Below are 114,355 nucleotides of genomic sequence, written 5' to 3' on the forward strand. Positions count from 1 at the left end.
AGCACCAGCGCGTAGATGAGCGGCGCGGACGGGGGCACCTCACGGCCGTTCACCAGCACCAGCGGCGTGCCCTGGATGTTGAAGCGCATGGCGTATTCAACGTCCTGGCGCAGCTTCCCGATGGTCTCCGGCGCCGTCATGCACCCCTCGAGCTGCGGGCGCGCCACGGAGCCGGAGCTGGCGATCTCCATCACCTTGTCCGTGTCCAGGAAGGCCTGCGCGGCGAAGAGCTTCTCGCGCAGCTCCCAGAAGTCCTTCGCGCCCTCCAGGCACACCGTGGCCCGGGCCGCGGCGCAGCGCACGCTGAGCGCGTCCGGTCCGCGGTTGGGGATGGCCGGGTTGCACTGGCCATCCAGCGGGAACTGGCGCGCCTCCACGGACAGCGAGCCCTTGGGGGCGTGCTGCTTGATGAGGGCCAGCTCCTCCACCAGCGCCTTGCAGTGGGGGCACTTGCTGTCCGTCCACTCCAGCACCTTCACCGGCGCGTCCGCGGGGCCGTAGAGGGCGCGCGGCGGGTAGGCCGCGAGCTTCGGCGTGGCCGACCGGTACACGGCGAGCGCGTCCGACAGGAACTGGCGCTGCTGCGGATCCAGGCTGGTGATGAACTCCGGCAGCGTGGTCGGCGGCGCGGGCGGAGGCGGGGTGCTGCTGGAGCTGTCCGGCGTCCGCGTCTGGGTGGAGGCCACCGGCGGCAGGAAGGCGCCGGCCTTGGGCGCGTGCGGCGTGGCCCGGCCGGGCATCAGCATGGCCACGAAGGCGACGGCGGAGATGCCCACGGTCCACTGGAGCGTGCCGCCCCACTCGCCCGCCTGGGGCATCAGGGGGCCGGGCAGGCCGCGCCACGCCACGCCCGCGAACGCGAGCACCAGCACGTAGGTGCCCAGGCACGTGGGGCACACCACGCCCACGCTCGCGCTGACGCTGGCGAACACGGCGACGGAGACGACGCCCGCGGCCGCCAGCAGGCGCAGGCCGCTGGCCGCCGGACGCACCGAGCGGCCCGCCTTCGCCCACGCGAGGTACAGCGCGGCGAGGCCCACGGCGGACAATCCCCACACGAGCCCCAGGCCCGCGATGGGGATGCCCAGCGTGTCGTGCACGGCGCTGGCGAAGTCCGAGTTCCAGACGGTCTCGCAGTTGACGTGCTCATTGATGCCGCAGCTCGTGGCGCCACCGGCGCGCAGCGTGAGCAGCTCCATCCATTGGTAGACGGCGAGCGCACTGGTGAGGAGGCCCAGCACCAGCAGCGCGAGTGCGCCACGGGTGGGGACGGGGGCGGCCGGGGTCGGGGCCTTCTTGCTCATGCGTGCTCCGGAGGGGGGGTCATCAGGACGAGGAGGCGGGCGTTGTCCGGGCCGTCATTGACGACGCCGTGTTCGGTGCCCGCGGGGGCGAAAAGGGTGGAACCGGGGCCATGCGCCGCTTCCTCGTCACCGATGCGGAAGCGACAGCGCCCCTCCAGCACGAGGTACACCTTGTCGGACGTGGCGTGCCGGTGGGGTTTCTGCGCCTGGCCCGGGGCCAGGCAGTACACGTCGAGGAAGAAGCGACCCGACTGGAAGACGGTGTGCTTCTGGAGCTTCTCCGTCGAGAAGCCCTGGAAGGCCGAAAGCTGCTTCACATCCATCGTGGCATCCGCTCCTGCGCCTCTATATAGCGACGGGCATGGAACCGCTGACGCTGCATTTTGTTCACGAGCGGGTGGGTGCCCGCTTCATTCCGGTGGGTGGCCGCGAGGTCGTGGCCGGGTATGGAGACGTGGGCGCGGAGTATGGCGCGGCGCGCGACGCCGTGGCACTGCACGATGCGTCCTACCGCGAAATCCTCCGGATAACGGGGGAGGATCGCGCCTCCTTCCTCCACGGCATGGTGACCCAGGAGGTGAAGAACCTCCCGGTCGGCTCGGCCGCCTATGCCGCCTTCCTCACGGTGAAGGGCGCCATGGTGGGAGACGCACGCATCCTCAAGCGGGAGGACGACCTCCTGCTGGACCTGGAGCCCGGCCTGGGCGCCAAGGTGCGGGAGTTCCTGGACAAATACCTCATCTCCGAGGACGCGGAGCTGCACGACGGCACCCCGGACCTGGCGTGGCTGAAGCTGCTCGGCCCCCGGACGGCCCAGGTGCTGGCCGCCGTCCCGGGCGGCCCCCTGGAGCCCCCGGCGCCCCTGGCCAGCCGCAAGGCGTCCCTCGCGGGCCAGGAGGTGTGGCTGTTGGGGACGGCGCTGCCGGGCGGGCTGTCCGGCGTGGACGTGCTGGTGCCGCGCGCGGGGCTGGAGGCGGTGTGGGCGGCGCTGGTGGAGGCCGGCGGGGCGCACGGGCTGAAGCCGCTGGGGTTCGACGCGCTGGAACTCGTCCGGGTGGAGGCGGGGGTGCCGCGTTACGGGCAGGACATGGTGGACACCACCATCCCGCTGGAGGCGAACCTCACGAACGCCATCTCCTACAACAAGGGCTGCTACATCGGGCAGGAGGTCATCGCCCGGGCCACCTTCCGCGGGCACATGAACCGCAAGCTGGCGGGGCTGCTCTTGGGGGAGAAGGACGTGGCGCCCGGCACGGAGCTGCGCCGGGGTGAGAAGAAGGTGGGCTGGGTCACGAGCGTGGTGACGTCCCCGGTGAAGGGTCAGCGGGTGGCGCTGGGCTACGTGCACCGCGACTCGCTGGAGCCGGGCACGGAGCTGACGCTGGGCGAAGGCGCGGGCACGGTGACGGTGGCCGCCCTGCCCTTCACCGCCGCCTGACGCGCCCCGGCGTTCAATTCCTCTCAAAGAGAACGGCGTCCCGGCCACCCTCGCGAGGACCTAGCGCCGGTGCTGGAGGGACAGACCGAGCAGCCCCGTGGGTGCGGGGGACGCGGCGCCAGAGGTCGCGTCGCGGGGTGAAGGCCGCCAACTGCCCCCCAGCGTGGCCCGGACCGCGTGGTGGTCGACATACCAACTGAGGCCTCCCTCCAGCCGAAGGCCGCGAGCGGAGTCCTCCAGTCCCTCGCCAGCGGTCCTGGCCACCATCACCCACGGCTCCATCACGGTGGCCCCCGGGCCGGGCAGGTTGACGCCCGCGCGGACATGCGCGAGCAGCGCGCGTCCCTTTGCGGAGGCCACCTGGTGAAGCTCGGCCGAGAGCACCACCGGGCGCAGGCGCAGCAACGCGTCCACTCCCAACGAATGGGCATCACCCACCGCGTCCGTGCTGCCCTGCAGCGCGAGGGTGAGGCCCTGCCGGAGGCCCAGGTCATTCATGGGCAGGCCGAGGGCGTACGTCTCCGCCTCGGGCATCCCCAGGGTGAGGGCGGCGCGGGCCAGCAGCAGCGGCGGGCGCCCTTCTCCCTCCGGCCCGGGCCGGGCCATCACCACGCCCGCGTCGTAGCGCACGCTCCAGCCCTGCCTCAGCACCAGCCCTCCCACGTCCAACCCCGGAGCCCGCCCCGCCCCCGCTCCGGTGAGGTACTGGCGCAGGGGGCCCTGGGTGAAGGCCTTGTCGAGCGAGTCCACCACGAAGCCACTGGTGAGGCTCTCGCGGCCCAGTTGGGGACGAAACCACCCCACGCTCAGCCAGACCTGATGGGGCAGCACGGTGAAGGTGGCGCTGGCCTCATGAAGGGCGGGCGACGGCCCCCGGACCGGACCGGGCAGCAGGGTCACTCCGTCGAAGGACACCTCCACCGAGCCCCGCACCCACTCCAACCCGCGCAGGCGCACCCCCACGCGCCCCCGCCGCAGGCGCACGGTCGCTGAGTCCCCGGCCCGGAGCTGCTGGTCGAGGCGCACCTGGAGCCCCTCCTCGAGCTCCAGCCGCGGCCCCGCCTCCTTCTCGGCCTGGGCCGGCAGCGGCAGGCCGGCCATGGCCAGCAGCCCGAGGGACAGCAGGGCCCGCCTGATGGGAATCGCGCTCGCCACGGGACGGAGCGCTACGCCCCGTCCGGGCGGGCGCCGGGGGCCTGGGACGGCGCCGCGACGAGGGGGCCGAGGACGGGCGGCAGGGTGCGGTTCAATCGAACACCTCCACTTCCAGGTCGACACGGGGGACGGGCGGCTAGAGCTCCACCGAGCGGAAGCCCTCGGCCTGCCGCTGGAGGGCCTCCACGAGGCCGTTCTCCACCACCTCCACGGAGGGTGACAGCGCGGCCGGGGCAATCCCCTTCTCCGCCAGGGTGAGCCCGCACGCGACCACCCGGATGCCGGCCTGCTTCGCCTCCACGAGCCGCGCCTCCATGGCGTCCCCCGCGAGGAGCGAGGTGATCGCGGGCCCGCACACCAGCACCTCCACCTCTCGCGCGGGAAAGCCGAGCCCCTTGAGCGACTGTTGGCCGGCGGCCAGCGCGGCCTTGAGCTGGGGTGGCTGCTGCACCAGGAAGAACACCCGCTCCGTGGAGCCCGCGCCGCGTCCGGCCGGGACACCGGGGGCCAGAGGCTGTCGCGCGAGCGCCGGCAGCGCCAGGGCCAGGGCCAGGACGCCCACCGCGCCCGCCACCGGGAGCCGGAGTCGGGGGCGCGAGGCCAGCCATGCGTCGACGCTGACGGGGCCCGCGCCCTCCACGGCCCAGTGCAGCAGTCCGCCCAGGAGGGCCACGTTCTTGAAGAGCGGCCCCATGCCCCCGGCGGCGCCCACCTGCACGGTGAGGGTGATGGGGACCAGCACGGCGAAGAGCGCGACGGCGGCCCAGCGCGTGAGCGTCCCGGTGAGCAGGGCCACCCCGCCGAGCAGCAGCACCGCGCCGCTCAGCACGACCAGCATCCGGGGAGAGGCCAGCCCGCTGACGAGGGCGGCCCCCGGGGCCTCCGCCAGGCGCCCCACGATGGTGTCAGGAGCGAGCAGGTGCTTCGCGCCAGCGGTGAGGAAGATGAGGCTGAAGAGGCCGCGGAACGCGACCTGCGTGGCGGCACGAAGCCTGGGAGCGTGAAGGTTCATTTGAGGGTCCTTGGAAGGGTTGGGGGAGCGGGAGCTCACTGGGGGAGCTGCTGGGTGCGCAGCACCGGGGGGAGGTCCTCGCCCACCGCGCGGCCCTCCAGCGCGTCGTGCAGCCGCGGATTGCCGGCGAGGAAGCGGCGCAACGCCTCATGCGCGTCCACGTCCAGGACGCGCGGCTCCTGGACGCCGGGGATGCGGCAGACCATGTCCGGGGCATCCCCTTCCCGCTCGCAGGCCGTCACGGTGTAGAGGCGCGCGTCGTCCACCGGCTCGCCGCCGACCTCCAGGGCCAGGAGCCGCTGCCCCTTGGGCGCGCCCGCGCGGAAGCGCAGCGTCATCCCCGAGGGGCGCGGCAGCCACCCGCCGAAGCGCTTCTCCGGGTCCTTCGCGAAGACGTTCTCCAGCTCCTGCTCCCAGAAGGCTCGCAGTTGGCGGCCACTCACCTTGCCCGTCTTCAGCTTGTTGACGATGGGGAAGACGTTCCACAGGTCCGCCTCGCGCACCGGCCCGGGCAGCAGCGGCGTGCCGAAGCGGAAGCCATTGGAGAGGCCGATTTGCGTCCCGCCAGCGGCGCGGATGGCGTCGGCCAGCACGTTGTCCAGCGGGTTCTCCACCACCGCGTAGCGCGCGAGCGTCACGCCGGTGTGGCCCACCGCGGGGGCCAGCGCCGCCTCGTGCGGCGCGAGCGCGGCATCCACGAGTCGCGCCACCTCCGGGTCCTCGGGGAAGCGCGAGGCGGTCAGCTCGATGAGCTCCCAACGGCGGTCCACCACCTTCCCCGCCTCCACCCACAAGTCCAGCCGGCCGAGGAAGGAGCCGAAGGCGCCGGGCTCCACCACCCAACTGCCGGCCTGCTCGATGGGCACCTCGGTGCGCTCGTGCGTGTCGCCGGACAGGTGGACGTCCACGCCGGGCACGCGGGCGGCGAGCCCCACCGCCTTGGCGAGCCCCACGTGCGTCATCAGCAGCACCACCTGGGCACCCTCGCGCTCGCGCACCTCCCGCACCAGCGCGGGCAGCGCCTCGGGGCCGTCGTAGCGCAGGCCCTGGCTGTAACCCGGGGGCTGGCGGCGCGGGACGTCCGGATCCGTGAAGCCGACGACGGCCACCTTCACGCCGCCCACCTCCTTCACCAGGTACGGCGGGAAGAGCCGCTCGCCGCTCCTCGCGTCGCGCAGGTTCGCGGCGATGAGCGGGTGCTTCAGCTCGCGGGCGCGCTGCCGCAGCACCTCGGGGCCGTACACCACCTCCCAGTTGCCGGGCACCGCACCGTCCAAGCCCAGCGCGTTCAGCGGCTCGATGAGGGCGCGGCCCTCGGTGAGCGCCGCCGCCCCCGACCCCTGGAGCGTGTCCCCCGCGTCGAGCACCAGCACGTCACCGCCGCGCTCGGCGCGGATCCGCTGGATGGCGGCGGCCACGCGGGCGAAGCCGCCGGCCTCCTCGATGCGCTCCTTCCCATCGCGCCAGAACAGCTCCGGGTGGGCGCGCAGTTGCGCGTGCAGGTCCGCCACGAAGAGGACGGTGAGCTGCTCGCGCCGGGGCGTATGGGCGCGGGCGGCCAGGGAGCCCGGCCGCGTCAGGGCACAGCCGGAGCCCAGGCCGCCCAGCGCGAACAGCGCGCCGAGCAGGGAGAACAGACGCATCATCGTGAAGCACCTTGGGTGAGGGGATCAGCGGATGGGACACGAGGCGCGCCGCGAGAAGTTCCCGCGGCGGGCCGGCGCCCCGGCCACCTCCACCCGTCACTCCCAGGCCGACATGGGGCCCAGGTTGAAGACGTCCTGGAAGCCGCGCTCCTTCAGGAAGAGCTCGGCGCGGCGGCTGCGCGCTCCACTGCGGCAGTAGACGACGAGGGGCTTCCGCGGCGAGCCGAGCTCGGCGAACCGCTGGGACAGCTCCTCCACGGGGATGTTCACCGCCCCGGGAAGGTGCCCAGCGGCGAACTCCTCCGGCGTGCGGACATCCACCAGCGTCGCACCGGCCTCCACCCGCTGGTGGGCCTCGGCTCCGGCGGAGCGAGAGTGCGCACAGGAGACGAGGAACGGAGCGGCGGCCAGGACGGCGACGACGACGACGAGGACGGACTTCACGGAGCGGCTCCCATCAGGCCCGGAGGCCCGCGAGTGCCCCTGGGAAGTGGGGCACGCGCGGGGTGAGAGCCACCCCGGCGCGGAAAGGATTCTCCCCGCCTGGCGTCAGGAGCCCGAGCCGCCGCCGCTCGCGGGCAGGGCGTGGGGCGCGCCCGGAAGGAGGAGCCCGGCACAGCGGATCCCCGCGATGGACTCCAGGCCCTCCCGCAGTGACGTCAGGGACTGCTCGCCCATACGGCGCGCCACCTCCTGGCCCGCGCCATCCAGGAAGATGAACGTCGGCACGCCGCGGATGCCGTAACGAGCGGCGGCCTGCCGTCCCTCGGCGGTCCCGACATCGAGGCGAAGAACGCCGACGCCCTGTCCCGCGCAATGGTGCCCGGCCAGGGCCACCACGGGCTCCATCCGCTGGCAGACAGGACAGCTCCGGCTCACGAACTCCACCATCGTCGGGCGCCCGAGCCGGTCCAGCGCGGACGGGCCGTGGGGGGACGGGACGAAGCCCTCCTCGGGGAGCGCGCACGCCGCCTCTCCACCGGGAGGACGCAGGGCGACAGGAACGTCAGCAGGCCCGCGAGGAAGATGCCAGGGAGACCCAGAACCATGCCCCCGAGGACACGGCCGGGAGCCTCGGAAGTTCCCGGCCTCGCGTCCTCAAGGCGCCAGGCGGGACAGGGCGTCGATGAGGACCGGCGGCTCCAGCTCGGAGACGGCGAGCGCGGCCTGCCCGCCCGCGCGCGGCGCCACGCAGATGCGCTCACCGATGGGGCCCTGCGTGCAGCGCGTGCTCGCTCCGGCGAAGCTCTCCGCCTCCCGCGCCGCGGGCGAGCCCGGTGGCGGCAGGAAGAGCGTCATCGCCGTGCCTCCTTCGTGCCGGTACAGCAGCGAGGCGGAGAGCTGTCCATGCAGCCGGCAGCGGCGGGCGCCCAGCAGCGTCGCGCCGGGCACCACCGGCACCTCCACCGCGTAGCCCACCTCCCGCGCCACCCAGGCCTTCACCGCGCCCGGGTCCGAGGACTCGAACTCGCAGGGCGTGGCGCGCGAGAAGGCCTTGAGGTGGTGCCGCTCCAGGTCCATCGCCAGCGCGTCGTTCATGCCGCTGGGCCATGACGTCCAGAGGATGCCCACCGACGCGAGCGCCGCGGCCAGGCCCGCCGCCAGCCTCCGCCTCGGGAGGGACGGCCGGGAGCCAGGGGCCAGGCGGGAGACGCGCGCCGCCAGCTCGGGCGGCACTCGCGTTGGGACGGCCCCCTCCGCCTTCAACGCCTCGCGCAGCGAGCCATAGCGGGCCGCCTCCCAGGTGCACCCCGCGCACCGGGACAGGTGGTGCTCCACGGCCTGCCGCTCATGGGCCTGGGCCTCCCCGTCGAACCACGCGGACAGGCGCTCCTGCCACTCCGGGCTACAGGCTTCCATGGGCCTTCTCCTTCTCGAGGAGGTCGAGCATCGCCAGCCGCGCCCTCGCCAGGCGCGAGCGCACGGTGCCCACCGGGCAGCCCTGCACCCGGGCGATCTCCTCGTAGCTCAGCTCTTCGACCTCTCGCAGCCACAGCGCGTCGCGCCACTCCGGCGCCAGCGAGTCCAGCGCCGCCTGCATCCCCGCGCTGAGGGTGCGCGCGTGCAGCTCCGCTTCCATGTCCGTGGAGGGCTCGGCGGGAAGCGCCTTGCCCAGCCCGCCCTCCAGCACCTCCAGGTGGGGGCGCAGGCCCCGGCGGGAGTTCAGGAACACGGTGCGCTGCACGGCGAGCAGCCAGCCCTTGAGGCGCTCCGGATCCCTCAGCTCCCCGCGCCGCTCCAGGGCGCGCGCCACCGTCTCCTGCACCAGGTCGTCCGCCTCCGCGGCGCTGCCCGTGAGCCGGCGGCCCACCCGCCGGAGGGCGGGCAGGTGCACCAGGGCACGTTCGATGAAGGACCGGCTGCTCACGTTGCTCCAGGACACGGTGACGGCCGCGAAAAGTTCCCGGCGGCGATGAAGCGGGCGACGCGCCCCTCCGAGCAAGGAAGGGAGGAGGCGATGACGGCTCGTGAGAACCAGATTCGGAGGGAAGGGATTCAGCAGGGGGGAAGGTCCTGAATCCTTCCGCCCGCCCCCTGGCTCTCATGGACAGGAGGCTACGATATGATTTTCCGCCAGCTCTTCGACGCAGAGACCTCGACGTATACCTACCTTCTTGGCGACGAAGCGACGCGCCAGGCTGTCCTCATTGATCCCGTGCTGGAGCAGGTCGACCGGGACCTGCGGCTCGTGGGCGAGCTGGGCCTCACCCTCACCCACGTCTTCGATACGCACGTGCACGCGGACCACGTCACGGCGTCCGGCGTGCTGCGCGAGCGCACCCAGGCCACGGTGGTGGGGAGCGTGGGAGGTGCCGCTTGCGCCAATGTCCAGGTGCGCCACGGAGACGAAGTGCGCGTCGGGGGGCTCGTCTTCCAGGTGCTCGCCACGCCGGGCCACACGGATGACAGCGTCAGCTACCTGCTGGGCGACCGCGTCTTCACCGGCGACGCGCTGTTCGTGCGCGGCAACGGCCGCACCGACTTCCAGAACGGCAGCGCGAGCCAGCTCTACGACAGCCTCACCCGCGTCCTCTTCCGCCTGCCGGACGAGACGCTCGTCTACCCCGGGCACGACTACCACGGTCACATGGCGACGAGCATCGGCGAGGAGAAGCGGCACAACCCGCGCGTCGCGGGCAGGAGCCGCGAGGAGTTCATCGCCATCATGGACAACCTCCACCTGCCCAAGCCCAAGAAGATCGACATCGCCGTCCCGGCCAACCGCGCCTGCGGACTCGTGGTGCCTTCACCGTGAAGAGCTTCACAACCCGAGGAGGAGAACCATGGCAACGGAGCGCATCAAGCTAGGTGAGCGATGGACCGTGGAGCTGTCGCAGCCCACGCGGGAGCGGGTCGAAGCGCTCGCGGCGGAGGGGTTCCGCAGCCTCGTCAACCTGCGCACCTCGGAGGAGGTGGGCCAGGCCCTCTCACCGGATGAAGAGGGGGCGGTGGCCCGCCAGCACGGACTCCAGTACCTGCACATGCCGGTGTCCCCCTCGAACCTCGGAACCGAGGCCGCCAGGAAATTCGACGAGGCGGTGGCACGCCTCCCCGCGCCCACGCTGGTGCACTGCGCCTCGGGGCGCCGCGCGGGGCTCCTCACCCTGACGCAAGTCGCCCGGGCCGAGGGGCTCTCCGGTGACGACGCCGTCGCCAGGGCCGAGCGGCTCGGCATCGAGCTCAACGATCAGGCGAAGTCGATCCTCAGGCAGTACGCCGACGGCGAGGGGCGGCGCTGAGCCCTGGACCGCGGGGCCACGAAAGGAACGTCCTCATGATCTTCCGTCAGCTCTTCGAGCCTGAGTCCTCTACGTACACCTATCTCTTCGGCTGTCCGCGGACGGGGCAGGCCGTGCTGCTCGACCCCGTGCTGGAGACGGTGGACCGGGACCTCGAGCAGCTCCAGCGGCTGCAACTGAAGCTCGCGTATGTCCTGGAGACGCACATCCACGCGGACCACATCACCTCCGCGTGCCGGCTGCGCAACCTCACCGGGTGCAAGATCGCGCTCCCGGCGCTGGAGCAGGTGTCGTGCAGGGACGTCGGTGTCGAGGAGGGGCGGCCATTCAGCGTGGGGAGCCTCCACTTCCAGCCGCTCTTCACCCCGGGCCACACCGACACGCACCACAGCTACCTCGTCGAGCTCCCGGGCGTCATGCGCGTCTTCACCGGGGACGCCCTCCTGATTGACGGCTGCGGCCGGACGGACTTCCAGAGCGGCGACTCCGCGGCGCTGTACCGCTCCATCCACGAGAAGCTCTTCCCGCTGCCGGACGACACCCTCGTGTACCCGGCGCACGACTATCAGCACCGTCACGTGTCGACCGTCGCGCAGGAGCGCGAGCGCAACCCCCGGCTCGGCGGCAAGACCCTCGCGGAGTTCAGCGCCATCATGGCGAACCTCAAGCTCGCCTATCCCAAGAAGATCGACATCGCCGTGCCCGCCAACCGCCTGTGTGGGGATTGTCCTCCGGAGGCAGTGGAGCAACTCCATGCGCTCGGAGGGAAGTCAGCGCAGGGTGTGCCGGCTCCGGACGGAAGCGCCTGAGGGCCGGGACCCCCTGCGCCTCGGGCCGTGGTGCCTGGAACGGGCCTAGCGGGATCTGCGCCAGCGCAGCTCGCGCAGCACCGCTCGCGGTCCTTGCTTGAACAGCGTGATCAACATCCCCAGGACGACCAGCAGAAGCACCAGGAAGAGCGGACCCAGCACGACGCCTCCGAGCAGTCCCACCACCGCCCAGCCGATTCCGGATCCAAAACCCCAGACAGCGCCCGTCACGCCACCGATGGCGGCTCCCACGAGCATGATGGGTTCAATGAGGGTCATGGGGAGTTGGCGTCGCAGTAGACGTACTTCGTCCCGGTGGAGCAGCCCATGACGGCACACTGCGGGTCCCTCCGGGCCTCTTCGTCCTTCTGGATGAGGGCCTGGAGGTCGTCGCCCTTCGCGCAGGACAGACACTTCACCTCTGGCTCCACCCCGCCGCAGCAGCCACAGCCGCAGGCGACGTAGGTGGCGGTGCAGTCCAGGGGCGCCTTCGCGCAGTGGCTCATCCCGCTGCAGGTGTGTGAGCCGTAGACGACCCGCTCACCCGGGCGGAAACCGGCCGCGATGATGCACGGCCGGCTCCCTCGCGAAGCTACACGCGCCCTTCAGCCTTCTGCGCGCGCTCGATGCTCTCGAACAGGGCGCGGAAGTTGCCGCCGCCGAAGCCCTGGTCGCCCTTTCGCTGGATGATTTCGTAGAAGAACGGGCCCGCGTCCGCCTGCTTGTAGAGGCTCGCCGCGTCCTTCATGAAGATCTGGAGCATGTAGCTGCGCTCCTTGTCCCCGTCGATGAGCACCTCCAGGTCGCGCAGGACGTTGATGTCCTCGTCGATCTTCTTGATGCCCATGCGCTGGATGCGCTCCGGCAGCGCGTCGTAGTACGAGCCCGGCGTCGGCATGAACTGGATGCCCGCGTTCTGCCGCATGTCCTTCACCGAGGACAGGATGTCCTTCACCGTGATGGCCAGGTGCTGCACGCCGTCACCGCGGTGGTCCTCGTTGAAGATGTTGATCTGGCTGGCCTTGAAGAACGGGAACTTGGGCTCGTTGTTCGCGAACTTCACGCCGCTCTTGGGGTCCCACATCACCTCGGACTTCAGGCCGCTGCCGTGGTCGCGCTTCTGCTGCGACGCCACGTCCTCGGTGTGGAACTCGATGTGCCAGAACTTCTCGAAGCCCATCACGTGCTCCATCCACAGGAGCATGGGCCTCATCGTCTGGAAGTTCGACGTGACGTGGTCCAGCTTGTCGAAGCCGTACTTGTTCTTGCCGCCCTTGGGCTGCGCGTGCACCAGGAAGCCCGGGTAGATGGACTTGTAGTTGTCCCGCTGCAGGAAGCGGAACGTGGTGTCGCCAAACGGCGTCGTGATGGAGAAGAACGACAGCTTGCCGCCCGCGTCGTCCGTGAAGCGCTGGATGTCCGTGATGAACGTGGCGCCCCGCTGCTCCAGCAGCTTGAACGTCTTCTCCACGTCCTCCACCACGAAGTTCAGCGTGCCCACGCCGTCCGGGTGCTTGCGCAGATAGCGCCACGCGCGGCCGCCCTCGCCCACGGGCTGGCTCACCACCAGGGCGATTTCACCCGCCTGGAACAGCGCGGACTTCTGCTTGCCGTGCGCCTCCAGCTCCGGCCCGGACACCGCCACCTCCGCGAAGTCCAACCCCTTCGTGTAGAACTGGCGGCTGCGCTCCAGGTCATGCACGTACCAGTGGATGCTCTCCAGGGCCTTGATGCCCAGCGATTCCTGCTTGGCCATGTCGCTGACTCCTCGTGGTGATGAAGAAGGTATTGAGTGACTACGCCGGCTGCGCGTCGGGCTGCCGGTCCGGCTGCGCCGCCTGGAAGGCGGGGAGTTCGTTGCACGCCGCTTCAATCCGCAAGAGCGTGGGGTAGGGCTTCAGGTCTACACCGAACCGGCGGGCCCCGTAGAGCTGTGGAACGAGCAGGACGTCCGCGAACGACACTGCGTCTCCCACACAATAACGCCCCGCCGTCGCCTGCACCGCCGCCTCCAGCGCCGTCAGCCCGTGCACGTTCCAGTGCGCCGCCCAGGCCTTCTCGTCCGCCTTCAGCTCGTTCTTGATGCGCAGCGTTACCGACGTGTTCTGCAGGGGCTGCATGCCGGCGTTCACCATCTCCGCCAGCATGCGGGCCTTCGCGCGGAGGTACGCATCCGTGGGCAGGAGGGCGGGCGAGGGCACGCGCTCCTCCAGGTACTCCAGGATGGCCATGGACTCGGAGAGCTTGCGCGTCTGCCCGTCCGCCTCCGTCCACTCCAGGGTGGGCACGCGGGCCATGGGGTTCAGCGCGCGGTAGTCCGGGGTGAACTGCTGGCCGCCGTCCTTGAGCAGGTGCACCGCCAGGTACTCGAAGGGCAGCCCCTTCCAGTTCAGCGCGATGCGCGCGCGCCAGGACGCGGAGGAGCGCCAGTAGCCGTGCAGCTTGAGGTTCCTCATGGCGCCTTCACCACCGTCTGGGAGATGCGGCCGAAGAGGCTGTGCCCTTCCCCATCCAGCATCTCGATTTCGATGGTGTCCCCGGGCTTCATGAAGGCCGTGCTGGGCTTCCCAGAGTCGATGGTCTCGATCATCCGGCGCTCGGCGAGGCAGGAGATGCCGCGGGAGCGGTCCTCGTTGGACACCGTGCCGCTGCCCAGGATGGTGCCCGCGGTGAAGGCGCGCGTGCGCGTCAGGTGCTGGATGAGGTCGCGGAAGGAGAAGTGCATCTCCGGGCCCGCGTCCGCGTCGCCCACGAGCTGGCCGTTGAGCGTGCTGCGCATGCGCAGGTGCACGCGGCCGTCCCTCCACGCCGGGCCCAGCTCGTCCGGCGTCAGCGCGAAGGGGCCGAACGCGGTGGCGGGCTTGCTCTGGAAGAAGCCGAAGCCCTTGGCCAGCTCCTCCGGGATGAGGTTCCGCAGGGACACGTCGTTGGCGATCATCACCAGCTTGATGTGCTTCTCCGCGTCCTCGGCCTTCGTGCCCATGGGCGTGTCGCCCAGCACGACGCAGACCTCGCTCTCGAAGTCCAGGCCCCAGGCCTCATCGCGCAGCGGGATGTCCTGCGTGGGCGCCAGGAAGTCGCCGGAGCCGCCCTGGTACACCAGCGGATCCGTGCGCAGCGTGGCCGGCGGCTCCGCGTTGCGCGCCTTGCGCACCAGCACCACGTGGTTGATGTACGCGCTGCCGTCCACCCACTCGTAGGCGCGCGGCAGGGGCGCGTGCAGCGCCTTCACGTCCAGCGGGCGGCTCTGCACCGCGCCGGCTTCCAGTTGCTGCGCCAGCGCGCGCAGTTGCGGCTCCTTCGCGTCCCAGTCATCCAGGGCCGCTTGGAGCGTGAGGGCCACGTTGGTGGCCAGCGCGTAGGCGGAGTTGTCCCGCTTGACGACGATGAGCCGACCGTCGCGGGTTCCGTCCTTGAGCGTCGCGAGCTTCAATTCCGCGCTCCCTCGGCGGCCTGTGGGGGAGGAAGGGGGAGGCCGCCTGACCCGACGGGCTTTTCCGCCGGGCCACCAGACGAGTCAAGCACGCCCGTTGAACGCGGCGCGGCATCCTTCCTTCCTCCAGCAACGTTGCTGGCCGCTCGCATTCGCGCGGCTGTCGGCTGAAGGACAAGCGCGGGCCGCCGTGCGCCGGGGCGTCGTGGAAATCCACGTGTTCGCCTGTCGGGCCGCCTGCTCCACGAACGGACAGGGGGCACCGGGGGATGGAGGCGGGAAGCGGGCGCGTTCCGACTGTTCAAATCCCGAGCAGCGCGCGCACCGCGCGGGCCGCTCCCCCCTGGCAGGGACCCGGGCGGAAACCCAGCTTGAGGAAGAGGGACATCCGGCCGACCACGCCGCCGGGCGACGCGGTTGGGGGCTCGCGAGGGCATTGAATGGCGCAAGGCTTCCAACAGGCCGGCGACACCCCCAGGGAGCCACACCCGGGCCAGCGGCTGGGCAACCGCTACGAGCTGCGCCAGCGGGTGAAGGCCGGCCGGGGCATCTCCACGTGGCAGGGGTTGGACCTGCTCACGCACGAGCGCGTGCTCGTGAAGGTCACCGCCCTGGCCGCCTTCGTCCCCACGGCCCGCCACCGGCTGGAGCACGAGGCGGAGGTGCTGTCGCGGCTGCAGGGCCCCGCGCTGGTGCCCGTGCGCCACCTGGGCACGTCCGCCGAGCTGCTCTACCTGGTCACCCCGTGGGTGGACGGCGAGACGCTGGAGGAGCGGCTGCGGCGCGGCGCCCTGTCGCTGCCGGAGGCCATCGTCCTGGGCCAGCGCCTGCTGGAGGCGCTCGCGGAGGCGCACCGCGAGGGCGTCCTCCACCGCGACGTGAAGCCCTCCAACATCCTGGTGCGCGACTTCCCGCTGTCCGCCGCGTGGCTCACCGACTTCGGCCTGTCGCGCAGCGAGCGGTTGGACCCGTCCCTGCGCGATTTGCCCGTGGGCACCGCGCGCTACATGTCCCCGGAGCAGGCGGGGCTCATCAACCGGCCGGTGGAGGCGCCGTCGGACCTGTACTCGGTGGGCCTGGTCCTCTTCGAGGCGCTGTCCGGCCGCCCCGCCCTGGAGGGCGCGACGGTGGGCGAGGTGCTGCGCCTGCACCTCACCGCGCACCCGCGCCTGCGGCCCGTGGGCGTGGAGGTGCCGCTGGCGATGGAGGAGCTCATCGCGCGGCTGAGCCAGACCGACCCGCGCGACCGCTACCAGTCCGCGGACGCCGCGCTCGCGGACCTGAACGCGCTGGAGGCCGCGCTGTCCCGGGGGGAGGCGGAGCCCGCGCTCGTCACCGGCGCGCACGACCACCGCCAGAGCCTCACCGAGCCGTCCTTCGTGGGCCGCCGCGAGGAGCTTTTGACGCTGGAGCGCGAGCTCGAGCGCACGCGCGAGGACGGCTCGCGCGCCGTGGTGGTGGAGGGCGAGTCCGGCGGCGGCAAGAGCCGGCTCCTGGAGGAGTTCTCCGCCCGGGCCGCGGGCCAGCGCGCGTGGGTGCTGCACGGCCAGACACAGGACCAGGCCGCGCAGCGCCCCTTCCAGCTCTTCGCGGGCGTGGCCGAGGGCATCGCCGCCGCCGCGCGCGAGGAGCCCGCGCTGGGCGCGCTCCTGCGGGAGCGGCTCGCGGGCCAGGAGGCCGGCCTGTGCACGGTGCTGCCCCCGCTCGCGGAGGTGCTCCTGCCGGACTCGCGGACGGCGCGGCCCCAGGGGCTGGGCCCGGAGTCCCTGAGCGAGAGCCGCAGCGTGTGGAGCCTCACCGCGCTCTTGAGCGCGCTGGGCACGCCGGACGCGCCCGCGGTGGTGGTGCTGGAGGATTGCCAGTGGGCGGACACGCTCACGCTGCGCGCGCTGGAGGCGTGGTCGCAGGGCCGCCGCGCCGGGGACGGGCGGCTTTTGCTCATCGTGTCCTTCCGCAGCGAGGACATCCACGCGGACCACGTGCTCAGGCGCCTGGCGCCGGGCGCGCACCTGAAGCTGTCCGCCTTCGGCGCGGCGGAGGTGGCGCTGCTGGCGGAGTCCATGGCCGGCGTGCTGCCGCCGGAGGCCGTGGAGCTGGTGACGCGGCTGGCGGAGGGCAACCCGTTCATGGCCTCCGCGGTGCTGCACGGGCTGGTGGAGGACGGCGTCCTCATGCCCGGCCCGGAGGGCTGGTGGGTGCAGCCGGAGGCGATGGCGCACGCGCGCTCGTCGCGCCAGGCGGCCACCTTCCTGGTGCGGCGCCTGCGCCTCTTGCCACCGGAGTCCCTGCACGTGCTCAGCGTGGGCGCCGTGCTGGGCAAGGCCTTCGACGCGAAGGCGGTCGCGGCCCTCTCCGGCACGCCGCTGGAGGCCGTCACCACCGCGCTGGAGCCCCCGCGCCGCCGGCACATGCTGTGGACGCAGGGCACGCGCTCCACCTTCGTGCACGACAAGCTGCGCGAGGTGCTGCTGGACCTGCTCTCCCCGGAGGAGCGCCGGGAGCTGCACCGGCTGGCCGCGCGGGCCGCCCAGCAGTCCGCGCCCACCGACCCGTTCGAGCTGGCCTACCACTTCGACGCGGCGGGCGAGAGCGCGCAGGCCCTGCCCTACGCGCTGGTGGCCGCGGAGCAGGCGCGCCAGCGCTTCTCGCTGGACACCGCGGAGGTGAACTACCGCATCGCCGAGCGCGGCGCCTCCGGCGCGGACGCGCGCACCCGCTACCGCATCGCGTCCGGGCTGGGCACCGCGCTGATGATGCGCGGCCGCTACGACGAGGCGCAGCGGCAACTGGAGACCGCGCAGGCCCTGGCGCACGACCGGCTGGAGCAGGGCCGCACCCTGGGCCACCTGGGCGAACTCGCCTTCAAGCGCGGCCAGACGGTGCAGGCCAACGCCTACCTGGAGCAGGGCCTGAAGCTCCTGGGCCGCTGGGTGCCGCCCGGCACGCTCACCACCGGCGCCAGCGCGGCGTGGGAGATCCTCACGCAGGCCGCGCACACCGTGGCGCCGCGCCTGTGGCTGGGCCGCAAGTCCCTGGCACGGGGCGAGGAGGACCTGCTCGCGGTCAACCTCTACAGCCGGCTCGCGTACGGCTACTGGTACCAGCGGGGCCGCGCCGCGGTGCTCTGGGCGCACCTGCGCGACATGAACCTGGCGGAGCGCTACCCGCCCACGCCGGAGCTGGCGCAGGCCTACTCCGCGCACTCGCCCGCGCTCACCACCCTGCCCTGGTTCCAGCGCGCGTACGCCTACGCGGAGAAGTCGCTGGCCCTGCGCCAGCAACTGGGCGACGTGTGGGGCCAGGGCCAGTCGCTGCACTTCTACGGCCTGGCCCTCTACGCCTCGTCGCGCTTCAGGGAGTGCATCGAGAAGTGCCGCGAGGCGGTGCGCCTGCTGGAGCGCACCGGCGACCCGTGGGAGGTGAACAACGCCACCTTTCAAATCGCCATGTCGCTCTACCGCCTGGGCCGCCTGAAGGAGGCCGCGGCGGTGAGCCAGAAGCTGCACGCGGCGGCGCTCGCGCTGGGGGACCGGTACTCGCTGCGCCTGGGCCTGGAGGCGTGGGCCAAGTCCACCGGGGGCCGCATCCCCGCGGCGCTGCTGGAGACGGAGCTGGCGGCGCCCACCGCCACCGACCCGCAGTCCTTCGCGGGCGTGCTCCAGGCGGAGGGCCTGCGCCTGTTGCGTGAGAACGAGCCCGCGCGCGCCGCGGAGGTGCTGGAGCGCGCCGAGCGCGTGGTGGAGGACGCGCACCTGCGTCAGGAGTACGTGGCCCCCATCACCCCGTGGCTCGCCACCGCGCGAAGGCGCCTGGCGCAGCAGGCCAGCCCCCTGAACCCGAAGCAGCGCGACCGCCTGCTCGCGGAGGCGGACGGCGTGGCGAAGCGCGCCCACGAGGTCGCGCGCACCTACCGCAACAACCTGCCCCACGCGCTGCGCGAGCGCGGCCTGATGTGCGCGCTGCGTGGCCGGCCCGCGCGGGCCCGCAAGCACCTGGACGAGGCCCTGCGCGTGGCCGAGCAACTGGAGATGCGCCAAGAGCGCGCGCTCACGCTCCAGGCCCGGGGCGAGGTGGGCCGGGTGCAGGGCTGGCCCGGCGCCGCGCGCGACCTGGAGACGGCGGCGCGCGAGCTGGAGGCCATGGAGGACGGCCTGCACCGGGAGGCAGAGCACGCCACGGGCGTGGAGACGCTGTCGCTGGTGGACCGCTTCCCGCGCGTGCTGGAGGTGGGGCGCAGGCTCGCCTCCGCCCTGTCGCGCGAGGCCGTCTTCGAAACCGCGCGCCAGTCCATGCAGGAGCTGCTGCGCGCGGAGCGCTGCGCCGTGGTGGACCCGCGCGCGGTGGTGTCCGAGGAGGACGCGAAGAACCAGGGCCTCAGCCGCACCGCGCTCGCGCGCGCGCTGGAGACGGGCCGCATCACCGTGCTGGGCCAGGGGCTGCCCGGCGGCATCAGCGAGAGCATGGAGCTGCTCGGGGTGCGCTCGCTGTTGTGCGCGCCGCTCCAGGTCCGGGGCAAGACGGTGGCCTGCGTGGTGGCCAGCCACCGCAAGGTGGGCGCGCTGTTCGGCGAGGACGAGGAGCGACTGGCGTCCTTCGTGGCCATCCTCGCGGGCGCGGCGCTGGAGAACGCGGAGAACTTCGAGCGCGTGGCCGCCCTCTCCGAGGAGCAGGGCCGCCTCTACCGCGAGGAGCAGGAGGCCGTGCGCCGGCGCGACGACTTCCTGTCCATCGCCGCGCACGAACTGAAGACGCCGCTCACGTCGCTGCAACTGCACATCCAGGGGCTCCAGTCCCAGGCCAGGGGCGCGCCCATGGCCCCGGAGAAGCTGACCGCGAAGCTGGAGTCCGCCTATTCGCAGACGCAGCGGCTGGGGAAGCTGGTCAACGACCTGCTGGACATCTCCCGCATCGCGCAGGGCCAGTTGCACATCAAGCGCGAGGACGTGGACCTGGTGGCGCTGGTGCGCGGCCAACTGGAGCGCAGCCGCGAGGCCCTGGTCCGCGCCGAGTGCGAGGTGCGCTTCCACGCCAGCGAGCCGCGCCTCATCGGCCACTGGGACGCGCTCCGGCTGGAGCAGGTGGTGGGCAACCTGTTGACCAACGCCATGAAGTACGGCGCGGGCAAGCCCGTGGAGGTGACGCTGGACGGGGACGCGACGCGCGTGCGGCTGGAGGTGCGCGACCACGGCATCGGCATCGCGGAGGAGGACCGGGCGCGCATCTTCGAGCGCTTCGAGCGCGCGGTGTCCGTGCGCCACTACGGCGGCTTCGGGCTGGGCCTGTGGATTGTCCGCGAAATCGTCCAGGCGCTGGGCGGCAACATCGACGTCGCCAGCGCCCCGGAGCAGGGCTCCACCTTCACCGTCACCCTGCCCCGCTCCGGCTCACCGGTGCACTGACTACCGGCGCGTCACCTCCAGGTAGATGACGTTGTCCTGCGAGTCGCGGAACAGCCGCACGCCGTCCACCTGCTCCAGCGGCGTCTCCGACAGGAGGCCGCGCATGCCGTCCTCGTCCCGGTAGGTGAGCCACCAGTCCATGAAGGCCTCCATGTAGCCCGTCTCCGGCGGGTGCACCGCGAAGTTGGCCACCAGCAGGCGTCCACCGGGGCGCAGCATCTGGAAGAGCAGCGCGGTGAGGCGGGCGGCCACGGAGTCCGACAGGTAGTCGTACAGCCCGGCGGAGTACGCGAAGTCCAGGTCGTGGAACGCCGCCTTGCCCGCGAGCAGGGAGCGGACCGAGCCGCACACCGGCCGCACGATGCCACTGGGGTGCAGGCGCGAAATCTCCGCCAGGCTCACCGGGTCCTGGTCGAACGCGATGAGCTCCTGGAGCCGCCGCTCCGCCACCGCGCGTGACGACTCCGCCTCCCGCAGGTGCCCGCACGCCACCGACAGCACGCGCCCGTCGGGCCGCCGCCCGGCCGTCTCGTCCATCATCCGCGCGAGCAGCTCCCGGCGCTCGCGCACGCTGCGCGCGGAGGGCTGCCCGTGCATGTAGCGGTAGATTTCACGGCCCGCGTGCAGCTCGTCCGCCGCGTGGTCCATGTAGAGGTAGTCGATGAGCGCCGCGTCCCCCGCGTAGCCGCGCGGCCGCTCGAAGGCGTGCCGGGTGAAGGGGCACTGGTGCAGGAAGGGGCGCATGGGGTGCTTGCGCGCCAGCTCCTGGCAGAAGCGCTTCCACACCTCCGGGCTCCACTGCCGCCGCCGCTGGATGAGCCCCCCGTGCAGGGCCGTCATCCCGGCGTGCAGCGTCTCGTCCGGCCCCTGCACCATCCGCGAGTGCAGGCGGTCCAGCCACTCCCGGGCCTCGGTGAGCGCTTCCTCCGCGGGGGTCGCTTCCTCCCTGGGGGCGTTCACCAGGACGAGGTGGTTGGTTTCAGGCGCGACCGGCAGAGCCGCGCCGTGGACCGACAGGATGGGCTGGCGCATAGGCATCATCCTGACAACCTGGGAGCGGGGGTCATCCACTTCCCGCGCCCGCGCCTTCCGCCAGGCCCCGCTCCGGCCAGCCGGCCGGGCCCCGCCTGCACCGGCCGGCCCACACCGGCCGCACGTGGCGTCGTGACGCCCCGGGTCCGCCGGACCCTCCAGGCACGGTTCTGCCCGCAAGGCCCGACAATCCCCGCCCCGGTGGAGGGATTGCGGGGGGCGCGGTATCCGGCGACAGACACTGCGGCTAGGATGGCGCGCCCCGCCTGGAAGAGAGCCGCAAGCCGCGCATGAAGATTGAAATCGCCCACCTGCCCCACGACATCATCGAGATCATCTATCCCTCGGAAGTGACGCCGAAGGACGTGACCGAGTACGTCGAGCAACTGAAGAAGGACATCACCGCCCGCGGGGGCGCGGAGTGGTCCGCGCTGGTGGACCAGTCCAGGCTGCGGGTGATGCCGGCCACGGTGGTGGGGGAGATGGCCCGGCTGAACGCCTACGCCCAGCAGCGCGGCATGAAGCGCTCCGCGCGCGTGGTGAGCGACCCCGGCAGCGGCCTGCAGGCGTGGCGCATGACCAAGAACGCCGGCCTCACCATCCCCGCGAAGACCTTCGAGTCCCGCTCCGAGGCCCTGTCCTGGCTCGAAGCCCCCGACGCGGACTGAACGCGGAACCCCTGGCATCCCCTCCCCCCGGTCCTTCCATGCGACCGCACGGGTCCGTCTACGTCTTCCAGTAACACCCCCATTCTTCGCTGTGTCTGTCGCCGTACCCGTCAGGAGTCACCCCGCATGTCCATGTCCGCCCCCGTCCGCCGCGCGAAGCTGCTCGGCACCCTGTTCTGTACCCTCACCGCCCTGGCCTGTGGTCCGGCCCCCGAGTCCGGCGCGCCGGAGCAGCAGCCCGCGCTGAACGAGTCCAGCGCGCCGGTCGTCTACGGCAACGACGACCGCATGGACGTCTACGCGCACCCCAGCGCGGCCCTGCGGGACCTGGCGCGTCAGTCCACCGTGATGCTGACGATCCCGGAGTTCCTCGACATGTCGAACCCCAACGACGTCAAGGTGGATCCGCTGACGCTGGGCGAGTGGGAGGGCCTCTGCACGGACCAGCGCTTCTTCAACGATCCAATCCCGGCCCTCTGCTCCGGCACGCTCATCGACGATGACCTGGTGCTCACCGCCGGCCACTGCGTGGGGCCCGCGACGCCGAACGACGACTTCATCGAGTGCAAGGACGCGCGCTTCGTCTTCAACTTCTACAAGACGGCGGAAGGCCAGCTCCAGACCATCACCAGCCAGGACGTCTTCTCCTGCAAGAGCATCGTCGCGCGGCACCTGAGCACGGGGAGCGAAGCCACCAACGTGGACTACGCCATCATCCGTCTGGACCGCTCGGCGGCGCCGCGCTTCAAGCCCGCCCCGGTGCGTCCGGGCAGCGCCCCCCTGACGGTGGGCCAGAACGTGGCCGTCATCGGCAGCGGCAGCGGCGTCCCGTTCAAGATCGACTCGGGCGGCTCCGTGCGTGAGAACTTCGCCGAGTACATGGACTACTTCGTCGCCAGCACGGACACCTTCGGGGGCAACTCCGGCTCCGGCGTGTACGAGACGGGCACCTATACGGTGGCGGGCATCCTGGTGCGCGGCGACCAGGACTACGTGGAGCGCGCGGGCGCCAACTGCAACGAGGTCAACGTCTGCGCGGAGAATGGCTGCAACGGCGAGGAGGTCACCTACGTGCACCAGGCCATCCAGGGGCTGTGCGCGGCCACCACCAACCTGCGGCTGTGCGGCACCACGCCGCCGAACTTCACCTTCTCCGCGACCAACACCGCCAGCGCCACGCGCAACACCGTCAACGGCACGGTGACGCTCAAGGCTGGCGACAAGCTCACCGTGGGCACCTGCGGCGTCAAGGACGCGGCCCTCACCAGCGGCGACTCCTGGCTGCGCCTGCGCGGCCCGTCCGGCACGGAGGTCGCCTCCAACGACGACGGCTGCGGCAGCGGCTACGGTTCGAAGATCACCTACACCGCCACGGTCGCGGGCACCTATGAGGTCCGCGCCGGCTGCTACCAGGCGGGCGCCTGCGCCGGCACGGTGGCCTGGGAGATTGCCCAGGCCAGCGCGTCCACCCAGGGCTCGTTCACCTTCGACGTGAGCAACACCGCCAACGCCACCACGGGCACGGCGAACAGCGACGTGACCCTCGCCGCCGGCCAGACGCTGACCTTCGGGAGCTGCGGCGTGGCGGGCGCGTCCGGCACGGGTGACACGGTGGTGCGCCTGTTCAACGCCGCCGGCCAGCAGGTGACGTACAACGACGACGCCTCCGGGTGCGGCTCGCTGTCGCGCGCGACCTACACCGCGCCGGCGAGCGCGGGCGGCACGTACCAGATCCGCGTGGGCTGCTTCGGCAACGAGGCGTGCAGCGGCACGGTGGCCTGGACGCGCCAGTAACCTCCCGCGTCCTCGTGTTTCCTCCGGGCCCGTCCCTCTCCCTGTTGGGGAGCGGCGGGCCCGGTGTCTTTTGTCCCCCAGCTCCCCCGCCTCGGAGGGCACCCCTCCCCACCCGAGGCTTGACACCTTGGAGGGCGAGGTCTAACGCAAGGCGCCATGAGCACACCCCGCTTCCCGCCGTCGCCCCGCCGCCCCGTGAACAACGAGGGTCCGCTGCGAGTCCTGCTGCTGGAGAACATCCACGCCTCGGCCCAGGAGATGCTGAAGGCGGAGGGCTTCGAGGTGGAGCGGCTGTCCGCGGCGCTCAAGCCGGAGGACCTGGCGGAGCGGCTCAAGGGCGTGCACCTCTTGGGCATCCGCAGCAAGACGACGGTGCCGGAGGAGTCGCTGAAGTACGCGGACGACCTGCTGGCGATTGGCGCCTTCTGCATCGGCACCAACCAGATTGACCTGCTCGCCTCCAGCGTGCACGGCGTGCCGGTGTTCAACGCGCCGTTCAGCAACACGCGCAGCGTGGCGGAGATGGTGCTGGCGGAGGTGGTGGTGCTGACGCGCCAGCTCTTCGACCGCAGCCGCGAGGTGCACACGGGGCAGTGGCGCAAGGTGGCCACGGGCAGCCACGAGGTGCGCGGCAAGACGCTGGGCATCGTGGGCTACGGGCACATCGGCTCGCAGTTGGGCGTGCTGGCGGAGGCGCTGGGCATGCGCGTCCTCTACTACGACGTGATGACGAAGCTGCCCCTGGGCAACTCGCGGTCGGTGCCCACGCTGAACGCGCTGTTGGCGGAGTCCGACTTCGTGACGCTGCACGTGCCGGCGCTGGCCTCCACGCACCTGATGATGGGCCCGGAGCAGTTGGCCGCCATGAAGCCGGGCGCGTGCCTCATCAACGCCAGCCGCGGCACGGTGGTGGACATCCCGGCGCTGGCGCAGGCCCTGCGCTCCAAGCACCTGGGCGGCGCGGCGGTGGACGTGTACCCGGAGGAGCCGGAGGGCAACTCGGACGGCTTCGTGACGGAGCTGCAGGGGCTGCCCAACGTGGTGCTCACGCCGCACATCGGCGGCTCCACGGAGGAGGCGCAGGCGTCCATTGGCAAGGAGGTGGCCACGTCGCTGCTCAAGTTCGTGAAGGGCGGCGCGACGACGGGCGCGGTGAACTTCCCCAACGTGGAGGCGCCCATCAACCCGGGCACCCACCGCATCATCAACGTGCACCGCAACACGCCGGGCGTGCTGCGTGACATCAACCGCATCGTGTCCGACCTGAACGCCAACATCCACGCGCAGGTGCTGAGCACGGACGCGAACGTGGGCTACCTGGTGATGGACCTGGACCAGGACGTGTCCCGCCAGGTGTGCGAGGCCATCGCCGGGCTGGAGACGGACATCAAGACGCGCATCGTGTCCTAGGCATCCAGGATCTTCCCCGGGTTGAGGATGCCCGCCGGGTCCAGCGCGCGCTTGAGGGTGCGCAGCAATTCCAGCTCACCGGGCGCGCGCGTGTAGTCCAGGTAGTCCTTCTTGAGCAGGCCGATGCCGTGCTCGGCGGAGATGCTGCCGCCGTGCTTGCGCACCAGGTCGAACATGGCGTGGTCGGACTGCTTCGCGTGGGCGAAGAAGTCCGCCTTCTCCACCGCGTCCGGCTTCATCACGTTGACGTGCAGGTTGCCGTCCCCGATGTGGCCGAAGAGGCAGATCTCCCAGCCCGGGTAGCGGCTGGCGAAGACAGCGTCCAGCTCCGCGCAGAACGCCTCCAGGTTCGCCACCGGCAGGGAGATGTCGTTCTTGTGCAGCACGCCCGTGGCGGAGAGGCTCTCGCTGATGGACTCGCGCAGCGACCACAGCTCCTGCGCCTGCGCGGCGCCTTGCGCCTGGGTGCCGTCCGTGACGAGCCCGCGCTCGAACAGCGAGCCGAGCCACGCCTCCACCGCCGCCGGGTCGCCGCCCTCGGACTCCAGCAGGACGTAGCAGCCGCTGGGGGCCTCGAAGGGCGAGCGCAGCTTGCGGTGGCGCTGCACGCGGGCCAGGCACTTGTCGGTGAAGAACTCGTAGGCGGACAGCACCAGCGGGGCCTGGCGCGCGTCGCGGAACAGCCGCAGCACGGCGGCCACGTCCGGCACCGCGAAGAGGAAGACGTCCTGCTTGCCGGGCAGGCGCGTCAGCTTGAGCGTGGCCTCCGTGATGACGCCCAGCGTGCCCTCGCTGCCGATGAAGAGCTGGCGCAGGTCCACGCCGGTGTTGTTCTTCTCCAGCGCGCCGTTGAGCTCCAGCACCTGCCCCTGCGCCGTCACCACCTGGAGCCCCAGCACCCACTGCCGCGTGAGGCCGTAGCGGATGACCTTCACGCCGCCCGCGTTGGTGGCGATGTTGCCGCCCACCGTGCTGCTGCCCTTGGACGCGAAGTCCACCGGCCAGGTGAGCCCGTGCGGCGCACAGTGCTGGTGCACGGCTTCCGTCACCGCGCCGGCCTGCACGCGCACCGTGTTGCCCAACAGGTCCACGGGCTCCATGCGCGTCATCCGCTGGAGCGACAGCACCACCTCGCCGTGCATGGCCACCGCCCCGCCCGCCAGGCCCGTGCGCCCGCCCGAGGGCACGACGGCCACGCGGTGCTGGTGGCACAGCGCCACGAAGCGGGCCACCTCGTCCGTGGTGCGCGGGAAGACCACCGCACCCGGAGCAGGGGCGTACACGCGCGTCCAGTCGCGGCCGTACTCCTGGAGCTCCGCGGGCTCCCGGGTGAGGAAGCCGGCGGGGAAGGACTCGGCGATGGCGCGGAGGAAGTCGGCGGGCAGCGCGGCGGTGGACATGGCTCCAGGCGTATTGCAGCCCCCGGGGCGTGACAAGCCCGGCGGCGGCCTGGCGCACAGCTCCGGACGCATGCCGGGCTGGCAAAGAGCCAAGGAATCCGGGGCTCCCCGTATAGGACTCCGACGCCGCGCCCCCGTCGCGGCCCTGCCCTTCCAAGGAACACCCCATGTCGTCGCTCCGCGCACTCGCCCTGCTGGCCACCCTGTCCCTCGTCCCGAGCACCGCCGGGGCCGCCGAACCGGAGGAGCCCGTTCAGGGCGTGGCCTACGTCTTCGCGACGGTGGATGCCTACGCCGTGGGCATCAGCACGTTCGATGTCACCGGCACCCTGGTGGGTGAGAGCGCCCCGCGCACCTTCCGCTTCTGGGCCATTGGCGACGCGTCCGTGGAGGCGGCGCGGTGTGACCGGCTGGCGCTGCTCGCCATGACCCGGCCCGGGCGCTTCCTGTTCACGTGGGCGTGGCCGAACAACTACAGCAGCTACGTGACCTGCACGCTGACCCGTCAGTAGCCCGGGCCTCTTCCATGGACACGCGGGTGCGAATGATGCGGGCGTGGGTGTGGCTCGCCCTGGGACTCCAGTTGGGCTGCGGTGGCGGCGTGGGCGCCCGGGACCTGGACGGCGACGGTCATCCGGCGGAGCTGGACTGCGATGACGCGAACCCCACCCGGTGGCGGTCCGTCACGGGCTACGTGGACACGGACGGCGACGGCCATGGCGAGCCGGGCCAGCGCATCACCTGCGTGGGCGACACGATGAGCGGCTGGGCCCGGGAAGCCGACGACTGCGCTCCCGGGGACCCCACCCGCTGGCGCTCCGTGCAGGGCCTGTACCCGGACGCGGACGGAGACGGGGCCACGGGCCCGGGGCCGGTGACGGTCTGCGTGGGGGCCACGGTCGTGGGCTACCAGGAGCAGCCGGGGCCACCGGACTGCGATGACGGGGACCCGTCGGTGGTGTCCCTGACGGAGGCGTGGCCGGACACGGACGGGGACGGCGTGGGCGCGGGGAGGCCCATCCTGTGGTGCCCGAGCCGGGGGCTCCCGCCGCCCAGGGGCTCCGCGCTCACCTCCAACGACTGCGCCCCCGAGGACGCGGGCCGCTGGCGGATGCTCGCCTTCACGCACGTGGACATGGACAGGGACGGCTTCACCGTGGAGGCGCAGGGCGAGCAGTGTTCGGGAGAGCAGTTGCCCTCCGGCTACACCACCGTGTCCGGCCCGGTGGACTGCGACGACTCCAACGCGAACCGGACGGCCCTCGTCGAACGCTGGCTGGACCCGGACGGGGATACGTACGGGACCGGGGAGCCGGTGCTCCGCTGCCTGGGCCCGGGGGAGTCCCCGCCAGGAGAGACCTTCCGGGGCGGCGACTGCAACGGCTGGGACAGCACTCGCTGGCAGCTCCTGCCCTACGCATCCTGGGACCCGGATGGCGACCGCCGCCTGACGCCCGGGACGGGCGAGGTGTGCAGCGGCTTCTGGTTGCCCACGGGCTACTCCTCGGAGGTCCGCGACGACGACTGCGAAGAGGGGAACCCCGCGCGGTTCGACCTCTGGACCGTCCACGTGGACGCGGATGGGGACGGCGTGGGCGCGGGCGAGGCGGCCTCCGTCTGTGGCGGAGCGAGCGTGCCCGAGGGCTACTCCGAGGACGCCTCCGACTGCGCGCCCCAGGACGCCGCATTGTGGCGTCTGCGGGCCTATACCCACCTGGACGCGGATGGTGACGGGTACACCGTGTGGAAGACAGGGATGGTGTGCTCGGGCAAGAGCCTGCCCGCCGGGTATACCGACCAGATGGGGTGGGGCCCGGACTGCGACGACACGAACGCCGCCGCGTTCCACACCGTGAAGGCCTACGCGGACACGGACGGGGACGGCGTGGGCGCGGGACCGGTGACGGAGCTCTGCACCGACGGTCAGGTTCCCGCCACCTGGTCCGAGAAGGGCACGGACTGCGACGCGCAGGACGCGACGCGGTGGCGGAACCTGTCGGCCGCCCACGTGGACCGCGACGGGGACGGCTTCACCGCGCCCATCCCCGCCCAGCTCATCTGCACGGGGATGTCACTGCCCCCGCCCTACCGCCTCCAGGCCGTGGGCAATGACTGCGACGACGCGGACGTGGCCCGCCACCGGTGGGCCTACCGCTACCGCGACCAGGACGGCGACGGCGTCGGAGCCACGCCCCGGGAGATGATGTGCCTCGGGCCGTCGGCGGTCGCCGGCTGGTCGCGGTACGGGGACGACGCGGACGACCAGGACGCCGCCGTCCAGACGGATGAGGCCATGGAGGACGAACTGAGCCTCATCCTGGACCTGTAGGGCCGCTATTCCTTGAGGAAGGCCAGGAGTGCTTCGTTGATGACGTCCTTGTTGACGGAGCACATGCCGTGGCTGAAGCCGGGGAAGACCTGGAGCTTCGCGCCCTTCACGAGCGTGGCGGTGAGGCGCGCCGCGCCGTCGATGGGGACGATCTGATCGTCCTCGCCGTGCATCACCAGCGTGGGCACGTCGATGCGGGCCAGGTCCGCGCGGAAGTCCGTCTCGGAGAAGGCCTTCACGCAGTCGTACTCGGCCTTGAGGCTCCCCATCACGGCCTGGAGGCGGAAGCTCTCGCGCAGGCCTTCCGACACCTTCGCGCCGGGCCGGTTGAAGCCGTAGAACGCTAGGCTCAGCTCCTTGAAGAAGCTGGAGCGGTCCCCGCGCACCCCCGCGCGGATGTCGTCGAAGACCTTCATGGGCAGGCCGTTGGGGTGCCAGTCCGTCTTGAGCATGATGGGCGGCACCGCGCTGATGAGCACCGCCTTCGCCACGCGCGCGGTGCCGTGACGCCCGATGTAGCGCGTCACCTCGCCGCCGCCCGTGGAGTGGCCCACGTGGACGGCCTTGCGCAGCCCCAGCGCGGAGGTCAGCTCCGCCAGGTCATCCGCATACGTGTCCATGTCGTGGCCCGCCCAGGGCTGGGAGGACCGCCCGTGCCCCCGGCGGTCATGCGCGAGGGTGCGGAAGCCGCGCTCGGACAGGAACAGCATCTGGTCCTCGAAGGCGTCGGCCGTGAGCGGCCAGCCGTGCGAGAAGACGACGGGCTGCCCGCCCCTGGGGCCCCAGTCCTTGAAGTAGAGCCGCGTGCCATCGCGCGTGGTGAGGAAGTCACCGGAAATCCGCCCCGTCTGCGTGTCGTTGGTCATGTGTCCGCCCTTCGCCGTGGGAAACCACCGTCCACGACGGTGCGCATCGCCCCGAAGGCCGGGCATTGCCCCCGGGATCAGTGCCGAACCTGAAGCTCCCGGAGTCCGCCAGCGGATGGCCTCTCAGGGGCTCGTACCCATACAACCTGTCACGAGGGAAGGAGAGGAGGAGACCTGGGACCACGTGTCACCTGCTACGGTCGTTGACGTCTCCCCGGAGGTCGTCCGCCAGTGCCTCTCATCAACCGTCACCTCGCCGTGGTGTCACTGCTGCTGCTGGGCGCGAGCGCCCCGGCCCAGGAGCCCCCGCGAGTTCGCGAACTGACGCGGCGGCGGGTGACGCTCGCCCGGTCCACGGCCGGCACGCCAGTGGAGCTGCACATCGCGCCCGACTACCTCACTACGTTGGAGTTCGACTCCCCGGTGGAGCGCACCGGGGTGAGGCTGGGAGATGGCGAAGGCCGCTTCGCGCTGTTCGAGGTGGGCACGCGGCTGGTGACGCTCAAGCCCGCGGGCGACCTGCGCCCCGGCGAGCGCGTGCTGCTGACCGTGCCCTTCGCGGATGACCGGGTCCCCGCCGGGGCCGTGTTCACGCTCGTCATGCACGACTCCGAGGTGGACGTGCAGGTCCAGGTGACGCGCCTGCCGCGCACGGCCGAGGCCGTGCAGGCCGAACTGGACGAGGTGCGCGCCGCGTGCGCGAGCAAGGAGGCGGAGCTGGAAGCGCTCCGGGCGCGCGGCACCGTGGAGGGGCCGGTCGGCATGCTCCTCTCCGGCCTGCTGGACTTCACGGGGGTCGCGATAATGGAGGCCAAGTCGACGCTCCAGAGCGGCGACGGGCTGTACGCATCCACCTCCGTCTTCTCCTACCAGGGGCATGGCTGGGCGGCCCTGTCGGTAGAGGTGAAGAACACCGGCTCCGTCCCCTGGGCACCGGCGAAGGCGAGGCTCTCACTGGCGAACGGCGGACGGGCCCGCGTCCTGCCGGCGCGGATGAAGGGAGCCCGGATTGAACCGGGCGCGACAGCCCTGGTGGTGGTGGAGGTCGAGGGAATGGACAGACCCCAAGGCGCCACCCTTCAATTGGAATTGCGAGACACCGTGGGCGCCCGCCGTCTTTTCTTCCCCTCCCTGGTGTTCTAGAAGCGCGCACATGGCCATCGCGACGATTCCCGCGCACCTGGAGTCCGGCCAGCGGGTGGATGGCTTTCGCGTGGTGCGTCCGCTGGGCTCGGGCAGCTATGGCGCGGTCCTCCTCGTGGAGAAGGGAGGACAGCGCTTCGCGATGAAGTTCTCCACGCACCGCGCAGGCAGCGGGGATGAGCAACGGGCGGACGCGCGGCTGATGCGCGAGGCCGTGTGCCTTCTCCACCTGCAAGGCCATCCCAACATCGTGCGTTGCTGGGCCCACAGCCGCTGGCCCGACGTCCAACACGGCTGGAGCTACATCCTCCTGGACTACGTGGAGGGCTACACGCTGGGAGAGTGGCTGGAGAAGACCCACCCCACGGCGCACGAAGTGATGCGGGTCTTCGTCAAGCTCGCCTCGGCCCTGGCCCACGCGCACGCCCGCGGCGTCTTCCACCGGGACGTGAAGCTGAGCAACATCGTCGTGCGCGCCTCCGACGGAGAGCCCTTCCTCCTGGACTTCGGCGTCAGCAGCTACCTGCTCGCGCCGGAGTTGACGGACACGCCCCTGCCGCCTGGCACCCGGCGCTACCGCTCGCCTGAAGCCGCCCGCTTCCTGAAACGCCATGGCGACGAGCGCGGGGCCCGCTATGACTTCAAGGCCACCGACGACATCTACGCCCTGGGGCTCTGCCTCTATGACCTGCTGACGATTCCCAGGCCGGTGAGCGACCCGCCCGCGCTCTACGTGGGAGGCCGGTGGACGCCGCCCGCGCCGCAGACGCTCAACCCGCGCGTGCCCGAAGCCCTGGGCCGGGCGGCCCTCCACTTCATCGCCCCTGACCCCGAGCAGCGTGCGGCCTCCGCCGAAGTGATGCGACGCGAGTTGGCGGAGCTGCTGACGGAGACCGGGGACTCCTGGAGGACGGAGCCGGTGCACGTGGCCATGACACCGCTCCAGCCCGTTCCCGCGCCAGCCCCCGTGGAGGGCCAGGCCTCCGGGCGCCACTGGAAACGGTGGGGGATGGGAGCCGCCGCGGCGCTCCTGCTCATGGTCTTCTGGGTGGGTGCCATGAAAGGCCGCTCCCCCGGCGGCCCCGCGCCTGGGACGCCTCAGCGGCTGCCCCCTCCCTCCACGATGGATACGCGCCTCGGCGCCCGAGCGCCTCCGCCGCCAGCCGCACCGTCCTCTGGAGTAGCGTCCCCCACCTCTGCCCCCGTCCCGAACGAAAGTCCTCCCGTGAAGCGCGCCCCCCACCCCATGACGCCTCCCCCCGACGCCAACGCCAGGAAGCCGAAGCCCCAGGCCTCCCGACCCATCTGGCCTCCGTCGGGCTGGACGGGCTTCCTCAAGACGTGCGCGGGCGCATCGGCCGCGGCAGCCCTCCAGTTGGGCTGCCCGGGTGCCCAATTGCGGCCCGACGCGGGCGAGTGCCCCGCCAAGGCCGTGGACGCCATGTTCAACCGCGAGCGCGAGGACGGGTTGCGCTTCAGGCCCAACGAACACTTCACCCTCTGGGTGGACAGGCGGCGGGCCGGTGAATACCGGTCGAGCGTCTACTCCGATGGGCCCGTGACGGGCGAGGTCTACCGCAGCACCGCCAAGACCGTCCCCGAAGGCACGCTCCTGTCAGGCTACCTGTGGACCCGCGGCGACGTCTTCGTCGCGCGGTACACGGAAGTGCACCTGCCCGATGGCCGGACCCTGCCCGTCTGCATCGAGATTGGCGATACCCGCCATCAAGGCTTCTTCGAGCCTGAGCCCGGCTCCAAGCCAGGCGCGGTGGTCATGCAGAACACGCTCAGCGCCCACCCCGTCCCGCGCTGGCACTGACGTCGTCAGCCAACGTCAAACGTCGTTACAACCAAGCCCTCTCAATCCACACCCGCGGTGAACGCGTTTCTGGAGCGATTGGACCCGCCGCGTCGTTCCCAGTGACGGAAGCGGGCATTACCTTGCACATCCCTCCGCGGGAATCCCTCTCGCGCGGGGTGCAAGGAATTGCCCCTCCATGTCCCGACCTTCAGACCTCCCGTCCACCCAGGGCGTGGTCCTCTTCACGCAAGGGGACACCACCTACGAGTTCTACCGGGACCTGGGCATGGGCCGCGTGGGCGAGCGCGTGCTGCTCGCCCAGGTGCGCACGCCCCGCGGGCTGGGCCCCAGCGTGGTGCTCAAGTGCCTTCCCCGGCCTGACACGGCGCAAGAGGCCGAGCGGTTCCAGCGCGCCCGCGCCCGGCTGGAAGAGGAGGTGCGGCTGGCGGCGTACCTCCAGCATCCGCGCATCGCCCGCGTCCATGGGCTGGTGGAGCTGACGCATGGGCTGTGCGTGGTGACGGAGCACCTGGAAGGGCTGACGCTCAACACGCTGCTGTCCGTGGCCCAGGCGCGTGGGCGTTACTTCTCCGAGTCCTTCCTCCTCCACGTGGGGGCGGAGGTCGCGGCGGCACTGGAGCACGCGCACACCCGCACGGATGAGGCGGGCGCGCCGCTGGGCATCGTCCACCGCGACGTCAACCCGGGCCGCGTCCGCCTGGGGCCACGCGGAGAGGTGCGGCTGACGGACTTCGGCATCGCGCTCTCCCGCCTGACGGGGCGCGTGGCGACGTCCTTCCCGCGAGCCCAGGGGGAGGTCCTCTACGCGGCGCCGGAGTCCTTGCTGGGTGAAGCCGTGGACGCGCGGACCGACCTCTTCTCCCTGGGGCTGATGCTGCTGGAGTTCGCCACCGGCCGGCACCTCTACGACCCGGGGCACCTGCTCGCGGAGGAGCTGGAGGCACGGCTGTCGAAGGAGGAGCAGGAGAAGGTGCTCGCCGCTTCGGTGGCGTCGCTGGGACTGGACCTGCCACCGTTCGCGGAGGATGCGCTCCGGTGCGCCATGGCCTTCCGCTCCGAAGACGTGGAGCGCGCGGCGGAGGGGCTGTCCGTGCCGCTCCGGGACATCCTCCACACGCTGCTGCGCCACGCCCCGAGCGAGCGCTTCGCCACCGCCGCCGAGTTGGAGCGCGTCATGCGCGCGCGGCAGGCGCGGTTGCCGCCCTATTCGGGTGAGGACGCGGTGAAGGAGGTCCAGCAAGCCCTCGCGGAGGCGGACACCCTTCTCTGGGACATCGAAGTGCCGGATGACGAGGGAGGCATCTCCGTCCCATTCCCGGCCGCACCCTCTCAAGACGAGATTCCCACCGGGCCCGCGACACACCGGGGCCCACGAAGCCCCGTCGCGAAGCGCCCTCCAGACGAAGTGACAACGGCTCCCGGCGGTAGGGAGCCCCACCCGGGGAGACGGCAGTCCACGCTCTGAAGCCCCGACGCTCAGTCCCGGAAGAACTCGGAGGGATGCGCATCGACATAGCGCAGGAAGCAGGCCTCAAGCTTCTCCTCACCCTGGAGCTGCTCGCTCAGTGGACCGAGATGCGCGTCGATCCACGCTCGTGACTTCATGTCGAGGATGCGCCGACGCGCCTCGAGCGTCCCGGAAGGGTGGGCTCCAAAGAGCGCGTCGAGCCCCTCTCGCACCCGTGCGGCATGTCCGGCGGCGCCAAGCTCCTCGAAGCTCCGCAGCACGAACTCCACCGAGGAAGGAGCGAAGTTGTAGAGAGCCTGATCCAGTCCACCGTTCCCGATGTCCCGGATGAAGAAGGTCGTGAGGGCGAGCACCTGTTGGCCATGCGTTCCTGCGACGGCGTCGTGCCCCCAGGCCGGCTCCATGAGCCGCCACAGCCGCTCCCCTACCGCAAGCCCTTCGACACTCGCACGCGACAGCCGCGTATCCGTCCCAGACACCAATGAAGCCTCCCGTTCACGGCCCAGGCCGTACGGGCTCCTCACATATCAGGCGTCCGCGAGAGCTTCGACAGACGGCCCGGACAACAGGTGCCCGAGCGGCAGGGTGTCTTGTTCCACTGACCGCCGGAGCCGCCGCGACGAGGGGCTGGCGAGGTCCGCGGCGTGGATGCCCACGGCCAACTCATCGCCGTTCAGGGCCCGGCCAATGCCCACACGCTGACCCGAGCCCGGCAGCACGCAGGTGTACGTCAGCACGCCATGGTTCGCGGCCACGCCCGAGCGCAGCGCTGCGGACGGCACCAGTGGCAGCGCCGCGCTGCCGGCCTTGAACTGCCCGCTGCCCAGGCCATTTAGAGAGAACAGTCCACCCACGCCCAATCGTTCTTGAAATGACCCAATCGTATCAGTACCGGTTCCACGTGATTCCGCCCTCCTTCTACGAGGGAGATGACCATCAGAAATCATCCGCTCAAAGGGGCAGGTCGTCATCAGCAGGGAACAGGTTCCGCCATTGTGAAACAGTCAGGGGCAGGCATGTAGCCACCCTGTGTGCGACAACCTGCGCCTTGGGCGCGAATCATCTTCGACCCAGTGACGCAACCTTCACCCTCCTCGTTCCGATAACCAAGGGCAGGGTCCCTCGGTTGCCCTCCGGGCACACGGGCATTGCACGATTGTCAGTGCCGCATGCTAAGACTCGTTTTCCATGGCTGGCGACATACCTGGAAGTCGGCTTCCAGAACTGGTGCAGCTCATCTGTTCCTGGGCTGCGGTTCGCGGAGAGGAACTCACCAAGCTTCGGCTCGTGAAATTCCTCTACCTAGCCGACCTCTACCACGCGCGAAAAACAGGAGGACGCACCCTTACAGGGTGGCCGTGGAAGTTTGTCAGCTTCGGGCCTTATTGTGCCGAGTCGTTGCAGGCGGTCGATCAAGCACATGCACGAGGACTGATTTTCCGCCGGGGGTACGAGTCGAAGTACACGAACGACGAGCAGTTCCTTTACGGAGGGAAAGTCGTTCAAAGCGAGCTGCCAGTCGAGGGCTTGCTCGACTCCTTCTCTACGTACACGACGGTGATGTTGAAGCAGGCCGTGAAGAAATGGGGAGACGATACTGCAGGACTTCTCACCCATGTGTACTTCGAAACGGAACCCATGGAGGACATCGAACCCTCCAATTTTCTGGACTTCCGGAAGGCAGTCCCTCCTCCAAAGGTTGAACGGGTGCCCGCCGTGAACCTTTCTGCCCCCAAGAAGAAGAAAGCCCTTGAGTTGATTGCCTCGCTGACAAAGCGCTCAAGGAGTGATGCGCAAGCCACCCCACTCGACACGGGACCACACGACGAAGCATTTCTGCAGGCAGTCAGTATCGAGGATGTTAGCGACGGTCTGCCGGAGTTTTCTGGAGTCGTCGTTTTCGGCGATCTACGGCAACCCAATGGGGACGCTTGAGCACCATGGGTCTGTCCAATCTTATTGTCCCATTCTATAGGGCTCTCGATCCGGCCCAGGCAGGGAAAACCCCTATTCTGGGGCAACTTGCGTGGGTTCCTGCTCCCGCGCCTCTTCCGATACCGCAAATTCTAGAAGTCGCACGTAATGACCCTCGAGGGCATACGTCAGCCTCCTCGACCATCCGTAATGTTACGACGAATGATTTCAAACGTCGCGGGGGCCTACCCGTATACAAGTTGAATCTGGCCGATCACGAAGAACTGATGGTTCAAAAGGCAAAGCGCCGCCTTGCCATCGTAGTGGCTCTGTTTGGAACGACGTTCCCAGATGTCGATCCGGTCGTGAAGCTCGGAGGGAAAAAGCATCTGCAAGAGCGAAATATCCTCGTTGCCCCGCTCTCTGGCGTTCAAACAGCCGATCACCCAAATGGGTTTCCTGAAGTAATGAAGCATCGCATTGACGCTCTGATGTACAGCCAGTTCTTCTATTGCCCTTCAAACAATAGCCCTGAGGTACTGGCTTCTGTTGCCCGGCTTGATCGCCTGTTCCCAGTAGTGCCAGTAGCACCCGCTGCGTACACACCACTGCCCCTCGTGCTGGCAGACGACGCACTCAGCATTCTTATGGCATTGCTACGCGTGCGGTTTGGCTCCAAGCAGGAACCTGAAATCAACGAACTGCGAGAACTCTTGGCTGAAACAGTCCCTACTCAGTTCGCCCCGCCTGTCCCTGCACAAGCCGTTGCCAGTCCGCTACCAGGAAAGTAGCGCAGCGTTCACGCCTCTTTGCACTGCCTTCAGCGCTGCAGCACTCTTGAAATATTCTTGGCCGCCCGTCAACCAACGAAGCAGGTTAAAGGCACAAGCGAAATGAACGAGGCAGAGGAGCTTCTCGGCCTTGTTCTCGTGGCAGGTGATGAGTCGGAGAAAGCTCATGAGCCAAGAAAAAAGCCACTCCACATGCCATCTGCGACGGTAACTCCCTGGGGGCCGCCCATGCCGTGCTTTGTTTTTTGCATGAAGGCGCTGCACGGTGACGCGTAGGTCGAACTGAGCGAGAACGCCCGGAGCTACTGCGGCCAGTCGCGCAGGAGCCGTTCAGCGGCGTCCTGCTGGTCCCAGTTCACGCGGCCGGTCAGCGTCAGCCCCCGGTGCTCGACGCGGATTCGCCGCCACACCGGGGAGCCCGGCACGTAGCGCGCATCCGCGCGGGCCCACGCCACGCCGCCGGTGGCCTCCACCATGCGCGTCACGCAGGCGTCGAACTCCGCCTCCGGAAGCCAGCGCAGCGCGTCCAGCACCAGGTCGGAGTCGAAGCCGCGCAGCGTGGACGGATGACCGGTGACGGCGCGGAGGGACTGGGCGCCCCGTCCCTCCGGGATGAAGGAGAGGCCCTGGGGTCCCAGCACACAGAAGCCCTTGCGCTTGCCGAGCCTCGCGGGGAACACCGCCACGGTGTCCAGGCGCACGCCCGCCCGGGCCGCGCCGCGCAGGGGAGGCTGACGGTGCAGTTCGATGAGCAGGGCCAGCTCGGGCGCCTCCCAGAGGGAGCGCGCGCGCCACCGGCGGTCACCGACCACGCACACATCCCAGGCCCGCTCCACCCGGACGCCGCCCTCCGCGATGGTTCCCAGCCGCACCTCCTGGGTCTCCCCGAGGAGCGGCTTCCACAGCAGCCGCTCGCTGGTCAGCCGCGTATGCCCCGAGCGCAGCAGGTCCCAGGCCGCGGGGGCCATGGCGATCGCCATGAACAGGAACCCGGCCAGCTTCTTCAGCTCGGGAGGCGCCAGGAGGACGACCGCGAACGCCGCGCACAGGCTGACGGCGAGGCGCCAGCCGTAGTGCGCGGGCAGCTCCGAGCGCAGCCGTCTTGCTTTGTCCCACCGCTGGAACCGCTGCGCGAAGGCCTCGTGGACGAGCACCTCGCCGGGCTTCAGCTCCCAGCGCACCACCTGGCGCACCAGCGCATCCAGCCGCGTCAGCGCCTGTTCCAGCGGGATGTCCTCCGGAGCCACCGTCAGGACATCCAACCTGCGCCGGGCCAGCCGCGTCAGCCGCTCCCGCCGCGCCGACAGCTCCCGGGCCGCCTTCAATACAGGCATGTCGTCCGGCCAGGCCTCCTGCACCGCGCGGCGCTGGACGCGCTCCAGCGCCTCCTCCACCGCCTGCGCTTCAGCCACGAGCGCGGGCACCAGCTCCGGACGCCGCGCCAGCGCCCGCCGCCACCGCCGGCCGGACAGCGCCTGCTCCAGCTCCAGGTGCGGACGCCGCGCCGCCGCGAGGACCTCCGCGCGGCCCTCCAACTGACGCTCGACGTCGGCCGCCGTGAGGCCTGGCGGGACAGCGCTGGGACGTGACCGCTCGGACATCGCGCGCGACAGCATAGCCCCGCGCGCACCTACCTGGCGGATGCGCGCCAGCCCCACGTCGCTACTCCACCGTCGGCTCCAGCTCCAATCGCTCACACTGACGCAGCATCTCCTCCGCGTCGGCGGGTTCGTCGGGCGAGGAGGAACCCGCCTCCGACCAGGGCACGGATGGCTGGTCCGGCGTGCCCAGCGACTCCTTCAGGAGCGCGATGAGGTCCCTGGCGGGGTCCCTGGGAAACGACGTCACCGCCTGCAACGGCCGAGGCGCGACGGGCGGGGCGTCCGGCGGCTCCTCGCACGGGAGCGCCGCGGCCTGGAGCAGCAGCGCGGGCGACGGTGGCTGGGCCACCACCGCCACGGGCTCCGCGGGCAGCAGGTCATCCGGGTCGAAACCGAAGGGCACCCGGGGCACCATCCGGAGCGTCACGGGCTCGCGCTCCACGTCCGGCGCTTCTCCCTCCTTCGGGATGCACCGCAGCGTGTTCAAGCGGGGCGTGGGCGCTTCCGGGAGCATCGGCGTGGACACCATGTCCGCGTGCTCCGGCGTCAGGAATTCCTCTCCCCCGCGAGGCCACAGGGGCACCGGCAGCAGCACCACCGCGGGCTCGCGCAGGGGCAACGAGCGGACCCGCGCGCCTCCCAGCTCCACCGCCGCCTTCGCCACCGCGGCGGCATGCTCCGCGAGCACCCGCTCCGCCCAGGCCTTCACCCACCGCGCCAGGGACACCACCCAGGCGAGGTGCCGCCGCGCGCGGGGCCGCGCCACCACCGCCTCGGCTGGCGGACCCGCGAGCATCGTCACTCCTCCTTCACCGGCATCCGGATGATCACCGGCGAGGTCCCCGTGGCCAGCCCCTCCGACTCCACCGACAACAGCTCCCCTTCCGCGCGCACCTCCAGCCGGCCCAGCGACCCGCCCTGCGGCAGGTGCGCGAAGTGGAAGTGCCCCTGCGCGTCCGTGCGCGTGCTCAACTGCAACGAGGGCAGCGCCACCCACGCGTCCGGGATGGGGACGTCACCCGGCCCCACCACCCGCCCCAGCAGGGGGGCCGGCGCACAGCCCCCTTCCACCAATGACAGACATCGCACCTCCGCCAGGGGTTGCTCCTTGCGCACCTGCACCCGCAGGCGGAACGCCGGACGCGGCACCGAACGCAGACCCGCCCACAGCGCCGCGGGCACCGGGCTCAGGTCCACCTCCAATTCCTTGTCGCCCATGGCCGCGAAGACCAGGTCTCCCAACAGCCGGTGCGCGCGCTCGGGCGTCTCCGCGCCCACCGTCACCAGATAGCAGACGGTGAACTGCAGCGCGCCCCGCTTCCCCGCCCGGGTCAGCGGCGCCGGCCCCAGCTCCAGGAGGTAAAGACAGACACCCCGGTCCAGGGCCTCACGGTCGGGCACGCCCAAGTGCACCGGCGCATCCGTGGCAATGCGTCCCACCCACGCTTTCATGCGCAGATCGACTTCGTCGATCATCCTTGGCCCCCCGGTTCCCGGCCCTGAATGCCACGTCACCGTTTCCTTTCATCATACGCTCGCATCCGGTGGTTTGGATGCACATCGCCCACGGGAGTGAAGGGGACGTCCTTGATTTGACAGGCATTGCGCGCATTTCCCGAGTCCTGGATGACCACCCAGCGTGTCGGGAACCGGGCAGTCCCTCCACCGCGGGTCGCGGCATCCCGGAAAGCCCGTACGGGTTTCGCGTGAGGCCCTTCATTTCCCGCTCGCCTTCCGCGAAGAATGACCGCTGGGCCGGCATTCACCGTGGAACTTTCGTCATGACGATGGACTCTTCTTCCTTGAGACGACGACACCCCTCCCTCCGCTCCTCCGGCATCGCCCTGGGGTGCATGGCCGTGTTGGGCAGCGCCACTCCGGCGCTCGCCCAGGACGACGCGCCCCACAAGGTGGGCCTGCTGCTGGACGCGGGCGCTCCGCACGGCATCGGCGTGTCCGCGGTGGTGCGCCCCACGAACTGGCTGCGGCTGCAGGCGGGCCCCACCACGAACACGCTCAGCATCGGCGTGCGCGGCGGCCTGAGCATCCTGCCCATGGACACCTTCATCGCGCCGTCCCTCAACGCGGAGGTCGGGCACTACTTCGGCTCGGAGTACAGCGAGGTGCTGGACTGGCTGGGCCGTGAGCCGAGCGCCACGTCGGAGGCCATCCGCGACGTCACCTACAACTACGTGACGGGCAGCGTGGGCCTGGAGGTGGGCACGCGGAGCCGCTTCAACTTCTTCCTCAACGTGGGCCTGAGCTACGTGGCGATGACCGTGCCGGACCCCACGCCGCTCATCCAGGACGCCTCCGGCGACGACAGCGTCACGTCCGGACCGCTGCACCTGCGCGCCACCATCCCTTCGGTGAAGCTGGGCTTCATCGTCTACTTCTTCTGAGCCAGGAGCCCATCCACCATGCGAACGAAAACCTTCCGCACCCTCCTGCTCGCTGGCGCCGTGGCCCTGTTGGGCACGGGCTGTGATTCGCTCTTCACCGTCGAGGTGGAGGCCGAGCGCATCTGCAAGAACGAGAACGACCTGTCCTTCCCCGCCTCCCCGCCCCTCGCCGGCTCCGTGGAGCAGTCCTTCACCATCCCGCTGGGTGACTTCGCCAGCGCGCTGCCCGCGGACGCCGACGTGGAGACGGAGCTGCGGCTGAAGCTCTTCGACGCCACCGCCAGCACGGACATCAGCGGCATCGAGCGCGCCAGCCTCTCCGTGCGCAAGCCGGGCTCCGCGGAGTACGTGCTGCTGGGCGAGTTCCGGCGCACCGGCGCCGGGAGCGCCACGAACAAGCTCCAGCTCACCAGCAGCGGCGCGGTGGACGTGCTGGACCTGGCCAAGCAGGAGGAGCTGGAGTTCCTCTTCCAGGCCACGGGGACGCCCCCCACGCAGTCGTGGACCGCGGACGTCGAGGTCTGCGTGGGCGCCAAGGCGCGCGCCAACTACTTCGGCCTGCTGTTCTGAAGCCTCCACTCCCGCCCCGGCCAGAGGACGCGGCCGGGGCGGCGGGTGGCCGGAAGCTGGACGGGGACGCGCGGCGCCCTTAAGTGGGGAGGGTGGGACGCAAGCGGGCCGTGGGCGGCATCGAGATTCCGGGATGGGCGTGGCTGGTGCCGTGCGCGCTGGTGCCCGTGGTGCTGCTCAACCTGGGCGTGGCGTGGCTGGGCGGAACGCAGGTGTCGCCCCTGTCCTTCTCCTTCCTCCAGACGAAGGCGCGCGCGCTGGGGGCCTACGTGGCGCACCGGCCCGAGTGCGTGCTGGACGGCCACCCGCCGCTGGAGCCGCTCATCGAGGACACGGAGCGCCGCCACGGGATTCCGCCGGGGCTCCTGAAGGCGCTCATCCAGGTGGAGTCGGAGACGCGGGTGCACCGCATCTCGCCCGCGGGGGCCATGGGGCCCGGGCAGCTCATGCCGGACACGGCGGCGCTGATGCGGGTGGAGGACCCCTTCGACCCGGCGCCGTCCGTCGACGCGAGCGGGCGCTACCTGGCCGAGCAACTGCGCAGGTTCCGCGACGTGCGGCTGGCGGTGGCCGCGTACAACGCGGGCCCGGGGTCGGTGAACGGGCGCGTGCCGCACAACGGAGAGACGGAGTTCTACGTGGCCAAGGTGCTCGCGGCCTATGAGCACACCCGCCCGAAGGCGCCGGTCGTGGCGAAGCGCCCGGCCGGCTCCGCGGCTCCGGCCAAGGCCCCCGTCGCGCGGAAGGCCCGTCCGCCGGATGCGCCCTCGAAGCCGTCCACCGCGCCGAAGGCGAAGGCCCCCGTGAAGCCCGCGACCCGCCCGGCCGCGGGCAGCAAGCCTCCCGCGAAGCTCGCCTCCGCGACGCGCTAGGGACGAGCGCCGGGGTGGGCCCCGCCGCGTCAGCTCCCGCCGTCGCGGGTCCGGGCCGCTTCCAGCTTGCGCCCGTGCAGGCCGCTGGCCGCGCCCGTGTCCAGCCACAGCTCCACGTCGCGGTGGAGCTGGAGGAACGACGCGGGGCACCGGGGCGTGAGCGGGCCGTGCACCATCGCCGTCACCGCCGCGGCCTTGTTCACGCCGAACGCGAGCACCACCACCTTGCGCGCCTGGAGCACCGCCGCCATGCCCAGCGTCAGCGCCGCCATGGGCACCTTCGACGGGTCATCCCCGAACGCCATCACGTGGGACAGCCGCGTCTCCCGCGACAGGCGCGCGCGGTGGCTCGTGGCCGTCAGCACCTCGCCGGGTTCGTTGAACGCGATGTGCCCGTTGGGCCCCACGCCCAGCAGCAGCAGGTCCAGCCCCCCGGCCGCCGCGAGCGCCGCGTCATAGCGCGCGCACTCCGCCTCCGCGTCCGGCGCGCACCCGTCGAAGAAGTGGATCCGCTCCGTTGACAGATTCACATGCCGGAACAGGTGCCGGTCCATGTACGCGCGGAAGCTGCCCGGGTCCTCGGGCGGCAGGCCCAGGAACTCGTCCACGTTGAACGTCGTGGCCCGCGACAGGTCCAGCGCCCCCCGGGCCGCCAGCGCCGCCAGGCTCCGGTACACGTTGAGCGGCGAGCGCCCCGTGACGAGCCCCAGCACCAGCTCCGGCGTGTGGCGCACCGCCTCGGCGATGCGGGCCGCGCAGGGGGTGGCCGCCTCCTGCTCCGACTGGAACACCCGTAGGTCCATGGGCCGGCCAGCATATGCCGGCCTCCCCGCCCGGATCGCCGGCCCCCCAGCCGCCCGGTGCGTGGCGCCGCGCGGCAAGGCCACCCGCTTCCGGGAATGACACGTGAACACGGCCGGCGATTGACAAGCCCGGTCCCCCGCACGCCCGGGGACCGGGGAAGGTTTCCCACGGGCATTGCGCGCAATCCGTCCTCACGCGCGGAGGCCGGGTCGGGCTAGAACCGGACCCATGAAAGTCGCCGTGCTCACCGGCGGGGGTGATTGCCCCGGCCTCAATGCGGTCATCCGCGCCATCGTCCGCCGTGCCAGCGAGCACGGCTTCGAGATGATGGGCCTGCGGGATGGATGGAAGGGCCTGCTGGATGACAACCACTTCCGCCTCACGCGGGAGACCACCTCCGGCATCCTCCACCGGGGTGGCACCATCCTGGGCACCTCGCGCGTCAACCCGTTCAAGGTGGAGAACGGCCTGGAGCGCGTGAAGCGCGCCATTGAACGCAACGGCATCCACGCGGTCATCGCCATTGGCGGCGAGGGCACCCTGTCCGCCGCCACGCGCATGTCCCAGGAGGGCCTGCGCATCGTCGGCGTGCCGAAGACCATCGACAACGACCTCAACGGCACGGACTTCACCTTCGGCTTCGACACCGCGGTCGCCATCGCGACGGAGGCCGTGGACCGGCTGCACTCCACCGCGGAGTCGCACAAGCGCGTCATCGTCTGCGAGGTGATGGGCCGGCACGTCGGGTGGATCGCCACCTACGCGGGCATCGCGGGCGGCGCGGACGTCATCCTGGTCCCGGAGATCCCCGCGGACCTGGAGGCCGTGGCGCAGCACCTCCAGCGCCGGCACGCGGGCGGGCGCACCTTCTCCATCGTGGTGGTGGCGGAGGGCACGCGCATCAAGATGTCCGCGGAGCAGACCGAGCAGCTCGTCACGACGGGCGCCCTGGACGAAGCGGGCCGTCCGCGCCTGGGCGGCGTGGGCAACATCGTCGCGGCGGAGATTGAACGGCGCACCGGCTTCGAGACGCGCGTCTCCGTGCTGGGCCACATCCAGCGCGGCGGCGCCCCCACGGCGCACGACCGCGTGCTCGCCACCCGGTTCGGCGTGCATGCGTGCGACATGGTGGCCCGGGGCGAGTTCGGCAAGATGGCCGCCCTGCGCGGCAACGAAATCGTCAGCGAGCACCTGGCGGAGGCCACCCGCGAGCTCAAGCGCGTGCCCCGGGAGTTCTTCGAGGTCGCGCAGGTTTTCTTCGGCTGACATTGACGTGATGCGCCATGCCTGCCCCCACCAGGAGTGGAGGGCATGGCGCCGTGCATCCGGTAGCATCTGGCCCTTCCCCCTCTCCCGAAGGGATGGTGTCGATGCTCCCCGGTCGCATGATGGACTTCCCGCTCACCCTGACGCACTTCCTGGAGCGGGCGCGCTCCTATTACGCCGCGCAGGAAATCGTCAGCCGCAAGCCGGACAAGTCCCTGCACCGCTACACGTACGCGGACTTCCACCAGCGCGTCTGCCAGTTGGCGAACGCGCTCACGCGGCTGGGGGTGAAGCCCGGGGACCGCGTGGCGTCGCTGAGCTGGAACCACCACCAGCACCTGGAGGTGTACTTCGGCGTGCCGGCGATGGGCGCGGTGATGCACACGCTCAACCTGCGGCTGCACCCCAACGACCTGGGCTACATCGCGCGCCACGCGGAGGACACGGTCATCGTGGTGGACCGCTCGCTCTTGCCGCTGGTGGAGAAGTTCGAGAAGGCCGCCGGGAGCCTCAAGCACGTCATCGTCATCCCGGATGACGGGCCGGTGCCGGAGGGGCGGCTGGACTACGAGAAGCTGCTCGCGGCGGAGTCGCGCACGTTCGAGTTCCCGCGCCTGGATGAGAACAGCGCGGCGATGCTCTGCTACACGTCCGGCACGACGGGCAACCCGAAGGGCGTGCTCTTCAGCCACCGCTCCATCGTGCTGCACACGCTGGTGTGCTGCATGCCGGAGGTGCTGGGGCTGAGGGAGTCCGACACGGTGCTGGCGGTGGTGCCCATGTTCCACGCGGCGGCGTGGGGCCTGCCGTTCGACGCGTTGCTCACGGGCGCGAAGCAGGTGCTGCCGGGGCCGCACCTGGACCCCCAGTCGCTGCTGGAGCTGATGCAGAACGAGAAGGTCACGGTGGCGGGCGGCGTGCCCACCATCTGGCTGGGCATCCTGGCGCAGTTGGACCGCGAGCCGGGCAAGTGGGACCTGGGCCGGATGCGGCACATGGTGATTGGCGGCTCCGCGGCGCCGCCGGCCCTGATTGACGGGTTCCGCAAGCGCCACGGGCAGAACGTGCTGCACGCGTGGGGCATGACGGAGATGAACCCGGTGGGCACGCTCGCGCGGCTCAAGGGGGACCTGCACACGGCGTCGCCGGAGACGCAGTTGGAGGCGTACGCGTCGCAGGGCTACTCCGTGCCGTTCGTGGAGACGCGCCACGTGAGCGACACGGGGGAGGTGCTTCCCTGGGACGGCAAGGCCATGGGCGAGCTGGAGGTGCGCGGGCCCATGGTGGCGGCGTCGTACTACGGGGACGAGGGCCAGGATCGGTTCACGAAGGACGGGTGGTTCAAGACGGGCGACGTGGTGACCATCGACCCGGCGGGCTACCTGCACATCACCGACCGCAGCAAGGACGTCATCAAGTCCGGCGGCGAGTGGATCAGCTCCGTGGCGCTGGAGAACGCGCTGATGGCACACCCGTCCGTGCTGGAGGCGGCGGTGTTCGCGGGGCGGCACCCCAAGTGGGACGAGCGCCCGCTGGCGGCGGTGGTGTTCAAGCCGGGGCAGCAGGCGACGAAGGCGGAGCTGACGGCGCACCTGGAGAAGCAGTTCGCGAAGTGGTGGCTGCCGGATGACATCCTCTTCGTGACGCAGATTCCGCGCACGTCGACGGGGAAGTTCCTGAAGATGAAGCTGCGGGAGGACTACGGCGACCACCTGATGAAGGCGCCGGTCGCGTCCTGAAGTGGCTGGAAGGACCGCCGGGCATCTGACACTGGGAGTCCGTGGCTCGCGCACGAGCGGGGCTGGGGGTAACGTGACGGCGTGATGCCTTCCGTCCAACAGCTCCGCCCGTTCGCCTACGCGCCCGTCCAGGCGTTCCTGCAAGCCTCCGGACCGGTGGTGCTGATCCAGCAGCCGCCGGAGCCGGTGTTCCAGCAGGTGGCGCTGCGGCTGGCGGAGGCGCGCACGGTGGGGATGGCGCACCGCTCCCGGCTGGTGGACCGGCTGCTGGTGATGCTCCAGGCGTTCGATTCGCTGGAGGTCCACTTCCTGGGGCCGGAGCGGGACGGGCAGGAGCTGCGGGTGGGGCGGACGGAGGGGTGCGCATTGATGGTGCATGACCCGTCCGTGTCGAAGCAGCACGCGGTGCTGCGCTGGCACTCGGCGCAGGGGACGTGTTCGGTGCAGGACCTGAAGTCCATGAACGGCACCTGGCTGAACGCGGCGGAGCTGGGCGAGGGCGAGGAGCGGATGCTCGCGGACGGGGACGCGCTGGCCTTCGGGGACGCGCAGTTCCTGTACCTGAGAGCGGAGACGCTGCACTCGCACCTGCGGCTCGCGAGCCCGGGCGGAGGGATGTGACTACTCGGCGGGCAGTTCGCGGTAGTGCACGTCGCTGGGACCCAGCCGCTGCACGGTTTCGACGAAGCGCTCGCTGACGACGCGCGGGCTGGCCCCTTGGATGCCGAAGACGTCGAGCCCTTCTGGGATGGAGGAGCGCAGCAGCCAGCGTTTCGGCGGCAGGCGGAACGACTCGGGCCTGCCGCAGACGTCACATGCGGGCGTCTTGAATTCGCCGATGCAGTCAGGGTGCAGCTTCGCCAGGGGCCGCGCCTCCACTTCATAGAGCGCGGGCATGGTGCTCCGGCGGGACCGGAGTTCCATTCGGACCGCGATGATGCCCTGCAGCCCTTCGGCCTTGAGCAGTTCGACCGCGTCCTCCCGGAGGACCAGCTCCCACGGTGGATAGCAAGTGACCGGGCCGAACCGGCCTTGAGCGGTTCCGACCATGGGCCCGAACGAAACACCTGCACGGACGGGGAGTTCAGGAGGAACGAAGGGACGCACCAGAGCAACCAGCCTGTTGTACTCCTCCAAGGATGTGGGGCCCTTGGGGTTGGCCAGGACCGGATCATCCACTGCCGACAGGTCCACGGTCGGGTACGCACCCTTCCCTGACCAGACGCCTTCCCGAGGACAGTCAACCCCAGCCAGGCGCCACCGATGGCTCGCCCGGTACTGCCCGCTCCACTGTCCTGGCTCATCGAATTCAAAGCACTCCACCGTGAAGTAGCGCATGGCTCAGTCCTCGAAGGGCACGGGTGAGAGCTCTATCTGCTGCCAGTACGTCATGGGCAGACCGAAGAGCTCATACTTCTGGATCATCCAGGAGGCATGCTCAAAGTACGCGGAGACGGGAACACCCTCTTCGACCCGATCAATGAAGATGCGCCAGTCCCGATTCCATGGCCCGCCACGCTCGCCTCGATGGATGCGTGCGTGTACTTCCGCGTCGATCATCAACACGTACTTGTGAATCTCGATGCCCTTGATTTCGAATTCACCCTTGAACGCCTGAGGGAAGATGTGGTGCCGCTCCTTCGGCCGCTTCGCCCACTCCTGTTGGGCCTTCTCGCGGCGAAGCTCGCTGGGCAGCTTCTCCCGCCGGTGCCAGCGGAAGACCATGACGGGCACCGCGTCTCGCGGCAGCCCCTGCGCGCTTCCCCACGTTCGCCGAGGCCCGCTGCCGGGTGCCACGAAGACGGGCGCCACCGGCATGGCGCCTCGCGTCCGCACGATGCGCTTCGAGGCCAGGTCCTCGCACCGGAACAGCGCGCAGACGTCGTCCTCACAGACGTGCGTGAGGCACTGATCCTCGTCGCGGGCCTCGCACTCCGTTCTCACGGGTGCGGAGGCACAGCCCAGCGACAACACCAGCCACAGCCACACGACACGGAGGCCGGCTCCAGAGTCTCGTCTCATTTTCCCGTTATTCCACGTTAAGTTCCGTGAAGCCCAGGAGGCGAGCAACCCGGTCTCAGGGCACAGCGCGCTGTCAGGGGAGCCGTTATCCTCGGGGCTCCTCACACCCGAGAGCGCGCACACCATGGGAAGGCTGTTGGTCCTGCTGTTCGTCTACCTGGGCGCGTACCTCGTGCTGCGCAGGCTGTTGCCCGCTGTCACCCGGGGCTGGCGCCATGGCGTGCTGCTGGGGCTCTCTGGCTTCGCGTTCGCGGCCTGGACCGTGCCCGCCGTCACCGGCTACGGCCTGCACCACACGCCTCCGTTGCTCGTGCCGGTGAAGCTATTCGCCGTGGTGTGGAGCATCGCCGCGCTGCTGGTGATGCTGATGGGCCCGCCGTTCCTCATCCTCAAGCTGCGTGCTCAACGCCGTCAGCAGGCCGCGCCTCCGGGCGTGGACCTGGGGCGCCGGGACCTCCTGGTGAAGGCCGGTCAGGCCATGCCCGTCCTTGCCATCAGCGCCAGCGGCGTGGGCGTCGTGGGCGGCAGCGTGGGCTTCACCGTTCGCGAGGTCGAGGTGAAGCTGCGCGGCCTCCCCGCCGCGCTCGATGGCTTCCGCATCGGGCAGATCACCGACGTGCACGTGGGCCCCTTCATCTCCCCCGAGTACCTGCGCGGCGCCGTGGAGGTGATGAACACCGCGGGCGTGGACCTCCAGGTGATGACCGGTGACCTCATCGATGACGTGAATCAAATCGACGAGACCATGGCCGCGCTCGCCTCCACGACGGCCCGCCACGGCATGCTCGCGGTGCTCGGCAACCATGAGCACTGGCGCGGGCTCGATGAAGTCCTGGGCGGCTACGCACAACTGGAACAGCGCGGCGCGCCGGTCCGGCTGCTCGTGGATGAAGCCCATGTGCTGGAGCATGGCGGTCAGCGCGTGCGCGTGGTGGGCGTGGACTTCCCCATGTCCGGCGCCAGCCGCACCGGGCGCGACCGGCGCTGGCAGCGCTCCGCGGAGACGTCCTTCAAGGACGGGAACCCGGACGACGTGGTGCTCTGCCTCTCCCACCACCCGGACTTCTTCCCCTACGCCGCCGAGCGCGGCGCCCGCCTCACGCTCTCAGGCCACACGCACGGCGGACAGGTGGCCTTCCTGGGAGTGCCGCTGTTCGGCTTCGCCTTCAAGCACATGCTGGGCCGCTACCGCTTCAAGGACAGCCACCTCTACGTCTCCGGCGGCACGGGGCACTGGCTCCCCTTCCGCATCGGCGTCCCGCCCGAGGTCACCCTGCTCACGCTGCGCAGCGCCTGAAGCGCGGGTTATCGCCGCGCGTCCGCGTCCAGCCATCGCAGCGGCGCGTCCCGCCCCATGGCGATGAACGGCGCCCAGTAGTGCGGATGGGGCTGCGCGACTCGCAGCTCCCGCATCGCCTCTCGCAGCGCCGTGGCCAGGCCCTCGCCTCCGAGCAGGTGGCGATAGTAGGTCTCCATCAACGTGCGCGTCGTCGCGTCGTCCACCTTCCAGAGGCTCATCACCACCGTCTCCGCGCCCGCCACCAGGAAGGCCCGGCGCAGACCGTAGACGCCCTGCCCTCGCCGGACCGCGCCGCGCCCCGTGTCACACGCGGACAGGACCACCAACTGCGTGCCCCACAGGTCCAGCCCCGCCAGCTCCAGCGCCGTCACCAGCGCGCTGTCGGACGCGCTCGCCTCCTCCATCTCCCCCGCGAGCAGCAGGCCCGAGCGCAGCAGCGGATCCGGCGGGCGCGCGGCCTGCGGGTCCTCGCCCAGCGCTCCGAAGGTCGCGACGGCTCGCGCGTTCTCCGGCGCGGCGGCGTCCTCCAGGAAGAAGCCGTGGGTCGCCAGGTGGAGGATACCCGGCGTGCTCAGGTGCAGCAGCCGCTCCTTCGTCGCCTTCGGGCCCAGGAACAACTGCGCCTGCGGGAACAGGCGCTGGATGGCCTCCGCCTCCTCGCGCGAGCCCGGCAGCGGCACCGGCGCCCAGTCGCGCGCCACCAGGTCCTCACGGCGCAGCGACGGCGAACGCTCCGCCACCACGGGCGCGCCTCCCGCGGAGGCTTGCATCCCCGTGTTGAAGGCAGGATCCGCCAGCACCACCACCGAGGACGCGGGCCTTGGCTGCTGCGGCCGGGGCAGCAGGTCCTTGCCGGACGTCACGTAGGTGAAGTCGTAGCTGTCCACCAGGTACTGCCGCCCATCATGCAGCGCCGCGAAGGGCACCAGCGCCAACTGACCGTCCGGTGAGAGGAAGAGGCGGCGGGCCTTGCCCAGCAGCGGGAGCAGCGGCTGGAACGCGAGCCGGTACAGCGCGTGGGCGGAGTCCTCGAAGGCCGCGTCACGGCGGGCCAGCGCGTCCCGCAGGCTGGAGGCCGCGGCCTCGATGGGCGCCGCGGGCCCCAAATCCAACGCGCGGATGTCCCCGTCCGGCCGGAGCACCAATGCCAGACAGCGGAGCTGGGCCGTGCCCGTCCCCAGCACGAGGGGACGGTCCTCGTAGGTGATGAACTCCACGAGCGCGCCATCCTCCGGCAGGGCGCCAGCGACGCGGTCGACGATGTCACCGGGCGCGGGCAGCGCGGCCAACGCGCGCAGCGGCGCGGAGCGGCTGGCGAGCGTCGTCTCCAACGCATCCCCCTGCTCGGTCAGCGCCGTGAGCTGCCGCTGGTAGGCGGACGGCGTGAGCGCGCCGGGCCCGTGCAGCGAGAGGCTGGCCAACTGGGTGCGCAGCTTGCGCAGCCGCTCGAAGGTGCCGCGCTCCTCCGCGCCCAGGCTCCGGTAGACCGCTCGGGAGATGTCCGCAGTCTCCTCCACGGAGCGGCCCTTGAGCAGCAGCGCGGCGCTCAGGGCCAGACGCCGCACGGCCGCGGAGTCCGGGTGCGCGCGCACGAGCGCGTAGAGCTGCTCCTCGTCCGCGCGCAGGTGCTGGAGGAAGCTGGCCAGCCGCGCCTCGGAGAACTCGAGCGCCTCGCGGCGCAGGCGCTGCTCGGAGACTCCAAACGCGCGCGTGAACAAGGGCACCGCGTCATCCAGGCGCCGCTGCGCCAGGCGCAGGAGCGCCAGGTTGTTGAGCGACGCCGCGAGGTCCGGGTGGTTCCGGCCCAGCACGGCCTCGCGAATCGCCAGCGCCCGCATGTAGAGCGGCTCCGCCTGGGTGTACTTCCCCTGGTCCCGGTAGAGGTTGGCCAGGTTGTTGAGCGAACCGGCGACGTCCGGGTGGTTCCGGCCGAGCACCTCCTCCCAGAGGGCCAGCGCCCTCGCGTAGAGCGGCTCCGCCTGGGTGTACCGCCCCTGCTTCCGGTACAGGGTGGCCAGGTTGTTGAGCGAAGCCGCCACGTGCGGGTGGTGCCCGCCGAACGCCTTCTCCCAGAGGGCCAGCGCCCTCGCGTAGAGCGGCTCCGCGCGGTCGTACCGTCCCTGCGCCTGATAGAGGGTGGCCAGGTTGTTGAGCGCGGCCGCCAGGTCCGAGGGGCTGCCGTCCGTCGCCGCCTCCCGGATGGCCAGCGCCCTGGCGTAGAGCGGCTCCGCGCGGTCGTACAGCCCCTGGTCCTGATAGAGATTGGCCAGGTTGTTGAGCGAGTCCGCGACCAGCGGATGCGTCCTGCCCAGCGCCTCTTCCCGGATGGAGAGCGCGCGCAGGCCCAGCGGCTCCGCCCGGCCGTACTGCCCCTGGTCCTGGTAGAGCGTGGCCAGCGTGTCGAGCGAGTCCGCGACCAGCGGATCCTCCTTGCCCAGCGCCGACTCGCGCAGCGCGAGCGCCCGCACGTAGAGCGGCTCCGCCCGGCCATACAGCCCCTGCTCCCGGTAGAGCAGCGCCAGGTTGTTGAGCGAGTCCGCCACGGTGAGGTGGTGCTTGCCGAGCACCGTCTCCCGCAAATCCAGCGCGCGCGAATAGAGCGGCTCCGCCCGGCTGTAGAGCCCCTGCTGCTGGTAGAGGTTGGCCAGGTTGTTGAGCGACTCGGCGTAGGCGGACTGGTTCTCGCTGAGCGTCACCTCCTGGCTGGCGAACGCCCCCATGCGGCGGCGCTTGTCCAGGCTGAACAGGTTGTTCGTCCGCCGGGACAACGCGTGCCCGTGGTCGTAGAAGCCCCCGGCCTGACGGTCCGTCTCCATGGTGGGCGAGGCGGCGAAGCTGAGCAGCGAAGCCACCGTGACGGACCTCGCCGCGTCGTCGTTCACCACCGCTTCCCGGAGGGCCAGCGCGCGCTCGTGGAGGACGCCCGCCCGCGCGAAGTCCCCCTGGAGCCGGTACACCTCGCCCAGCAGGTTCAGGCAGTAGGCCACGTCCGGATGCGAGCCCCCGAGCACGGCCTCCCGCAGCGCCAGGGCGTGCTCGCCGGGCGCCACGGCCTCCGCGTAGCGGCCCTCCTCGTAGAGCGTCGCGGAGCGCTCATAGGCCTGGAGCGCCTCCGCCAGCCGGGGGTCCGAGGGCTCCCGCCCCGCCGGCATGAGCGAGGCACACCCCAGTGCCATCATCACCATGCACCCGAGAACCCACCGCATGCCGACTCCTCCTGGAGACCGGGGGTGACCCATCCGTCTCCCCCCTGTCCGACTTAGAGGCAGGGACCCCGGGAATCATGCAGGAACGTGTGCGCGGAGCACTTCCTACTGGCCATACCCCCGGAATTGCTGGAACACGCGCTCCATTTCGGCGTCGTCCAGCACCACGGGTTCGCCCACCTGGAGCGCGCGCCAGTACATGGCCGCGAGCGTCTCCACCTCCACCGCCAGCTTCCAGGCCGCCGCCAGGTCCGCGCCCATGGCGACCATACCGTGGTTGGCCAGCAGGCACGCCTTGCGGCCCTCCAGGGCCACCATCATGTGCCGCGCCAGCTCCGGCGTGCCGAAGGTGGCGTACTCCGCGCACCGGATGTCCGTGCCGCCCGCGGCGGACACCATGTAGTGGAAGGCGGGGATGCCCCGGCGCAGGCACGCCAGGGTGGTGCTGAACATGCTGTGCGCGTGCAGCACCGCGTTCACCTCCGGCCGCGCCTGGAGGATGTCCCGGTGAAGCTGCCACTCGGTGGACGGCTTGCGGTGGCCCTCGTGCGAACCGTCGAAGCGCATGAGGACCAGGTCCTCCGGCGTCATCGTCTCGTAGTTCATCCCGGACGGCGTGAGGAGGAAGCCGCCCTCCACGCGCTGGCTCAGGTTGCCGGAGGTGCCCTGGTTCAGCCCGGACGTGTTCATCCGCCGCGAGGTGGCGACCATCGCCTCGCGCAAGTCCTGGTGGTCCCCCGCCCCGCTCACTTCGCCGCGCTCCGCTGCGCGCGCCGCTCCGGGAAGAGCGACAGCATCCCCTCCTCCGTCGCCGGACACACGCCGCGCTCCGTGATGAGCGCCGTCACCAGCCGCGCGGGCGTCACGTCGAACGCGTAGTTCGCGGCGGGGCTCCCCGGAGGCGTAATCCGCACCGTGGCGATGTCCCCCGACGGCAGCCGGCCCGTCACGTCGCTGAGCTCCGCGCCGTCGCGCTGCTCGATGGGGATCTCCTTCACGCCGTCCTGGATGGTCCAGTCGATGGTGGGCGACGGCAGCGCGACGTAGAAGGGCACGCCGTTGTCCTTCGCGGCCAGGGCCTTCAGGTACGTGCCGATCTTGTTCGCCACGTCCCCGCGCGCCGTCGTGCGGTCCGTGCCGACGATGCACAGGTCCACCTCGCCGTGCTGCATCAGGTGGCCGCCGACGTTGTCCGCGATGACCGTGTGCGGGACGCCGTGCTGGCCCAGCTCCCACGCCGTCAGCACCGCGCCCTGGTTGCGCGGGCGGGTTTCGTCCACCCAGACGTGCAGGGGCAGGCCCGCGTCGTGCGCCAGGTACATGGGCGCCAGCGCCGTGCCCCAGTCCACCGTGGCCAGCCAGCCGGCGTTGCAGTGCGTGAGCACGTTGAGCCGCCCCTTGCGGCCCTTCTTGTCCCATGCCTCCTGGAACAGCTTCAGCGCGTGCTCGCCGATGGCGCGGTTGATGGCCACGTCCTCGTCGCACAGCGCCGCCGCGTGCCGGTACGCCGCGGCCACGCGCTCGGACGGCTTCAGCGGCGCGAGCACCTGGCGCATCCCGTCCAGCGCCCAGTGCAGGTTCACCGCCGTGGGCCGCGTGGCCCGGAGCATGGCGAGGGCCTTCTCCAGCGCGCCGTCGGACGCGTCCTGCCGCATGGCCAGACACACGCCATACGCCGCCGTGGCGCCGATGAGCGGCGCGCCGCGCACCAGCATGCTGCGGATGGCGTGGCCCGCTTCATCCGCCGTGGACAGCTTCACCTTCACGAACGCGTGCGGCAGGCGCGTCTGGTCGATGACGCCGACGCTCCAGCCGTCGGACTCGACCCAGATGGAGCGCATCGGAACGCCTTGGACTTTCATCGCCGTGTCTTCCTTGTTCCGTGCGTTCAGCGCTTGAGGACGCGGCCCGCCACCGCGGAGAGCTTCTCCACCATGGCCGGGTCGCGCGCGTCGGGCGACGTCATGATGGCGTGCTCCAGCGCCGTCTGGCAGCCGGCCTTGCACAGGGCCGTGTGCTGGCTCACGAGCGGCGCGATGTTCTTCACCAGCCCGCGCGCCTTGCCCGCGTTGCCCAGCAGCACCGAGACCACCTGGTCCACCGTCACCGCGTCGTGGTCCGGATGCCAGCAGTCGTAATCCGTGACCATCGACACGCTCGCGTAGCAGATCTCCGCCTCCCGGGCGAGCTTGGCCTCCGGCATGTTGGTCATGCCAATCACATCGCAGCCCCACTGCCGGTACAGCTTGCTCTCCGCCAGCGTGGAGAACTGCGGGCCCTCCATCACCAGGTACGTGCCGCCGCGCACGACCTGGATGTCCAGGCCCTCGCACGCGGACATCACCGCGTCGCCCAGGCGCGAGCACGTGGGCTTCGCCATGGACACGTGCGCCACCAGCCCCTGGGAGAAGAAGCTCTTCACGCGCGCGAAGGTGCGGTCCACGAACTGGTCCACCACCACGAAGGTGCCCGGCGGCAAATCCTCCCGCAGGCTGCCCACCGCGGAGACGGAGAGGATGTCCGTCACGCCGCTGCGCTTGAGCGCGTCGATGTTCGCGCGGAAGTTCAGCTCCGACGGCGGAATCTTGTGCCCGCGACCGTGGCGCGGCAGGAACACCACCGGCTGGTCGCCGATGCGCCCGAAGCAGAACTCGTCCGACGTCTCACCGAACGGCGACGACACCCGGCGCCACGAGACATCCGTCAGGCCGTCAATCTGATACAGGCCGCTGCCGCCGATGATGCCCAGCACGGGCTTGTTGGGACTCGACATGGGGAGGGACTCTGCTCCTGGAAGAGGAATCAATTCAAGACACGTGCGCGAACGGGTCGAGCGACGCGAAGTCGTGGAACACCGGGTGCCCGTGGCCCGGCGGCAGGGCCACCTCGCCCCGGTCCAGGGCCGCGGTGCGCAGGCCCGCCTGCTTCGCCGCGTCCAGCTCCGCCGTGTTGTCGGAGAGGAACAGGATGTCGCCGGGAGGCAGCTCCAGCGCCTGGGCAATCTTCGTGTACGACGCGGGCTCCACCTTGGGGCCGGTGGTGGTGTCGAAGTAGCCGGAGAACACCGGCGTCAGGTCCCCCTCCACGCTGTAGCCGAAGATCAGCTTCTGCGCGGCGATGCTGCCGGAGGAATAGACATACAGGCGCATCCCCTTCGCGTGCCATTCGCGCAGGGCCCGGGCCGCGTCCGCGTGGACGTGGCCCTTGATTTCGCCGCGCGCGTAGCCTTCCTCCCAGATGAGCCCCTGGAGCGTCTTGAGCGGCGTGGCCTTGCGGTCCACGTTCAACCAGCGCTGGAGCAGCGCGACGGTGCCCACCTCGTCCAGGCCGGGCTCGCCCGCGAGCGTGCGGGCGTCCGACAGGCACTGGCGCACGGTGGCCTGCTGGCCGTGCGTGGCGACGTACTCCGCCAGGTGCTTCCGGGCGAAGGGGAAGAGCACGTCCTTCACGAAGGCGATGGAGCTGGTGGTGCCTTCGATGTCCGTGACGACCGCCTTGGGGGCACTCACGGCGCGTACTTCGGGAAGCGCTCGGCGATGGTCTCGCCGGTGAAGTGGCCCACCCAGCCGTCCGGGCGGATGAAGAAGCGGATGGCGGCGAAGCGGGGCTTCTCGCCCATGTCGAACCAGTGCTTCATGCCCTCCGGCACGCTGATGAGGTCGCCTCGCGTGCACTCCACCTGGAACACCTTGTCGCCCGCGTGCAGGTAGAAGCAGCCGCTGCCCTCCACCATGATGCGGGACTCGTCCTCCGTGTGCTGGTGCTCGGAGAGGAACTTCTGGCGGGCGGCCTCCACGTTGGGGGCGTCCGGCTTGATGCGCGCCACGTCCACGGTGTTGTAGCCGTGGGCCTTCATCTCCGCGTCCACGATGTGCTTGTAGGCCGCGAGGACCTCCTCCTGGCCCGCGCCGTCCGGCAGGTCCACGGACGCGTCCACGCGCTCGAAGCGCACGCCCGCGGGCTTCAGCTCGCGGCGGATGTCCTCGGGCTCGGTGAAGACGCCCAGCGGCGCCTCCGGCTGGTGGTCGTGGTAGACAATCAGCTTGCTCATCGCCGCACCTTCATCTTCTCGAGTTCGTACGTCAGCAGGTGTTCCAGCGCCACCACGTGGCGGCGGGCCTCGGCCATGCTCCGGCCCCAGGTGTACAGCCCGTGGCCGGCGATGAGATACGCGACCAGGTCCGTGCGCTTCTGGAGCATCGCGGTCACCTTGTCCGCGAGCCGGGGGATGTCCTGGTCGTTGGGGAAGATGGGGATGGACACCGCGGCCTCGTGCGTGCGCGTGTCGCCCAGGGCCTTGAGCAGTTCGAAGTCCTGGAGCACCAGCTCGCCTTCCGCAAGCCGCAGGTTCGACAGGAGCGCGGCCACCACGGAGTGCGTGTGCAGCACGGCCTGCGCCTCCGGCCGGTCGCGGTAGAGCTGCAGGTGCAGGGGCGTCTCCGCGGACGAGCCCCTGGGCGGCGGCGCGTGGATGTCCGCGACCAGGATGTCCGCCTCCACCAGCTCGCCCTTGTCCACGCCGGAGCGGGTGACGGCGGCGGTGCGGGCATCCAGCCTGCGGGAGAAGTTGCCGCTGGTGGCGGGCACGAAGTTGCGCACGCTCAGGAAGCGGCCCACTTCGACGATTTCACGGGCCGCTTCGGACAGGGTCGCGGCGGGGGCCGGGTCGATGCTCATCCATCCCTCGGGGGAGCTTGAGGACGCGATGAAACATCGCGTTGATGACACGGAGCATAGTCCGGCGATCGCTGGTAGGCGCAAGGGAACGCAACGCAGGACGTCATGCGTCCTGCCGCCCTGCTCAGGTCCCGTCGAGCGCGAACGTGGCCAGCCGCGCGAACTCCTGCAGCCCGTCCCGCTCCAGCACGTCGTTGTGGCCGGCGCCCGGCACGGTCACCACGCGGGCGTGCGGGAAGCGCTGGCCCAGCGTACGGCCCATGTCGACGGGGACCACCTCGTCCTGCTCGCCGTGGATGATGAGGACGGGGATGGGGATGTGGGGGGCCTTGTCGAGCGACAGGTAGCGGTCACGCATCAGCAGCGACGCGGGCAGGAACGGGAGGGTCCGCTGGCCCATGGCGACCATGGACGTGTAGGGGGACACCAGCACCATGCGTGCACCGTATCCGCGCCGGGCCATCTCCACGGCGACGCCGGTGCCCAGGCTGCGCCCGCTGAGCACGATGTCCTCCGGCTTCACGCCCTGCTCGCGGAGGAACTGGAGCGCGGCCTCCGCGGACGCGTACAGGCCCGCCTCCGAAGGGCTGCCCGGCGACGCGCCGTAGCCCGGGTACTCCACCGCGAGGAAGCCCAGCCCCGCGTCCCCGAGTGCCTGGCCCAATCCCTGCTGCCACAGGAGCTGTTCGCCGTTGCCGTGGAAGTGCACCACGGTGGGGGCGCCCGGAGGCGCGGGCAGGTAGAAGCGGTCCACATTGAGGCCGGTGGCCAGCGGCACCACGCCGAAGCCCGGCTGATCACGCAGCGCCGAGGGCTCCGCTTGGGGCGCGGGGTAGATGAGGGACCGCTGCGCGGCGAAGGCAAGCGCGCACAGCGCGAGGTACAGCATGCCGGTGATGAGGACGAAGGCCATGAGGAGGCGGCGGAGGCGTTGCACGCGGGCACTCCATCACACCGCGCGCTTCCGGGGCGACACCTGGGCATTGAAGAGCTGCGGCCGCCACGTCACCGTTCGCGCCTGGGGCGTTGAGGAAGGCGTGCTTCGCGCCCGCGAAAGTGGAGCGCGCTGAAGAGGCGGCTGCTGCTTCACGACGACCGCACACCTCGGAGAGAGCTCTGTCCGCCAGATGAGAAGGTGAGAACCCCGCGAGGGCACACCTGTGGCGGAGCAGCTCGCGAAACCTGTCCGACTGTCCGACAAGTTTGAGGAGCACGGCCAGAGGGGCTCCTCCCTCCGTGCCGCGAAACCTGTCCGACTGTCGGACAGGTTTTGGGCGTCCGAGTCGGGCGGGGAGACTGGTCAACATGGAGGGCCGGCGCTTGGAGCGTGGCGGACTTCGGCCGCTTGCGCGTCACCCGGTGGCGCTCAGGTGAACATCCCTAGGACTCGGTCCTCGCTGTAGCCGGGGAACACCTTCGTCAGGGCCACTCCAGGACGGCAGGCCCGGAGGGCTTCGGACAGGGGGGCTCGGACGTCGGTCCAGGAGGGCACGTCCCGTCCGTCCTGGAGGCGGTCCACCGTGAGGGATTCGAAGCGGCCGTGCACGCCGCCCTTCACGCCGCCTCCCAGCGCGAACATCACGCCGCCCACGCCGTGGTCCGTGCCTTGATTGCCGTTCTCCTTCACCGTGCGGCCGAACTCCGTCATCACCAGCACCGTCACCGTGTCGAGCTTCGGGCCCAGGTCCGCCGCGAACGCGGTCAGCGCGTTGCCCAGCTCCTCGCACCGCTTCGCGAACGTGCCCTGGGTGACGCCCTGCGCGACGTGCGTGTCCCAGCCGCCCATCTCCGTCGCGGCGACCTCCAACCCCACGTCGCCCTTGATGAGTCGCGCGATGTCCTGGAGTCGGCGGGCCAGCGGCGTCGTCGGATACGTCACGCCGGGCGAGGCAGGCAGCTTCGCGAGGCGGGCTCCATCCAGCTTCGACATGGCCTCGAAGGCGTCCGCGCCCGCGCCCTTCAGGGCCTGATCCACCGCCCCGGCGTAGAGCGCGGAGAAGCCCTGCCGCGCGTCGCCATGCTGGCGTCCGGTGCGCAGCCGGAAGTCCTCCAGCCGCCCCAGCGCGAGAGCCCCCGCGTTGCCGTAGAGCGCGCGGGGCAACGTGGGTTGCAGCGCCACGGCTCGCAGGGGTGCGTCGTCCTTCGCGTCCAACAGCGCCCGGTTGAGCCAGCCGTCCGCGGTGGACTTGCGGCCCGGCGTGCCGGACTCCAGGAAGTCCTGCGCGTCGAAGTGCGAGCGCGGCGCGACGGGCAACCCCACTCCGGGGAGCACCGCGAGCCTCCCTTCCGACCACAGGGGCATCAGTGCACCGAGCGCGGGATGGAGACCGAAGGGGCCCGTGAGCCTCGGCGCGGCGTGCTCGCCCTCGAACTTGAGCGCGAGCGTGGGCCTTGCGCGCTGATAGGCGTCGTCTTCAACGGGCGGCACCAGCGACAAGCCGTCCGCGCCGCCGCGAAGGAACACCGTGATGAGCGCGCGACGGGCGGGCGCATCGCCTGGACTCGAGGCCCAGGCGCGGGACAGGAAGGACGGCGCCAGCACGAGGCCCGCGCCCGTCATGCCCAGGGATTGAAGGAACCACCTTCGGGAGAGCCGTGCGGTCATTGTTTCTGGAACTCCGGCGAGCCGAGCAGCAGCCCCGCGATGAGCGGCACATCCACGGGTGGCGCTTCGTCCACGGCGCTCGCGGCTTCACGCTTCTCCGCCAGCGCCGCGAGGATGGTGGCCTTTGTCTCTTCCGACGGCTTCGCTCCCAACAGCGCCTGTCCCAGGCCTTCCACCCACTCCACCGCCGTGGGCGCCTGCTTGGGCGCGAACGCGTCCAATGACACACGCGCTCCGGGCAGCCGGCCTCCCACCAGGTCCAGGCCGAAGTTGAGCCTCGCCACCAGCGCTCCGCTGTTCACCCAGGGCTCCGCCACCTCCGGGAAACCCGTGGGCGCGGGGGCCCGGTAGAGCGGCTCTCCCATCAAGGCCAGGTGGCGCAGCAGCCGAGGCGTCACCTCCACCTGTGCGTTCGTCGCTCGCAGCGCGGACACCACGTATTCGAACGGCGTCTTCACCTTCGCGGCCCGTGCCCGCGGCGACTGGAACTCCGGCGACTGGAACAACGCCCGATACACCGCGCGCAGGTCCCCCTGCGTGTCGAGGAACACCTTCGCCACGCGGTCCACCAACTCGGGAGAGGGTTCATCCGCGACGAAGCGTCGCGCGAGCTTCAGCGCCACGTGACGCGCGGTCGCGGGATGGCTCGCCAGCAGGTCCAGCACCCGCTCCCCGTCCTTCTCCCCGCCTCCCGCCGGAATCGCCTTCCCCAGCACCACCTTCGCGTCGCCGTCATGCGCCACCTTGCGGAAGACGAACGCGGGCTCCTTTCGCGGCTTGCGGATGCTCCAGCCCGTGAAGCAGCGCGCGACCTCGCGCACGTCGTCCTGCGTGTAGCCGCCGTCCACGCCCAGCGTGTGCAGCTCCAGCAGCTCGCGCGCGTAGTTCTCGTTGAGCCCCAGCTTCGGCTTCGCGTCTTCTTCGTCCTCCGCGTCCTCCAGCATCGCGGCCTGCCGGCGGAAGCGGCGCGGGTGGCGCAGCTCCTCCTGGCTCAGCCCCTCACGCGTGCTGCGCCAGTTGTCCAGGTAGAAGAGCATCGCCGGGTGGTGCGCCGTCGCGCCCAGCAGCTCCCGGAAGGTGCCGAAGACATGCGGCCGGATGGCGTCGCGCTCGTAGGACGTGGCCAGCCACTTCACCACGCCTTTGTCCTCGGAGACGTTGAAGTGGTTGAACCAGAAGTCCACCAGCACCTCCTCCAACTGGCGCGGACTCTCCACCGCGCGCAGCACCCGCGCGGAGGAGCGCTCGAAGACGACGCGCGCAGGGCCCCGCTCGCGCTTCTCCTCGGGGGGCATCTCCGGCGGTGGCCTGGGGTAGTCCTCCACGAGCTGCTCCATGGACATTCCCAACGTGGGGAACGCCTGGAGCTTCGCGCTCAACCCGGGCGGCAGCGCGGCACCGGACGCGGGCTGGAGCTGGGCGTCCACCCACCCGTCCACGCCCAGCCGCTTCATCTCCGCCAGGTCGCGCGCCGAGGGGCCGTACGCCAGCCGCTGCAGCACGTGCACCGCGCGCGCCTCGTCGAAGGGCGCGGGCGCTTCAGGTGCCGTGACCTGCGACCGCGACGCACACGACAGGCACACGGCCACCAGGGGCCAGACAGGGAGGGCGCGCATGGTGATGCATTCAACCCCGGACGCGCCCGGAAGTTACGTGCCTGCCTTGAAGCTCAGTGCAGCATCGCGCCGAAGAGCGACATGCCCAGGTTCACCGCCGACGCGATGACCAGTCCCGCGCCCACCAGGCCCGCCGCCGTGAGGGCCATGGGGTTGCGGTCCGCGATGCGCAGGCCCTTGTGCAGGGTCTTCTTCAGCATCGTGCGCTGGCAGTGCACGTGGATGCGGCCCTCCAGCGCGGCCTGCAACTGCGCCACCATGTCGTCCACGGACTCGAAGCGGTCCTTGGGGTCCTTGCTCATCCCCTTCTTCACGAACCACATCAGCTCCGCGGGCACCGGGCCCTGCGCGCTGTGCTTGTGCATGGCCCCCATGCTCAGCTCGCGCGTCTGCACCGCCGTCATGATGTCCGGCACGGACTGGATGCCTTCCAGGTAGTGCGACAGCGACAGGAGCTCGTGGAAGAGCACGGACAGGCTGTAGACGTCGCTGCGCGCGTCCATCGTTTCATGCTCGCCGCGCGCCTGCTCCGGGGACATGTAGAGCGGCGTGCCCACCACGGAGCCCAGCTCCGTCTGGAGCGGCCGCGCCGAGTGCAGGTCGTTGTTCGGCGTGCCCTCCGGGAGGGCCCTGGCCGCGGACGCACCCACGCGGCGCGCGAGGCCCCAGTCCAGCACCGTCACCTCGCCGAAGGGGCCCACCATGATGTTCGCGGGCTTCAGGTCGCGGTGGATGAAGCCCTTGCCGTGCGCGTACGCCACCGCGTGCAGCACGCCCAGGAAGATCTGCACCCGCACCTGGAACGGATAGCGCACCAGCGCGTCCAGCTCCGAGTTGCGCAGCCGGGCGATGATGGACTCCAGCGTCTCGCCCTTCAGGTGCTTCATCAGGAAGTAGTACCGGCCCTGCTCATCCACGCCCACGTCGTGCACGGGCGCGATGTTCGGGTGGTCCAGCATGCCCACCGTGCGGATCTCCTCCACGAAGCGCAGCACCCGGTCCAGGTCCGCGCCCGGGGGCAGCCGCTTGAGCGCGACCTCCCGCTCGATGTCGTGGTCGCGGATGAGCACCACCTCGCCCATGCCGCCCTGCCCCAGCGGGCGCACTTCCTCGAAGCGCTCGCGCTGCAGCGGAATCACGCTGGGCTGCTGCCCCTTCCACTCCACGCGCGGCAGCACCGTGTTGCGCCGCTGGGTCGTGGACGCACCCGGGGTGAGCGTGGGAGCCAGCGCCGCGGCTCCCGAGTTCGGAGAAATGAGCGTGTTTTCCAGGCCGGCCGCGAGCGTTTGACTCATGGGACGCCAGGAATAGCAGGCACTCCCCGCGCGCGCCCACCTACGCGCAGTCCATGACGCAACCGCGCGAAACCACTGGGCCGGCAGGCGGCCAGGCTTCACCCCGCCGCGGCGAAGGGCACGTCCAGCACCGGCAATTTCGTAGCGCCGGGCAGGTCGTAATGCCACCACTCCATCCGGTTGCGCTGGAAGCCGGCGCCCTCCATGGCCTTGCGCAGCACCTCGCGGTGCTCGCGGGAGGCCGGGGTGCCGCCGGTGTAGCCGTGGTGCGCCGCGGGGGTGAAGTCGTCGAAGGGGGTGGGCATCTCCACCTCCGCCCCGTCCTTCGTCACCAGGGTCAGGTCCACCGCCCCGCCCCGGTTGTGATTGGAGCCCTTGCGCGGGTCCGCCACGTAGCCGGGCTTGGGCAATATCTTCCACATCTCATACTGCACCGCGCGCGGCCGGTAGCAGTCGTACACCTTCAGCCGGTAGCCCTGGGCCCGCAGCACCTCCGCGGCCCGCGACAGGCGCTTCACCGAGTCCGGCAACAACAGACACCGCGCGCCGTCCGGGTACACCTGCCGCTTGAGGAAGTTGTCCTTCGTCGCGTAGCGCAGGTCCAGCACCAGGTCCGGGATGACGGTGGCCGCGTCCACCAGTTCCGCCTTCGGCGCGGCGGACTTCGGTGCGCCTCCGAGCAGCGCCAGGGTCAGCATGAAGCCTGCCGCCGGGAGCATCAGCGCACCCCGTCCGTGTACACGGTGGGGTCCGGCACGCCCGCCTCCTGGAAGCCCTTCGCGCGCAGGAGGCAACTGTCGCAGCGGCCACACGCGCGGCCCTGCGCGTCCGGGTCGTAGCAGGAGTGCGTCATCCCGTAGTCCACGCCCAGCTTCACGCCGGCCTGGATGATCTGCGCCTTGGTGAGGCCGGAGAGCGGCGCGTGCACCTTGAAGGTCGCGCCCTCCACGCCCGCCTTGGTGGCCAGTTGGGCCATGGACTCGAAGGAGCGGATGAACTCCGGGCGGCAGTCCGGGTAGCCGCTGTAGTCCACCGCGTTGACGCCGATGTAGATGTCCGTGGCGCCCACCACCTCCGCCAGGCCCAGCGCCATGGAGAGGAACAGCGCGTTGCGCGCGGGCACGTAGGTGACGGGGACGTCGTGGGACATGGCGTCCTCCGTGCGGTCCTTGGGCACGGGGATGTCGTCCGTGAGGGCGGAGCCGCCCACCTGCCGCAGGTCCACCGTCACCACGCGCACGTCGCGCACGCCCATGGTGGCCGCGACCTTCTTCGCCCGCTCCAGCTCCACCGCGTGGCGCTGCCCGTAGGCGATGGACAGGCACACCGGCTCGAAGCCGTCCGCCTTCGCCATCGCCAGGCACGTCGTTGAGTCCAGGCCTCCGGACAGGAGCACCACCGCACGCTTCGCCATTCCATCCTCCACTTCGGGGCGGCGCACGTTACACGACGGGGACGGGCCCCGGGTGTTTCAGTCGATGCGGTCGCCGCTCACCGTGTACACGGTGGTGCAGGTGCTGGGGTTGCACGTGCAGCTCTTGCTCCCGCTCTTGCTCGGCAGGAAGACGTCCGTGAGCGTGCCGCACGCGAGCGACACGTCGTAGCCGTTCTCCGTGGGCGCGGGGAGGTCGCCCTCCGGCACGCCGCCGTCCAGGCGCTTGCAGTCGCGGGCCACGTTGCGCGCCTGGCTGTCGCTCAGGAGCATGACGTCCATGGCCTCCTCGATTTCGGAGTCCTCGCAGCCGGTGCCGCACGAGTCGCGGCGCGCGATGGCGCGGTGGGTGGAGGACACGCTCTGGCCGGTGTAGCCCGCGTCGCGCGAGAAGCCCTGCACGGTGAAGAAGCCCGTGCCCGCGTCGGTGTCTCGGGAGAAGGTGCCCTCGAAGTAGAAGCTGCCCGCGTCGTCCAGTTGCGCGAAGTCGCGCGAGCCCGCGTCACACGTGGTGCGCGCCGCGTCCAGCTTCGCCTGGAAGCGGAACGTCCCCATCACCTGGTCGCCCGGGTAGACGGGGTCGTTGAAACAGCCCACCGCCACGGCCAGGGCCGCCGCGGGGAAGAGCGCCACTGCCAGTCGCTTCAGGTGCATGACGCGCTCCAGGTTAGGCGTCCAGCGACGCCAGGGCCAGTTGGCGGAAGGCCTCGCTGCGGGACAGCACCGCTCCCACATCCACGCCGGCCGGGTCACCGCCGCGCACGTCCGAGTCCAGCCGCGCCAGCACGCGCCCCGCCGCCAGCGACGCGGGCATCGCGCGCCAGGCCGCCACCGCCGCGTCCTCCCACGCCAGCACCGCGCCGGGGCGGGTGAGCTCCACGCCCTCCGAGCCCAGCGCCAGCGCCAGCGCGCACAGCCAGCCCAGCTCCACCGCGCCGAAGCAGCCGAGCGCGCCCGCGCCCAGCACCAGCGCGTCCGGCGACGTGAGGTACGCCTCCACGCCGCCGCGCGGGTCGACGGACACGCGCACGCCCTGCGCGCCCAGCGACTCGAGCACCGGCTTCAGCGCGACGTGCAGCCGCGCGAGGCTGGCCTCCGTCACCGGCACCAGGCCGTCCGGCTCCGGGTGCTGGAAGTCCTGCGCGGGCCGCTCCAGCCGGGATACGGGCGCGCGCGGCGCGGGGGCGTCGCTGCCCACGAGCGCGGCGCCGATGCCGTCCGTGCGCTCCGCCTCCGGACGGCCCAGGGCGCGCAGCGCCTCCGCGTACAACGTCCAGCCGTCCACGTCCGGCCACTTCTCCCGCAGGAGCGCGGGCCAGAAGCGCACCGCGAGCACCGCGCCGTCCGGGGTCGGAGAGAAGCGCTCGGTCACCCACCGCGTCAGCGCGGGCGTGAGCTGGTTCGCGTCCGCGAGCCGCTCCGCCAGCCGCACCGCCGGGCCCACGAGCTGCGCGTCCAGGTAGCCGCGGAGGATGACCTCCAGCTCCGCGGGGTCCCGCGTGAGGCGCTCGCGCAGCCGCAGCGCCTCGCCCACCAGGCCGCGCGCCTCGGCGAACTTCACGCGGCGGGCCAGCCGCTCGTCCGAGTCCGGGAGCTGCTCCAACTGCGTGGCGGCTTCGGCCCAGCGCTGCTGTGCTTCGTAGGCGTCCGCCAGGCGCTCGCGGTACGGCGCCCACGCGTCGGCGCCCGCGAGCTTCGCGAGGGTGTCCGCCAGCGCGAGGAACACCGTGGACTCGCGCGCCTCGTCCACCAGCGCGAGCAGCGCCCGCACGGCGGCGAGGCTGTCCGCGTCGTCGGTGAGGGCGGCCTCGAAGGCCTCGCGCGCCTCCGCGGGCTGGGCCAGGGGGCCTTGCAGCAGCTCGCCGCGCTCCAGGTGCAGCAGCGCGCGCGCCTTCGCGTCCTTCGTGTCCTGGGCGATGAGCGCCAGCGTGCGCTCCGCGGACTCCAGGTGGCCCAGCTCGCGCTCCAGGGCGTAGCGCTCGCGCAGCAGCTCCTCGCGGCGCGCGGGCCAGCCGTCCGCGGCGAAGGCCAGGGACTCCAGCCGCGCGGGCTCCGGCAGCGCGCGCACGCGGGCGAGCACCGCCTCGGCCAGGGCCTCCGGCTCCAGGCCCAGCTCCGGCAACAGGAGCAGCAGGCGCGCGCCGAGGCCGGGCTCTCCGCCCAGCTCTTCCAGGGCGCGCAGGCGCGCGAGCGCCGGGGCCGGACGGGCGCGCAGCACCTCGTCGCGCAGCGCCACGGCGAAGGCGGCGTCCCGGTCGTAGGACAGGGCCGCCAGCTCCAGCAGGCCCTCCCACTCCGCGTCCTCGCGCAGTCCGTCCGCCAGCGCGGTGGCGTGGGCGGGGTCCGCGTCCGGCGTCGCGACCAGGGCCCAGAGGGCCACGCGCGTGCGGGCCGCGTCTCCCGCCTGCGCGGCCATGGCCAGCGCGTCGGTGTACTCGCCCGCGGCCATGGCGGGCGCGAAGCCCACGTCCAGGGCGCGCGCGAAGGCGCCCAGGCGGGCGAAGCGCTCGGCCAGCTCCGACGCGGACAGCATGTCCGGCGCGTCGGTGGCGATGCGCTCGACGACCTCCAGCGCCTCGCCCATCTCGCCCGCCTTCTCCCAGAGGCCGGCGGCCTCCAGCAGCAGCGGGGGGCGCTCCTCCGGCGCGGCGAGCCGGGCCGCCTGGAGCAGCGCGCGGGCGGCGCGGGGCGCGTCCCCGGAGGCGCGGTGCAGGTGCGCGACGAGCAGCGCGGCGCGCAGGTCCGGCTCCGTGGCGACGGCGGCCTTCGCGGCCTTGAGCGCGTCCTCCAGCAGGCCCGCCTTCTCGAAGGCGCGCGCGGCGGCCACCAGCAGCGACACGCGCTGCTCGCCCGACGCGAGCTCCGCCCGGGCCACGCGGACCTCAGCGCGGCGCGCGTGCGCGTCACCGAGCAGCGGCTCCAGGGCCTCCAGCGCGTCGGCGTAGCCGGCACCGGAGGCGCCCCGGGCCACCACCGCCTCCAGCGCGTCGCGAGCGGCCTCCTCGCGGGCCGCGTCCCTGGCCAGCCCCGCGAACTCCAGCCGGAGCACCGCGGACTCGTCCGCGTCGTCCGTGAGCGGGATGAGCCGCTCCAGCGCGGCGAGCAGCTCCGTGGACTCCTTGCGCGCGCGCAGGCCGTCCACCAGGGCGCGCAGGGCGGCCGGGTTCTCCGGGTCCGCCTCCGCCGCGCGGCGCGTGAGGGCCCAGGCCGTGTCCGCGTCCGACAGCGACTCGTTCGCCACGGACGCGGCGGCGAGCAGCAGCTCCGCGGCGCGCGAGCCTCCCGCGGCCTCCGCGCCCGCTTCGTAGATGCCCAGCAGGTCGCCATGGCGGCCCAGGGCGCGCAGGCCCTCCACCGCGCGGTCGATGACGCCCGCGTCCGCGGGGCGCAGCCGCGCCAGGGGCACCAGCGCGTCGATGGCCTCGCGCGGGTCGTCGAAGAGGTCGGCCGCGCGGCGCAGCAGCACCTCCTCCGTCGCCGCGTCCTGGGCCCTGCGCGCCAACTGCAACGACGCCCGGTACAGGCCGGGGCCGTTGCCCGTGCGCGAGTGGACCTCCGCGAGCAGCGACAGCGCCTCGCCGCCGCGCGCGCCCTCCGGCTCCAGCGAGACCACCGCCTCGAAGGCATCCGCCGCGTCGTGGAACGCGCCCGACGCGAGCGACGCGTGGCCCAGGCGCAGCCACGTGCGCACGCGCACCGGCACCGGCAGCGAGTCCCCGCCCAGCGCCAGCACCCGGCGGTCATACGGCTGCGCGGCGGCGGGGCCTCCGCCCTGGGCGGCCAGCTCGGCGCGCGCGCAGAGGGCGTCCACGTCGCCGCCCGCGCGGCCCAGGTAGTCGTCGAAGGCCTCCGCGGCCTTGAGCGCTTCGCCCGCGTCCAGCAGGCGCTGGGCCCGCTCGCGCAGCAGGGGCAGCGCCTCCGTGGGGGCCACGGCCTCCGCGCGCTGGCCCAGCAGGTCCGCCAGCCGGCGCACGTCTCCGGCGGCGCGCTCGCGCACGTGCTGGAAGGCCTCCGCGTTGGCGGGGTCCAGTTCGAAGGCGCGGTCCTCGCAGAGGATGGCGCGCTCGCGGGCCCCTTCCTCGCGGAAGGCGCTGGCGGCGGCGAGGTAGCTCGCGGCGGCCTCGGCGGGCGTCTGGCGCTCGGCGCGGCGGAGCATCAGCTCGGCCAGGGCCTGGCGCTCGCCGCTCTCCTCCAGGTAGGCGCGGTGGCGCGTGAAGACGGGCTCCCGGAAGGGGTCCGCCTCCAGGAGGATGGCGTCGAACTCGGCGGCGTCCGCGGGGCGGCGCACCTGGTGCAGCAGCTCCGCGGCCTGCGCGGTCAGGTTCAGGTCGTCCGGCTTCGCGGCGCGCGCGGCGATGAGCGCGGCGGCGGCGGCCTCCGGCTTGTTCGCGCGGTCGCGGTAGAGGACCGCGGCCTGGTACAGCAGCGCCGCGTGGCGGTCGGCGTCGATCTCCGACTCCGCGCACTCCTCGTACCAGGCGGCCAGCTCCGCGAGCCGGCCGTCGCGCTCCAGCAGCTCCGCGAGCAGGCCTTCGGCTTCCGCGAGCCACCGGTCCTGGCGCAGGGCCTGGCGCAGGAAGCCCTCCGCCTTCGCCGTGTCCGCGAGCTCGCCCAGGTGCAAACGGGCCAGGCGCAGCAGCACCGCCGCGCCCTCGCGCGTGCCCGTCATCCGGGGCAGCCCGCGCTCCCACCAGCGCGCCTCGGCGGCGGCGTCGTCGCGGCGCTCGGCCAGGGCCGCGCCCATGCGCGCGGTGTCCAGCTCCGCGGCCAGCCCGAAGGCGCGCTCCAGCGAGGCCTCCGCCGCGTTCAGGTCCAGCTTCACGTCGCGCAGCAGCTCCGCGCGGCGGCGCTCGCACGCGGCGGCCTCGGCGTTGCGCTCACCGGCGGCGAGCAGGTCGCGGGCGTTGGCGAGCGAGCGCAGCGCGTCGTCCGTGCGGCCCATCGACTCCGCGAGCCGGGCCTCCTCGTCGTAGGCCGCGAGCGCGGCGTCCACGTCTCCAGCCTCGAGGCTGAGCGCGGCCACCGGCTGGAGCTCCGCCAGCAGCTCCGCCGTGCGGCCCGTCTCGCGGTAGAGGGCGACGAGCCGGCGGCGCAGCGGCAGCGGCTCCTTCGCCATCTTCGCCGCGTGGGACAGCAGGGACGCGGCGATGCCCGCGTCCGCCAGCGCCTCGCGCGCCCGCTCCGCCAGCGACACCAGCCGCGCGACGGTGTCCTCGGACGGCGCCAGCACGCGCGCGTGGGCGACGCGCACCTCGAAGGCGCCGCGCGGATCGTCGCGCTCCAGCAGCGCGGAGAGCCGCTCCACGGCGCGCTCGCACAGCGGGCGCTGCGTGAGCAGGGACCGGTACGCGGCCACCGCGCGCTTCACGTCGCCGGCCTGCTCGGCCAGGTCGCCCAGGCGCAGGCTGGTAGCCTCCGCCGCCTCCGGGGCCGCGCGGAAGTCCGCCGCCTGGACCAGGGCCTCTTGCAACGGCAGGGCCTCGCGCACCGCGCCGCGCGCGTAGAGCAGGTCCGCCAGCGTGGCCAGGTCCTCGCCCTTCGCGGGCACCCGCTCATGCGCGCGACGCGCCAGGGCCAGCGCCCGGTCCAGCTCCTGGGCCTGCCGCGCGTAGGTGACGCCCTCGCGCAGCAGCGCCGCGGCCTCGGCGGCGTCGGCGTCCTCCGCCGCGGCCTCCAGCAGGCCCGCGGCCTCCAGCAGCTCGCCCCGGCCGGCCACCAGCGACACCAGCCGGCGGCGCACCGCCGCGTCCGCCGGGGCCAGCCGCAGCGCCTGGCGCAGCGCGGCCTCCGCGGGCGCGCCCTGCCCCAACCGGTCGAGGTAGAGGCTCGCGAGCTCCGAGTACAGCGACGCGGCGGCGGCGGGCGGCGCGTGGGGCGCCTCGGCGGCGAGCAGCTCCGCGAGCCGGGCCCAGTCCTCCAGATCGCGCAGCACGCGCTGCAACGCGAGCGTCGCCTCCTCGTGGCGCGGCGCCAGGATGAGCGCGGCCTCCAGGTCGCGCGCGGCGGCCTCGCGGTCCTCCTGGGCTTCGAGCAGCGCGGCGCGCAGCAGGAGCGCCTCCACGCGGCGGGCGATGGGCCCCTGGCGCGCGGCCTCGGCCAGCGCGGCGGCTTCGTCCGCGGGCTTGCCTTCGCGGCGGGCCAGCTCGGCCAGTTGGAAGAAGGCATCGCACCGCGCGTCGGCGGGCGGCTCCAGCGCGATGGCGGCGCGCAGCGCGTCTCCGGCGGAGGCGCGCTCGTCCTTCTCCATCAGCACGGAGGCCAGGGCCAGCAGCCGCTCGCGGGCGCGGGCGCCCAGGGTGGCGTCGGCGGCCACGGCGCGGCGCCACGCCTCCAGCTCCGCGGGCGCGTCCGACGCCTCGCGCGCCAGCTCCGCCAGCATCAGCAGCAGCGGCGCGGGCCGGCGAGACAGCTTCGCGGCCTGGGCGCAGTCGTCGCGCGCGGGACCCGTGCGGCCGGCGCTCCGGTGCAGCGTGGCCCGGCGCGCGAGCAGCTCGGCGCGGGCCTCCCCCGACGCGGCGGACACCAGCGTGCCCAGCAGCTCCAGCCGCTCGGACTCTTCCTCCGGCGTGCCCGTGCCGGGCGGGGGCAGCAGCTCCAGCAGCGCCTGCGCCGCCCACGCGTCCTGCGGCTCCTCCGCCAGCAGGCTGCGCAGCGAATCCGCCGAGGCGCTCGCGCGGCCCAGGGCGAGGCACAGCTCGGCCAGCTCGCGGCGGGCCTGACGGCGGGCGTCTCCGGAGAGGCGCGGCCACAGCTCCACCAGCAGGTCCGCCAGGGCCTCGCGGGCGCCGGCCTTGCGGTGCAGCGCGGCCAGCTCCAGGCGCGCGTCCAGGTCCTCCGGCGTGCGCGCGCAGAACTCCGCGAGCAGCCGCCGCGCCGCGTCCGTGCGGTTCGCGCGCACGGCGGCGGTGGCGGCCTTGCGCGTGAGGGCCACGCGCTCCGCCTCGCGCGGGGCGTCCACGTCCGCGGGCGGCAGGGCCAGCACCGCCTCGAAGTCCTCCAGCGCGGCGCGGGCATCCGTGGCCAGCCGCAGCTCGCCCCGGCGGATGCGCGCTGGCGCGAACGTCGCGTCGCGCTCCAGCGCCTCCGCGAGGAAGGCCTCCTCGCGGCTCGTGCCCGCGGCCAGCAGCGACGCGCGGAAGAGCAGCTTCGAGCCCGCCCGCGCATCCGGAACCAGCGTGGCCCGCCGCGCGTACAGCCGCGCCGCCTCCAGCTTCTCGCCGCGCTCCAGCTCCAGCTCGGCCAGGGCCTCCAGCACCTCCGCGGCGAGCGGCCCCTCGGGGCTCGCCTCCAGCGCGGAGGCCAGGCGCATCAGCGCGGCGGCCTTCTCCCCGCGCTCCAGCAGGGCGCGAGCGCTCTGGAGGAACAGCGGCGCCGCCTCCTCCGCCCGGTCCGCGCCCGCCAGCGCCTGCGCGCGCGTGGCCCACAGCTCGGCCAGCGCCTGCGTCTCGCCGGCTTCCGTGTAGAGGGCCTCCAGCCGCGTGGCGAGCACGTCGTCCAGCCGCCGCAGCGGGAACGCCTGCGCGTACGCGGCGATGGCGCCCTCGCGGTCACCCAACAGCTCGCACGCGCGGCCCAGCCGGGCGCGCACGTCCGCCAGCTTCTCCGGCGCCGCGGTGCGCGGCAGCGTGGCCAGCAGCGACTCCAGCGCGCGCCGGGCGTGCTCGGGCCGCTCGCAGCGCAGGCTCAGGTCCGCCAGGTCCAGCAGCACCGCCGCGTCCGGAGCGAGCCGCGCGGCCTTCTCCAGCGCCACCAGCGCGTCACCCACGCGGCCCAGCCGCGCCTCCAGCACGCCGGCCAGCTCGCGCAGCGCCGCCGCCGCCAGCCGCTTGTCGCCCTGCGCCTCCGCCACCCGCGCGCGGTCCTCCAGCGCGGTGGCGAGCCCCGCCAGGTCGGAGCGCTTGCGCTGCAACGCGCACAGCTCGCCCAGCGCCGGCAGGTCGTCCGGCTCCGCGCGCAGCACCTCCTGCAACGCGTGCACGGCCAGGTCCAGGTCGAAGGCCAGGTCACGCGCGGCCACCGCGAGCCGGCGGTACTTCTGCGCCCGCTCCTTCGGCTCCGTCGTCAGCCGCGCCAGCGCCGCGAGGCAGCGGGTGAGCTGCGCGCCGTCGCGGCGGGCCTCGGCCAGCGCCAGCAGCGACTCCAGCGCGGGACGGTGGTCGCCGTCCGCCTCCAGCGCGAGCGTGAGCAGCTTGTCGGCCTTGTCCGCCTGCTGGAGCTTGCCCCGGTACAGCTCGCCCGCCTCGGCCCACAGCGCGGCGCGGGCCTTCGGCTCCTCCTTGAGGGCGGCGGCCTTCTCCAGCGCCTCGGCCAGCTCCTGCGAGCGGCCGGTGACGCGGAAGTACGGGATCAGCTCCTCCAGCGCGACCGCGTCGCGCGGATCCAACGCGAGCGCCGCTTCCAGGTGCTCACGCGCCCGCGCCGGGTCGCCCAGCTTCGTGCGCGACAGGCGCGCCAGCGCGTGGTGGCTCTCGTGCGCGGCGTGACGGACGCTCTCCGAGCGCGGCGCCGGCCCCGCCAGCTCCAGCGCCTGCTGGTAGCCGCTCAGGGCCTCCTGCAACCGGCCCAGGCCTTCCGCCACGCGCGCGGAGGCGAACAGCGGCTCCGGCTCACCGGGCAAGAGCGACACGGCCTCGCGGTAGCGCAGGAGCGCGTTCTCCGGCTGCTTCAGGCCCTCTTCCCACACCCGGCCCGCGAGCAGGTCCGCCTGTCCCACGCGGTCCAGCTCATGGCGCGCCATGGACACTTCACGCAGCCGGTCCAGCGCCTTCAGCGCGCGCAGGTGCTCACCGCCGCGGTGGCACAGCTCGCCCAACAGCAGCAGCGCGTCTGGCTGGTCCGGCGACAGGCGCAGCGCGGCCTCGCAGTGCAGCCGGGCCCCCGCGATGTCGTCCTCCGTCTGCGCGCACAGCCGCGCCAGGTGCACGTGCGCGTCCGCGGCCTCCAACGGGTCGCGAGCCAGCGCCGCGAGCCGCCGGTACGCCCGCACCGCGCCCGCCCGGTCGCGCGCCTGATCCGACGCGCGCGCCAGCGCCTTCAGCGAAGGCAGGTGGTCCGGCTTGAGGCCCAGCAGCTCATGCAGCGCCTTCACCGCCACCTGGGGCGCGGTGTCGCGCGAGGAGCGCGCGGCGGCCTCGGCGGCGAAGAACGCGGCGGCCTCCTCGGAAGTCCTACGGGCCAGCGCGCACAGCGCCAGGTAGCGCTCCGCCGCGCGGGCACCCTCGCCCCGGCGCTCGCGCACCACGGCCTCGCCCCACAGCGCCGCGGGGCTGCGGTCCCGGCGGCGTGACAGCGTGGCCGCCACGTCCAGGGCCAGGTCATGCGCCTGCGGATCCGCGACCAGCAGCGCCAGCAGCCGCTCCGCCGCGAACGGGTGCGCGTCCTGCGCGTCCCCGGCCTGGAGGTACGCCTGCCGCGCCTCCGCGAGCCGTCCCTGCGCGACCAGCCCCTCCGCGTCCGCGAAGGCCCGGGCGCCCTCCAGCGCCAGCATCAGCTCCTCGTCCGGCGCGGCGGGCGGCGGCAGCCCTCCGGCGGCGAAGCGCAGGCGCAGGCCGGTGCTCGAGACCTCCGCCGCGGACAGGCGCGCGGTGTCCAGCGTGGGCACCTTGTAGCCCCGGCTCAGCGCGGCCCGCTCACACAGCGCGGGCAGCACGCGGGTGGAGAAGCCGGTGGCGCCGCGCACCTCCACGTCCGGCAACAGGCCCAGCGCGCCCACGGCCTCCGACAGCAGGCCCGGCAACTGCACGGACGGCGTGGCGGAGAAGCCATACAGCCGCACGTCGTAGACGTAGACGGCCAGCCGGTCCCCGTCCGCGTCGAAGGCGATCTTGAACGTGAACGGCGTGCGCTCCGGCGCCGGCAGCCGGCCCTGGCCCTCCAGGTAGCCGGGGCGGAAGTGCAGCCGCAGCTCCTCCACGCCCGCGAGCCGCCCGGCCAGCTCCGCCACCTTGCGCGTGACGAGGTCCGCGTCGACCGTCAGCTCCAGGAAGCCGAAGAGCAGCTTCTTGCGCTGGTAGCGCGTGGCGCCCGCGCTGACGTTGAACGGGAAGCTGACGTCCGGAATCTGGAGCGCGAAGTCGGCGATGCGCAGCCCGGGCTGGACCTCCAAGGCCGGAAAGCCCACGAACGCACGCCGATCCAACAGGCGAAGCTCGGGGGCGGCGCCGGAAGCAGGCGCGACGGGCTTGGGGGACTCGCTATCGGTGGCCATCGGTGGAGGGTGGGGAGGCTACCATGACCCCTAAGCCCTGGAATTTTTAGGCAAACCCTTGGCTGGGAAGCAGGCGGCGGGGCACGGCATACCCAGGCGTTCTCCAGGTGATTCCGTCCTGGAGGAACGTCATGCGCCCAAAGCGGAAGCCGTGCAAGATGCCGCGCCGTGCTGGCCCCCGACGCACTGGTCCTCGACGGTCGATTCCGGGTTCTCAAGCCCCTGGGCTCCGGGGGCATGGGAGAGGTGTACCTGGGTGAGCAGGTCTCCCTGGGCCGCAAGGTCGCCATCAAGGTCCTGCACCACGACCTGCACGCCCAGGCCGGCATGGCGGAGCGCTTCAAGCGCGAGGCGCGCCTGCTCTCCGCGGTGGAGCACCCGGCGGTGGTGCGCATCGTGGACTTCGGCCAGTCCGGCGACGCCGCGTGCCTCGTCATGGAGTTCGTGGAGGGGCAGAGCCTCTATGACGCGCTCCAGGGCGGCCCGCTGCTCGCGCCCCGGGCGCTGGCGCTGCTCCAGCAGTTGGCGGAGGGGCTGGCCGCCATCCACGACAAGGGCATCATCCACCGCGACCTGAAGCCGGAGAACGTCCTCATCTCCCCGTCCGCGCGCGGAGAGCAGGCGCGGCTGCTGGACTTCGGCATCGCGCGGCTGGTGGAGCCGGAGGCGGGCAGCGCGCTCAGCCAGGTGGGCGTGGTGCTGGGCACGCCGGAGTACCTGTCCCCGGAGCAGGCCGTGGGCGCGAAGGTGGACACGCGCAGCGACCTGTACTCGTTCGGGGTGCTGGCCTACCGCGTGCTGTCCGGGCGGCTGCCGTTCGACGGGCCTTCGCCGCGCCACTTCCTGTCGCAGCACGCCTCGCACGCGCCGCTGCCGTTGGACCGCGCGGCCCCGCAGTTGTCGCGCTACGTGGGGCTGCTGTCGCTGGTGATGCGGCTGTTGGACAAGGACCCGGCGAAGCGTCCGCAGACGGCGAGCGAGCTGGCGGACGCGCTGGGCCTGGCGCACGCGGCGCTGATGGCGTTCACGCCGAGCCAGGGCACGCCCATCGTCCACGCGAACATGACGCCCTCCAGCGGCACGGCGGCCTTCGGGATGAACCCGGCGGCGCCGGCAGGCCCGGGCTCGGGCACGGCGGCCTTCGGCGTGGCGCCGGCGCCAGCGGGGACGACGCCCCCGGCGCAGGCACAGCCGCGCACGGGCACGGCGGCGTTCGGGACCACGGGCCGGCTGTCAGGCCCGATGGCGGCGGTGACGGGCGGCGCCGCGGCGGCGAAGGCGCAGAACGTGACGGTGATGCTCACCGACATCCAGGGCTTCACCGACCGGATGAGCCGGCAGACGCACGAGGAGAACGCGCGGATGCTGGACACGCACGACCGGCTGCTGCTGCCGCTGGTGCGAGAGCACGACGGCAAGCTGGTGCAGAAGCGCGGAGACGCGCTGGTCGCGGTCTTCCGGGCCCCCACCGCCTCCATCCGCTGCGGCATGGCGATGCAGCAGGCGCTGTGGCGCTACAACCAGACGGTGCCGGAGGAGCACCAGCTCCACATCCGCGTGTGCCTGCACGCGGGCGAGGTGCTGGTGACGAACGACGCGGTGCTCGGCGAGCCGATGGAGGTCGTCAAGGCGGTGGAGCACGTGGCCGCCGCGGACGAGGTGACCTTCACCGAGGCCGTGAACATGGTGCGGAACCGCGCCGACGTCCCCGCCGAGCCCTGCGGCACCATCCCCCTGCCCGGACGCGAGGAGAAGGTGCAGTTGTACCGGCTGACGCGCGCGACGGAGGGCTCGCCGTTCGGCGCGGCGCTGGGCACCCCCGACTCCGGGGCCAGGCCGTCACCGCTCGACGTGCTGCGCGCGAAGGCGCTCCAGGGCGTGGCCTTCCTGCGGCAGCGTCCGCGCGTGATGGCGGGCGGCGCGGGCGCGCTGGCGCTGGTGGTGGCGGGCGCAGCCTGGATGGCGCACGCGAATGATCCGCGGGTGCAGGCGCGCGGGCTGCTGGACGACGACAAGCCCCGGGAAGCGCTCCAGCGGTTGGAGGCGCCGGACGCGCCGGATGACGCGGAAGCGAGGCAACTGCGCGCGGCGGCGAAGCACGCGCTGAACAGGCACAACGAGGAGCACGGCCTCATCCTGGGCCTCGACGAGGAGGGCCGGCGGGCGCCGGAGCCGAGGCTCCTGGACGGGCTGGCCGAGGACTTCGGCAACAACGAGAAGGACCTCTCCGCGCGCAGGGCCCTGGAGGCGCTGCCCGCCACGACGGTGCGCTCCCATCTCGAGTCCCTGGCCAAGGGGGCTCCCTCGATGAAGCAGTGGGGCGCGCTGCGCTATCTGGACGCGAAGGACAACGCGGGCCTGGAGCTGGTGGGGCTCTACTCCACGGCGTTGGAGTCCAGCGACTGCGGCGTGCGCACGAAGGCCGCGCTGCGGCTGGTGAGCCTGGGCAACCCCAGCGCCCTGCCCGCCCTCACGCGCGCGGCGGAGAACCCGCCCGGCGGCAAGGCCTGCAACCCGCAGACGTTCAACCGGGCCATCGAGGAGCTGAAGAAGAAGTCCGCGCCGTAGCGTGGCTCCAGGGCCGCGCATGCGGCGCGCAGGCCACACGTCCCGTGCGGATCCGCTGTGCATTCCTCTTGCACTCGCGGCGGGCCTCCCGTGCCGTCCCCTTCTGGAGCCCCATGAACCCCCTGCGCTGCCTCACCCTCATCACCGTCCTCGCCTGTGCCGCCACCGCCTCCGCGGCGCCGCCCAAGACGAAGACCTCCAAGGCCTCCAAGCCGGAGGAGACCGTGCTCGCGAAGGACGTGCGCGTGCGCCGCATCGCCCCTGGCGTGTGGATGCACATCACGAACGCGGGCAAGGACTGGGGAGGCACCGCCGCGAACGGGCTCCTCGTGGAGGACGGTGACGCGTCCATCCTCGTCGACACCGGCTGGACGCCCGAGCAATCCCAGGCGCTGCTCACCTGGGCGAAGGACACGCTCCACCACCCCGTGCGCGCCGCGCTGGTGACGCACTTCCACATCGACCGGACCGGCGGCATCCCCACGCTCGACGCGCAGGGCATCCCCGTCCACGCCCGGGAGGACACCGCGCTGCGCGCGGGCAAGGAGGGCAACCCCGTTCCCTCGAAGCGGCTGACGGACGCGCAGGACTTCGGGCCGCTGTCGGTGTTCTTCCCCGGCGCGGGGCACTCGCCCGACAACCTCGTCGTCATGCACCCGGCGTCAGGCATCCTCTATGGCGGCTGCTTCATCAAGGACGCCCGCGCCAAGAGCCTGGGCAACCTGGAGGACGCGGACGTCGCCGCGTGGCCCGCGAGCTTCAAGGCCGCTCGCGCGCACTTCCCCGATGCCCGCATCATCATCCCCGGACACGAGCAGCCCGGTGGAACGGAGCTGCTCGACCACACCGAGGCCCTGCTGAAGAAGGCCTCACGCTGAACCGCGCGGGGCTTCAGTCGTCCCGGTGCGCGTGGCCCTTCTTCTTGCCACGCCCCGGGCCGTCCCAGTCGTCGTCGTCCCAGCCGCGGCCGCCCTTGTCCTTCACCTTGTCGTTCACCTTGATGAGGTTGCGCGAGTACGCGTCGTAGTCCAGGTGCAGGTGGCCCTTCTGGCCCCGGCCGTCCACGCGGAACTTCACCTTCCACACGTCGTTGCCGGTGAGGTGCGCCTCCTGAAGGTCGCAGCGGTAGCCGCGCGAACGGCACTGGTCGAACCCGCGCCGCACGGCTTCGTCGTAGCCCATCGCCACGGGCCGTGACGGCGGAGGCCTCGGAGGTGGCCTGTGTGGACGCGTCTCCGCCACGATGCAGCCGGACGACAGCAACAGGCTTCCCAGGAGCAGGGGCAATCTCATGCGCGGGATGACGCCACAGCCGCGTCTGGATTCAAACGCGCTCGCGGTGCGAGCAGGCCCCAGCGACTGCCGTGAGACTACAAAGCTCCAGGTGAGGCGAACGCGACGAACAGCTCACCCGCGAGGTACGCGCGCATCCCCTTGCTCGCCGGTCGGATGAAATCGTTGAGCAGCGCACCGGAGTTGAGCTTGTGCACCGTGGGGCGCGCCAGGTTCATGCGGCTGCGCGCCACGCCCTTGCCGCCCCGGTGGATGAACGTCACGGTGCCGTCCGGCGCCACGCTCTCCACGACCGCGATGTGCGTCATGCCGTCGTTGCGCTTGCCGTCGCGGTTGCGGTCGTACGTCTCCTTGAAGAACGCCAGGTCGCCCGGACGCGGGTTCAGCCGGTGCACCGCGCCCGCCGCCTGCGCGCGCCGGAAGATGCCCGTCACCGCGTTCTCTCCCGCGAGGAAACCGTGCGCCACCAGGTCGATGCCGGCCTGCAGGTACGCCAGCCGCACCAGCCCCGAACAGTCATTGGGCACCGAGCGGTCCAACCGCCGCGCGCCCACCAACTGCGCCGCGCGCGCCACGATGCCGCGCGCCAGCTTCGACGGCGGCGGCAGCAGCTCATCCCAGAAGCCGCCCGGCCCCTGCGTGGGCCCGGTGAAGAGCGCCGCGGCCTCCAGCGCCGCCGCGATGACGCCCGCCTCCTCCGGCACCGGGTGCGGATCCGCCTCCAGCAGCGCCGCCAGTCCCTCGCTGCCCTCCGGCGTCACGAAGGCCAGCGGCGGAGGCGCTTCGGACTTCACGTTGAGTGCGCCCCCCGCGCCCACCGGCGCGACGCTTGGGGCTTCCACGGAAGGCCGCGCGACGGGCGCGACCGGAAGTTCCACCGCCATGCGAGGCGCGGCGTCCGGGACGTGCGCACAACCCACCAGGCAGCCCAGCGACATCAGGGTGACGAGCGACGAACGGCGCAGCAGCAACAAGTCCTCCGGGGGTGAACGCGGGCGCATTCAACCCCGGATTCGTTTTACGTCAAACAGGGATCATCCCTCCCAGGTCGCGAGCAGGTCGCGCACCCGGGCGTACTTCTGGAGCAGGGCTGCGCGGTGGGCGCTGAGCACCACCATGAATCCCACCACGAGCAGCCCCAGCATCGACAGGAACAGGGCGCCCACGCGGTGGTCGCGCATGCCGAAGCGCACCAGGTTGGCGGCCACCGCCGTCACCAGGAACGCCGAGCCCAGGTACACGTAGGAGCGGATCCGCAGCGCGATGCCCGCGCCCACGCCCACGAGGCAGAGGAACACGCACAGGAGCATCGCCTCGCCGTCGTTGAAGAGCAGCGGCCTCCACGCGCCCGCCACGTAGATGCCCGTCACCGCCAGGGCGCGCAGTTGCGCGTAGGCGTCCTGGGACAGGGACTTGCGGAAGACGCGCAGGAGCAGGAGCAGGGAGAGTCCCGCGGGGATGACGTAGTACTGCGGCTCGCCGGAGCCCGTGCCCAGCCACACGAGGTACAGCGCCGTGTTGAAGGCGGCGACGGACATCGTCGACGCCAAGCCCCGCTGCTTCGTGAACGCCCCGAGCGCCGCGAAGTGCGCCGCGTAGCCCACGAGCAGCGCCACCGCGATGAACGGGTGGCTCCACGGCACCGTCAACAGGCCCGCCAGCGGGAAGAGCCACGCGCCCGCCACGGCGGGACGGCGGAAGGCCTGGAGGCCCGAGCCCTCGCGCCGCACGAAGAGGTGCAGGCCGATGAAGACCGCGCCGCCCAGGATGGACACCAGGCTGTCCGCGGCATCCGGCCGCGCGTCCAGCCCGATGAAGCGCACGCAGAAGTAGCCCAGCGCCACCGTCGCCTGCGCGAGCCACGCCGCGGCTTCGTCCTCCTCGCGCGCCGCGTGGCGCACCAGGGCGAACAGCAGGACCACCAGCCCGCCGCACGCCACCCACGCCTCGCGCGCGGCGCCGCCCGGCAGACGCACCGCCAGCACCGCGAACAGGACCTCCGTGAGGGCGATGAGGGAGAACGCCCGCCCCATGCGCCCGCGCACCGCCCGGCCCGCCACGGACAGCACCAGCGTGGCGAGCAGCGCCGTCGCCGCGCCCAGGTACGGCAGGAGGAACTGCGCGCCCCGGCCGGTGGAGTGCGTCGCGCCGTAGTGCAGGAGGAAGGCGTGCACGGCGAAGAGGGACGCAATCCATCCCACCCACTCGCGGTCGCGGCGGCGCAGCACCACCACCCACGCCGTGGTCCACGCGAAGAACACGCACAGCGGCATGCCCGGGTGCGTGAGCGAGCGCAGACCCGCCAGGGACAGCAGCGCCAGCACCGCGCCGCCGTGGTGCAGCGCCGCGCCCACCGCCACGCCGCGCCTGTCCAGCGCGAAGCCGGCGGCGGCCAGCAGCAGGCCCGTGCCCGCCACCATCGCGGGCGCCCACAGCGGCGGCACCGCGGCGACCAGCACCAGCCCGAGCAGCGCCGTGGCGGCGTTCATCATCAGGCGCTCGCGCGTCACCATCAGCGTCAGCGACGCGGCGCCCGCGACCAGCGCCACGGACAGGGGCAGCTCGCCCGGCCCCGCGTCCAACAGCCGCATCCCCACGAGCAGCGCCACGGTGCCAGCGCCGCCGGCCCACAGCGGCTCGCTCCAGGTGCCCTCGATACCGGGCGTCAGGCGCGCGGTGACGTTCGTCAGCGTGCGCTGCACGGCGCCGGACTGGCACAGCGCGGACAGCAGCGCGGAGGCCAGGCCCACGGCCGCGACGAGCAGGGCCCCCTCCGGACGCCACTCGCCCACCGCGAGGGTTCCCGTCTGGCCCAGCGGCGCCAGCGCGAACGCCGCCACCGCCGCGGTGAGCAGCCAGCGCTGCGACAGCAGGAACGCGGACACCGCCACCACCGCGCCCAGCACCGTCAGCGCGCCAGGGGTCGGCGACACCAGCGTGGACATCGCCGCCAGCGCCAGCGCCGAGCCCGTGGCGGAGGCGCGCAGCGCCGTGTCACGCGGGCTCCGGAAGAAGGAGGCCAGCGCCTGGGGCGCGTGGTGCTCCGCCAGCGCCAGGGCCAGCAGCAGGCCCGTGGCCCAGGGCCGCGCCTCCGGGATGAACATCAGCAGCAGGGACGCGCCGATGACGCGGACGGAGGGCAGCGGGCCCGGCATGGGCACCAGCGCGATGGCGCAGAACAGGGCCGTGCGCTGGCTCAGCTCCTGCTCCGGGACCAGCAGCGCGAGTCCCCCCAGGCACGCGAGCGCCACCTGCATGCTCATGGACAGCTCATGGCGTGGGCGCTCCTCCCGCGCGCGCAGGAGCAGCGAGGCGGCGGCCGGCACGTGCTCCACGACGCGCGCCACCAGCAGCGGGAACAGCGGGAGCAGCGCGGTCCACGCGAAGGGCGGGTGCCACGCCATCAGGGTCACCACGCCGTAGGGCACCATCAGCGCTGCGGCGAAGGGCCGGTGCAGCGAGCGCGTCCACAACAGCGGCAGCAGCGCCGGGCCGATGAGCGCCAGTTGCGTGGCGCCGCGAAGCTCCGACAGCGCGTGCCCGTCCCACGCCAGGGAGGCGTCCGCCAGCACCACCATCGCGCTCAGCGTGGCGACGATGCGGAAGGACTCGCCACCCGCGGCGATGCGCCGCACCACGGGCACGTCCTCCAGGAGGGCCAGGACGCTGAGGAACGTGGCGAGCCCCAGCAGGGCCAGCGGGCCGGACGTGTGCAGCGCGAAGACGGCCTCGATGGAGGCCAGCATCAATCCCAGCGTCACGGGCAGCGTGCGGGCGGTGAAGAGCGCCGCCAGCGCCGCGCCCATCAGGAACAGGGTCTGTTCGCCGGAGCGGGACAGGGCCACCGGCACCAGCGGCAGGAGGAGCGCGAGGATGCCCGCCGTGGTGGTGCTCGCGCTCTTGCCCTTGCGCGCGGCGACGATGGAGCCCGCGAGCGATGCGACGGCGAGCAGCACCAGCGACAGCCCCGGCGACAGCCCCCATGCGGTGTAGCCGTGCGGCACGTCCGGCAGGAGCGCGAGGCCCACGAGCACGACCGCGAACGGCCGCACGCCGGGGAAGCTGCGCGAAGCCACCGCCACCGTCGCGGCGGCGGTGAAGAGCACGGGGCCCATGAAGATGTGGTTGGTCAGACCCCACATCACCGCGAGCCCGGCGTACAGGAGGCCCGGCACGCCGAACCGCTTGAGCAGGCCGCCGCGCTCGCCCAGGAGCGCCAGCGCCAGCGAGCCGCCCACCATCGCCGCGACCAGCGCCTGCGTGGAGTGGGCCGAGGCCAGCTTCGGCAGGATGGCGCCCGCGAGGAAGGCTCCGTAGGCCAGGAAGTTCTCGTCGCGCAGCCGGTACGCGGCCAGCAGCGCGCCCGCGGCCCCCAGCGTCATGCCCACGACGGGCGCGGCGACGGGGGTGGTGCCCAGCGCGATGGCGAACCCGCACGTCGCGATGACGCCGGCCACGGCGGAGATGAAGCGACGCGTGCGCTCGTCGGAAAGACGCCACACGAGGCCCGCGAGGCCCAGGGCGAGGACGCCGGACACGACGGCTGCGGGGGCCGCGCCGTAGACGCGGAAGGCACTGAAGGGCAGCAGGCCGAAGAGCACCGCCCCCACGGCGGACAGCGGGAAGCGCTTGAACAGCAGGCCCGCGCCCAGGGACATCCCGGCCAGGGCGAGCGTGGCGAAGAACGAGGGGCGCGAGTCGGGCCCCAGGTGGGAGTAGAGGGCGAACGCGGGCGCGGCCCAGGTGGTGCAGCGCAGCAGCACATCCGCGAGCCCCAGGGCGCGAGCGTCACCGGTGCGCTCGCCGCGCCGCTGGGAGAAGAACGCGAGCACCAGGCCCGCGAGCACGAACGGAAGGGCCGTCAGCGCGCCGTACTGGAACGGCAGCGGCGCCGAGGGCGGATAACCCATGCGCGTCTTGATTGCGTTGAGGAGGAGCGTGAGGGCGTGGGGGATCAACTGCGCGCTGGACGCATAGCTGAAGTAGGCGCCCGCGTACGCCGGGTAGAGCCACGGCAGGCGGTTCACGGGGCCGCGCGACAGCGACACGAGCGTGCCGGTGAAGATGGCGGCGGTGAAGAAGAAGGCGGGCCGCGTGCCCACGACGGCGCCCGCGAGGCAGGCCACCTGGAGCGCGATGGTGATGATGGCGAGCGGATCCGCGGCGCGCTTCTCATCGAGCGTGCGGAAGCGCAGGCAGGTGGCGAGCAGGAACGCCGCGAAGGGCGCGTAGGTGCCAGGAGGAACGGCGGTCCCCATGGCGCCCAGGGCCAGGTGCAACCGGATGGCGAACATCGCGGTGAGGAACAGGGGCGCGGCGAGCGCGAAGGTGAGCGCGCCGCCCTGTCGAGGGGTCGCGGGGGCCTTGCTCGACAGCAGGAAGAAGAGGAGGCACGGCAGGGCGTTGAGCCACACCGCCGGGACACCCGCGCGCGCGGCCACGGGGGCCAGGCCCATGATGAGCGTGGCGCCGACGAGGCCCAGTTGGATGAACGCGCGCGAGGGCGCGTCGAAGGACTCGACGGGCTTGCGGGCGAGCCACGCGGCGACGCCGGACCAGGCGAAGAGGAGCGGCACGAGCAGCAGGGGGCGCACGCCGTCGAGTTGGAGCGCGTCACCGAAGCCCAGGGGCCCCAGCGCGACGCCGCCGAGCGGGGCCACCGCGGAGCCGATGAGGCCGAGGATGTGACCCGGCTTGCGCAGCGACTCGCGGCGGGCGAGGAAGCCGCCCCACACGGAGAAGCCGACGGAGTAGCCCACGGTCATGAGGAAGACGGTGAGCGAGCGGGTGACGGACGTCATCCCGGCCCAGGACTCGAAGACGAAGTAGAGCGTGCCGGAGAGGATGAGGAACGCGCCGATGAACCACGCGATGCTCTCGTAGAGGAACGGCCGCCACACGCGGCTCCACGTCGAGGTCTCCTCGACGATGCGGGCGGTGCGGCTCGTCGGAGCGGGGGGCTCCATGAACGGCTCGGCCGGGTTCGGAGGCAACTGGCGAGCGGTCCGCTGCGCGTTGGCGTCGCGCGCGCGGGATTCGGCGGAGACACGGCCCGCGTTCAACCGGCGAGCCGCGGAGCCATCCGACAGCGAGGCGATGCCCAGACACGCGATGAGGTCGAGCGAGTTGAAGTGGAAGGTCGCGCCCGTGCCCGTGGAGCCCAAAGTCGCGGATGCGTCGGAGGCAGCGTCGTTGGAAACAGCGGAGTGAGCGTCCTGAGCGACAGCGGCGTGTTCAACGGCGGCAGCAGAGGCGGCGGCATCCGAGACGGAGGCATCGACAACAGCAGCGTGAGCGGCGAAGTCATCCGCGGAGCCCTGCGTGACGGACACCGCCTCGGCGTCGGAGGTCACGGCCTGCGCGACAGGGGTCACATCGGAGGCCGCGTCCACGGTGGGAAGCGACACGGGGCCGAGGGCGACAGCGCCCTCCCCCATCGTCGGAGGCGCCACGGCCTCGTCGCGAAGCTCGACGGGCGCGGACGGCAGCGCGTCGACGGGCGTCTCGGTGAGGACGGAGAGGAGGATGCGGGCCTGGCGCTCGTAGCGCTCGGTGAGGCGGCGGGCGACGTGGGGTGGCACGTCGTGGACGTCCCAGCGGCGCACCTCGTCCAGGAGGAAGTGGACATGCGCGAGCTCGGCCTCGATGGCGGAGCGGGCGCGGGCGGCGAGACGATTGCCACAGACGACGCACTGGGACGCGCTTCCCAGGCGTTCTTGTCGGCAGGCAGGACAGTACATGGAACTTCCCCCTCTACAACGACCGTGCCACGGAGAATGCCCTGGAAAGGCACGGGATTGAAATCCACCGGGGTGCGTCGGGCGCGTGGCGGTTGTGCAGGGCGCTGCACAGGTGCACACCGGTCGCCGCTGGCCGGAGGCCGTGAGTCATGGGACCGTGGAGGTCATGAGCACGGAACTGACGTTGAGGCCCATCGAGGCCCGGGACGACGCGGCGGTGGCGGCGGTCATCCGCGCGGTGATGCCGGAGTTCGGAGCGGACGGCCCGGGGTTCGCGATCCACGACCCGGAGGTGGACGCGATGAGCGCGGCCTACGGCCGTCCCCGGCACGTGTACTTCGTGGTGGAGCATGGGGGCCAGGTGGTGGGAGGCGCGGGCATCGCGCCGCTGGACGGAGGAGCACCGGACGTCTGCGAGCTGCGGAAGATGTACTTCCTGCCCACGGCCCGAGGCCACGGCATGGGTGAGCGCTTGTTGAGACACTGTCTGGAGTTCGCGCGAAGCGCCGGCTTCAAGCAGTGCTACCTGGAGACGCTGGCGGGCATGGATCAAGCCCAGAAGCTCTACCGCAAGGTCGGCTTCGAACCGCTCTGCGCCCCCATGGGCCGCACCGGCCACTTCGGCTGCGACCGCTGGTACGCGATGAACCTGACCCCGCCAGCCTGACCGCCCGCCCACCGGCCCGGCAAGTGCGCCCGGCCCGTCACGCGCTCCAGACCCAACTTCCCAGGTCAGGAGGCGCGCATGGCGCTCAAGAAGCAGACGACAGGTCCACGGCGGGCGCCACGCATCCAGAGCGCCCGCGCCGTGCACGCGGCTCCGTCAGACACGGACAAGCTCCCCTTCGACATCGAGGAGGTCCTCCGCCGCGTGCGCCATGAAGTCCGCTCCTTCGCGGACGCCGCCATGTTCGAGCTCGCCGCGAAGGGCCACGGCTCCCTCTTCGAACAGCTCATCGCGTGCATCCTCTCCATCCGCACGCTCGATGAAGTCAGCCTCCCCGCCTCACTCCGCCTCCTGAGCCGCGCCCGCACGCCCGAAGCCCTCGCGCGCCTCACGCCCGAGGAAATCGACGCCCTCATCCGCCCCGTCACCTTCCACGAAGGCAAGGCCCACCAGGTCCACGCCATCGCCGTGCGGACACGTGACGCGTTCCACGGACAGCTCCCCGCGGATCCGGACGTGCTCCAGTCCTTCAAGGGCGTGGGCCCCAAGTGCGCGCACCTGGCGCTCGGCATCGCCTGCGGCCATGAGGTCATCAGCGTGGACCTCCACGTCCACCGCGTCACCAACCGCTGGGGCTACGTGAAGGCCTCCACGCCGGAGCGCACCCTCGCCGCGCTCGAAGCCGTGCTCCCCCGCCCCTACTGGGTGGAACTCAACCGGCTCCTCGTCCCCTTCGGCAAGCACGTGTGCACCGGCTCCCGCCCGAAGTGCTCCACCTGCCCCGTCCTCCCCTACTGCCGGCAGGAGGGCGTCACCTCCCACCGCTGAGCCCTACCGGTCGTGCCCCGCCCACTGCGTGGCCCGCCGCGCGAACCTCCGCCACGGGTTCGTCCGGCCGCCGTTCTCCAGGGAGATCTCCTTCGCGTGCCGCACATCCTTCTCCCAGCACCCCTCCAGCTTCGAAGCAATCTCCCGGTCCTCGAACACCAGCGACCCCTCGCTCAACTTGTTGAGCGACAGCGGATCCAGGTTCGTGGAGCCCACGACGCACAGCCAGTCATCCACCAGCATCGTCTTCGAGTGCAGCATCGCCGGCTGGTACTCCCAGATGCGCACCCCCGCCGCCAGGAGCCGCTCATACGTGGACCGCTGCGACGCGCGCACCACCGGCACGTCGTGGTGCGGCCCCGGTCCCAGCACCCGCACGTCCACGCCCTGACGGACCTTCACCTCCAACTGCTCCAGGATGTCGTTGGGCGGCGTGAAGTACGCATTGGCGATCCACAGCCGCTTCGTCGCGGCGGCCACCACCAGCCGCACCATCCGCTCCGCCTCGGTGATGCCCAACCGCCCGGAGCTGTCGATGAACGCCGCGCACCCGCCCCCGTCCGCCTCCAGCTCCGGGAAGCACTCGCGCGGCAGGAAGCTTCCGCCCGACTCAATCCAGTGCTTGGCGAACGTCACCTGGATGCGCCGCACCTCCGGCCCCTCCACCCGGATGTGCGTGTCGCGCCAGTTGTCCTCCTTCAGCCCCTCCCCCTCCCAGACCTTCCAGATGCCGAAGCCGCCCGTGTACGCGATGCGCCCGTCCACCACGACGATCTTCTGGTGTGAACGGCTGAGCAGCCGCCCCAGCACCTTGCCCGCGAGCAGCCGGTAGTAGTGCACCTCCACGCCCGCGTCCTTCAGCCGCCCTTCAATCTGCTGGTCGAAGTCCTTGTCCCCCGTCGTCTCCTCGCTGCCCACGGGGTCCACCACCACGCGGCACTGCACGCCCGCGCGCGAGCGCTCCATCAGCGCCTCCACGAACCGGTCCGACAGCTCGCACGGCCGCCAGATGTACACGAGCATGTGCACGCTGTGCTTCGCCGCGCGGATGTCCTCCAACATCCGGTCGAAGACCTGGCTGTTCTCCAGCAGGTGTATCCGGTGTCCCGGTGCCAGCCCCACGCCCGTGGCCTGGAAGAGCGCGAACGAGAAGCCCTCGGGCCCCGGTGGCAGCTCGAACGGGCCCTGCATCTCGTGCTTGCGCGTCTCGTCGCCACCGTCAAACCCATGCGCCCCCGGCTGGGGCAGCAACTCGTCCGTGAGCTCGCTCATGTCCCCGGCAACGTATGAACGTCCAGGCGCCGCCGGGAGTCACCGCCCGCCTTCCGCTCCGGCCGGTGAACAGGACCCCATTCCATCGTTGCCGGAGCCTTCCACCGTGGCGACACTGCCCGGATTCCGTTCCCTCGCCTGGAGAGTCCGCATGCTCGACGCCCCATCTCGCCCCTCCGCCCGGGAGCTCCTGTCCACCCCCAGCCTCGCCCCGCTGGTCCCCATGCTGTACGTCGCCTGGACGGACGGCGAGCTGACGGGCGACGAGCTGCGCGCCCTGGGCGCCGCGGCCCGCGCCCAGCCCTGGTTGGACCTCAGGTCCAGCTCCGTCCTGGCCCTCTGGGTGGATCCGCTGCGTCCGCCCCCGCCCCGCGAGCTGGCCCTGGTGCGTGAACACATCCGCGCCACCGCGGAGAAGCTGGCCACCAGTGAGCAGCAGAACCTGGCGGAGCTGGGCGTGCAGTTGGCCCAGGCGCTCGCGGGTGAAGCGCCCCTGAACATCCCGCCCGCGGAGCTGGCCCGGGCCCTGGCCTCCATCGAGGCCACCCTGGGCGTGGACGGAAAAGAGGCGGTGCGCTCGCTGGTGCCCAGGGCGTCACGCGTGCCGCACGCGGAGCCCCGCTCGCACACGGCCTCCTTCGACCCGGCGGCGATGACGGCGGTGCTGGACCGCACCTACGCGGACGTGCGCCGGCGGGTGCGCGGTTGGCTGGAGGACGCGGACTTCCGCTACAAGGAAGGGCTCTCCACCACCGCCTACCGCGACCAGGTCTTCGACTGGCTCAAGCACCTGGCCAACGACGGCCTGGGGCAGCTCGCCTTCCCCAAGGGCCGCGAGGGCGGCGGGGACCTGGGCGCGTTCATCGCCGCGTTCGAGACGATGGCCTTCTTCGACCTGAGCCTCGTCATCAAGGCGGGGGTGCACTTCGGCCTGTTCGGCTCCAGCATCCTGTTCCTGGGCACGAAGCGGCACCACCAGAAGTACCTGCCCCGGGTCGCCTCGCTGGAGCTGCCCGGCTGCTTCGCGATGAGCGAGCTGGGCCACGGCTCCAACGTGCGCGACTGCGAGACGGTGGCCCGCTACGACGCGGCCACGGGCGAGTTCGTCCTCCACACGCCGTCGGAGACCGCGCGCAAGGAGTGGATCGGCAACGCCGCCCGCCACGCGCGCATCGCCACCGTGTTCGCGCAACTGGAACTGGACGGGGAGCGGCTGGGCGTGCACGCGCTGCTCGTCCCGCTGCGCGATGAGAAGGGCCAGGTCCTGCCGGGCATCCGCATCGAGGACTGCGGCGAGAAGATGGGCCTCAACGGCGTGGACAACGGCCGGCTGTGGTTCGACCACGTGCGCGTGCCGCGCGACAACCTGCTCGACCGCTACGGCCAGGTGACGGAGGGAGGCGAGTACACCTCCTCCATCACCGGCGACTCCAAGCGCTTCTTCACCATGCTGGGCGCGCTCGTCGCCGGCCGCGTGAGCGTGGCGTGCGCGTCCCTGTCCGCCGCCAAGAGCGCGCTGACCATCGCCGTGCGCTACGGCGACCTGCGCCGCCAGTTCGGCCCCCAGGGCGCGCCCGAGGTGCGCCTGCTGGACCACCAGGCGCACCAACTGCGGCTGCTGCCGCTCGTCGCCAAGGCGTACGCGGTGGACTTCGCGCTGGAGTACCTGGTGGACCGCTACGTCCACCGCACGGAGGACGACGCGCGCGAGGTGGAGGCGCTCGCCGCGGGCCTCAAGGCCTACGCGTCGTGGAACGCCACCGCCACCATCCAGGAGTGCCGCGAGGCGTGCGGCGGCCAGGGCTACCTCACCGCGAACCGGTTCGCGGCGCTCAAGGCGGACACGGACGTGTTCACCACGTTCGAGGGCGACAACACCGTGCTCATGCAACTGGTCGCCAAGGGCCTGCTCACGGGCTACCGCCAGCGCTTCGAGGACGACCGCGTCTTCGCCGTGCTGCGCCTCCTCGTGGACCAGGCCACCACGGTGCTCACGGACAGGAACCCCATCGCCGGCCGGCGCACGGACACGGACCACCTGCGCGACAGCGACTTCCAGTTGCGCGCCCTGCGCTTCCGCGAGGAGGCCCTGCTCGCGTCCGTGTCCAAGCGAATCCGCAAGCGGCTCACCGCGGGCGTGGAGGCCTTCGACGCCTTCAACCAGGTGCAGGCGCACCTGCTGGCCCTGGCGCACGCGAGCGTGGAGCGCATCGTGCTGGAGCAGTTCCTGCGCGGCGTGGCGGACGTGAAGGATGAAGCGCTCAAGCCGGTGCTGGGGCGCATGGCGGACCTCTTCGGCCTGTCCTGCCTGGAGTCCGCCAGCGGCTGGTTCCTGGAGCACGGCTGGCTCACGGCCCCCAAGGCCCAGGCCATCCGCAAGGAGCGCGTGAAGCTGTGCGAGGAATTGCGGCCGGACGCCGTCGGACTGGTGGACGCGTTCGGCATCCCCGACACCTGCCTGGCGGCGCCCATCGGGCTGGGGCGGCTGGCGCCCGGCGGTGAACGGTTCGACGACACGGCGGCTGACAGCGCCCGTGCGGGCCCGGCAGATTCCCGCGCGTCATGAGGACCTGTGTGTCGTGGGTGGTGTTGGGGCTCGTGGGGCTCACCGGTTGCGCGACGGTGTCCCCCGCGGAGCGGGCCCGGCGGGTGGGCGAGTCCAACAAGGAGCGCGCCCGCCTGTTCACCGAGGAGATCTACAACCAGAAGCGCCTGGAGCGCATCCCGGAGTACGTCGCGGCCGACTACGTGGACCGCTCCGAGGGCGCGCCCCAGGACCTGCGCGGCCCGGAGGTGGTGCGGACGCAGGCGGAGGCCGGGTTCACCCTCTTCCCGGACCTGAAGTTCGAGCTGCTCCACGTGATGGCGGAGGACGACTGGGTGATGGTGCGCTGGCGCGCGACGGGCACGGACACCCAGGGCCCGCCCACCGCGGACGGCACGTCCCGCCCGCTCACGTTCCACGGGGACTCGCTGTACCGGCTGCGCGACGGACGGATGGTGGAGTCGTGGGACCTGACGGACCGGCTGGCCCCGCTGCTCCAGCGCGGGTTCAAGGTCGTGCCGCCCGGGTCCTGACGGCGACTTCCCGCCGCAACCCTTCCGCCTGGCGCGGGTTGAAGGAGGCTCCCTCTCTTCAGGAGCCTCCTGGTGCCCCATCTTCGAGCGTTGCTGCTGGCCCTCACCCTGACCGCGTGCGGGAGCACCCCCACGTCCGGAGGCCCCGCGGACGACGGCGGCACGCTGGAGACGCCGGACGCGGGCGCCACCGTTGACGCGGGCACCGGGGACGCCGGAAGCCAGGACCCGTGGGCGAACGTGGACGGCATCGTCACGGCGGCCGTGGCGGACGCGGGCGTGCCGGGCCTGTCGCTCGCCGTCTACGACGCCCAGGGCCGGCGCGTCTTCGTGAAGAACCAAGGCGACTTCGAGCCCACGCGCCGCGTGGCCATCGCGTCCGCGTCCAAGATGGTGTCAGGCCTGGTGCTGTTCCGGCTGGTGGACGCGGGGGTGCTGTCACTGGACACCACCACGGGCCAGGTGCTCGGGTGGACGGGCGCCCAGGGCACCATCACCCTGCGCCACCTGCTGTCCTTCACCTCCGGGCTGAACCCCACCGCCAACTGCAACGCGCAGTCCGGCATCACGCTGGCCCAGTGCGTGGATCAAATCGCCGCCGCGGCGATGGTGGCCCCGCCCGGCACGCGCTTCGACTACGGCTCCACGCACCTGCACGTCGCCGCGCGGATGGCGGAGGTGCTCACCGGCAAGGAGTGGAAGCAGCTCTTCACGGAGCAGGTGAAGGCGCCGCTGGGGCTCACCGATGAGGCGCTCGCGTACTACACCTTCCCGCGCAACACCCTGGGCACCACCAACCCGCTCATCGCCGGCGGCCTGCGCGCCACCATGGACGAGTACGCGAAGCTCCTGGCCGTCGTGTACCACCAGGGCGTCACCGTGGACGGCGCACGCTACGCGTCCCAGTCCCTCTTCGAGGCGCAGGCGCGCGAGCCCTACACCGTCGAGGTGGGCAGCTCGCCCATGGCGGAAGTGGGGCTGCCGTTCCGCTACGGCCTCACCGCGTGGCTGGAGTGCGCCACGCCGTCCACCGGCTGCGCGGCGGTGTCGTCCCCCGGGGCGTTCGGCTTCACGCCGTGGGTGGACCGCGACAGCGGCTACTACGCCATCCTGGGCATGGAGCTGGAGGTCACCCAGGTCGAACGCGTGGTCGCCTTCGCCATGGCGCTGGAGCAGCAACTGCGGCCGGCCATCCGGGACGCCGTGGCCCAGACCCGGTAGCGCGGCGAACGGCCACGGGTCCTCCTCGACGCCGCCGGAGTCAGGAAAAACCGGGGCGTAGCGCGATGTCTCCCCATTGACACCTGTGCACCGGAGCCAGCAGGGTCCGGGGATGAGGATGAACGCGGGACCCATGCGGGCCGCGGACAAGGCCCGACAGAAGGCCTTCCGCACGGCCTTTCCCTCCTACGGCCAGAGGCCGTCCTGGGGCGGCAGGTTGTTGCGCCTGTTCGGATGGGGCCTGCTCCTCTTGGGTGCGTTCCTGCTGGTCGTCGTCATCGACGGGTGGCGTGCGTTCGGCAGGGTGCCGGAAGGGGCGCGGCTGGAGCGGATGACGCGCTCGCCGCAGTGGCTGGACGGAGGCTTCGAGAACCCGCAGCCCATCCTCAACAACTGGGAGCGGACGCTGTCGGACCTGTTCCGCTCCAGCGAGGAGAGCACGCCCCGGATGCCGGTGGTGGTGGACCGCATCGACCCGAAGCGCTTCGCCACGCCGCCCGAGGACGGCCTGCGCGTCACCTGGATGGGCCACTCGTCCACGCTGGTGGAGGTGGACGGGCACCGCGTGCTCACCGACCCCGTGTGGGGCGAGCGCACGTCGCCCCTGGGGTGGATTGGCCCGAAGCGCTGGTTCCCCGCGCCCATCGCGCTGGACGCGCTGCCGCCCATCGACGCGGTGGTGATTTCGCACGACCACTACGACCACCTGGACTTCGCCACCATTGAAGCGATGAAGGACTGGGACACCACGTTCGTGGTGCCGCTGGGCGTGGGCGCGCACCTGGAATACTGGGGCGTGCCGGCGAACCGCATCGTGGAGCTGGACTGGTGGGAGCGCACGAAGGTGAAGGGGTTGGACATCGTGTGCACGCCCGCGCGGCACGCGTCCGGCCGGTTCCTCCAGCAGAACAAGACGCTGTGGGCGGGCTGGGCGCTGGTGGGGCCCAAGCACCGCGTCTACTACTCCGGCGACACGGGCCTGTTCCCCGCCATGGAGGAGATTGGCGCGAAGCTGGGGCCATTCGATTTGACGATGATTGAAGCGGGCCAGTACGGCGCGGGCTGGCCGGACTGGCACCTGGGGCCGGAGCAGGCGGTGCTGGCCCACCGGCTGGTGCAGGGCCGGTTGATGCTGCCGGTGCACTGGGGGCTGGTGACGCTGGCGTACCACGGCTGGACGGAGCCCATCGAGCGCTCGCTGGTGGCCGCGAAGCACGACGGCGTGGGCATCACCGCGCCCCGGCCCGGGCAGGACTTCCTCGCGCTGACGCCGCCGCCCCTGGAGCGCTGGTGGCCCGACCGTCCGTGGAAGACGGCGGAGGAGGCCCCCATCGTGGCCAGCCAGATTCCGCCCAAGCTGCGGGAGGGGCACCCGGCGCTGCCGCTGCTCCCGGTGCCCGCGGCCGTGAGTCCGCAGGGCGCGCAGACCGCGCAGACCGCGAAGCCGAGCGCACCGGCGGCACCGCTCCCCGTGACCCCGGCGGTCGCGACCCCGCATGAGTGAAGCGCGGCGGGACGCGCTGCACGCGGCCTTCAAGGCCACGGGCTACATCGTGCGCCCGCATCCGCTCGCCGGAGACCGCAAGCACGTGCTGCGCGTGGAGGGCCTGCATCCGGAGCTCGACGCGGCGCTCGCCGCGCACGGCTTCACCACCTGGGCCTTCCTCACCGCGTGGAACCCGCGCGCGCACGCGCGTCCGCCCCGCACCAACGCGCGCCTCCAGCAGCGGCTGCTCGCGCTGCTCGAAGCCCGGGGCCACCCGAGCGTGTCCGCCGTGGGCGTGGCCGAGGACCGCCGCTGGTCCGAGGAGAGCCTCTTCGTCCCCGGCCTGTCCCGCGAAGAGGCCGTGCGCATGGGCCGCCTGTTCGACCAGGAGGCCGTGCTCTGGGGCACCGTGGGCGGCGCCGCGGAGCTGGTGATGTGCCGGGCCCAGCCCCCGGCGATGGACCGCGTCACGCGGCGGCCGTAGCCCTCACTGGGGGCCCGAGCCACCGGTCGCGGGGCTCGATTCGCTGGGCAGGGAGGTCCTGGGCATGGGCAGCAGGGAGGGGTTGAGGTCGATGCGCCGCGCGCCCGTCACCCGCTGCGCCAGCTCGTCGAAGTCCAGCTCCAGGAACTTCCCGGAGCCCTCCTCCGGGAGCGCGAAGCGGATCCGCCAGTAGTTGGGGCGGATGCGCACCGCCTGACCCGCCTCCGCCAGCACCATGCCGTTCTGCCGGGCGTACTCCGCCCCCGCGTCGACGACGTTGCGTTCTCCCAGTTGCTCCTGCACCGGTTGTGAGCTGGGGGGCACGGGCAGACGGCCCGTGGGGCCCGTGGCACAACCCACACCCGCCAGGAGGGCGGGCAAGAGAGCGACGGCAAGGAGACGGGGAGCCATGTCCAGACACTGGCCACGCTCCCGTCAAGCTGCACCGTGGGACGGCTTGCGGTGCCGCTACCCATCGGATGCCTGCCCGGAGCAGCGGCGCGGGGCCTGCTCCTCCGGTCCCTGCTGGAATGGAACCTACTTGGGCGCGGGCACGCCCGAGGCGCGCTCCACGACCTCGTCGATGAGGCCGTACTGCCGGGCCTCCTCGGCGCTCATGAAGTAGTCGCGCTCGGTGTCCTTCTCGATGCGCTCGATGGTGTGGCCCGTGTGCTTCACGAACAGGCCGTTGAGGTACGTGCGCAGGCGGAGGATCTCCTTGGCCTGGATGTCGATGTCCGTCGCCTGACCCTGCGCGCCGCCCAGCGGCTGGTGAATCATGATGCGGCTGTTGGGCAGGGCGTAGCGCTTGCCCTTGGAGCCCGCCAGCAGGAGCAGCGCGCCCGCGGAGGCCGCCTGCCCCACGCAGATGGTGGACACCGGGCACTTGACGTACTGCATCGTGTCATACATCGCGAGCGCCGCCGTGACGGAGCCGCCGGGCGAGTTGATGTAGAGGTTGATGCCCTTGTCCGGGTCCTCGGACTCCAGGAACAGCAACTGGGCGACGATGAGGTTGGCCACATCGTCGTTGATGGGCGTGCCCAGGAGGATGATGCGGTCCTTGAGCAGACGGCTGTAGAGGTCGTACGCCCGCTCGCCGCGGTGCGTGGTCTCAATGACGAAGGGGACGTTCATGGCCCCCGTACCCTAATCGTCCCCCATCCCGCGCGCTCCTCCCTTCTTGCTGGAGCGTGCGCTGCCCCACGCTTGGGGGTGTAGGAACACGGCGCCCCGTCGCATGGCCAGGGCCCCCGCCCCGCCCCCTCCCCCCGCCGACACGCACCCACCGTTGGGGTGAACGGCGGGTCCGGCGGGGGTAGCCCCTGCGCTGACGCGGAAATCCTATCGGCTCACCGGAGCGTGTCTGTCCAAGGCTCCAGCGGATTTGATAGGGATTCCCGCCACGTTGGACCCGACACCGCGGGGCTAGCGCAGAGGGGGATGCATGTCGTCGAAGTCCGTGAAGCTGCTGCTGGCGGGGGCGCTGGTCCTGGGGATGGCCTGCGGCGACAAGAGCCCGAGCACGCCGGAAGGTCCCCGGGACGCGTACCCCGTCTGGGATGGACAGACGGGAGACCGGCCCGGAACGAGGACGAGCGCGCCCCGCGACCTGATGGACCTGGGCACCACGCTCCTGTTCACCCAGGACGATGGCGTCCACGGCCGCGAGCTCTGGACGACCGACGGCTCCGCGCAGGGGACCGCGCTGCTGCTGGACCTGCTGCCCGGGTTCCCGGGCTCCGAGCCGGACTCCTTCACGCGGGCGGACGACGGCAGCGTGTACTTCGTGGCCCGGACGACCTACGCCCTCGACATCGTCACGCCTCGCGACGCGGACACCTTCGCGCTGTTCCGCACCCGGGGAACCGCGGAGAGCACCACCCAGTTGCTGGCGCTGCCCCGCCGCCCGGGCTTCCTCGTCGCCGCGAGCGGCGGCGTCTACCTGTCGGCGCCGGACTTCACGGACTCCGGCGAGGACGCGGCGTCGCTCTGGTTCAGCGACGGCACGCCCGAGGGCAGCCGGAAGCTGGGATTGCCAGCCGACGCCCGCCTCTCCCTGAGGGACTCGAGCGCCGCGACGCTGGGCAACGCGGTGCTGGTCACCGCCCGGACCGCCGTTGGGGGCTGGCAGTTGGTGAGGACGGACGGGACGCCAGAGGGGACGCGGCGGCTGGCGCTCCTGCCCCCGACCGGAGTGGGAGCGACGCCGCGGCGGCTCACGACGCTGGGCGGCCAGGTGATCTTCTGGGCGGAGGCCCTGGGAGGCCTTCGCAAGACGGTCCTCTGGCACTCGGACGGAACGGAGGACGGCACCTTCCCGTTCGCGGACATCGCCCCGGGCCGGGACGCGGACGGCTTCTTCGTGCGGGACGGCGTGGCGTTCTTCAGCGGCGAGGACCCGCTGACCGGCAGCGAGCCCTGGCGGACGGATGGCACGACGGAGGGCACCGCCCTCATCGCCGACATGAACCCCGGCACCGCGAGCTCCCATCCCATCGCGTTCACGCGCCAGGGCGTCCACGTCTACTTCGCCGCGAGCACGGAGGCCGGGACGCGCCTGTTCCGCACCGACGGGACCCAGGCGGGCACGACGCGCATGAATGGCCGCGTCGGCGGTGAACGGTTGGATCCAAGCCCCACCGGGGGACGGATGATCGCCACCGACGACGCCCTCTTCTTCCTGGCCACCTCGCTGACGGACACGTCGCTCCGGCTGTGGCGCGCGGGAGCGACCGCCGAGGCCACGGCCGTGTCGGATGCGCTGCCGGTCCCCATGAGCCTGGAGCTGCGGGCGCGAGGCGTCCTCTACCTCGCGAGCCTGGAGGACGGGCTCTGGACGCACAATGGCAGCACAGGCCCCGCGACCCAGGCCGTGCCGCCGTCCCCCCTGCCCGCGGACTCCTGGGACGGGGCCACGGAAGCGGTGGACCTGGGGGGCACGCTGTACTTCACCCAGCGCGACCCCACCCGGATGGACGCCTGGAGGCTGTGGAAGAGCGATGGCACGGCGGAGGGAACGGTCCAGGCGAAGCCTCCCGTCACGGGCCCGGACGGCCGCGTGTCGCTGTCGCCGGAGCTGCTCACCGTCGTGAACGGACGGCTCCTGCTCGGGGCCAGGGCGCCGGAGCTCGGGGGGGCCTTCTCCCTCTGGCGCTACGATCCGGTGACCGGGAACGCCACCCGGCTCGCGTCCTCGCTGAGCCGCTGGTTCACGGCCACGGATCCGCTGCTGTTCACCTTCCGCCCCGTCATCGCGGGGGGCCAGGCGTACTTCATGGCCACCTCCGGGCAGTCGGGCAGCAGCCCGGACGAGCTGTGGAAGACGGACGGCACGGAGGCGGGCACCGTGCGGCTGAAGACCGGCCTCGCGCCCCACTACGCGACGAACCTCATGCCCGTGGGCTCGCGGCTCTTCTTCGCGGTGAGCAAGAGCCTGAACCACGCGGAGCTGTGGACCAGCGACGGCACCGAGGCGGGCACCGTGCGCCTCACGCCCCCGGAGTTCAACTCGCTCATCTTCGGAGGTGCCGCCATGGGCAACCACCTCTTCTTCTGGACCGGAAGCGGCGGCGAGTCCCTCACGCTCTGGAAGAGCGACGGTACCCCCGAGGGCACGGTGTCCGTGGGCGTCATGCCCGGCGCCCATCCGACGCTGGGGGATCCCGGCGTGGCCCTGGGGGACGCGTTCTACTTCCCCTGCGGCTTCGGCCAGGGCGCGCCCCAGGTGTGCCGGACGGACGGACAGGTCATGAACCCCATGGCGGGCAGCTTCGGGCCGGAAGGCACGCCCCTGTGGCCCAGCCACCTGACGGTCCAGGACGGCCACCTCCTCTTCTGGGCCGCGACCCCCACGAACGGCTACGGCCTGTGGCGCGCGGAGCCGGGGAGCACCCCCACCCTGCTGATGCAGGCGCGGGCGGGGATGAGCGCGGTGGCGACGCCGGGCCCGCTCGTGCGGAGCAGGCCCGGAGGCCCCTTCCTCTTCGCCGCGTCGGACGGCGCCTCCGGCCTGGAGCCGTGGAGGACGGACGGCACGCCCCAGGGCACGGTGCGCGTCGGGGACATCGCGCCGGGGCCCCAGGCCTCCGCACCCGGTGGGCCCATGGTGCCCTCGGGTGACCGCGTCTTCTTCCCGGCCTGGACGCCCACCCAGGGCCGCGAGCTGTGGGCCCTGCCCATGCCGTGAGGCAAGGGCCTACAGGTTCCCGGTCATCTTCTCCGGGCGGACCCACTGGTCGAACTGCTCGGCGGTGACGAGCCCCAGCTCCACCGCCACCTCCTTCAGCGTCTTGCCCTGCTTGTGGGCCGTCTTGGCGATCTTCGCCGCGTTGTCGTAGCCGATGTGCGGGTTGAGCGCGGTGACGAGCATCAGGCTGCGCTGGAGGTTCTCCTGGAGGCGCGGGAGGTTGGGCTCGATGCCCACCGCGCAGTTCAGGCGGAAGCTGCGCATGCCGTCCGCGAGCAGGCGGCAGCTCTGCAGGAAGTTCTGGATGATGAGCGGCTTGAAGACGTTGAGCTCGAAGTTGCCGGACGCGCCGCCCAGGGAGATGGCCACGTCGTTGCCCATCACCTGGGCGGACAGCATGGTGAGCGCCTCGCTCTGCGTGGGGTTCACCTTGCCCGGCATGATGGAGCTGCCCGGCTCGTTCTCCGGGATGTTGATTTCACCAATGCCCGAGCGCGGCCCGGACGACAGCCAGCGGATGTCGTTGGCCACCTTGAACAGCACCGCCGCCAGCCCCTTGAGCGCGCCGTGCCCCTGCACCAGCGCGTCGTTGGCGGCCAGCGCCTCGAACTTGTTGGGCGCGGTGACGAAGGCGTGGCCGGTGAGCTTCGCGATCTCGGCCGCCACGCGCTCGGCGTAGCCCGGGGGCGCGTTGAGGCCGGTGCCCACCGCGGTGCCGCCCAGCGCCAGCTCCCGCATGTGCGGCAGGGCCGCCTCGAGGTGGCCCTTCGCGCGGTCCAACTGCGCCACGTAGCCGCTGAACTCCTGCCCCAGGGTGAGCGGGGTCGCGTCCTGCAGGTGCGTGCGGCCAATCTTCACGATGGATTGGAAGGCCTGGGACTTCTGGGCGAGCACGTCGCGCAGGGCCCCGAGCTCCGGCAGCACCTGCTTCACCACGGCCTCCACGGCGGCCACGTTCATCGCGGTGGGGAACACGTCGTTGGAGCTCTGCCCCTTGTTGACGTCGTCGTTGGCGTGGACCTTGCGGCCCTCGCCCCGCTCGCCGCCCAGGAGCTCCGAGGCGCGGTTGGCCAGCACCTCGTTGCAGTTCATGTTCGTCTGCGTGCCGCTGCCCGTCTGCCACACGAGCAGGGGGAACTCCTCGTCATGCTGGCCGGCGAGCACCTCGTCCGCGGCCTTCACGATGGCCTGGGCCTTCTCCCGGGAGAGGGAGCCGTTCTCCTGGTTCACGAGCGCGGCGGCCTTCTTCACCAGCACCAGCGCGTGCACGAGCGCCAGGGGCATGCGCTCCGAGGAGATGGCGAAGTTCTGGCGGCTGCGCTGCGTCTGCGCGCCCCAGAGCCGGTCGGCGGGGACTTCGATGGGACCCAAGGTGTCCTTCTCGATGCGAACGTTCTTCGTGCTCACGGTGGCTCTCTCCAGGGCAGGACCGCTGTCCCGCGCGATTAACACCGCCGCGCCACCACGGCAGGACAGAGTGAAGGACCCGGCGTTAGTGTCACGTCGTGAGCACCCCTGGAATCATCAAGGCCCTCTTCCTGGCCCAGGAGCGCGGCACCCCCATGCGCCGGGTCCCGGAGGCGCGCGCCGTGGAGCAGCACGGCTTCGAAGGAGACCGCCACCAGCGCAGGGCGGTGGGCCACAAGCGCCAGCTCCTGCTCCTGGACGAAGCGCAGCGCGCGGCGCTGGACGTGCCCGAGGGCGCGCTCAAGGAGAACGTGCTGGTGGAAGGGCTTGCCCTGGACGCGCTGCCCCCGGGACAGCGGCTGGCGCTGGGGGGCGAGGTGGTGGTGGAGCTGACCGAGCCCTGCGTGCCCTGCTGGAAGCTGGACGCCCTGCGCCCTGGCCTCTTGAAAGATGGCTGGGGCCGCAGGGGTCAGCTCGCGCGGGTGCTGAAGGCAGGCACCGTGCATGAAGGTGACACGGTACGCCTGCTGGACGTGAACCCGGACGCACCGCGCATCATCCGGCCGAAGCTGCCCTGAACCGTCACCGGAAGCCAACGGCCGACCAGCGCCCGGCATGTGGAGGCAGCAAGACAGGCCCGTGCAACGCCGCCTGCCCTGAACCCGATGAAAACAAGCATTGCTTGAATTATTCAAATCGCGCCTGCCTGGGTGACTCCGCCAGGGGGTCCGTGACACACTTTTTCAATCGTTCTCACGGCTCCTGGGGCGCCTGCATGTCCATTCAATGGCTGGGTTTGGCGCTGGCGGCCTGGGGGCAGTTGCCTCCGGACGGCGCCGCGCAGCTCCGGAAGGTGGACCGGGTGATGCCCCACCTGCGTCGCCTGGCGGAAGACCCGGAGGTGGTGCGCGCCCTGCGCGCCCAGAACGCGCGCCGCACGCCGCTCGCCACCATCCAGCAACTGGACGCGGAATGGCTGGCCACCCCGGCCCTCACGCCGCACAAGCAGCGCGTGCTGGACGGCCCCTGCACGGGCGCGCTCCGCCGCCTGCGGGAGCACCTGGGCCCGGCGCTGGCGGAGGCCTTCGCCATGGATGATCAGGGCGCGCTCGTCTGCGCCAGCCGGCGCACGTCCGACTACTGGCAGGGCGACGAGGACAAGTGGCGCCTCACCTACGCCGGGGGCCGCGGCGGCCCCGCGCTGAAGGAAGCCCCCTTCTTCGACGAGTCCTCCCAGGCCTACGTCATCCAGGTGTCCCTCCCCGTCCGCGACGGCGCCCGGGTGATTGGCGCGCTCACCGTGGGCCTGTCCCTGCTCGACCTGTGACACCGACCGTCCCCCCGGGGTCCTCACGCATGCGACTGCTGTCCGGATTGAAGTTGCGGGGCCGCCTCACGCTGTGGATCTGCCTGCTGCTCGTCGCGGCCCTCGTCCCCGCCATCGGGGCCGGGGTCCACACCCTCCGCCGCAACGTGGAGCAGCAGGTGCGCGGCGTCCTCCAGGTGGAGGCGGACAGCCTGCAAGACCTCATCGAATCCTCGCTGCACGAGCGCGAAGCGAACGCCCGCGCGTGGACCGAGGACGCCATCGTGCGCGGCGCGCTCCTCTTCGACACCTACGCCAAGAGCGACGCGGTGCTCGCCTCGCTGAACGGCCGGCACACCAGCTTCGCCGGGCTGGTCCTGTTCACCCCCGACGGGCGCGCCGTCTCCGTGAGCCGGCCGGAGCTGCGCCAGGCCTTCGCCGGCCGCGACCAGGAGGTGCGCGCCGCCCCCTGGTTCCAGGCCGCGCTGGAGGACCGCCTGGACCCCGCCATCCTCACGGACGCCGTCACGAAGAAGGACCCCTTCCTCGACCGCCCCGTGATGCCCCTGGCCCTGCCCGTGCTCAGCCCCATCTCCGGCGCGCGGGTGGGCGTGCTGCTGGCCGCGTATGACTGGGGCCAGTTGGAGACGGTGGTCGCGGGCGCGCTCCAGCGGGCCCAGGACCGGGGCCAGAAGAGCTTCACCCTGGAGCTCCTCACCCCGGGCGGCGCCCGCCTCTTCAGCGCCCGCGCCGAGGGCACGCCCCTCCTCGCGGACCCCGTGCGCGCCGAGGCCCACAACGACGCCACCCACCGCTTCGCCGCGGGCGAGGGCTGGCGCTTCGTGGCGGCGATGGAGGCGGACGAGGCCTTCCTGCCCCTGCGGCGCTTCCTGCAGCTCAGCCTGCTCTCGGGGGCCGCCCTCCTGGGGCTGGCCGTCCTGGCCGCCTGGGCGCTGGCGCGCGGGGTGACGCGGCCCATCGCCACGCTGAGCGAGCTGGTGTCCCGCGTGGTGCGCGAGGGCGACCTCACCCAGAAGGTGGAGGCCCACGGCCACCAGGACGAGGTGGGCGAGCTGGCCTCCGCCTTCTCCCGGATGATGGACCACCTGCGCGAGTCCACCACCAGCCTCCAGCAGGCCACCCGCGTGCTGGGGCAGACGGTCAGCGAGCTCACCGCGGCCACCGAGCAGCAGGAGCGCAACCTCACCCGGCAGGGCACCGCCATCCAGGAGACGCAGGTCACCGCGAGGGAAATCCAGCAGACCTCGCAGCTCGCCGCGGAGCGCTCGCAGGCGGTGCTCGCGCTGGTGGCGCGGGCGCGTGAGGCGGGCGGCTCCGGCCAGCTCGCGCTCGGCGCCAGCCTGGACGGCTTCGAACAACTGCGCGACCACGGCGAGCGCCTGGCGGAGGGCATCTCCTCCCTCAACGAGCGCACGCAGCAGATTGGCGGCATCACCCAGACGGTGAAGGACCTGGCGGACCAGTCCAACATGCTCGCGCTCAACGCGGCCATCGAGGCGGCCCGCTCCGGCGAGCACGGCAAGGGCTTTGGCGTGGTGGCGCGCGAAATCCGGGCCCTGGCGGACCAGTCCATCCAGGCCACCGGCCGGGTGCGTGAAATCCTGGACGCCATCCGCGGCGGCATCCACGACACCGTGGCGCTGTCGGAAGAGGGCCAGCGCCGCTCCGAGGCGGGCCTGGCCCAGGTGCGCGAGAGCGGTCAGAGCCTGCGCGCGCTCACGGACATCATCCAGGACAACGCGTCCGCGGCCCAGCAGATCGCCGCCGCCGTCATCCAGCAGAACGCCGGCATCGCCCAGATTTTCGCCGCCGTCACGGACCTGTCCCGGATGATGGACGACACCCTCCAGGCCATGCACGGCACCCAGCGCATGACGCACGCCCTGCGCGGCGTGGCCGAGCGCATGGAGTCCGTGGCCGGCGTCTGGCGCGTCTAGCGGCGGGAAGCGCGCCAGGGGGCCACCAGCGCTAGACGCGCTTCTCCCAGCGGGGCGTGTCGTCGTCCACGGGCGTGTTCGCGACCTTGGACACCCAGTCCAGCGTCCCCTGCAGCGGCGCCCGGCCGTACGCCTTCGCCGGGATGAACGCCCAGAGCAGCAGGTAGAGCGCCGCGCTCATCCCCGCGGACGCGAACAGCATCAGCACGAACGCCACCCGCACCAGCGACACGTCCACGCCCAGCTCGCGCGCCAGCGCCGCGCAGACGCCCAGGAGCGCCCGCCCCTCGCCCCGGTGCATCGGCACCGTCCGCGCGCGGCAGTGCGGGCAGCGCAGCGCCTCCCCGGACAGCTCCCTCGAACAAGCCCTGCACTGTGTCGTGACGTCCATGAGGTGACCTCTCCGTCAGGCCCCCGCTTGGCACGATGGGGGTCCCATTCCTACCTACGGAAACCCGCTGTCCCTGATTGCCCTTCCCCTCCGGCGTCGTGATTCCGGGGGGTTATGGCCGGCTGCGTCAGTCGATTTACAGATTTAATCCCGGCGATGTTGACAGCCTTACAGGCAAGCAGCTTCTAATTCACCAAGGCTTCCCTTTCCAAGACGGGAGGGACATCTTTCAGCCCGTTGAGCCGCTTTTACAACGCATCTCGTCAGGAGCCGACATGGACGCGCGTACCTCCCAGAATCCCCCGGCCTTCGGCCCCGGCGTGACCGTGGAGGGCGCCTGGCATCCGGATTACGCGGAGGTGCTGACGCAGGAGGCCATGGCCTTCGTGGCGAAGCTGGTCCGCACTTTCGGTGAACGGCGGGAAGCACTGCTGGAGCGGCGCAAGAAGGTGGCGCAGGCGTGGCGCAAGGGCGAGCGGCCCCACTTCCTCCCGGAGACGGCGGACCTGCGCAAGGGCGACTGGACCGTGTCCCCGGTGCCCGCGGACCTGCAGGACCGGCGCGTGGAGATCACCGGCCCGGTGGACCGCAAGATGATCATCAACGCGCTCAACTCCGGCGCCAGCGTGTTCATGGCGGACTTCGAGGACGCCAACAGCCCCACCTGGGACAACGTGGTGCGCGGCCAGCTCAACCTGCGCGACGCCGTGCGCAAGACCATCTCCTTCACGGCGGAGAACGGGAAGCACTACGCGCTGAATGAGAAGCACGCGGTGCTCTTCGTGCGCCCGCGCGGCTGGCACCTGCCGGAGCGCCACGTGCGCATCGACGGCAAGCCCATCTCCGGCGCCCTCTTCGACTTCGGCCTGTTCTTCTTCCACAACGCGCGCGAGCAACTGAAGCGCGGCACGGGCCCCTACTTCTACCTGCCCAAGATGCAGAGCCACCTGGAGGCCCGGCTGTGGAACGACGTGTTCCACCTGGCCCAGAGCGAGCTGGACATCCCGCGCGGCACCATCAAGGCCACGGTCCTCATCGAGACGCTGCCCGCCGCGTTCGAGATGGACGAAATCCTCTACGAGCTGCGCGAGCACTCGGCCGGCCTCAACTGCGGCCGCTGGGACTACATCTTCAGCTTCATCAAGACGCTCCAGTCCGACGCGTCCGTGGTGCTGCCCGACCGCGGGCAGGTGACCATGGACAAGGGCTTCCTCAACGCCTACTCGCAGTTGCTCATCCAGACCTGCCACCGCCGGGGCGCGCACGCCATGGGCGGCATGGCCGCCTTCATCCCCATCAAGGGGGACACCGCCGCCAATGACGCGGTGATGGCCAAGGTCCGCGCGGACAAGCTGCGCGAGGCGAAGAACGGCCACGACGGCACCTGGGTGGCGCACCCCGGCCTGGTGCCCGTGGCGAAGGAGATCTTCGACGCGCAGATGAAGGGCCCCAACCAGGTGGCCAACAAGCGCGAGGACGTGCGCATCACGGAAGGCGACCTGCTCCAGGTGCCCTCCGGCACGCGCACGGAGGAGGGCCTGCGCCACAACATCCGCGTGGGCATCCAGTACACCGCCGCGTGGCTGGGCGGCCTGGGCTGCGTGCCGCTCTACAACCTGATGGAGGACGCGGCCACGGCGGAGATCTCCCGCGCCCAGGTGTGGCAGTGGATCCACCACGAGGCCACGCTGGAGGACGGCCGCAAGGTGACGCCGGAGCTGTTCCGCACGCTGCTCGCGGAGGAGATGGCGCGCATGGACCGCGAGGGCGCCACCGAGCGCTACGGCCAGGCGCACATGGAGAAGTCCCGCGCCCTCTTCGAGCAGCTCTCCACCGCGCCCGCCTTCGAGGACTTCCTCACGCTGCCGGCCTACGAGGCCCTCGACCCGCGGTCCTGACGCTTCTCAACCGTTTCAACGAAGTCTTTTCAACCCTTCACCAGAAGCCCGAGGAGTCCTGGCATGTACGACGCGACGCCGACCACTTCCGATGCCTCCCCTCACGCGAAGCTCCACGCCCAGCGCTTCGAGGGAATCAAGCGCAACTACACGGAGAAGGACGTGGAGAAGCTGCGCGGCTCCATCCGCGTGAGCTACACGCTGGCGGAGCTGGGCGCCCGCCGCCTCTGGGAGCTGCTCCACACGGAGGACTACATCAACGCGCTGGGCGCCCTCACCGGCAACCAGGCCGTGCAGATGGTGCGCGCGGGCCTCAAGGCCATCTACCTGTCCGGCTGGCAGGTCGCCGCGGACGCGAACAACGCCGGCCAGATGTACCCGGACCAGAGCCTCTACCCGGCGGACTCCGTCCCCTCCGTGGTGAAGAAGATCAACAACGCCCTGCGCCGCGCCGACCAGATCGACCACGCCGAGGGGCGCAAGGACCGCTACTGGTTCGCCCCCATCATCGCGGACGCGGAGGCCGGCTTCGGCGGTCCGCTCAACGCCTATGAGCTGATGAAGGGCATGATTGAAGCGGGCGCCGCGGGCGTCCACTTCGAGGACCAGTTGGCCAGCGAGAAGAAGTGCGGCCACATGGGCGGCAAGGTGCTGGTGCCCACCAGCCACTTCGTGCGCACGCTGACCGCGGCGCGCCTGGCGGCGGACGTGATGGGCGTGCCCACGCTGCTCGTCGCCCGCACGGACGCGGACAGCGCCAAGCTGCTGATGAGCGACGCGGACGAGTACGACCACGCCTTCATCGACAAGGCGGCGGGCCGCACGGGCGAGGGCTTCTACCGCATCAAGGGCGGCCTGGAGTGCGCCATCGCGCGCGGCCTGGCCTACGCCCCGTACGCGGACCTGGTGTGGTGCGAGACCAGCACGCCGGACCTGGCGCAGGCCAAGGCCTTCGCCGAGGGCATCCGCAAGCAGTTCCCCAACAAGATGCTCGCGTACAACTGCTCGCCGTCCTTCAACTGGAAGAAGAACCTGGACGACAGCACCATCGCCAGGTTCCAGCGCGAGCTGGGCGCCATGGGCTACAAGTTCCAGTTCGTCACCCTGGCGGGCTTCCACGCGCTGAACTTCTCCATGTACGAGCTGGCCCGTCAGTACAAGGACCGCGGCATGGCGGCCTACAGCGAGATGCAGCAGTCGGAGTTCGGCGCGGAGAAGCACGGCTACACCGCCACGCGCCACCAGCGCGAGGTGGGCACCGGCTACTTCGACCAGGTCGCCGAGGTCATCTCCGGCGGCAGCGCCAGCACCCTGGCCCTGCACGAGTCCACCGAGGCCCACCAGTTCTAGGCCCGGCGGATCATCCCTGCGCCTGAAGAGGCGCTGAAGGCCGCGGCGTCCCGGGGAAATTCCCTGGGATTTCGCGGCCTTCGCCGTTCGTTGGGCGAATCAGGCAACTTCCCCGGCGCCGGGGCGATAATGCAGGGAACGAACTTGAAGCCCCACAGGCACGCCTCCGGGCGCGCCTCGCAGACCGGGGCCTTTTGACGGGAGCCGCCATGAACCGCATCACGTCTCTCTCCGGTCCTCGGGTGCAGCCGGCCGCGACGAACACCGCCTCCTCCGTGTCGGGCAGCCGCTTCGGCTCGCTGCTGTCGGGCGCGGCCGCGCAGCCGAAGATGGGCGCGCAGTTGACGGGCGGGTCGGTGGTGTCGTCGGCCCTGGCGCAGATGGGGGCCACGCCGCACGGCGGGCTGGTGAACGCCTACACCGCGGGCGCCACCTCCACGCCCATCAACGTCTCGGGCAACCAGGCCCAGCCGCAGCAGGCCGCGGGCTCGCAGACGGGCGCGGAGCCCAAGAGCGAGGAGCTGCAGGCCATCGAGGACCTGGCCATCATGTCGTCGGTGTCCATGTCCCAGTCCATCCTGCACATGGGCGGCATGAAGCTGGACCTGGAGCGCGAGTAGTCCCCGCGCCCCAGGCCGTCCTTCACGGCATTGGATTCACGTGAGCCCTGGGGGAGACCTCAGGGCTTTTTCTTGTCGCTGTCGTCGCTGTACTGGTCGCGGATGCCCGCGTGCCGGTGCCGCGTGTCGTTCCAGGGATGATCCACGTCGGTGCGCTGCCCGCCGTTCTGCCCGGTGACGTCGTTGAGCTCCTCGGAGCGGCCTTCGGCGGGCACCATGTCGCCGTACTCTTCCGGGTCCTTCTGCTTGCTGGGGTCCAGCGGGATGCCGGCGCTCTTCTTGAGGTATTCGTCCTTGGGGTCCATGCCGTCATTCCTCCCTTGAGCCCTCAAGGTGGTGACGGAGTGCCGGACCGGGAGCGGCCGGGCGGCCAGGGGGGCGGCTCCTCAGTTGAGGTACTTCGGCCTCGCCGGAGCCGTGGCGGCGTCCGGGGGCTGGGCCTTCATCATCTCCAGGCCCTGGCGGGTGAGCACGAAGCGGACGACGCCGGAGCCGCGCTCGGTCTCGATTTCGGCCTCGAAGGCGGGCCCGGCGATGCCGCCGAGGGACACGTCCTTGCGCAGGTTGTTCACGCGGCCGGAGAGCAGATCGCCGCCCACCTCGCGTGAGCCCTCGCCGCGCGTGTACAGCTCGAAGGCGGCCTCGTGCAGCGTCATGGCCAGCGCCGGGGTGAGGGGCTGGGAGCTGAAGAGCACGGAGATGAGGAGCCAGTAGGGCGTCTGTTCAGCCATCGCTGGAGTGTAACGGGTGCGGCTAGCGGGCGCGCGGCTGTCTGCGGGCGGCGATGGCCTCCGCGAGCACGCCCTGCGCCCTCCAGTGGCCATACAGGCGGCCCTGGGACGCGAGGAAGTCCAGCCGCTGTTGGGTGCGCGCGTCCAGGCGGCCGGGGGCCGCGTCGCGGAACGGCGTGCCGGGCAGCGGCATGAAGGTGTGGCCGTGCACGCGGGCGCCCAAATCAGACAGCCGCTGCATGAGGTCCAGCGTGGCGTCCACGTCCGAGGGCTCCTCCCCGGGCAGGCCCAGGATGAAGTCCACGTTGGGCACGAAGCCGCCCTCCACGGCGAGCCGCGCGGCGCGCACCACGGTCTCCACGTCGTGGCCGCGCCGGGTGGCCTGGAGGATGCGCTCGGAGCCGGACTGGCCTCCGATGATGAGGTTGTCGTTGGCCACGTAGCGCTTGAGCAGGGCCAGGGCCTCCGGCGTGACGTGCTCCGGGCGCACCTCCGAGGGGAAGGTGCCGTAGTAGATGCGCCCGTCCGGGGCCATGGCCTCCGTCACGGCGGCGAGCAGCTCCTCCACGGCGGCCAGGTTCACGGTCTCGTCGGGGGTGCCGTAGGACAGGGACGTGGGGGTGATGAAGCGCAGGTCGCGCCGTCCCGCGCGGCGCAGCTCGCGGGCCCAGCGGGCGATGTTGGCGACGGTGCGGTGCCGGAAGCGCGCCTTGGACATGAAGGGCGTCTGGCAGAAGCGGCAGGCGTAGATGCAGCCGCGGGTGATCTCGATGGCGCCGAACTTCACGTGCTTCGCGGCGAACGGGGGGAAGTCGTCCAGGCGCACGCCCTCGCCGTGGCCGTGCTGCACGAGCTTGCCGTCCTTGAGGTGCGCGGTGCCGTGCGTGGCGCGGGGGTCCTCGCCCTGGAGGACGCGGGCCAGGAGGGCGCGCAGGGTGTGCTCGCCCTCGCCCACGGCGACCAGGTCGAAGCCGGCCTGGAGCGTCTGGAGCGTCTCGGCGGTGGCGTGCACGCCGCCCGCGATGCAGAGGACGTCGCGGCCCTCCAGCCGCTCGCGCACCCAGCCCAGCTCCTCCACGGAGGGGCCGAAGCTGGCGGAGTAGAAGGACCACGCGGCGACGACGGTGTCGCCCGCGTCCACGCGCTCGCGCACGGTGGCCAGCAGGTCTTCGCGGTTGCGAGGGAAGTGCAGCGACACGTCCGCGAGCGCGGGGTCCGCCTCCACGGCGCCGGCGAGCACGGTGAAGGCGTACTTGCCGGGGTACTGGTAGCTCAGGACGAGCGAGACCTTGCGAGGCGTCTGCGACATGACGGCCGGGGATGATGCCACAGCGCGGTCAGAGGAAGCGGCGCTCCCACTGGCGGACCTCGGCTTCGGTGAAGTCGCCCCAGGAGCCCTTGTGCGCGTAGAGCCACGGTTCCAGAACGCGGGCCAGCTCGCGATATGCGGGCAGTGTGTCACCGGCCTCGAGGTCCCCCGCTTCGGGAACAGGGCCCAGGGACACCACGGCGCGTTCTGGCGACAGGGCTTCGACCCGGGTCGAAGGCGAGTGCAACCGGGAGCGAAGTGCCTCCGCGCCCCCCAGTTCGTTGAGCACGGGCGGCCCCAGGAACGTGAGCCACGCGGGGGGACGGAGCTTCGTGCCCAAGTACGACGCCAGTGCGCCAAGCCCTGGCCCTGGCAGATCGAAACCCGGATGCCGGGCACTCCGGTCCCGGAGAATGGGAGTGGTGTGGTGCCCCCAACTCCACGCCTCCAACGCGGGCCCGGCGTGCCCGGAGCTGAAGGGAAGTCCCCTTCCCAGCTCGACGATCAACGAACGAACAGCTTCATTCCCCCGCGTCTCAAGAAATCCGGTGGGCAGCCAGAACTCCACCGCGCACATGGGCTGCGGGAAGTCCCGAGCGAACAGGGCTGGGATGGTGGAGTGCCCGACATACGAGAACCTGATGCCCGTCACTGAATCAGGACGCCCGCGCGCTTCGATACTGGCCCCACGAGGGTCCATCAATTTCCGCTGGAGGAACCCGGGTTCCTCTTCGGCCAGCGCCCACCAGTACCCGTCGTAGTCCAAGTACCAGCCGAGTGATTCCAGCTCCAGGGCATGGAGGTAACGGTCCAGGGCCTGTGTGACCGCGCCCATCACTTCTTCATGAAAGCCCGGCATGTAGAACACAACACGCAGGCCCTCCCGGAGAATGGTGACCTCCTCCCCTTCGATGTTCAGCGTGGTTTGAACGCGGGGAAACCGTACAGCCATCACTGGACTCCGAGGTTGGGAGAGACCGTCTTGGGAGTCAGCCCTTCGCCGAGCAAGCGCCGATAGACGGTGCCTTGATCCAGATTCTCAAAGACGTGTCCGGGAGGATAGCGGCCCCATGAGGGGTCATTGGTCACGGGACACGGGAACTTGAAGTCGTAGACCCGCTGAACTTCAAGCGGGTTCCCCAAGGCGTGCAGTACCACATCCGGCGCGATGCTCCCCGTGAGCAGGTGGAACAGGCCGTCCCGCAGCCATTGCGCCACCTCCTCCGGCGCCAACCACCGCGTCCGCCCGGTCTTCGTGTCCCGCAGGTAGCGGGGCTCCAGGCTGAACCGTCCTTCATCCGTGACGCCCAGCGCGCGCTGCACGCACTCCAGCGCGGCGGCGTGCTTCGCTTCCCCCAACTGCATCGCCCGGGTGATTTCCCTGCCGTTCGCGTCCACCACCTTCTCCCGGCACACCGCGGGAGAGGTCCTCCCTCCTGGCCCCAGCAGCCGCTCGTTCACCTCCAGGTTCGCCTGCTTCGCGCACTCCACCAGGACGCGCTCCACGCGGGACACCTCCGCCGATTCCCACAGGCGCATCACCGCAGCGGACGGACCTGCCCGGGCCGCCGCCCGGGTCAGCCACGGCAGGATGGCGTCCTGCCCCACCTGAGACGCACACGCCGGATTGCGCAGGCACCCCGCGGTCGCGGAGTCCATTGTCGCCTGGGAATAGCTTCGCGGCGTTCGCACCTCCGGGCCCGCGCACGCGGTCCACAGCAGGAGGCAGCACAGCCATCGGGGAGGAGTCATGCCGCGCCTCCTCGCATGGAGGCGCGGACTCCTTCAACCCACCTCCCGCCCCGGACACACCGGAGCGGGAGGGACCTTCATCCGCCCGTGCCTCAGCTCCGGCGACGGCGCGCCCGCGCCAGCCCCAGCAGGCCCAGCAGCGAGAACGCGGCCAGCGAACCACCGCTCGTCGCGGAGCAACCGCCCTGGAAGTTGGCGTCGCCCTCGCTCTCGTCCAGCGGAGCCGGCTTCACGCCCGTGTTCGTCCCCGCGTCCACGGGCGTGCCCGCGTCCACCACCGGCTCCGGGTCCGGGTCCACCGGCGAGCCCGCGTCCACCACCGGCTCCGGATCCACCGGGCTGCCCGCGTCCACCACCGGGTCCGGGTCCTTCGGCGAGCCCGCGTCCACCGGCGTGCCCGCGTCCACCACCGGCTCCGGATCCGGCTTCACCACCGGGAACACGTCCTCGCGCTTCGTCGCCTGGATCATTCCGTCGTGGTAGACGACGCCCACCGGCTTGACGGTGTCCGCCCGGTACAGGCCCAGCTTCAGGTAGTTGTTCTGCCCGGAGAACATCGTCTTGGCATACGTCTTCTTCAGCACCTGCGTGCCGTTGAGCCACAGCTCCACGTAGCCCACGGACGCGTCCGGGGACCACTTCACGTGGAAGATGAACTCCTGCCACGCGCCGCGCTTGAGCGCCGTGCTCCACACCGTGCCGCTGTCGTTCAACGTCAGGCGGATGAGCTCCCCCTTCACGAAGAACTCCACCGGCGGCGACCCGCAGCACCCGTCGTGGTGCCACTGCGTGAAGAGCTGCCACGCGTCCACGCTGGGGAAGTCGTTCGCGAACATCACCTTCCAGCGGTACCAGTACTCCGAACCCACCTTCTCGTTGCTCAGGTAGACCAGCTCGTTGCGGTTGCCGCTGGAGTTGATGGGGTCATCGCCCTGCTTCACCGTGGCCTTGAGGGCGTACTTCCCCTCCGCCACCGGGCTCGTCACCACCTGGAGCCGGTCCGAGCTCACCATCTGTTCCGTGCTGTACTGGGAACGGTTTCCCGTCTCGAAATCGCCCCGCCAGACGATTTCCGCCGCAGCGAGGCTCGGGAGCAGACAGGCCACGAGCCAGAGGTGCAGTGCTTTCAATGCTGATTCCTTGGGGAGGGGGAAGTGCCGAAACTTTGACGGCAAAGCTTTGACAGACACTACCCCAACTCATTCCCTCACTTCATTCCCCCGCCAAACCATTCCCAGACGCCTGACAACACAGCATGCAACCAGCCAGGCCCTCCCCTGGATTGACACATGTTTCACGATGGGAACGGCCTGCCCGCACCCACCGGGCGGACGGCGGAGCGATGTCCTGAACGCAACGCGTCATTGACAAGGGGGCATCCAGGGGGCTGACGGGACGGGGGCGTGGTGTAAGGTCACGGGCCCTTCCGGCGCTCCCTTCCCGGGGCGCCCTTCCGTGTGCCCCATGCTCGTGCTGCGAGACGTCCAGAAAACCGATTTGCCCGGCCTGAAGCGTCTTGCCGCGGTGCTGAACACGGTCAACCTGCCGAACAACGAGGAGACGCTCGAGGCCATCATCGACAAGTCGGTGAAGAGCTTCGCCGGCAAGGTGAAGGACCCGTTCGAGCGCGAGTACCTCTTCGTGCTGGAGGACGTGCGCAACAACCTCATCATCGGCACGTCGATGATCATCGCCCAGCACGGCACGTACGACGCGCCGCACATCTACTATGAGGTGAGCGAGCGCGAGCACTACTCCGCCTCGCTGGAGCGGCACCTGCGGCACAAGGTGCTGTCCATCGCGTACAACTACGAGGGCCCCACGGAGATTGGCGGCCTGGTGGTGGACCCGCCCTACCGCGCGACGCCGGACAAGCCCGGCAAGCAGTTGTCCTTCGTGCGCTTCCTCTTCATCGCCATGCACCGGCGGCTGTTCCGGCCGCGCGTGCTGGCGGAGCTGCTGCCGCCGCTGCTCCCGGACGGGCGCAGCCTGCTGTGGGAGGCCTGCGGGAAGAAGTTCACCGGCCTCACCTACCTGGAGGCCGACCGGCTCAGCCGCCAGAACAAGGAGTTCATCAAGGAGCTGTTCCCCTCGTCGGACATCTACGCGTCGCTGTTCCCGGACCGCGTGCAGAAGGTGCTGGGCGAGGTGGGCCCGGCCACGCGCGGCGTGCAGCGGATGCTGGAGCGGGTGGGCTTCCGGTACGTGGAGCGCATCGACCCGTTCGACGGCGGCCCGCACTTCGAGGCGGACACGGCGGACATCTCCCTGGTGCGCCGCTACCGCACGGTGAAGCTGGCGGAGGAGGACTTCGAGCTGGAGGGAGACGACGTGCTGGTCGCCGCCGAGCGCGAGTCCGGCCGCAACCGCTTCCGCTCCGTGCGCTGCCAGGCCCGGCTGGACAACACCGTCATCCACCTGCCCGCCCGCGCGAAGGAAATCCTGGAAGTGAAGCCCGGCGCGAAGCTGTCCGTCATTCCGTTCGAGTAGCGCGCACCACGCGCCAGTCCCCGCGCAGGAGCGCCAGCCAGCGCTCCCCGGCCTCCAGCGCGGGGCCCTCCGGCGGCACCAGCGCCAGCGCCAGGTGCGTGTCCGGGCGCACGGGGTCCAGGGACGTGGGGTCCAGCTCCAGCGTCCCGCCACCGCGCAGCGCCACCCGCACCCAGGCGTGCGGCCGGGCGGGGCCGCCGTCCACCACCAGCAGCCCGTGCACCAGCCCCACCCGCTGGCCCCGCTGGCGGGCCAGGGCCGCGTAGCGCAGCGCGTGCGCCAGACAGCCTCCGGCCTCGCCCTCGCCGCCCGCGCGCCAGTCCGCCGCCGAGGGCCCCTTGTCCGGGAAGGCCGCGTGCACCTTCGCGGACAGGGCCCGGGCCTCGGCCGGCGTCCACTCCGTCATCTCCGGGAGCCGGGCGGGGACCGTGCCGCCGGGAACGAGCCTCAGCGCGCCCTCCGTGCCGCCCTCCACGGGCACCCCTTGAGCGAAGAGCTCCGGTGGCGCTCGCAGCCGCTCCCCGGGAGCCGCCAGGGTGAAGCGGGAGTCGCCCACCTCCAGCGCCTGAAGGAGGCCCTGGTCGTCGTAGCGGGCGCGGAAGCGGGCGCCCAGCATCGTGCCCTCCGCGCTCGTGGGGCCTCTCGCCGTGACGCAGTGGGGGCCCTCCTGGCCGGACAGCTCCTCGCGGCCCTTCACGCAGCCCTCGGGGGGCGGGCCCCGCCACAGCCACAGCGCCTGGGGCACCGCGTCCGCGCCCGTCACGCGCCCCGCCGCGTCCACCCGCAGGGCCACCTCTCTCACGCGCTCGCCCGCGTGGCCGTCACGCACGTGCAGGTGGCGGCTGGTGTACGTGAACCGCCCGGCGTCCAGCGACAGCCCCACCGTCCCCACCGGCACGCCCCGCCAGGAGAACACGTACCGCGCCGACCTTCCGGCCTCGGCGCCCGTGCTGGCGGGGTTTGCGGGGAGCGCCAGCATGGCGATGGCGAGCAGGGCCTTCATGTCTCATGAAGCATGCGTCGAAATCAGGACCGGCGCGAGAAGGCGGGTTAGCGTCCACCCCGTCCATGGGCGCCAAACGGTACCTCTTCTCGTTCGGGTTGGTGGCGGCCCTGGTCTCCGCCCTCAT

The 114,355-nt window shown here is 71.5% G+C and carries 95 protein-coding genes (2 of these 95 running past the window's edge); 40 read left to right on the plus strand and 55 right to left on the minus strand.

Translation table 11 applies throughout. The features are described 5' to 3' along the window. On the minus strand, positions 1-1,304 hold the 5' portion of the coding sequence (locus K8612_RS25230; RefSeq protein WP_223764163.1) for a vitamin K epoxide reductase family protein. The gene continues 100 nt to the left of window position 1, outside the view; only the first 1,304 of its 1,404 coding nucleotides appear in the window; its start codon is at positions 1,302-1,304; its stop codon lies beyond the left edge, outside the window. Next, positions 1,301-1,627: a cupin domain-containing protein gene (locus tag K8612_RS25235; RefSeq protein WP_223738872.1), complete on the minus strand. Its 327-nt coding sequence runs from the start codon at positions 1,625-1,627 to the stop codon at positions 1,301-1,303. Before K8612_RS25235 ends, K8612_RS25230 begins: the two co-directional genes overlap by 4 nt. A 38-nt stretch (positions 1,628-1,665) precedes the next feature. Here K8612_RS25235 and K8612_RS25240 point away from each other — a divergent pair, with 38 nt between their 5' ends. Beyond that, positions 1,666-2,742, plus strand: coding sequence for a folate-binding protein YgfZ (locus tag K8612_RS25240; RefSeq protein WP_223764164.1), 1,077 nt, complete (start codon positions 1,666-1,668; stop codon positions 2,740-2,742). Between the two features lie 60 nt (positions 2,743-2,802). Here the strand turns inward: K8612_RS25240 and K8612_RS25245 are convergent, their stop codons facing one another. From K8612_RS25245 to K8612_RS25280, 7 genes are all read right to left on the minus strand, one after another. After that, the gene (locus tag K8612_RS25245) at positions 2,803-3,897 is read right to left on the minus strand and encodes a hypothetical protein (protein WP_223764165.1); all 1,095 of its coding nucleotides are present in this window, start codon (positions 3,895-3,897) and stop codon (positions 2,803-2,805) included. Positions 3,898-4,033: 136 nt separating this feature from the next. Further along, a complete protein-coding gene (locus K8612_RS39360; protein WP_306799721.1) occupies positions 4,034-4,909 on the minus strand; it encodes a DoxX family membrane protein in 876 nt (291 codons plus the stop codon). A 35-nt stretch (positions 4,910-4,944) separates the two neighbouring features. Next, positions 4,945-6,555, minus strand: a complete 1,611-nt coding sequence (locus tag K8612_RS25260; RefSeq protein ID WP_223764166.1) for a bifunctional UDP-sugar hydrolase/5'-nucleotidase — start codon at positions 6,553-6,555, stop codon at positions 4,945-4,947. A 96-nt stretch (positions 6,556-6,651) separates the two neighbouring features. After that, entirely contained in the window at positions 6,652-6,999 is a 348-nt protein-coding gene (locus K8612_RS25265; protein ID WP_373692136.1) for a rhodanese-like domain-containing protein, read from the minus strand. A gap of 105 nt (positions 7,000-7,104) precedes the next feature. After that, positions 7,105-7,446 carry a co-chaperone YbbN gene (locus tag K8612_RS25270; RefSeq protein WP_223764167.1) on the minus strand — a complete coding sequence of 114 codons (342 nt, stop codon included), beginning with the start codon at positions 7,444-7,446 and terminating at the stop codon, positions 7,105-7,107. A 207-nt stretch (positions 7,447-7,653) separates the two neighbouring features. Further along, positions 7,654-8,415, minus strand: a complete 762-nt coding sequence (locus K8612_RS25275; protein ID WP_223738865.1) for an anti-sigma factor — start codon at positions 8,413-8,415, stop codon at positions 7,654-7,656. Next, positions 8,402-8,923, minus strand: a complete 522-nt coding sequence (locus tag K8612_RS25280) for an RNA polymerase sigma factor (RefSeq protein ID WP_223764168.1) — start codon at positions 8,921-8,923, stop codon at positions 8,402-8,404. The genes K8612_RS25275 and K8612_RS25280 overlap by 14 nt, the downstream gene beginning before the upstream one ends. Positions 8,924-9,118: 195 nt before the next feature. Between K8612_RS25280 and K8612_RS25285 the strand changes: the two genes are divergently transcribed. From K8612_RS25285 to K8612_RS25295, 3 genes are read left to right on the plus strand one after another with little or no spacing between them, the layout of a single operon-like run. Next, positions 9,119-9,811, plus strand: a complete 693-nt coding sequence (locus K8612_RS25285; protein ID WP_223764169.1) for an MBL fold metallo-hydrolase — start codon at positions 9,119-9,121, stop codon at positions 9,809-9,811. Between the two features lie 28 nt (positions 9,812-9,839). Next, positions 9,840-10,295 (plus strand): beta-lactamase hydrolase domain-containing protein, encoded by a 456-nt coding sequence (locus K8612_RS25290; RefSeq protein ID WP_223764170.1) that lies wholly within the window; start codon positions 9,840-9,842, stop codon positions 10,293-10,295. 35 nt (positions 10,296-10,330) lie between these two features. Continuing rightward, positions 10,331-11,104, plus strand: coding sequence for an MBL fold metallo-hydrolase (locus K8612_RS25295; RefSeq protein ID WP_223764171.1), 774 nt, complete (start codon positions 10,331-10,333; stop codon positions 11,102-11,104). A 45-nt stretch (positions 11,105-11,149) separates the two neighbouring features. Here the strand turns inward: K8612_RS25295 and K8612_RS25300 are convergent, their stop codons facing one another. The 5 genes from K8612_RS25300 to K8612_RS25320 all read right to left on the minus strand — a co-directional run bounded on the left by K8612_RS25300 (position 11,150) and on the right by K8612_RS25320 (position 14,537). Beyond that, positions 11,150-11,383 carry a hypothetical protein gene (locus K8612_RS25300; protein WP_223738860.1) on the minus strand — a complete coding sequence of 78 codons (234 nt, stop codon included), beginning with the start codon at positions 11,381-11,383 and terminating at the stop codon, positions 11,150-11,152. Then, on the minus strand, positions 11,380-11,610 hold the full coding sequence (locus K8612_RS25305) for a hypothetical protein (protein ID WP_223764172.1): 231 nt from the start codon (positions 11,608-11,610) through the stop codon (positions 11,380-11,382). Before K8612_RS25305 ends, K8612_RS25300 begins: the two co-directional genes overlap by 4 nt. A gap of 86 nt (positions 11,611-11,696) precedes the next feature. Continuing rightward, a complete protein-coding gene (hppD, locus tag K8612_RS25310; protein ID WP_223764173.1) occupies positions 11,697-12,860 on the minus strand; it encodes a 4-hydroxyphenylpyruvate dioxygenase in 1,164 nt (387 codons plus the stop codon). Positions 12,861-12,900: 40 nt separating this feature from the next. Further along, positions 12,901-13,560, minus strand: a complete 660-nt coding sequence (gene maiA / locus K8612_RS25315; protein ID WP_223764174.1) for a maleylacetoacetate isomerase — start codon at positions 13,558-13,560, stop codon at positions 12,901-12,903. Beyond that, entirely contained in the window at positions 13,557-14,537 is a 981-nt protein-coding gene (locus K8612_RS25320) for a fumarylacetoacetate hydrolase family protein (RefSeq protein ID WP_223764175.1), read from the minus strand. Before K8612_RS25320 ends, maiA begins: the two co-directional genes overlap by 4 nt. 440 nt (positions 14,538-14,977) lie before the next feature. On the opposite strand from K8612_RS25320, the gene K8612_RS25325 reads away from it, so the two are divergent. Beyond that, positions 14,978-19,936, plus strand: a complete 4,959-nt coding sequence (locus tag K8612_RS25325) for an ATP-binding protein (RefSeq protein ID WP_223764176.1) — start codon at positions 14,978-14,980, stop codon at positions 19,934-19,936. On the opposite strand, the gene K8612_RS25330 is transcribed toward K8612_RS25325, so the two are convergent. Next, positions 19,937-20,968, minus strand: coding sequence for a class I SAM-dependent methyltransferase (locus K8612_RS25330; protein ID WP_223764177.1), 1,032 nt, complete (start codon positions 20,966-20,968; stop codon positions 19,937-19,939). Between the two features lie 290 nt (positions 20,969-21,258). On the opposite strand from K8612_RS25330, the gene K8612_RS25335 reads away from it, so the two are divergent. From K8612_RS25335 to serA, 3 genes are all read left to right on the plus strand, one after another. After that, positions 21,259-21,636, plus strand: a complete 378-nt coding sequence (locus K8612_RS25335) for an STAS/SEC14 domain-containing protein (protein WP_223738853.1) — start codon at positions 21,259-21,261, stop codon at positions 21,634-21,636. 126 nt (positions 21,637-21,762) lie between these two features. Further along, positions 21,763-23,430 carry a trypsin-like peptidase domain-containing protein gene (locus K8612_RS25340; RefSeq protein WP_223764178.1) on the plus strand — a complete coding sequence of 556 codons (1,668 nt, stop codon included), beginning with the start codon at positions 21,763-21,765 and terminating at the stop codon, positions 23,428-23,430. Positions 23,431-23,586: 156 nt separating this feature from the next. After that, positions 23,587-24,840 carry a phosphoglycerate dehydrogenase gene (gene serA, locus K8612_RS25345; protein WP_223764179.1) on the plus strand — a complete coding sequence of 418 codons (1,254 nt, stop codon included), beginning with the start codon at positions 23,587-23,589 and terminating at the stop codon, positions 24,838-24,840. Here serA and K8612_RS25350 read toward each other — a convergent pair. Next, on the minus strand, positions 24,837-26,240 hold the full coding sequence (locus tag K8612_RS25350; protein ID WP_223738850.1) for an FAD-binding oxidoreductase: 1,404 nt from the start codon (positions 26,238-26,240) through the stop codon (positions 24,837-24,839). The two genes, serA and K8612_RS25350, sit on opposite strands and share 4 nt — an antisense overlap. Before the next feature lie 167 nt (positions 26,241-26,407). Here K8612_RS25350 and K8612_RS25355 point away from each other — a divergent pair, with 167 nt between their 5' ends. Both K8612_RS25355 and K8612_RS25360 read left to right on the plus strand, forming a co-directional pair. Continuing rightward, the gene (locus K8612_RS25355) at positions 26,408-26,752 is read left to right on the plus strand and encodes a hypothetical protein (protein ID WP_223764180.1); all 345 of its coding nucleotides are present in this window, start codon (positions 26,408-26,410) and stop codon (positions 26,750-26,752) included. 26 nt (positions 26,753-26,778) lie between these two features. Further along, positions 26,779-28,569: a hypothetical protein gene (locus K8612_RS25360; protein ID WP_223764181.1), complete on the plus strand. Its 1,791-nt coding sequence runs from the start codon at positions 26,779-26,781 to the stop codon at positions 28,567-28,569. 5 nt (positions 28,570-28,574) lie between these two features. On the opposite strand, the gene K8612_RS25365 is transcribed toward K8612_RS25360, so the two are convergent. Further along, entirely contained in the window at positions 28,575-29,435 is an 861-nt protein-coding gene (locus K8612_RS25365; protein WP_223764182.1) for an alpha/beta fold hydrolase, read from the minus strand. A gap of 231 nt (positions 29,436-29,666) precedes the next feature. Between K8612_RS25365 and K8612_RS25370 the strand changes: the two genes are divergently transcribed. The 3 genes from K8612_RS25370 (at position 29,667) to K8612_RS25380 (ending at position 33,865) form a co-directional block, all read left to right on the plus strand. Further along, a complete protein-coding gene (locus tag K8612_RS25370; RefSeq protein WP_223764183.1) occupies positions 29,667-30,578 on the plus strand; it encodes a DUF2381 family protein in 912 nt (303 codons plus the stop codon). Positions 30,579-30,588: 10 nt separating this feature from the next. Then, positions 30,589-32,397, plus strand: a complete 1,809-nt coding sequence (locus K8612_RS25375) for a serine/threonine-protein kinase (RefSeq protein WP_223764184.1) — start codon at positions 30,589-30,591, stop codon at positions 32,395-32,397. Between the two features lie 178 nt (positions 32,398-32,575). Next, positions 32,576-33,865: a serine/threonine-protein kinase gene (locus K8612_RS25380; protein WP_223764185.1), complete on the plus strand. Its 1,290-nt coding sequence runs from the start codon at positions 32,576-32,578 to the stop codon at positions 33,863-33,865. 11 nt (positions 33,866-33,876) lie between these two features. On the opposite strand, the gene K8612_RS25385 is transcribed toward K8612_RS25380, so the two are convergent. Together K8612_RS25385 and K8612_RS25390 are read right to left on the minus strand one after the other, a co-directional pair. Continuing rightward, positions 33,877-34,272: a DUF4375 domain-containing protein gene (locus K8612_RS25385; protein WP_223764186.1), complete on the minus strand. Its 396-nt coding sequence runs from the start codon at positions 34,270-34,272 to the stop codon at positions 33,877-33,879. Positions 34,273-34,395: 123 nt separating this feature from the next. Next, entirely contained in the window at positions 34,396-34,722 is a 327-nt protein-coding gene (locus tag K8612_RS25390; protein WP_223764187.1) for a hypothetical protein, read from the minus strand. 334 nt (positions 34,723-35,056) lie between these two features. Between K8612_RS25390 and K8612_RS25395 the strand changes: the two genes are divergently transcribed. Together K8612_RS25395 and K8612_RS25400 are read left to right on the plus strand one after the other, a co-directional pair. Then, on the plus strand, positions 35,057-35,803 hold the full coding sequence (locus K8612_RS25395; RefSeq protein ID WP_223764188.1) for a SocA family protein: 747 nt from the start codon (positions 35,057-35,059) through the stop codon (positions 35,801-35,803). Between the two features lie 239 nt (positions 35,804-36,042). Next, the gene (locus K8612_RS25400; protein ID WP_223764189.1) at positions 36,043-36,573 is read left to right on the plus strand and encodes a hypothetical protein; all 531 of its coding nucleotides are present in this window, start codon (positions 36,043-36,045) and stop codon (positions 36,571-36,573) included. 302 nt (positions 36,574-36,875) lie between these two features. On the opposite strand, the gene K8612_RS25405 is transcribed toward K8612_RS25400, so the two are convergent. The 3 genes from K8612_RS25405 to K8612_RS25415 all read right to left on the minus strand — a co-directional run bounded on the left by K8612_RS25405 (position 36,876) and on the right by K8612_RS25415 (position 39,614). Next, positions 36,876-38,174, minus strand: coding sequence for a hypothetical protein (locus K8612_RS25405; protein ID WP_223764190.1), 1,299 nt, complete (start codon positions 38,172-38,174; stop codon positions 36,876-36,878). Positions 38,175-38,235: 61 nt separating this feature from the next. Beyond that, a complete protein-coding gene (locus K8612_RS25410; protein WP_223764191.1) occupies positions 38,236-38,970 on the minus strand; it encodes a hypothetical protein in 735 nt (244 codons plus the stop codon). A 2-nt stretch (positions 38,971-38,972) separates the two neighbouring features. Continuing rightward, positions 38,973-39,614, minus strand: coding sequence for a carboxypeptidase-like regulatory domain-containing protein (locus K8612_RS25415; protein WP_223764192.1), 642 nt, complete (start codon positions 39,612-39,614; stop codon positions 38,973-38,975). 362 nt (positions 39,615-39,976) lie between these two features. On the opposite strand from K8612_RS25415, the gene K8612_RS25420 reads away from it, so the two are divergent. The 3 genes from K8612_RS25420 (at position 39,977) to K8612_RS25430 (ending at position 42,018) form a co-directional block, all read left to right on the plus strand. After that, positions 39,977-40,576, plus strand: coding sequence for a hypothetical protein (locus K8612_RS25420; RefSeq protein ID WP_223738842.1), 600 nt, complete (start codon positions 39,977-39,979; stop codon positions 40,574-40,576). 18 nt (positions 40,577-40,594) lie between these two features. Next, positions 40,595-41,146 (plus strand): hypothetical protein, encoded by a 552-nt coding sequence (locus K8612_RS25425; RefSeq protein WP_223738841.1) that lies wholly within the window; start codon positions 40,595-40,597, stop codon positions 41,144-41,146. Positions 41,147-41,238: 92 nt separating this feature from the next. Further along, positions 41,239-42,018: a lytic transglycosylase domain-containing protein gene (locus K8612_RS25430; protein ID WP_223764193.1), complete on the plus strand. Its 780-nt coding sequence runs from the start codon at positions 41,239-41,241 to the stop codon at positions 42,016-42,018. Positions 42,019-42,047: 29 nt separating this feature from the next. Here K8612_RS25430 and K8612_RS25435 read toward each other — a convergent pair whose 3' ends face one another. After that, positions 42,048-42,821: a glucosamine-6-phosphate deaminase gene (locus tag K8612_RS25435; RefSeq protein WP_223764194.1), complete on the minus strand. Its 774-nt coding sequence runs from the start codon at positions 42,819-42,821 to the stop codon at positions 42,048-42,050. A gap of 229 nt (positions 42,822-43,050) precedes the next feature. Here K8612_RS25435 and K8612_RS25440 point away from each other — a divergent pair, with 229 nt between their 5' ends. The 3 genes from K8612_RS25440 (at position 43,051) to K8612_RS25450 (ending at position 46,448) form a co-directional block, all read left to right on the plus strand. Further along, on the plus strand, positions 43,051-44,088 hold the full coding sequence (locus K8612_RS25440; protein ID WP_223738838.1) for a 6-phosphofructokinase: 1,038 nt from the start codon (positions 43,051-43,053) through the stop codon (positions 44,086-44,088). Between the two features lie 104 nt (positions 44,089-44,192). Next, positions 44,193-45,827 (plus strand): long-chain fatty acid--CoA ligase, encoded by a 1,635-nt coding sequence (locus K8612_RS25445; protein ID WP_223764195.1) that lies wholly within the window; start codon positions 44,193-44,195, stop codon positions 45,825-45,827. 84 nt (positions 45,828-45,911) lie between these two features. Next, complete coding sequence (locus K8612_RS25450; RefSeq protein WP_223738836.1) at positions 45,912-46,448, plus strand: FHA domain-containing protein; 537 nt, start codon at positions 45,912-45,914, stop codon at positions 46,446-46,448. On the opposite strand, the gene K8612_RS25455 is transcribed toward K8612_RS25450, so the two are convergent. Together K8612_RS25455 and K8612_RS25460 are read right to left on the minus strand one after the other, a co-directional pair. After that, a complete protein-coding gene (locus K8612_RS25455) occupies positions 46,449-47,165 on the minus strand; it encodes a double-CXXCG motif protein (RefSeq protein WP_223764196.1) in 717 nt (238 codons plus the stop codon). 3 nt (positions 47,166-47,168) lie between these two features. Continuing rightward, a complete protein-coding gene (locus K8612_RS25460) occupies positions 47,169-47,849 on the minus strand; it encodes a TIGR02269 family lipoprotein (protein ID WP_223764197.1) in 681 nt (226 codons plus the stop codon). A 124-nt stretch (positions 47,850-47,973) separates the two neighbouring features. Here K8612_RS25460 and K8612_RS25465 point away from each other — a divergent pair, with 124 nt between their 5' ends. Beyond that, positions 47,974-49,146 carry a metallophosphoesterase gene (locus tag K8612_RS25465; RefSeq protein WP_223764198.1) on the plus strand — a complete coding sequence of 391 codons (1,173 nt, stop codon included), beginning with the start codon at positions 47,974-47,976 and terminating at the stop codon, positions 49,144-49,146. A gap of 8 nt (positions 49,147-49,154) precedes the next feature. On the opposite strand, the gene K8612_RS25470 is transcribed toward K8612_RS25465, so the two are convergent. The 15 genes from K8612_RS25470 to K8612_RS25540 form a co-directional block, all read right to left on the minus strand. Then, positions 49,155-52,355: a tetratricopeptide repeat protein gene (locus tag K8612_RS25470; RefSeq protein ID WP_223764199.1), complete on the minus strand. Its 3,201-nt coding sequence runs from the start codon at positions 52,353-52,355 to the stop codon at positions 49,155-49,157. Positions 52,356-52,460: 105 nt separating this feature from the next. Beyond that, positions 52,461-53,105 carry a class II aldolase/adducin family protein gene (locus K8612_RS25475; protein WP_223738832.1) on the minus strand — a complete coding sequence of 215 codons (645 nt, stop codon included), beginning with the start codon at positions 53,103-53,105 and terminating at the stop codon, positions 52,461-52,463. Next, positions 53,102-54,217, minus strand: coding sequence for an S-methyl-5-thioribose-1-phosphate isomerase (gene mtnA / locus K8612_RS25480; protein ID WP_223764200.1), 1,116 nt, complete (start codon positions 54,215-54,217; stop codon positions 53,102-53,104). The genes K8612_RS25475 and mtnA overlap by 4 nt, the downstream gene beginning before the upstream one ends. Before the next feature lie 26 nt (positions 54,218-54,243). Then, positions 54,244-55,128: an S-methyl-5'-thioadenosine phosphorylase gene (locus tag K8612_RS25485; protein ID WP_223764201.1), complete on the minus strand. Its 885-nt coding sequence runs from the start codon at positions 55,126-55,128 to the stop codon at positions 54,244-54,246. 34 nt (positions 55,129-55,162) lie between these two features. Next, positions 55,163-55,864, minus strand: a complete 702-nt coding sequence (gene mtnC, locus K8612_RS25490; RefSeq protein ID WP_223764202.1) for an acireductone synthase — start codon at positions 55,862-55,864, stop codon at positions 55,163-55,165. Continuing rightward, positions 55,861-56,406, minus strand: a complete 546-nt coding sequence (locus K8612_RS25495; RefSeq protein ID WP_223738828.1) for an acireductone dioxygenase — start codon at positions 56,404-56,406, stop codon at positions 55,861-55,863. Before K8612_RS25495 ends, mtnC begins: the two co-directional genes overlap by 4 nt. Further along, entirely contained in the window at positions 56,403-57,032 is a 630-nt protein-coding gene (locus K8612_RS25500) for a methylthioribulose 1-phosphate dehydratase (protein ID WP_223738827.1), read from the minus strand. Before K8612_RS25500 ends, K8612_RS25495 begins: the two co-directional genes overlap by 4 nt. Positions 57,033-57,156: 124 nt before the next feature. Then, positions 57,157-57,969, minus strand: a complete 813-nt coding sequence (locus K8612_RS25505; RefSeq protein ID WP_223764203.1) for an alpha/beta hydrolase — start codon at positions 57,967-57,969, stop codon at positions 57,157-57,159. Positions 57,970-58,398: 429 nt separating this feature from the next. Next, on the minus strand, positions 58,399-59,637 hold the full coding sequence (locus K8612_RS25510) for a DUF1501 domain-containing protein (RefSeq protein WP_223764204.1): 1,239 nt from the start codon (positions 59,635-59,637) through the stop codon (positions 58,399-58,401). Further along, positions 59,634-61,253, minus strand: a complete 1,620-nt coding sequence (locus K8612_RS25515; RefSeq protein WP_223764205.1) for a DUF1800 domain-containing protein — start codon at positions 61,251-61,253, stop codon at positions 59,634-59,636. Before K8612_RS25515 ends, K8612_RS25510 begins: the two co-directional genes overlap by 4 nt. A 53-nt stretch (positions 61,254-61,306) precedes the next feature. Next, positions 61,307-62,548, minus strand: coding sequence for a serine/threonine-protein kinase (locus K8612_RS25520; protein WP_223764206.1), 1,242 nt, complete (start codon positions 62,546-62,548; stop codon positions 61,307-61,309). A 98-nt stretch (positions 62,549-62,646) separates the two neighbouring features. Continuing rightward, positions 62,647-63,267 carry a D-alanyl-D-alanine dipeptidase gene (gene ddpX / locus K8612_RS25525; protein WP_223764207.1) on the minus strand — a complete coding sequence of 207 codons (621 nt, stop codon included), beginning with the start codon at positions 63,265-63,267 and terminating at the stop codon, positions 62,647-62,649. Next, positions 63,267-63,962, minus strand: coding sequence for a 7-cyano-7-deazaguanine synthase QueC (gene queC, locus K8612_RS25530; RefSeq protein WP_223744128.1), 696 nt, complete (start codon positions 63,960-63,962; stop codon positions 63,267-63,269). The genes ddpX and queC overlap by 1 nt, the downstream gene beginning before the upstream one ends. 57 nt (positions 63,963-64,019) lie before the next feature. Continuing rightward, positions 64,020-64,634 (minus strand): hypothetical protein, encoded by a 615-nt coding sequence (locus tag K8612_RS25535; RefSeq protein WP_223744129.1) that lies wholly within the window; start codon positions 64,632-64,634, stop codon positions 64,020-64,022. A 13-nt stretch (positions 64,635-64,647) separates the two neighbouring features. Then, entirely contained in the window at positions 64,648-74,187 is a 9,540-nt protein-coding gene (locus K8612_RS25540) for a flagellar hook-length control protein FliK (RefSeq protein WP_223764208.1), read from the minus strand. 168 nt (positions 74,188-74,355) lie between these two features. On the opposite strand from K8612_RS25540, the gene K8612_RS25545 reads away from it, so the two are divergent. Continuing rightward, a complete protein-coding gene (locus K8612_RS25545; protein WP_223764209.1) occupies positions 74,356-76,755 on the plus strand; it encodes a protein kinase in 2,400 nt (799 codons plus the stop codon). A 113-nt stretch (positions 76,756-76,868) separates the two neighbouring features. Beyond that, complete coding sequence (gene bla, locus K8612_RS25550) at positions 76,869-77,633, plus strand: subclass B1 metallo-beta-lactamase (protein ID WP_223764210.1); 765 nt, start codon at positions 76,869-76,871, stop codon at positions 77,631-77,633. 13 nt (positions 77,634-77,646) lie between these two features. Here the strand turns inward: bla and K8612_RS25555 are convergent, their stop codons facing one another. The 3 genes from K8612_RS25555 to K8612_RS25565 all read right to left on the minus strand — a co-directional run bounded on the left by K8612_RS25555 (position 77,647) and on the right by K8612_RS25565 (position 84,788). After that, positions 77,647-78,048 carry a hypothetical protein gene (locus tag K8612_RS25555; RefSeq protein WP_223744133.1) on the minus strand — a complete coding sequence of 134 codons (402 nt, stop codon included), beginning with the start codon at positions 78,046-78,048 and terminating at the stop codon, positions 77,647-77,649. A gap of 77 nt (positions 78,049-78,125) precedes the next feature. Next, the gene (locus tag K8612_RS25560) at positions 78,126-79,049 is read right to left on the minus strand and encodes a CHAP domain-containing protein (protein ID WP_223764211.1); all 924 of its coding nucleotides are present in this window, start codon (positions 79,047-79,049) and stop codon (positions 78,126-78,128) included. Positions 79,050-79,082: 33 nt separating this feature from the next. After that, entirely contained in the window at positions 79,083-84,788 is a 5,706-nt protein-coding gene (locus tag K8612_RS25565; RefSeq protein WP_223764212.1) for a hypothetical protein, read from the minus strand. A 166-nt stretch (positions 84,789-84,954) separates the two neighbouring features. On the opposite strand from K8612_RS25565, the gene K8612_RS25570 reads away from it, so the two are divergent. Both K8612_RS25570 and nth read left to right on the plus strand, forming a co-directional pair. Continuing rightward, on the plus strand, positions 84,955-85,455 hold the full coding sequence (locus K8612_RS25570; protein ID WP_223764213.1) for a GNAT family N-acetyltransferase: 501 nt from the start codon (positions 84,955-84,957) through the stop codon (positions 85,453-85,455). Positions 85,456-85,533: 78 nt separating this feature from the next. Continuing rightward, positions 85,534-86,283: an endonuclease III gene (gene nth, locus K8612_RS25575; protein WP_223764214.1), complete on the plus strand. Its 750-nt coding sequence runs from the start codon at positions 85,534-85,536 to the stop codon at positions 86,281-86,283. Positions 86,284-86,286: 3 nt separating this feature from the next. Here the strand turns inward: nth and K8612_RS25580 are convergent, their stop codons facing one another. Further along, positions 86,287-87,555: a phosphatidylserine/phosphatidylglycerophosphate/cardiolipin synthase family protein gene (locus tag K8612_RS25580; protein ID WP_223764215.1), complete on the minus strand. Its 1,269-nt coding sequence runs from the start codon at positions 87,553-87,555 to the stop codon at positions 86,287-86,289. Positions 87,556-87,706: 151 nt separating this feature from the next. Here K8612_RS25580 and K8612_RS25585 point away from each other — a divergent pair, with 151 nt between their 5' ends. The 5 genes from K8612_RS25585 to K8612_RS25605 all read left to right on the plus strand — a co-directional run bounded on the left by K8612_RS25585 (position 87,707) and on the right by K8612_RS25605 (position 93,824). Next, positions 87,707-90,121 carry an acyl-CoA dehydrogenase gene (locus K8612_RS25585; protein ID WP_223764216.1) on the plus strand — a complete coding sequence of 805 codons (2,415 nt, stop codon included), beginning with the start codon at positions 87,707-87,709 and terminating at the stop codon, positions 90,119-90,121. Then, a complete protein-coding gene (locus tag K8612_RS25590) occupies positions 90,118-90,633 on the plus strand; it encodes an ester cyclase (protein ID WP_223764217.1) in 516 nt (171 codons plus the stop codon). Before K8612_RS25585 ends, K8612_RS25590 begins: the two co-directional genes overlap by 4 nt. A gap of 72 nt (positions 90,634-90,705) precedes the next feature. Further along, a complete protein-coding gene (locus tag K8612_RS25595) occupies positions 90,706-91,854 on the plus strand; it encodes a serine hydrolase domain-containing protein (RefSeq protein ID WP_223764218.1) in 1,149 nt (382 codons plus the stop codon). A 118-nt stretch (positions 91,855-91,972) separates the two neighbouring features. Further along, positions 91,973-93,358 carry an MBL fold metallo-hydrolase gene (locus K8612_RS25600; protein ID WP_223764219.1) on the plus strand — a complete coding sequence of 462 codons (1,386 nt, stop codon included), beginning with the start codon at positions 91,973-91,975 and terminating at the stop codon, positions 93,356-93,358. Further along, positions 93,351-93,824 carry a DUF3293 domain-containing protein gene (locus K8612_RS25605; RefSeq protein WP_223764220.1) on the plus strand — a complete coding sequence of 158 codons (474 nt, stop codon included), beginning with the start codon at positions 93,351-93,353 and terminating at the stop codon, positions 93,822-93,824. The genes K8612_RS25600 and K8612_RS25605 overlap by 8 nt, the downstream gene beginning before the upstream one ends. 3 nt (positions 93,825-93,827) lie before the next feature. On the opposite strand, the gene K8612_RS25610 is transcribed toward K8612_RS25605, so the two are convergent. Both K8612_RS25610 and clpP read right to left on the minus strand, forming a co-directional pair. After that, on the minus strand, positions 93,828-94,148 hold the full coding sequence (locus tag K8612_RS25610) for a hypothetical protein (protein ID WP_223764221.1): 321 nt from the start codon (positions 94,146-94,148) through the stop codon (positions 93,828-93,830). 213 nt (positions 94,149-94,361) lie between these two features. Further along, complete coding sequence (gene clpP, locus K8612_RS25615; RefSeq protein ID WP_014399808.1) at positions 94,362-94,961, minus strand: ATP-dependent Clp endopeptidase proteolytic subunit ClpP; 600 nt, start codon at positions 94,959-94,961, stop codon at positions 94,362-94,364. Between the two features lie 310 nt (positions 94,962-95,271). Between clpP and K8612_RS25620 the strand changes: the two genes are divergently transcribed. Continuing rightward, positions 95,272-98,013, plus strand: coding sequence for a hypothetical protein (locus tag K8612_RS25620; protein WP_223764222.1), 2,742 nt, complete (start codon positions 95,272-95,274; stop codon positions 98,011-98,013). 9 nt (positions 98,014-98,022) lie between these two features. On the opposite strand, the gene fumC is transcribed toward K8612_RS25620, so the two are convergent. Continuing rightward, the gene (gene fumC, locus K8612_RS25625) at positions 98,023-99,420 is read right to left on the minus strand and encodes a class II fumarate hydratase (protein WP_223764223.1); all 1,398 of its coding nucleotides are present in this window, start codon (positions 99,418-99,420) and stop codon (positions 98,023-98,025) included. A 98-nt stretch (positions 99,421-99,518) separates the two neighbouring features. On the opposite strand from fumC, the gene K8612_RS25630 reads away from it, so the two are divergent. From K8612_RS25630 to K8612_RS25640, 3 genes are all read left to right on the plus strand, one after another. Continuing rightward, the gene (locus K8612_RS25630) at positions 99,519-99,998 is read left to right on the plus strand and encodes an MOSC domain-containing protein (protein WP_223764224.1); all 480 of its coding nucleotides are present in this window, start codon (positions 99,519-99,521) and stop codon (positions 99,996-99,998) included. Positions 99,999-100,195: 197 nt separating this feature from the next. After that, the gene (locus K8612_RS25635) at positions 100,196-100,747 is read left to right on the plus strand and encodes a PDC sensor domain-containing protein (RefSeq protein ID WP_223744150.1); all 552 of its coding nucleotides are present in this window, start codon (positions 100,196-100,198) and stop codon (positions 100,745-100,747) included. A 29-nt stretch (positions 100,748-100,776) separates the two neighbouring features. Then, positions 100,777-102,684 carry a methyl-accepting chemotaxis protein gene (locus K8612_RS25640; protein WP_223744151.1) on the plus strand — a complete coding sequence of 636 codons (1,908 nt, stop codon included), beginning with the start codon at positions 100,777-100,779 and terminating at the stop codon, positions 102,682-102,684. A gap of 31 nt (positions 102,685-102,715) precedes the next feature. Here the strand turns inward: K8612_RS25640 and K8612_RS25645 are convergent, their stop codons facing one another. Continuing rightward, positions 102,716-103,075 (minus strand): PspC domain-containing protein, encoded by a 360-nt coding sequence (locus tag K8612_RS25645; RefSeq protein WP_223764225.1) that lies wholly within the window; start codon positions 103,073-103,075, stop codon positions 102,716-102,718. A gap of 275 nt (positions 103,076-103,350) precedes the next feature. On the opposite strand from K8612_RS25645, the gene aceB reads away from it, so the two are divergent. From aceB to K8612_RS25660, 3 genes are all read left to right on the plus strand, one after another. Then, the gene (aceB, locus tag K8612_RS25650; protein ID WP_223764226.1) at positions 103,351-104,973 is read left to right on the plus strand and encodes a malate synthase A; all 1,623 of its coding nucleotides are present in this window, start codon (positions 103,351-103,353) and stop codon (positions 104,971-104,973) included. A gap of 63 nt (positions 104,974-105,036) precedes the next feature. Then, on the plus strand, positions 105,037-106,323 hold the full coding sequence (aceA, locus tag K8612_RS25655; protein WP_223744154.1) for an isocitrate lyase: 1,287 nt from the start codon (positions 105,037-105,039) through the stop codon (positions 106,321-106,323). 209 nt (positions 106,324-106,532) lie between these two features. Next, positions 106,533-106,943 (plus strand): hypothetical protein, encoded by a 411-nt coding sequence (locus K8612_RS25660; RefSeq protein ID WP_223744155.1) that lies wholly within the window; start codon positions 106,533-106,535, stop codon positions 106,941-106,943. Positions 106,944-107,002: 59 nt separating this feature from the next. Here K8612_RS25660 and K8612_RS25665 read toward each other — a convergent pair whose 3' ends face one another. The 6 genes from K8612_RS25665 to K8612_RS25690 all read right to left on the minus strand — a co-directional run bounded on the left by K8612_RS25665 (position 107,003) and on the right by K8612_RS25690 (position 111,865). Further along, on the minus strand, positions 107,003-107,248 hold the full coding sequence (locus K8612_RS25665) for a hypothetical protein (protein ID WP_223764227.1): 246 nt from the start codon (positions 107,246-107,248) through the stop codon (positions 107,003-107,005). Between the two features lie 81 nt (positions 107,249-107,329). Continuing rightward, a complete protein-coding gene (locus tag K8612_RS25670; protein ID WP_223744157.1) occupies positions 107,330-107,674 on the minus strand; it encodes a hypothetical protein in 345 nt (114 codons plus the stop codon). Between the two features lie 22 nt (positions 107,675-107,696). Continuing rightward, positions 107,697-108,983, minus strand: a complete 1,287-nt coding sequence (locus K8612_RS25675) for a TIGR04013 family B12-binding domain/radical SAM domain-containing protein (RefSeq protein ID WP_223764228.1) — start codon at positions 108,981-108,983, stop codon at positions 107,697-107,699. A gap of 28 nt (positions 108,984-109,011) precedes the next feature. Beyond that, positions 109,012-109,935: a type VI immunity family protein gene (locus K8612_RS25680; protein WP_223764229.1), complete on the minus strand. Its 924-nt coding sequence runs from the start codon at positions 109,933-109,935 to the stop codon at positions 109,012-109,014. Beyond that, entirely contained in the window at positions 109,935-110,735 is an 801-nt protein-coding gene (locus K8612_RS25685; RefSeq protein WP_223764230.1) for a hypothetical protein, read from the minus strand. Before K8612_RS25685 ends, K8612_RS25680 begins: the two co-directional genes overlap by 1 nt. Before the next feature lie 92 nt (positions 110,736-110,827). Continuing rightward, positions 110,828-111,865, minus strand: a complete 1,038-nt coding sequence (locus K8612_RS25690; RefSeq protein ID WP_223764231.1) for a polysaccharide lyase — start codon at positions 111,863-111,865, stop codon at positions 110,828-110,830. A 334-nt stretch (positions 111,866-112,199) separates the two neighbouring features. Here K8612_RS25690 and K8612_RS25695 point away from each other — a divergent pair, with 334 nt between their 5' ends. After that, positions 112,200-113,225 carry an arginine N-succinyltransferase gene (locus K8612_RS25695; protein ID WP_223744162.1) on the plus strand — a complete coding sequence of 342 codons (1,026 nt, stop codon included), beginning with the start codon at positions 112,200-112,202 and terminating at the stop codon, positions 113,223-113,225. Here the strand turns inward: K8612_RS25695 and K8612_RS25700 are convergent. After that, positions 113,209-114,228 (minus strand): lasso peptide biosynthesis protein, encoded by a 1,020-nt coding sequence (locus tag K8612_RS25700; protein WP_223744163.1) that lies wholly within the window; start codon positions 114,226-114,228, stop codon positions 113,209-113,211. The two genes, K8612_RS25695 and K8612_RS25700, sit on opposite strands and share 17 nt — an antisense overlap. Before the next feature lie 65 nt (positions 114,229-114,293). Here K8612_RS25700 and K8612_RS25705 point away from each other — a divergent pair, with 65 nt between their 5' ends. After that, positions 114,294-114,355 carry the beginning of an ABC transporter substrate-binding protein gene (locus K8612_RS25705; protein ID WP_223744164.1) on the plus strand. The gene runs 3,088 nt beyond the window's last position, so the window shows 62 of its 3,150 coding nt (coding positions 1-62); it begins with the start codon at positions 114,294-114,296; the stop codon falls past the right edge of the window.

The organism is Corallococcus sp. AS-1-6 (assembly GCF_020037015.1).
In the GTDB taxonomy this organism is placed as follows: domain Bacteria; phylum Myxococcota; class Myxococcia; order Myxococcales; family Myxococcaceae; genus Corallococcus.

Bases quoted from the DNA above. Each gene is read 5' to 3' on its own strand.
- K8612_RS25235 (WP_223738872.1), bottom strand. From the start codon at position 1,627: ATGGATGTGAAGCAGCTTTCGGCCTTCCAGGGCTTCTCGACGGAGAAG.
- K8612_RS25240 (WP_223764164.1), top strand. From the start codon at position 1,666: ATGGAACCGCTGACGCTGCATTTTGTTCACGAGCGGGTGGGTGCCCGC.
- K8612_RS39360 (WP_306799721.1), bottom strand. From the start codon at position 4,909: ATGAACCTTCACGCTCCCAGGCTTCGTGCCGCCACGCAGGTCGCGTTC.
- K8612_RS25260 (WP_223764166.1), bottom strand. From the start codon at position 6,555: ATGATGCGTCTGTTCTCCCTGCTCGGCGCGCTGTTCGCGCTGGGCGGC.
- K8612_RS25270 (WP_223764167.1), bottom strand. From the start codon at position 7,446: ATGGTGGAGTTCGTGAGCCGGAGCTGTCCTGTCTGCCAGCGGATGGAG.
- K8612_RS25275 (WP_223738865.1), bottom strand. From the start codon at position 8,415: ATGGAAGCCTGTAGCCCGGAGTGGCAGGAGCGCCTGTCCGCGTGGTTC.
- K8612_RS25285 (WP_223764169.1), top strand. From the start codon at position 9,119: ATGATTTTCCGCCAGCTCTTCGACGCAGAGACCTCGACGTATACCTAC.
- K8612_RS25290 (WP_223764170.1), top strand. From the start codon at position 9,840: ATGGCAACGGAGCGCATCAAGCTAGGTGAGCGATGGACCGTGGAGCTG.
- K8612_RS25295 (WP_223764171.1), top strand. From the start codon at position 10,331: ATGATCTTCCGTCAGCTCTTCGAGCCTGAGTCCTCTACGTACACCTAT.
- K8612_RS25300 (WP_223738860.1), bottom strand. From the start codon at position 11,383: ATGACCCTCATTGAACCCATCATGCTCGTGGGAGCCGCCATCGGTGGC.
- K8612_RS25305 (WP_223764172.1), bottom strand. From the start codon at position 11,610: ATGAGCCACTGCGCGAAGGCGCCCCTGGACTGCACCGCCACCTACGTC.
- hppD (WP_223764173.1), bottom strand. From the start codon at position 12,860: ATGGCCAAGCAGGAATCGCTGGGCATCAAGGCCCTGGAGAGCATCCAC.
- maiA (WP_223764174.1), bottom strand. From the start codon at position 13,560: ATGAGGAACCTCAAGCTGCACGGCTACTGGCGCTCCTCCGCGTCCTGG.
- K8612_RS25325 (WP_223764176.1), top strand. From the start codon at position 14,978: ATGGCGCAAGGCTTCCAACAGGCCGGCGACACCCCCAGGGAGCCACAC.
- K8612_RS25330 (WP_223764177.1), bottom strand. From the start codon at position 20,968: ATGCGCCAGCCCATCCTGTCGGTCCACGGCGCGGCTCTGCCGGTCGCG.
- K8612_RS25335 (WP_223738853.1), top strand. From the start codon at position 21,259: ATGAAGATTGAAATCGCCCACCTGCCCCACGACATCATCGAGATCATC.
- K8612_RS25340 (WP_223764178.1), top strand. From the start codon at position 21,763: ATGTCCATGTCCGCCCCCGTCCGCCGCGCGAAGCTGCTCGGCACCCTG.
- serA (WP_223764179.1), top strand. From the start codon at position 23,587: ATGAGCACACCCCGCTTCCCGCCGTCGCCCCGCCGCCCCGTGAACAAC.
- K8612_RS25350 (WP_223738850.1), bottom strand. From the start codon at position 26,240: ATGTCCACCGCCGCGCTGCCCGCCGACTTCCTCCGCGCCATCGCCGAG.
- K8612_RS25355 (WP_223764180.1), top strand. From the start codon at position 26,408: ATGTCGTCGCTCCGCGCACTCGCCCTGCTGGCCACCCTGTCCCTCGTC.
- K8612_RS25365 (WP_223764182.1), bottom strand. From the start codon at position 29,435: ATGACCAACGACACGCAGACGGGGCGGATTTCCGGTGACTTCCTCACC.
- K8612_RS25375 (WP_223764184.1), top strand. From the start codon at position 30,589: ATGGCCATCGCGACGATTCCCGCGCACCTGGAGTCCGGCCAGCGGGTG.
- K8612_RS25380 (WP_223764185.1), top strand. From the start codon at position 32,576: ATGTCCCGACCTTCAGACCTCCCGTCCACCCAGGGCGTGGTCCTCTTC.
- K8612_RS25385 (WP_223764186.1), bottom strand. From the start codon at position 34,272: ATGGAGCCGGCCTGGGGGCACGACGCCGTCGCAGGAACGCATGGCCAA.
- K8612_RS25395 (WP_223764188.1), top strand. From the start codon at position 35,057: ATGGCTGGCGACATACCTGGAAGTCGGCTTCCAGAACTGGTGCAGCTC.
- K8612_RS25405 (WP_223764190.1), bottom strand. From the start codon at position 38,174: ATGTCCGAGCGGTCACGTCCCAGCGCTGTCCCGCCAGGCCTCACGGCG.
- K8612_RS25410 (WP_223764191.1), bottom strand. From the start codon at position 38,970: ATGCTCGCGGGTCCGCCAGCCGAGGCGGTGGTGGCGCGGCCCCGCGCG.
- K8612_RS25425 (WP_223738841.1), top strand. From the start codon at position 40,595: ATGCGAACGAAAACCTTCCGCACCCTCCTGCTCGCTGGCGCCGTGGCC.
- K8612_RS25435 (WP_223764194.1), bottom strand. From the start codon at position 42,821: ATGGACCTACGGGTGTTCCAGTCGGAGCAGGAGGCGGCCACCCCCTGC.
- K8612_RS25440 (WP_223738838.1), top strand. From the start codon at position 43,051: ATGAAAGTCGCCGTGCTCACCGGCGGGGGTGATTGCCCCGGCCTCAAT.
- K8612_RS25445 (WP_223764195.1), top strand. From the start codon at position 44,193: ATGCTCCCCGGTCGCATGATGGACTTCCCGCTCACCCTGACGCACTTC.
- K8612_RS25450 (WP_223738836.1), top strand. From the start codon at position 45,912: ATGCCTTCCGTCCAACAGCTCCGCCCGTTCGCCTACGCGCCCGTCCAG.
- K8612_RS25455 (WP_223764196.1), bottom strand. From the start codon at position 47,165: ATGCGCTACTTCACGGTGGAGTGCTTTGAATTCGATGAGCCAGGACAG.
- K8612_RS25460 (WP_223764197.1), bottom strand. From the start codon at position 47,849: ATGAGACGAGACTCTGGAGCCGGCCTCCGTGTCGTGTGGCTGTGGCTG.
- K8612_RS25465 (WP_223764198.1), top strand. From the start codon at position 47,974: ATGGGAAGGCTGTTGGTCCTGCTGTTCGTCTACCTGGGCGCGTACCTC.
- K8612_RS25470 (WP_223764199.1), bottom strand. From the start codon at position 52,355: ATGCGGTGGGTTCTCGGGTGCATGGTGATGATGGCACTGGGGTGTGCC.
- mtnA (WP_223764200.1), bottom strand. From the start codon at position 54,217: ATGAAAGTCCAAGGCGTTCCGATGCGCTCCATCTGGGTCGAGTCCGAC.
- K8612_RS25485 (WP_223764201.1), bottom strand. From the start codon at position 55,128: ATGTCGAGTCCCAACAAGCCCGTGCTGGGCATCATCGGCGGCAGCGGC.
- K8612_RS25495 (WP_223738828.1), bottom strand. From the start codon at position 56,406: ATGAGCAAGCTGATTGTCTACCACGACCACCAGCCGGAGGCGCCGCTG.
- K8612_RS25500 (WP_223738827.1), bottom strand. From the start codon at position 57,032: ATGAGCATCGACCCGGCCCCCGCCGCGACCCTGTCCGAAGCGGCCCGT.
- K8612_RS25510 (WP_223764204.1), bottom strand. From the start codon at position 59,637: ATGACCGCACGGCTCTCCCGAAGGTGGTTCCTTCAATCCCTGGGCATG.
- K8612_RS25515 (WP_223764205.1), bottom strand. From the start codon at position 61,253: ATGCGCGCCCTCCCTGTCTGGCCCCTGGTGGCCGTGTGCCTGTCGTGT.
- K8612_RS25520 (WP_223764206.1), bottom strand. From the start codon at position 62,548: ATGAGTCAAACGCTCGCGGCCGGCCTGGAAAACACGCTCATTTCTCCG.
- ddpX (WP_223764207.1), bottom strand. From the start codon at position 63,267: ATGCTCCCGGCGGCAGGCTTCATGCTGACCCTGGCGCTGCTCGGAGGC.
- queC (WP_223744128.1), bottom strand. From the start codon at position 63,962: ATGGCGAAGCGTGCGGTGGTGCTCCTGTCCGGAGGCCTGGACTCAACG.
- K8612_RS25535 (WP_223744129.1), bottom strand. From the start codon at position 64,634: ATGCACCTGAAGCGACTGGCAGTGGCGCTCTTCCCCGCGGCGGCCCTG.
- K8612_RS25540 (WP_223764208.1), bottom strand. From the start codon at position 74,187: ATGGCCACCGATAGCGAGTCCCCCAAGCCCGTCGCGCCTGCTTCCGGC.
- bla (WP_223764210.1), top strand. From the start codon at position 76,869: ATGAACCCCCTGCGCTGCCTCACCCTCATCACCGTCCTCGCCTGTGCC.
- K8612_RS25555 (WP_223744133.1), bottom strand. From the start codon at position 78,048: ATGAGATTGCCCCTGCTCCTGGGAAGCCTGTTGCTGTCGTCCGGCTGC.
- K8612_RS25560 (WP_223764211.1), bottom strand. From the start codon at position 79,049: ATGCGCCCGCGTTCACCCCCGGAGGACTTGTTGCTGCTGCGCCGTTCG.
- K8612_RS25565 (WP_223764212.1), bottom strand. From the start codon at position 84,788: ATGTACTGTCCTGCCTGCCGACAAGAACGCCTGGGAAGCGCGTCCCAG.
- K8612_RS25570 (WP_223764213.1), top strand. From the start codon at position 84,955: ATGAGCACGGAACTGACGTTGAGGCCCATCGAGGCCCGGGACGACGCG.
- nth (WP_223764214.1), top strand. From the start codon at position 85,534: ATGGCGCTCAAGAAGCAGACGACAGGTCCACGGCGGGCGCCACGCATC.
- K8612_RS25580 (WP_223764215.1), bottom strand. From the start codon at position 87,555: ATGAGCGAGCTCACGGACGAGTTGCTGCCCCAGCCGGGGGCGCATGGG.
- K8612_RS25585 (WP_223764216.1), top strand. From the start codon at position 87,707: ATGCTCGACGCCCCATCTCGCCCCTCCGCCCGGGAGCTCCTGTCCACC.
- K8612_RS25590 (WP_223764217.1), top strand. From the start codon at position 90,118: ATGAGGACCTGTGTGTCGTGGGTGGTGTTGGGGCTCGTGGGGCTCACC.
- K8612_RS25600 (WP_223764219.1), top strand. From the start codon at position 91,973: ATGAACGCGGGACCCATGCGGGCCGCGGACAAGGCCCGACAGAAGGCC.
- K8612_RS25605 (WP_223764220.1), top strand. From the start codon at position 93,351: ATGAGTGAAGCGCGGCGGGACGCGCTGCACGCGGCCTTCAAGGCCACG.
- clpP (WP_014399808.1), bottom strand. From the start codon at position 94,961: ATGAACGTCCCCTTCGTCATTGAGACCACGCACCGCGGCGAGCGGGCG.
- K8612_RS25620 (WP_223764222.1), top strand. From the start codon at position 95,272: ATGTCGTCGAAGTCCGTGAAGCTGCTGCTGGCGGGGGCGCTGGTCCTG.
- K8612_RS25635 (WP_223744150.1), top strand. From the start codon at position 100,196: ATGTCCATTCAATGGCTGGGTTTGGCGCTGGCGGCCTGGGGGCAGTTG.
- K8612_RS25640 (WP_223744151.1), top strand. From the start codon at position 100,777: ATGCGACTGCTGTCCGGATTGAAGTTGCGGGGCCGCCTCACGCTGTGG.
- K8612_RS25645 (WP_223764225.1), bottom strand. From the start codon at position 103,075: ATGGACGTCACGACACAGTGCAGGGCTTGTTCGAGGGAGCTGTCCGGG.
- aceB (WP_223764226.1), top strand. From the start codon at position 103,351: ATGGACGCGCGTACCTCCCAGAATCCCCCGGCCTTCGGCCCCGGCGTG.
- aceA (WP_223744154.1), top strand. From the start codon at position 105,037: ATGTACGACGCGACGCCGACCACTTCCGATGCCTCCCCTCACGCGAAG.
- K8612_RS25660 (WP_223744155.1), top strand. From the start codon at position 106,533: ATGAACCGCATCACGTCTCTCTCCGGTCCTCGGGTGCAGCCGGCCGCG.
- K8612_RS25665 (WP_223764227.1), bottom strand. From the start codon at position 107,248: ATGGACCCCAAGGACGAATACCTCAAGAAGAGCGCCGGCATCCCGCTG.
- K8612_RS25670 (WP_223744157.1), bottom strand. From the start codon at position 107,674: ATGGCTGAACAGACGCCCTACTGGCTCCTCATCTCCGTGCTCTTCAGC.
- K8612_RS25675 (WP_223764228.1), bottom strand. From the start codon at position 108,983: ATGTCGCAGACGCCTCGCAAGGTCTCGCTCGTCCTGAGCTACCAGTAC.
- K8612_RS25680 (WP_223764229.1), bottom strand. From the start codon at position 109,935: ATGGCTGTACGGTTTCCCCGCGTTCAAACCACGCTGAACATCGAAGGG.
- K8612_RS25685 (WP_223764230.1), bottom strand. From the start codon at position 110,735: ATGACTCCTCCCCGATGGCTGTGCTGCCTCCTGCTGTGGACCGCGTGC.
- K8612_RS25695 (WP_223744162.1), top strand. From the start codon at position 112,200: ATGCTCGTGCTGCGAGACGTCCAGAAAACCGATTTGCCCGGCCTGAAG.
- K8612_RS25700 (WP_223744163.1), bottom strand. From the start codon at position 114,228: ATGAAGGCCCTGCTCGCCATCGCCATGCTGGCGCTCCCCGCAAACCCC.